Raw genomic sequence first — 114357 nt, forward strand, 5'->3', positions numbered from 1 at the left:
CCCGCGGAGCGGGTCCCTCCGCGCTGCGCGCGGAGCAGCGATTCCCCGCGCTGCGCGCGGGGAATTACGCTCCCGCTCCGCGGGAGCGCCGGCGGTCCGCTGCGCTCCCCGCCTAACCTGCGGGCGCAGCCCGCAGGTTGACGCTCCCTCCGCTGCGCTCCGGCCGCAACTGCCTCGCACTGCGTGCGCGGCAACGGGCCACGCTCCGCGCGGCCCGTATCGGCAGCAGTAGAGGCGGGGGTTAGCGTGTCACTCAATGTGTCCTGTGCCAGGGTCCACTTGCTTGAGGAAGTCCCGTGCTGTCTGGCGCAGCTGGGCTTGTGGCAGGGAATCCTTTCCGTGGACATGGGTGGTGAAGCCGTATCCGGGATTTGGTCCGGTCAGCCACGTGAAGTCGTATGTTCCTGGTTCGTCGGGACGCTCACTGACCTCAAAGCTTTCCCCGTCGGCTGTCAGGGACCACCTACGCGTTCGTTCGTCCATGCCTGCCAGTCTGCCGAAGGGGCGGCCTCCGCTACGCTCCAGCCGTCACATCGCACAACGGGTGAGGTGACGGGCATGCTCCGCGCCGCCCTGGCGGGCAGCAGGAGGGGGAGGTGGCTGACGGGCGGGCGAGTGGCGGGCTGGGTTGTGTCGGCTGGCCGGGTGGCGGTCACAAGACAGGGGGTCGCTCGTTCGTATCGGGTTCTAGTGTAATCGCTGCTCAAGTTGATGCAGCATGTACCATTGGCGGAAACACGAGACGTCCCCTAACTCATTGTGGGCCATAACGTGACGCCGGAAGAGGGCGGTTTTATGTGGAGCACTGAGGACGTGACTCGGACTTCAGTCCGGAATCAGGCAGAAGGGCTGGACTTAGGTGCCGGTTGCCGAGGCTGCTGCCCGGGCAGGGGAGGCCCGGGCGAGGCGGCCTGCGCAGTACGAGCTGGGTGCACCTGATCCGGAGCGGCTGGCGGCGGTATGGGCGGCCAAGCACTTGAGTGGCGGCGCGTCAGGAACCTGATGCGGGGGTCTGGTTGGGAGGGTCTACAGGGCTGATCGGGATGCCCAGGGCTCGCGAGGAGCTGCGTGATACGGCGGTGAAGTCCCGCGCGGAGTTCGAGGAGCGGCGGCGGGAGGCGCCGGCCGAGTGCGTGCGGAGCTGTGACTGGCCGCCGGGCCGGACCGACTGGTGCGCGCGGCCGCGGCCGGGCGGGGCTTGGGCTGGCCGAGGTTCTGGCGCAGCTTGCCGAGCGGGTCGTGGTGGGTGAGGACGGTACGGTATCGGTCCCGCCTTTTATACCGTCTCGGTGATTCCCGAAACGGTGCTTGAATTAGTTAGGGGAGGTTGGGAGAAATGCGCCATATTCAGCTTCGGGAACACCAGGTCGACCAGAAGTCGGCTTTCCGTAAGTGGGTGGGATTTCCTGCAAGGTCATCTGTGCCTCCGGAGGGGGCACGGGGCACGATCGTGTCCGCGACCGGGTCGGGTAAGACGATCACGGCCGCCGCGTGCGCGCTGGAGTGCTTCCCGGGCGGCCGGGTCCTCGTGACCGTGCCAGCCCTGGACCTGCTCGTGCAGACCGCCCAGGCGTGGCGCCTGGTGGGCCACCGCTCCCCCATGGTCGCGGTGTGCTCGCTGGAGAACCGATGGACCAGCGGAAGGTTCGCGGGCCGCTGGAGGCCGCTCTGGCGGGCGGGGAGCGGCTGTACGGACAGCAGATGGACGGCTTCGACCTCGCCATCGTGGACGAGGCCCACGGAACCGCCGGTGATCTCGGCCGGCCATGGGCGGCGATCCACGACAACCAGCGGATCCCCGCCGACTTCCGCCTGTACCTGACCGCGACCCCGCGCATCCTCGCCGCCCCCGGCCGCAGAAAGGCGCGGGCGGCCAGGAGCTGGAGCTCGCGTCGATGGGCCAGGACTCCGAAACCTACGGTCCCTGGCTCGCCGAGCTCGGGCTCTCGGAAGCAATCGAGCGGGGCATCCTCGCCGGGTTCGAGATCGACGTCCTTGAGATCCGCGATCCCTCAGCGGTCCTCGGGGAGTCGGAGGAGGCGCAGCGGGGCCGGCGGCGCCTGGCGCTGCTGCAGACCGCACTTTTGGAGCACGCGGCGGCGTACAACCTGCGTACGGTCATGACCTCCCACCAGAAGGTCGAAGAGGCCGCCGCGTTCGCGGAGAACATGCCGCAGACGGCAGCGGCGCTGTACGTTAATGACGCCTCGGACGGGGACCTGGCGGCCGCGGAGGAGCTGCCGAAGTCGTCGATCGACGCGACCTTCTACGAGCTCGAGGCAGGCCGCCAGGTCCCGCCAGACCGGGTTTGGTCGGCGTGGCTGTGCGGCGACCACCTCGTCACCGAACGCCGCGAGGTGATCCGGCAATTCGCCAACGGGATCGATGCCGCGGGCCGGCGCGTTCACCGGGCATTCCTGGCAAGCTGTCGCGTCCTCGGGGAAGGCGTGGACATCACCGGCGAGCGGGGCGTGGAGGCCGTGTGCTTCGCCGACACCCGCGGCTCCCAGGTCGAGATCGTGCAGAACATCGGCCGGGCTCTCCGGATCAACCGCGACGGCACCACGAAGGTCGCACGCATCATCGTGCCGGTGTTCCTCCAGCCCGGCGGGGACCCGACCGACATGGTCGCCTCCGCCTCGTATGCTGGGTTGGTCGCTGTGCTCCAGGGCCTCCGCAGTCATGATGAACGACTCGTCGAGCAGCTCGCCTCTCGCGCCCTAAGGGCTTGCAGATCATTAACACGTTGTCTTGATCATGGTGCTGGGGTCGCCGCTCAGGGCTTGGACCCGAGCCTGGAGGGGCGTGAGGGCGGAGGGCGGGGTGGCTGCCGGCGGGATGGCGATGCTGTGCGCCTTCAGCAGTGTCCTGATCTTCAGCAGGGTGCGGTGCATGGCGGTCCGGCTGCTGTCGAACAGGACGGCGAGGGGTTCCGCGGCCAGGGCGACCCGCAGGTGAAGGACGGCCGCCAGGACCTGGTCGGGGAAGGCGAGCCGGGGCGGGCGTCCGCGCTTGACGTCGCCATTGACGGCCAAAGTGTGGGTGAGATCGCTCAGTTGCTGCCGGGGCATGCTGGTCAGGGCAGGATCGGACAGCAGAGCACGGTCCCACTCCGGGCCGGCTTTTGCGGAGTCCGGGGTGCTGGGATGGCAGGGGACGGATGGGGATGCACGGCATAGTTCCAGTCGCCGTGGAAGGCGTGTCGGGTCAGTGGCAGAGCCGCCATCTCCGCGTCGCCGATCTGGACCCCGGTGGGGTAGATATTGGTGTCCAGCTCGGCCATGACCCGCAGTCCAGTGCGGGTGGTGGTCGCGGCGATGGACTGGACGATGACTTCGTGGCTGGTCAGCGGGCGGCCGCGCCAGTTCATGGTGATGTGCGAGAAGAGCCGGTGCTCGATCTTGTTCCACTTCGATGTGCCTGGCGGTAGGTGGCAGACGGTGATCGTCAGTCCTGTTTCGGCCGCGAGCCGGGCGAGTTCGAGCTTCCAGGCCCGGGTGCGGTAGCCGTTGGAGCCGCCGGCGTCGGCGGTGATGAGCAGTCGTGTCGCTTGCGGGTAGGCGGCCCGGCCCTGGCCGCACCACCAGCGGCGGATGGATTCCACTGCGAACGCGGCGGTGTCGTGATCGGTGCCCACGTTGACCCAGCCGGTGTTCGCCGCGAGATCGTAGATCCCGTACGGGACGGCCTTGCCCAGCTATGGGTCGGCGAAGTCATGGACGTTCACCGGCACCGGACCAGCCGCAGGCCGCCACTGGCGGCCGTTGTTCTTGAACTCGCCGACGAGCTCCTTCTTCTTGGTGTCCACGCTGATCACCGGCTGGCCGGCGTCCCGGTGATCGCGGGCCTGCTCGTTGAGATAGCGGAACTGGGCATCCCGGTCCGGATGCTGGCTTCCCTCGATGGTCTTGGCGTTGGCCTGCAGGCTGAAGCCTTCCTCCCGCAGCAGGTCGGCGACGGTGTCCGCACTGACCTTGTGCCCGGCCCGGGCCAGCTCCCGCGCGAGGTTGCGGGTCGACTTGACCGTCCACCGAAGTGGCGACATCGGATCACCGCGCTCGTCCGGCTCGACCAGCGCCAGCAGCGCCGGCCGCAGCCCCGGATCGAGATCTGCGACCCTCTTGCGGCCTCCGCCCGGCCGCCGCACCCGCCCCAGAGGCTCCTCGCCGGTCTCCAGCTCGAACACGCCCTTGCGGATTGTGCTCTCGCTCACCGAGGCCGCCCGCGCGACGGCCCGAACACCACCGTGTCCCAGGACACGGGCTTCCGCGGCCATCAGCAGCCGTCGCTGCCGCTCGTCCAGATGCGGAGACAACACCGTGAACTTCACAGCGAGTTGGATACAGATCTCGTCCGGAATGCGCATACCACACCAACGAGCCACAGGACGGGAAGCAACACTTTGATGATCTGCAAGCCCTTAGGTAAAGGCCCTTGCGCGCTCACGACGAGGAAGCTGTGGAATTGCCGGCCATTCCGCAGGAGCCGCAGAAAGAGGCGGTGCAGCCCTCCGAGTGGATCGGTACGCCGCCCGGGGAGGGCGAGGAGGAATCGCGGCTGCTGCTGCGGTTCGCCGCCCCGAGGGACTCTGTGATGGTCGCGGACTGGGTGTCGTTCAACGTGATCGACACCGAGAAGCGGGACTGGGCGCGCGGATGGTCCGCGCTCAAGCGGTACGTCGAGCGGGTCGGGAACGCGAGAGTGCCCTACGGCCACCGGGAGGGTGCGACACCTCTTGGACAGTGGGTGGCGGAGCAGCGGCGGGCCTACGCGGCCGGGGAGATGAGCGGACAGCGCGCGCAGCGCCTGGAACGGCTCGGCATGGTCTGGTCAGTAGCGGATGAAAGGTTCCAGGAAAACCTTCAGGCCGCGAAGGCGTACTATGCCGAGCACTGGACACTGTGCGTGCCGAGGCCCGCCACGGCACTGGACCGGCCGGTCGGGCAATGGCTGTCCAACCTGCGGCGGCCCGGCGCGCTGGACGGACACCCGAGTGGAAGACCGCCCTGGAGGCCGTCGACCCGTATTGGAGCCCCGACTGGCCGGCCGCCTGGCAACGCCACTACGCCGCACTACGCGAGCTGGTGCGCGAAGAGGGCCAGACCCACGTGCTGCCCGGCGTCACCGTCCACGGCATGGACGTCGCAAGTGGCTGGCCCGGCAACGCAAGGCGGAGGTCTGGGCCACTCTGGCGGGAGGTCAGCGCGGGCTCCTGGGGGCCATCGGCGTCGTGCCAGAGTCACCGGAGCCGGAAGCATCCGCCAAGCCCTCCAGCACGGCTGTGAGCACCTTCGAGCGAGGCATTGCCGCCCTCGCGCAGTACGAGGCGCGCACCGGCACTGTCGCGCCCACGTAGAGGTTCTTCCTGATGGGACCGGCGTCCGACTGGGGGTATTTCTGAGCAACAGCAAGAGCAGGCGCGCCAGGCTCACGGCGACGAGCTGGCAGCGTTCGCCGCACTCGGACTCCAATGGGCGGCGTAGGCCTTGACTGGTTGTCGTGTCTGACACGGTGCAGCGTACGCTGCCTGCGCCCGGGGCGTTTCTGAACGCACCCAGCGGCCAGAACATGACAAAGTCACTGGTATTGCAGCTAACTCCACCGCCAGGCGACATTGCCCTGTCCACCAGCCCGGTCGGCAGCTCGTCTTGGGCTGGTGGACGGCTCCGCGGCCCTGTGCCGTGCGGATATCGCTCCGATGGGTCACAGGCCGGCGACGTCCCCGGCCCTATTGAGCGTGTCCAGCGCGTCCACCATGGCGTTGTGCCGTCTGCCGCGCGCCGCCCGGTCCGCCGGCACCAGCCGCGCGGCGACCTGCACCGCGCAGGCGTCCGGGTCGCCGAAGGCAGTCCGCGGGAGCTCTCCCGTATCCGCGCAGTGCGTCGTGACTTCCTTGACCGCCTGGAGCACGACTGCCCGGTCCACGCCCGGCTGCATGGCCAGCCGTACCTGGAAACGCGCCATCCATTTTTCGCGGTCCTTCGCCCTCACCGCGTCCGTCGTCTGGTCCTTCTTCGCCACGTGCTCTCCTGGGTGATCGGCAACCGTACGTCGCGGAAAACCGTACGTCGCGGAATGGGACGCCAGGGCAGCGACGTAGGTTCCGCCGAAGCGCGAACGCCGTCTGGTCTGGGCGGTGATGAACCCTGGATGTCGCAGTGGCAGGTCGTCCCCGACGCCCTGCTGTTCTGCCGACGCGGCCACGAAGATGGTCAGGGCGCGATGCTCCGGGCTTTCGTGGAAGTCGGCCGGGCCGGCATGGGCCCCGAACGCCTCGCCGTCAAGCTCACCGCCTACGCCTGCCTTCACCAGTACGTGTCCGCACCCTCCAGGGACGCGTCGGCAGCCGGCCGTGCGGGAGGGGAGTGGGCGGCGTCGCTGTCCGCTGTTTCCGCGGGTGCTGTTCGTGCTGGACGGCACCGGGCCCGTCGGCGCCGACACCTGGGTCAACGCGCTGCGCGCGGCCGCTGCGGGCCCTGTGGTGGCCGCCTTGCTGCACGAAGTGCCCGCGGTGCCGCTGGCCGACCTGCTCCGTGGCGGTCCCGCCCAGCCTGTTTTGGCGTCCCGTCCAGGACTCCGGCAGGCGCGTGGGCTGGAACCGGTACCCGGCACCGTAGAAGTGGGCCCTCCAGTAGGGCGTCGGCGTCGCCGCGCACCCCGACCACGGAGCCGGCTGTGTCATCGCCGGGACCCGGCCATGAGCCCGACCACGGCCGCCTGCCCTCCAACCATGAGCCCAACCATGGGTCCGAAACCAGCACAGGCGCCCCTCCGAGGGGCCATCCCCGCGGGCGCGGGGAGCACGCTCCGTTCCACGGAGTTCCGGTGTCACCGCGGGGATGATCCCACGCGCTGCCGGTTCCGCTCCGGTATTCGGTCGTGTTTCCCGCGCCCGCGGGTCGACTCACGCTTCCCACTCGCTGGTCGGGGGGCAGTTACTTCCTGTTCCAGCCGTCAGTCACGTCCGCCGGCCGAGCAAGCTCTCCTACGGTCGTGTCGAAGGCATCGGTGCTCGGTGCGTGCCTCAGCTACTCAGCGAAGTATCGATCAAGTAGAGCAGCACTCCGATCAGGCCTAGGGCGATGCCTATCCTTACGAGCCATGTGAGCAGTCTCTGCTTCCCGGGTGCCGTCATGATGTGCGCGAATCGTGCATCGCCAGTCCTGATCCAATGAAGCCGAGGCCGGCGCGGATGGCAGCCAGTGACGGGGGTGTGCTGAGTCCGCCGCTACCGATCGGGCCGGCTGTTCCTGCCCCGAGTGAGAGAGCCTCGCCTGCGACCGAGAGGTCTCCTGCGATACAGCCGAGCACGCTTGTTCCGGCTGGGCGGGTGTAGTTGACGGGATGGGCTGTGCCGTACAAGTAGGTGTTCGGTTCCGTGCCGCTGGGGTCGGGTTGGGTGAAGCGGCCGAGGCCCGGGTCGTTGTAGCGGGCGCCCGTCTTGTACGGCTTGGAGGGGGTGGGGTAGGCGCTTGTGTAGCGGAAGGGCTGTTGGGTGCTGGTGTTGGTGCGCTGTTCGCCGTAGGGGCCGTAGGTGTAGGCGGCGGTGCGCTTGCCGGTGGTGTCGAGGAGGCCGATGACGGTGTTGTGGGCGTCGGTCAGGTGGTACTGGCTGTTCCCGCCGGTCCTCATGGCCACCAGCGTGCCCGAGGGTTCGTGGACGAAACTGGTGGCCGTGCCTGTCATGCTCTGGCCGGTGATGCCGACCGCGGCGTTGGTGAAGGTGGTCGCGTCGCGGGTCAGGCGCTGGGTGTTGTCGGTGCCGGCGTAGGTCTGGTGGGTGGTGGCGCCGGACTGGGTGTAGGCGGCGAGCTGGGTGGAGGGTGTCCAGGACTCGGCCGTGCGGGTGCCGGTGGGGCTCGCGGCGCCGGTCTCGTTGTCGGTGCCGTCGTGGGTGAAGCCGGAGTCGGTGTCGTAGCTGGTCAACTCGTCGGTGTCGTTGTGGGTGTGAGTGTGCTGGGCGCTTCTCGGCACGGGCGGGGTCGGCCGTGCCCTCGCTGACCGTCTGAGCGCACTCGGCCACGACGTCGTGATCGGGGCCCGGGGCGTCGAGGAGACCTGCTCGCGCGCCGAGCCTGAGGGCCGGGGGAACATGCCGTTCGGGGACTGGCATGCGAGGCGTCCGGTGGTGCGGGTCGCCCCCCTTTACCAGCCGAGGTCGGGGAGCGCCGGGAACCGGCTGCCGTAACCCGGCGTGATCCGTCATGCTGGCGCCGGTAGCGATTGCGGGAGGTGGCGGGTGGAGCGGGGCGCTCTCATCGCGGGCAGGTACGAGCTGACGCGGCTGCTCGGCCGGGGCGGTATGGGTGAGGTGTGGTCCGCCTGTGACCGGCATCTGCACCGCGATGTCGCCGTCAGGCTCCTGCGCCACGATGAAGGTGTCGGGGTTCATGGGGTCGCCGACGGTCAGCGATTCGACGAGGTCCTTCAGCTTGGCCACGGCCTGGTCTTAAGCGGCCGCGGTGCACCAGGATCCGGGTGTGGGCGCCGCAGGCCTCGCCGTTGTTGGCGAAGGAGAGGAACTTCAGGCCCTCCACCATGGCGTCGAGGTCGGCGTCCTCCAGGACGATGGCGGCGGACTTTCCTCCGAGCTTCAGGCTCACCCGCTTCAGCTGCCGGCCGGCGATGGCCGCGATGGTGCGTCCCGCGCCCGTCGAGCCAGTGAAGGCGATCTTGTCGATGCCGGGGTGTGAGACGAGGTACTCGCTGGTCTCGCGGTCGGCGGGCAGGATGCTGACCACGTCTTCCGGCACGCCCGCCGCCGTGAGGATTTCTCCGAGCATCAGGGTGACCAGGGCGTTCTCGGGTGAGGTTTTCAGCACGACGGTGCAGCCTGCCAGGAGCGCCGGGACGATCTTGACCAGCGTGGACTGGTGCGGGGCGTTCCAGGGGATGACGGCCGCGAGGACGCCCACCGGCTCCCGGCGCGCCAGGGTGCGGCCCGTCGCGCCCTCCGGCTGAGGCAGCGCCCGCGCCTTCACCGCGCCACCGGATGACAGACGGGCACGGCAGTACCGGGACTTCTCATTCGTGCGGGGAGCCGAGCGGTGACGGTGTGCGACCGACATACCGGGCGGCGACAGTCAGGAGCACTGCCAGGAAGACCCGTGCCGCCACGGTGCCGGGTCCTGCGCAGCCGCTGCCCGACCAGATCGCGCATCGCACGGTGTTCCCGCGGCCGCAAGGGCACCTCGCCGGCGCGCAGCTTCCGCTCCAACGACACCAGGGCGCCCGTGGTCCGCGGCCCCCTCCTCCCCGCGGCCCACCGCCCGCGCGACACCGCCGCAGGCCCGCCGGCCGCCACTGCCTGCTCATCGACGGCAGGCCGATTCCCCTGGGGAACGTCGCGCCAGTCAGCGAGCGCTCGATCCACTACAGCAAAGCCCAGAGCGAGGCCGACATCAGGCTTTCCCCGGGGCGGCACACCCTCACCCTGCGGTTCACCGACGGCGCGCACCGCTCCTACGGATCGGAAGTCAGCCAGACGATCACCGTGAACGCCGTGTGACCTGCGCGCAGGCCGGGCGGGGCGGCACTCGGTGTGCTGACCGGCCCGGCCTGCGCCGTCCGCCCAGTGGGGCGCGAAGTGCGCGGGGCGGTTACAGGTGCGTGTTCAGGGGGATGGTGACCTGCTTGGTCCACGTGCCCGTGGCGAAGTCGCGGGCGGAGATCTTCACCCGGTCCCGGTACACGGAGACCTGGAGGCCCTGGTTGAAGGTGCCGGAGACGGCCGTCTCGCCGCCGCTGCCGTCATCCGTGTAACCGGTCTGGATGGCACCGGTGTTGAGGACGTTGAAGCCGTCCAGGTTGCCGGTGCCCGGGACGACTCGGCGGACGTACCAGTCGGAGAGCGCCAGGTCCCAGTGCGTGTGCCCGCAGAAGAGGAACGCGTCGCGGTGCCGGCCGAGGATGCCGAGCAGGCGTCCGGCCTGGAGGTAGTCCCGCGCATACAGCTTGTTGTGGCTGCCGGAGACCGTGTTCGGCAGTGGGTGGTGGGTGATCACCATGACGGGCCGGCGGCGGCGCGCCCAGTGGGCGAGGCGGTCCTCCAGCCAGGCGAACTGGGTGTCGCTCAGCCAGACCTCGTCCCGCAGTTCGGGGTCGTGGTAGTGCATGTACTTCTCGGTGCCGATGCTCAGCACGGGTATGCCGCCGAAGGAGTGCTCGGTGTAGACCTTGTCGCGGCCCGCGAAGCGGTAGAAGCTGCGGAAGAGGGAGTCCTCTGTGGTGCCGTTCGGCCACGTGGCCTGGGCGAGGGTATCGGGGTCGTGGTACTTCGGCACGTAGAACTCGTGGTTGCCGATTGCCCAGGCGACGGCCGACGGCCGCGTGTGCTTTCGGAACTCGGCGGTCAGCGCCGCGTACTCGAAGTCGTGACCGCGCGGTGTGAGGTCGCCGGCGACGGCAAGGCCTGCACTGCCGGGGTTGGTGGTGCTCATGTCCTCCATGGCCACGCCCAGGTCGTGCAGGTCGCCCTGGATGTCGCTGATGACGTTGAACGTGGCGGCCGGGCGTTCCTGCCGCTCGTGTCCGTGCGCGGGGGGACCGGCTGGCGAGGGACCGGCGGCCGCGGCGGCCGCGGGCCTCCCGACGGCCAGCATCCCCGCCGCTCCGGTGGCGGTGGTGAGGAGGGATCGGCGATCCACAGGGGCTTTCCCTTCACGAGCGGGGCCCTCCTGCGACGGCGGGGGTGACGGAGCGGGCCTCCTTGGTCCAGACCCGTTATGGGTATGAGTCCGAGCCGAACCCCTGCCGGGCGGAACGTGACCGTCCGGTGAACACCGCCCGAGGAACACCGTCCCCGTCGTGGCCCGGGTGGGGCGGGCGGCCGGTGGTCAGGGGGTGGAGGCGACGGTGACCGGGGCCTCCTCGGGGGGGCGCGGAGCCATGAGCGGGAAGGCGAGGAGGACGAGGAAGACCAGGGCGGCCAGGCCGGCGCCGATGAGGAAGCCGGTGCCGATGGTGGTCGCGCCGATGACCGGGCCCAGGATGAGGGGGGCGACGAACTGGCCCGTGAAGTTGGCCGTTCCGGACAGGGACATCGCCTGGCCGCGCTGGGCCGCCGGCGCGGTCTCGCCGATCATCATCGCAAGCGCGGGCACCACGACGCCGCTGCCGAGGCCGAAGACGAAGGCGGCCAGGGTGAGGAAGATCCACTGGCTGCTCAGGCCGATCAGCAGGAAGGACAGCGCCCAGGCCACCGTGGCGGTCCGCAGCAGGCTCACGTAGCCGAGGCGGGCCTTGAGCTTGGCGTAGAACAGGCCGATGAGGCTGCCGCCGACGGAGGTGCTGACGGTGATGAGCGCGATCAGGAAGGGTTCTTCGACGGCGACCTCGGTGAGGCGCTGTGGCAGGAAGACGGCCAGCACGTAGAGGAGGAAGGAGGCGAAGAAGGAGAAGGCGTAGAAGGCCAGGAGGCCCGGGTGGTGGCGCAGCAGGTTCACGACGCCGCCGCCCTTGGCCCGGCCCTCGGCGGGCAGGGCGGGCATCACGAAGAGCGTCAGGAGGCCGACCGGGACGCCTAGCAGGTAGACGGCGAAGGGGGCGTGCCAGGACAGGCCGCCGAGCGCGCCGCCGATCAGCGGCCAGATGATGCCGCCGACGCTGAGGGCGGCCGAGCGCCAGCCGGCGACCCGGTCGCGCTGCTCGCCCTGGTAGAGCGCGAGGAGGGCCACGGTGGTCCCGACGAACACCGCCGCCGCGCCGATCCCGAACACGAACCGGCTGATGATCAGGGCCGCGTACGACTGCGTGACCAGGCCGGCGCCGCCGGCGACGCCGTACAGCAGGAGTCCGCCGACGAGCGGGGTGCGCAGGCCGAAGCGGTCGATGGCCCAGCCCACGAGCGGGCTGACGAGGGCGAGCGAGAGGCCGTGCGCGGTGAGGATCAGGCCGGCGCCGGTGCCGCTCACTCCGAGGTCGTCGCGGATGACGCCGACGACGGGGGCGATGACGGCGCCGGCCATCAGTGTGAGGGTGGAGGCGAGCAGCAGGACGAGCAGCATGGACCGGTGGGGCGTGGGCGGCGCGGGGCGGGGGGTGGAGTCGGGTAAGGCCATGGTGGTCTCCTTGAAGCGAGGATGCCGGAGGGGGCGACTCGGTGTCGTCGTGATCACCATCGTGCAACCTCAAGCGTGGTTCAGGTCAATCGCGTGGGTGGCGGTCACGACGGGGGGTCGAGCCGCTCTCCAGCAGTCCTCGTCCGGTCCGTTCAGGCGTCCAGCAGGGGTTTCCACCACCCCGGGTTGTCGCGGTACCAGGCGACGACGTCCCGCAGCCCGTCGTCCAGCGTCCGGCGCGGGGCGTACCCCAGCTCGGCGCGGATCTTGCCGTCGTCGATGGCGTAGCGCAGGTCGTGTCCCTTGCGGTCCTCGACGTGGCGGACCATCGACCGGTCGGCGCCGCACAGTTCGAGGAGCCGCCCGGTCATCTCGCGGTTGGTGAGGCTGGTGGCGCCGCCGATGTTGTAGGTCTCGCCGGCCCGGCCCGCGTCCAGGACGAGCTGGATGGCCCGGCAGTGGTCGTCGACGTGCAGCCACTCCCGCACGTTGGTTCCTTCGCCGTACAGCGGCACGGGGATGCCGCGCAGCAGGTTGGTGACGAACAGCGGGATCAGCTTCTCCACGTGCTGGTGGGTGCCGTAGTTGTTGGAGCAGCGGGTGACGCGCACGTCGAGGCCGTGGGTGCGGTGGTAGGCGCGGGCCAGCAGGTCGCTGCCCGCCTTGGACGCCGAGTACGGCGAGTTGGGCAGCAGGGGGGATTCCTCGGTCCAGGCGCCCTCAGCGATCGATCCGTACACCTCGTCGGTGGAGACGTGTACGACGGTGGGCACGCCGGTGTGCAGGCAGGCGTCGAGGACGCTCTGGGTACCGAGCACGTTGCTGTGGACGAAGGCGATGGAGCCGTCCACGGACCGGTCGACGTGGGACTCGGCGGCGAAGTGCACGACGGCGTCGTGGCCGGGCAGCACGCGCCGCATCAGCTCCTGGTCGCAGACGTCGCCGTGGGTGAAGGCCAGCCGGTGGTGGCCCATCGGCAGGTTCTCCGTGTTGCCCGCGTAGGTGAGTTTGTCGACGACGGTGACCTGTGCGTCCTCGTAGCCCTCGTACCCGCCCGCGAGCAGGGTGCGCACGTAGTGGGAGCCGATGAACCCGGCCCCGCCTGTGACGAGGATTCTCATACCGGCACCTCCGCCTGTGTGTGGTCTCCGATGATCAACCGGTTGTGCGTGCCGCCGTCGCGGGCGCGGACCTGGGCCCAGCGGCCGATCACGCAGCCGCGCAGTTCGGGGACGTCCATGATGGTGGCGCCCTCCAGGATGATGGAGTTCCCGATGCCGGCCGAGTCCAGGACGCAGTCCCGTCCGACGGCCACGTCCGGGCCGATCCGGCAGTCCCGGACGACGCTGCCTGCCCCGATCACCACGGGGCCGGTGATGTGCGAACCGATGACGCGGGCGCCGGGCTCGACGATCACCCGGCCCTGCACGACCGTCGCGGCGTCGATCGCGCCGGCGGCCGCGGGGGCGGCGTCGGCGCCCAGGCGCTCCAGCAGCGCCCTGTTGCATTCCAGCAGGTCGTCGATCTTCCCGGTGTCCTTCCAGTACCCGTCGTACTGGCGGGCGGTGACCGTCCGGCCGTCCTCGATGAGGTACTGGAGGGCGTCGGTGATCTCCAGCTCGCCGCGGGCGCTGGGTGTGATGGCCCGGGTGGCCGCGTGGACCGCCGAGGTGAAGAAGTACACGCCGATGACCGCCAGGTCGCCCCGCGGTTCGGCGGGCTTCTCCGCCAGGGTGAGCACTACGCCGTCGGTGCCGACCTCCGCCACGCCGTACTGCCGGGGGTCGGGGACCTTGGTGACCAGGAGCTGCGCGGCGGGGCGGCGGTGGCGGAATTCCTCCGCCGCGTCCGCGATGCCCTCGGCGAGGACGTTGTCACCGAGATACATCACGAAGTCCTCCTCGCCGAGGAATTCCTCGGCGAGCGTCACGCAGTGCGCGAGTCCCAGCGGCGCCTCCTGCCTGAGGTACGTGATCCGCATGCCGAAGCGGGAACCGTCGCCGATCGTCTCCTCGATCTGCGCGCCGTGGCCCCCGACGACGATTCCTGTCTCCTTCACTCCGATATCGCGCAGGTTCTCCAGGCAGTGCACCAGGACGGGCTTGTTGGCCACGGGAACCAGTTGTTTCGCCATCGAGTACGTGAAGGGACGTAAGCGCGTCCCCTCGCCTCCGGACAGTACGAGCGCTTTCATGGGCTTCCCAGCGGTTCTCGATCGGAGATGCGGTCAGGGACAACCTCCGGTCCCCCACTCGACTCCGGTTCGAGCCACCGTCGAATTCCGCCTGACAGCGTCCGTGGCATCAGGCACCGGACGACAAGGAGCAGAGTCGATGGCGGAGAAGGCCCTGACCCCCGACGAGGTCGGCGAGTTCTACGACGACCGGGGATGGCTCTGGGAAATCTTCATGGGGCAGAACCTGCACATCGGTTACTGGGACGACGTCGATCCGGAGGTCGATCCCAAGGACCGGCTGACCGACGTGCTCGTGGAGCAGGTGGCGCTCGGCCCGGGGCAGAGACTGCTCGACGTCGGCTGCGGCCAGGGGCGGCCGGCGATCCGGCTCGCGCAGGCCACCGGCTGCGACGCGCTGGGCATCACGGTGAGCGCCGACCAGGTCGAGGCGGGCACCCGGTTCGCGCGGGAGGCGGGCGTCGCCGACCGGGTCCGTTTTGAGCGGGTCGACGCCATGGAACTGCCTTATGAGGACGGGTCGTTCGACGCCGTCTGGGCGGTCGAGACGCTGATGTACCTCTCCGACCGGCAGGCCGCGCTGCGGGAGATCGCCCGGGTGCTCGCCCCGGGCGGGGTGTTCGTCCTGGCCGACTACACCGAGACCGGGGTCCTGACCGAGGAGTGGCGGGCGGTCCTCACCGAGGGCTTCACCGTCGGCTCGCTGCCGACGGCCGACGCGTACACCGGCATGATCGGCGAGGCGGGCCTGGAGATCGTGCGCCACGAGGACGCCACGGCGCACCTGCGCCGGTCGGCCGCCCGGATCGACCGGCTCGTCGCCGACAACTACCCGAAGGTCGTGGAGAAGGGCGGCCTGGAGTTCGCCGAGGAGTTCAAGGCCATGATCGGCAAGATCTCGGAGCTCGAACGCGATCTCCTCGGGTACGTCATCACGACCGCGCGCAGGCCGGTCTCCTGAACCGGGTCCGGCGCCGGACGGGCGGGTCCAGCGGGTGTCGAGCGGTGTTCGAGGCCCGTTCCGGACGATCCGACGCATGAGGATTCTCTTTGTGGCGGGCGGCACCTCCGGAGTGATCTTCGGGATCGTCCCGCTGGCTCAGGCCGCCCGCAATGCCGGACACGAGGTCTTCATGGCCGCTCCGGAGAACGTGATGCCCGCGATCACCCAGGCGGGCGTCCCCGGCGTCGCCGTCTCGTCGAAGGTGATGCACGACGCGCTCGTCGACCGCCGGGGCGTCCGGGTGCCCATCCCGGAGGACCTGCACGAACGGTACATCTTCAACGGCCGCACCTTCGGCCGGTACGCGGCCTCCTGCCTGGACGGGCTGCTGGAGCTGGTCGACCGGTGGCGGCCCGACGTGGTGGTCGGGGGGGCGCTGGCCTTCGCCGCGCCGTTGGTCGCCGCGTACGCGGGCGTGCCCTACGTCAAGCAGGCCATCGACATGGGCGAGCCTCGCACCATCGATCTGGGCGCCGCCGCCGAACTCGGACCCGAACTGGAACGGCTGGGCCTGTACGACATGCCGCGCGCCGATCTGTTCATCGACATCTGCCCGCCCAGCCTCCGCCCGGGGGACGCGCCGCCCGCGCAGATGATGCGCTACGTGCCGTACGCGACGCAGAAGAGGGTCGAGCCCTGGATGCTGGCCAAGGGCGGCCGGCCGAGGGTCCTGGTGTCGGCCGGCAGCCGCGTCACCCCCGAGTCGGACTTCGACATCCTGAGCGGGCTGGTGGACAAGGTCGGGAAGCTGGACGTGGAGCTGCTCATCGCCGCCCCGGAGGCCGTGGCGCAGAAGCTGCGGCCGCTTGCGGCGCACGTGCGGGCCGGCTGGATCCCGCTGCACCTGGCGGCTCTCACCTGCGACCTCGTGGTCCACCACGCGGGCGGCAACACCACCATGGGGTACGTGTCCTACGGCGTGCCCCAGGTCCTCGTCCCGTACCTGCCCTACTGCGTCGACTACAGCAGGCGGCTGAGCGGCCACGGTGCGGCGCGGATGGTCGATCCCGCGGACGACTCCGCCGAGACGATCGCGCGGGTCTGCGCGGAGATGCTCGCCACGCCGTCCTACCGGGAGCGGGCGCGGGCGCTGGCCGACGAGGTGGCTGGGCTGCCCGGGGCGGCCGAGGTCGTGACGGCGATCGAACGGCTGGCGGTCCCCGGACGGTGATGTTCCGGCGGTCCGGGGCCACGACTTCAAGGCTCAAGAGGGCGAGAAAGGCACTCACGTGATCAATCTGTTCCAGCCCGCCGTCGGCGACGAGGAGCTCGCCGCCGTCGCCGGCGTGTTCCGCGACAAGTGGCTCGGCCACGGTCCTCGGACCAAGGCGTTCGAGGCAGCGTTCGCCGAGCACCTCGGCGTCGAACCGGACCGAGTCGTCTTCCTGGCCTCCGGCACTGCCGGCCTCTTCCTCATCGCCGAGTCCCTCGGCCTGGCCGCGGGTGAGGAGGTGGTCATGCCGTCGATGAGTTTCCTCGCCGCGGCCAACGCCGTGCTGGCGGCCGGCGGCCGGCCCGTCTTCTGCGACGTCGACCCGCGGACCATGAACCCGAGCCGGGAGGACGTCGAGGCGGCCCTCACGACCCGTACCCGGGCGGTGCTGCTGCTGCACTACGGCGGCCAGCCCGGACACGTGGCGGAGATCGCCGAACTCTGCCGCGAGCGGGGCCTGGCCCTGATCGAGGACTCGGCCTGCTCGATCGCCTCGACGGTGGGGGGCCGGGCCGTGGGCACCTTCGGGGACCTGGCCATGTGGTCCCTGGACGCGGCGAAGATCCTGACCACGGGGGACGGCGGCCTGCTGTACGTCCGGGACGCCGGGCAGGCCGCACGGATGCGGCGGCTGGCCTACCACGGCCTGATGCAGGCCACCGGCTTCGGCTACGCCAAGGTGTCCCACCGGTGGTGGGAGCTGGAGGTGCCGGAGATCGGGCGGCGCGTCATCGGCAACGACCTGACTGCCGCGATCGGGGCGGTGCAGCTGCGCCGGCTGCCGGAGTTCATGGCCCGCCGGCGGGAGGTCGTCGAGCGGTACGACCACGAGCTCGCCGACGTGCCGGGGCTGCGGCTGCCGCCGCCGTTGCCGGACCACCACACGTCCTCGCACTACTTCTACTGGGTGCAGATGGACGCCGCGATCCGCGACGGCGTCGCCGCCGACCTGCTCGCCGCCGGCGTCTACACCACCTTCCGGTACGCGCCGCTGCACAAGGTGCCGACCTACGGCTCCGACCGGGTGCTGCCCGCCACCGACCGGGCGGCCGGCGAGACCCTGTGCCTGCCCCTGCACCACGGGCTGGACGACGACGACGTCCGCACGGTCGCCCGGCGGCTGCGCGCGGCCGTGGCGGAGCGCGGCCACGCCGCAGGCATCGCCTGAGCGGCCGGTGGAAGGGACACGGGAGAAGGACATGCACCTGCTCTTCATGGCGACGCTCGGACAGACCTTGCACGAGGTGACCCTCGGGCTCGACCTGGCCGCGCAGCTGAAGGACGCCGGGATCGGGGCCCACTTCGTCGTCGACCGGTACAACGAGGGGCAGCTGGCCGCCGCCGGGCACCCGTACACCCTCGTGGACACCTCCATGGGGCCCGGGGTGCGTGAGGTCGTCGCCCGCGCAGTTCGGGAGTCGCGGCCGGACGCGATCGTCCTGAGCGACTACATGGCCCACTGGCTGACCCACGTCGTCAACTACGAGATCGACCCGTGGTTCGTCGACGACTTCGATCTGCCCGTCATCTCCATCGACTCGGTGCACCTGGAGGGCACCGATCTCGAAGTGGAGGTGCTCGGCCGGACCACCCGGGTCAGCGACCGCATCCTGACCGCGCCCGCCCACCTGCTGCCGGTGCCCGCCAACCGGCCGGACGCCACCGGCGGTCGGGGCCTGCCCTACCGGGCCGACCGGGCCCTGACGCCGCCCTCCGACGCCCTCCGCCGGGAGCTGCGCCGGTCGCTGGGGGTCCGGGACGGGGAGCGGCTGTTGATGCTCCCCACCCTGCCGTGGCAGCGGATCATGCAGACCCAGGCGGGACCGCGCACCCGCGAACTGGCCGTCCGGGTGCCGGAGCTGGTCGGCCACTACCTGCGCCGGCTGCCGTCGGACACCCGGTTCCTGTCGGTCGGGCCGTACCTCGACGGCTTCGGGCTGCCGGTGGACCGGCTGCACGTCGAGGAGACGTACACCGCCGGGCGGTACACGTCGCTGCTCGGGGCGGCCGACGCGGTGCTCGGCCTGTTCCTCCCCTCCTTCGCGCTGGAGAGGGCGGTCCTGGCCGACGTGCCGGGCCTGTTCACCGTCAACACCTTCGATGTCGACGGCGAGCCGGGGACGCGCCGGCTGGCCGACGCCTTCGGCGGCGTCACCCCGGCCGTCCGTTCCTGGCTGGCCGCCTTCCCCGGGCCGGTGCCGCCGTTCCACATGTGGCCGCTGCAGTGGAACGCGGTCGTGAGCCGCCTGCTGGAGGACAACCCGCTGACCACGACCGCGCTGCGCGCCGAACTCCTCGACGAGGAGTCGGTGGTCGCCGGGCTGTCGGCCGTGCTGTACGACGACGAGGGCGTGCGGGACCGGCTCGCCGCAGCCCGGACCGGCTACCGCGACACGCTTGCGAGGCTGCCGGAGACCGCCGAGGTGTTCCTGACGGCGGCCCGGCGGTGCGGGGTGGACGTGTGATGGGCCAAAGACGCGGGAGGCGCGGAACGGCACGGGCCTCCCGCGTCTTTGTCAGACCCCGGCGAGCAGGGAGCGCAGCGAGTCGTCCAGACCGCGGCGGGGCCGCCATTGGAGGAGCTGCTCGGCGAGGGTGACGTCCAGGGCCTGCCAGGCGGCGGCGGAGTTGGCGGAGCCGCCGCGCCCGGCGCTGGGCACCGGTGCCGCGGCGGCCGTCCGGCGGACCTGGACGCCGCTCAGCTCCACCAGGCGGTTCACCACGTCCTCCACGAGGACGGCCCGTCCGCTGCCCACGTTGACGACCCGGCCGGCCACGCGCGCGCGGGGGGCCCGGGCGCAGGCGACGACCGCGTCGGCGACGTCCCGGGCGTCGACGAAGTCCCGCCAGGCGGTCGCCGGGGGCAAATCCAGCTCCATCGGGCCCGGCCGTCCCCGGTGCGCGGTGAGCCGGGCGGCGAGGAAGCCGAGCAGGCTGCCGGCGGGCGCGCCGGCACCGCAGACGTTGGAGATCCGCAGGACCACCCCGTCGGTGCCGGAGGCCTCGACGGCGTCCAGCACGGTCCGGGCGGCGCGCAGCTTGGTCCGCCCGTAGGTGGTGTCGGGCTGCGGTGGGTGGTCCTCGGCGAACGGTCGGCGGTCGGTTCCCGGGCCGTACTCGTGGACCGTGCCGAGCTGGACGAGGCGGGGGCGCCGGGGTGCGGCGGCGACCGCGTCCAGGAGCAGTCCGACGAGGTCCGCGTTGGCGGCCTCCTGCTGTTCCGGGGTGGCGCCCCAGAGCTGTCCCGCGGCGTTCACCACCGTGTCGGCCGCGACGTCGTCGAGGAGCCGGGTGAGCCGGTCCGGCGGTTCGCGCAGCGGGTCCAGGTGCTCCCGGCGCTGCGCGGACGGCGGGGCGGAGCCGCCGCAGAGCCCCCGGGAGACCGCTGTCACCCGTGCCCCCGCGGTTTCGAACGCGTCGCAGAGGTGCCGTCCGAGGAAGCCGGTGGCGCCGAGGACGACGACCGAGGTGCCCGTCACCGGCTCACCCCCGCCACTCGGTCAGGACGCCCGCGGCGAGCGTCTCCCGCAGCGACGCCGCTCCGGCGTCCCGGTCGGAGATCAGCGGCGGCTCGGTGAAGCCCCACGGCAGGTCCATGTCCGGGTCGAGGGGGTCGATGTTGATCTGTGTTCCCGGGACGTACGTGGTGGAGACGACGTAGCAGATGCAGGTGTCGTCCGCGAGGCTGAGGAAGCCGTGGGCCACCCCCTCGGGGATGAAGAGGCAGCGGCCGGAGTCGGCGTCCAGTTCCGTCACCGCGTGGGTGCCGAAGGCGGGCGAGCCGGTCCGCAGGTCGACGATGACGTCCCGCAGCGCGCCGCGCACGCACGAGACGTACTTGGCCTGGCCGGGCGGGACGGCGACGCCGTGCAGTCCGCGCAGGACGTTCCGGTGGGAGACCGAGTAGTTGATCTGCCGGGGCAGGAAGGGACGGCCGATCGCCTTCGCGAGCAGGTCGGTCCGCAGCGACTCGTAGAACGTCCCCCGCTCGTCGGCCAGTTGTTCGGGGGTGATGACGTAGGCACCGGGAACGGCCGTCTCCGCGACACGCACGATGGGGCCACCTCACTTCGCGGCCGTGGATTCCCGGTGGGCGGCGGCCAGTCGCTCCAGGTCGCCCACCACCTGGGCGGGGACGGGCATCTGGGCCGTCTCGTCACGCAGCCGCAGGGCCTCGGTCCGGTACGACGGGTCCTCCAGGAGGGCGCGAACGGCGCCGGCGATGTCGGCCGCGCTGTGGTCGGCGGGGTCGACCAGCCGCGCGGCGCCCCGGTCCGCGATGCGGGCGCTGTGCTCCTCCAGGCCCGGCAGGTACGGGACGAACACCTGCGGCACCCCGTTGGCCAGGCAGGTGAGGGTGATGTTGCCGCCGGCGTGGTGGACCATCACGTCGCAGGTCGGGGCGAGGACGTCGACCGGCAGCCAGCCGGCGCGCGCGCCCGCGGGGAGGTCGAGCCGGGCGGCGACGTCGTCGGGGGTGGCGATCAGCAGCTCGATGTCGAGCGGCGCCACCTTCTCGACGAGGCCGCTGAGCAGTTCGAGGTCGTCGTCGGGGGTGACTCGGCTGCCCGCGCTCACCAGGACGCGGGGCCGGTCGCCCTTGGTGTACATCCAGGGTTCGAGGGCGCTTTGCGTGCTGCACGGGATGTGGCGCAGCGGCAGGGCCACGGGGGCGGTGGGCGGGCGCACGCTCTCCGGCATGACGGTGACGGAGAAGGCCGGCGGCGGTGTGGCGGTCAGGCCGAGGCGCTCCATCTCGGGGGCCAGTTCGGCGGCGGCGGCGAGGTCGATGGAGAGGGGTTCGCCGATGTCGGTGGCGAAGCGTACCCAGGGGACGTCCATGTGGTGGGCGACGAGGGGGCCGGCGTATGCGAGGACGTTGCTGACCACGAGGTCGGGGCGCCAGCGGCCCGCCAGTTCGAGCAGAGCGTCGAGCGAGTGCGCCGCGAGCCTTCCGAACATGCGTCCGATGGCGATGTTGCGTTCCGGGCCGCCGGCCGGCGTCGGGACGAGGACGCCCTCCCGGTTCACCCGGCAGTCCTGGATCGTGCGCTCGGTGACGGAGACCGCGGGGATGCCCGAGTGGAGGATGGCGGTCATGGTGATCTCGGGGCCCGTCATGATCACTTCGTGGCCCGCGTTCCGGGCCGCCTGGGCCAGCGGCACGTCCGGGAAGATCGTCCCGGCTCCGTTGCCTCCCACGAAAAGAATCTTCATGGGCGCATCGTCGGCTCCGTCCTTCGAGGCTCGCTCGAAGCCGCCCCTCCGCGAGGGGCGCGCGATCGGGGGGCGCACGGGTCTTCGAGCGGTTCTCGAAGGCCGTGGCGAACCCTGGGCCGGACCGAGGGAGCCGTGGGCCGCCGCCCGGCCGCCCCTTCACGAGAACGCATCCCACCTTCGAGGAGGCTGCCGTGTTCCGGCACTTGTCCGAAGTCCACGGCTGGTTCGCCGATCGCCGGCGGGCCCAGCGGCACGTGGTCGCCCTCACGCGGCTGGACCGCCTCGAGGGCTGGTCCTTCGACCCGGTCACGAACGACCTGCGGCACGCCAGCGGACGGTTCTTCACCGTCGAGGGGCTCCAGGTGGAGACCGACCACCGGGAGGTCGGATCGTGGCAGCAGCCGATCATCGTGCAGCCGGAGTCCGGCATTCTGGGCATCCTGGTCAAGGAGTTCGGGGGCGTCCCGCACTTCCTGCTCCAGGCCAAGATGGAGCCGGGGAACGTCAACCTGCTCCAGCTGTCGCCGACGGTGCAGGCGACCCGGAGCAACTTCACCCGGGTCCACCGCGGCGGCTTGGTCCCGTATCTGGACCACTTCCTGTCGCCGCGCCGCGGCCGGATCGTCTTCGACTCCCTCCAGTCCGAGCAGGGCTCGTGGTTCCTGGGCAAGCGGAACCGCAACATGATCGTGGAGACGACGGAGGACGTCCCTGCGCGGGACGACTTCTGCTGGCTGACGCTGGAGCAGATCGGCGGGCTGCTGCGGGTGGACAACCTGGTCAACATGGACACCCGGACCGTCCTGTCCGGCCTGCCCGGAGCGTACGGGGGACGGTTCGGTCCCGAGGGGGCCGAGGAGCGCGGGCTGCACCGAATGGCGGAACTGCTCAGCTGGTTCACCGAGGAGAAGGTGACGCGCCGGCTGGAGCGCCGCCGCCTGCCGCTCCGCGCGGTGGAGGGCTGGTCCGTCAGCGGCGGGCGCGTGGTGCACGAGGAGGGCCTCTACTTCTCGGTGGTCGGCGTGGACGTGGAGGCGGAGGGGCGCGAGGTGAGCCGCTGGTCGCAGCCGATGCTCGCGCCCGCCTCCCGGGGCGTCGTCGCCTTCCTCACACGCGCCGTCGACGGCGTGCCGCACGTCCTGGTGCAGGCCAGGACCGAGGCGGGTTCCCGCGACGTGCTGGAGCTGGGCCCGACCGTGCAGTGCGCCCCGGAGAACTACCGACGGCTGGCCGCCGGACTGCGGCCTCGCTTCCTCGACGACGTGCTGTCCGCCCCGCCGTCCCGCGTCACGCTGGACGTCGTCCACTCCGAGGAGGGCGGCCGCTTCCACCACGCCGAGAACCGCTACATGGCGGTGGAGGCGGACGGCGTCCCGCTGGACCCGGGGGGCGGCTTCGTCTGGATGACGCCCGAACAGCTTGGCGCCCTGGTGCGGCACGGCGGCCAGGTGAACGTCGAGGCCCGGAACCTGCTGACGTGCCTGAGGTACCTGCGGTGAGGGGGGCGGCCGTGACCGGCCGACCGGTGCGTCTGGGCGTGCTGGGGTGCGCCGACATCGCGGTCCGCCGGGTGCTGCCGGCCCTGGCCGGCGTGCCGGGGGTGCGCCTGGCGGCGGTGGCCAGCCGGATCGGCGCCCGGGCCGCCCGCGTCACCGGGGTGTTCGGCGGCGATGCGCTGGAGGGGTACGAGGCGCTCCTCGCCCGCCCCGACGTGGACGCGGTGTACGTCCCGCTGCCGGCCGCGCTGCACGCGCCGTGGGTGGAGCGGGCACTGGCGGCCGGCAAGCACGTGCTGGCGGAGAAACCGCTGACGACGCGGGTGGCGGACACCGTGCGGCTGGTCGCCGCGGCCCGTGCGGCGGGCCTGGTGCTGCGCGAGAACGTCATGTTCGTCCACCACCCCCAGCACCATCACGCGCGGCGGCTCCTGCGGGAGGGCGCGATCGGCGAACCGCGCGCGGTGATCGCGGCGTTCGCGATCCCGCCCCGGCCCGCGGACGACATCCGCTACCGGCCGGAGCTCGGCGGCGGCGCGCTCCTCGACGTCGGGTCGTATCCGCTGCACGCCGCCCGCTTCCTGCTCGGGGACGGGCTGGAGGTGGTCGGCGCGACTTTGCGGACCGACGGCGCGCGGGGGGTCGACGTGTCCGGCACGGCGCTGCTGTCCGGGGCCGGCGGGGTGACCGCGCAGGTGTACTTCGGCATGGAGCACCACTACACGTCCCGGTACGAGGTGGTGGGCAGCGCCGGACGGCTTGTCGTCGACCGGGCCTTCACCCCGCCGGCGGACCACCGGCCGACCCTGGTCGTGGAGCGCCGCGACGGCACGGAGCGGCTGGAGCTGAAGCCCTTCGACCAGTGCGCCGGCACCGTCGACGCCTTCGTACGGGCCGTCGCGGCGGGGGCCGGCACGACCGGCGACGCGATCGTCCGGCAGGCGGAGCTGATCGCAGATGTCCATCGGAGCGGGAGCCGCGGCGCGCGGCCCGCTCCACGACCGGCGCGAGACGCCGTGGAAGGCGAGGACCGATGAAGGACGCCAAGGCCCGCATCCTGGAGCAGGTGCGCGATTACCACGGTTCGCAGAAGAAGGAGTTCGAGCCGGGCGTGACCGCGGTGTGGCCCTCGGGAGCGGTGTTCGACGCGGAGGACCGCGTCGCCCTGGTGGAGGCCGCGCTGGACATGCGGATCGCGGCCGGTGTCAGCTCGCGACGGTTCGAGCGGGAGTTCGCCCGCTACTTCCGGCTGCGCAAGGCCCATCTGGCCAACTCCGGTTCGTCGGCGAACCTGCTGGCGCTGTCGGCGTTCACCTCGCCGCAGCTGGAGGACCGCAGGATGCGGCCCGGCGACGAGGTGATCACGGTCGCGGCCGGGTTCCCGACCACCGTGAACCCGATCATCCAGAACGGGATGGTGCCGGTCTTCGTCGACGTGGAGCTGGGCACCTACAACACCACGGTCGAGCGGATCGCGGAGGCCATCGGCCCCCGTACCAGGGCAATCATGGTCGCGCACGCGCTCGGCAACCCCTTCGCCGCCGAGGAGGTCGCCCGGCTCGCCGAGGAGCACGGCCTGTTCCTGATCGAGGACAACTGCGACGCGGTGGGCTCGACCTACCGCGGCCGGCTCACCGGCACCTTCGGCGACATCTCGACCACGAGTTTCTACCCGGCCCACCACATCGCGATGGGCGAGGGCGGCTGCGTCCTGACCGACAACCTGGCGCTGGCCCGCATCGTGGAGTCGATGCGCGACTGGGGCCGCGACTGCTGGTGCGAACCGGGCGAGGACAACCGCTGCTTCAAGCGGTTCGACTACCAGATGGGCACGCTGCCGCACGGCTACGACCACAAGTACATCTTCTCGCACGTCGGTTACAACCTGAAGTCCACCGACCTCCAGGCCGCGCTCGGGCTGAGCCAGCTGTCGCGGCTGGACGCGTTCGGCGCCGCCCGCCGTGCCAACTGGCGGTTCCTTCGGGAGGCGCTGGACGGCGTGCCGGGACTGCTCCTCCCGCGCGCCACCGAGGACAGCGATCCGAGCTGGTTCGGCTTCGCGCTGACCGTCGAGCCCGACGCCGGCTACACCCGGGAGGGCCTCGTGGCCTTCCTGGAGAGCCGCAGGATCGGCACCCGGCGCTTCTTCGCCGGGAATCTCACCCGCCACCCGGCGTACCTCGACCGGCCGCACCGCATCAGCGGCGCGCTCACCAACAGCGACATCGTCGCCGGGCACACCTTCTGGGTCGGGGTCTACCCGGGCCTGACCGAGGAGATGGTCCGCTACATCGCCGAGTCCGTCCGCGACTACGCGATGAAGAACTCCTGACGACCGCGCCGGGCCGCGACGTCGCGGCAGAAAGGTCCACCATGCTCCAGGCACACCAGTCGGCCCTGACCACGGCGGCCCGCGGCATGGCGCCGCTCGCCGCCGCCCACGCACCGGCCGCGGAGGAACGGCGCCGGCTGCACCCCGCGGTGGCAAAGGCGCTGGCCGACGCGGGATTCCCGCACCACTTCGCCCCCGGCCTGCCCGGCCGCTCCCCCGGCACGTTCACCGAGCTCCTGGAGGCCGTGGCCGTCCTCGGCGAGGAATGCGCGTCGGCGGCGTGGGTCGCCTCGGTCACCGCGAGCGCGGGCCGGATGACGGCGTACCTGCCGCCGGAGGGCCGGGCCGCCGTGTGGGAGAAGGGCGCCGGCACGGTGGTGGCGGCCGGGCTGATGCCGGCCGGGACGGCGGAGCGGGTCCCGGGGGGCTGGCGGGTCAGGGGCGAGTGGGCCTACGTCAGCGGGGTCGACTTCGCCGACTGGACCCTGGTCGCGGCGCGGACGCGGGAGGCGGGGCATCCGACCGTGCGGGTGCTCGCGGTGCCCCGGGCCGATCACGCCGTCGTCGACGCGTGGTCCGTGGTCGGCATGCGCGGTACCGGCAGCCACACGGTGGTGCTGGACGACGTCGTCGTGCCGGACGAGCGGTCGGTGCCGTTGGCCTCGGTGCTCCGGGGCGAGGCGGAGGGGACGTCCGCGCCCTGCCACCGGGTGCCGCTCAAGGCCGGCAACGGGCTGACGCTCGCGGCTCCCCTCCTGGGCGCGGCCCGCGGCGCGTTGCGGCGCTGGCAGGAGCTGACCGCGGCGAAGCTCGCGGCGCCGGGCGGGGCGATCTCCGGCGGGCCCGATCCCGGCCCCTACGAGCAGGCGCTCGCGCGGGCGGAGGGCGAGCTCGACGCGGTGGAGCTGCTGCTCGGCCGGGCGGCGGGCGTCGTCGACCGGGGCGGGGTGTCCGGCCTGGAGACGGCGAGGAACGCGCGGGACTGCGCGCTGGCGGCCGAGCGGCTGGCCACGGTGGTGGACGGGCTGCTGCGCACCGCCGGCACCCGGGGCCAGGCCGAGGCGGAGGCCTTGCAGCGGCACTGGCGCGACGTGAACTGCGGTGCGGGGCACAGCGGGCTCCAGTGGGCCCCCGCGGCGAGCGCGTACGCGCGGCTGGCCGCGGGGCCGCGTCGCTGAGAGTCCCGGTCCCGGGTGTGGCGCCGGGCGCCGGGGGGCCCCCCCCGGGGGGGGGGCCGCGGCCGGGGGCCCCCCCCCCCCCGCGCCGGGGGGGCGGGCCCCCCGGGGGGGGGGGGGGGGGGGGGCGGGGGGGGGGGGGGGGGGGGGGGGGCGGGGGGGCCCCCCCCCCCGGGGGGGGGCCCCCCCCCCCCCCCCCCCCCCACACCCGGCGCCAGGCCGGTGGTGCGTCTCATACGGCGGAGGCCGTGCGGTGGTCCCGCGGGGAGGGGACCCGGCGCACCGGGGAGGGGTGGGGGGACGACGAGGGGTTCAGCACCGCGAGCTGGAGCCGCTGGAGTTCCGGCGAGGGTTCCAGGCCCAGCTCCCGGTCGAGGATGCGGTGCAGGGTGCGGTAGGCCTGGAGCGCCTCGGCGCGGCGGCCGGACTGGTTGAGGGCGGAGATGAGCTGGCCGTGGAACCACTCGTTGAGCGGGTACTCGTTGACGAGCACGGACAGTTCCGGGATCGCGTCGCGCTGCCGGCCGAGCTGGGTCTCGGCCTCGATGCGGAGCTGGAGGGCCCGGATGCGCAGCTCCTCCAGGTGGACGATGCGGCCGGTGAGCACGTCCCCCGCGGGGATGTTGGAGAGGGCGGGACCCCGCCACAGGGCCAGTGCCTGGCGCAGGAGTCCGACGGCGTGTTCCGGTTCGCCCGAATGAAGCGCGTCCTGTCCGCGAGTGATGAGATTCTCGAATATCTTGACGTCCACCTCGGCATCTTCCACCTGAATGACGTATCCGGGCGCGCGCGTTACGAGAAGAGTGCGCTCAGGCGCCAGCACCCCTTCGCTGACAAACAATTTACGCGCGTGGTAGATATAGGTCTGAAGGGTTGTCAGCGCGCTTTTCGGAGGTGCTTCGCCCCAGATTTCCCGGATGAGCAAGTCCGAGCTCACCGTCTCATTCGGCCTGGTGAGGAGCAGGGCCAGGGACTGACACACTTTCGGCGTGCTCGGTAGATAGGAGCGGCCTTCATCGGTGATTATCTCGAATGGACCGATTAGGTTGAACCGCATTGGATTACCCCCCTGGTGTCGTTCAGCCGACCATGCCATTCAGTCTTCTGCCAACAACTCCACAGTAGATCAGCCGGCGCGACACCGAAGTCCCGCGGGAGCAAAATGTCATGTCTCTCCGACCGGGGGTATGAAATGCGCCAGGGATTGCGGGATCCGGCCGTTCTTCCATCTGTCGGGATTTCCAGCCCGGGCCGGAAGCGGTCGCCCGGCCGCGGGCGCAGGTCCCGCGGTTCCTCCGAGCGCGAGCGCGGCCCCCGCCGCCGGGCCGGGTTGCGGCGGCGGGGGCCGGCGCGATGCCGGTTCCGTCCGGCCGGTCTGCGGGGTGTCCTCGACGATGCTCACGCGTGCCCGTTCTGAAGGGGGTTCGGCCGCCGGACCGCACCGGGGCGGTGCCGGTCCGCGTCTCCTGGGACTGGGGGTTCCGCTCGAAGCGGGCTCCGAGCGCGGTTCAGGCGGTCACGCGTGACAGGCGGGGAGCCCGCCGTGGTGGGTGACCATCTCGGAGAACAGCAGGCCGACGTCCATCGGTTCGCCGGGGCTCGCGCCCCGCGCCTCGGCGTACGCCCGGTGCAGGTTGGGGACGATCCGCTCGGAGTCGAGCAGTCCGGCGTACGGGCCGAGGTCCGCCTCGCGCGCCGCCTCCAGCGGGCTGATCTTGGCCCTGATACCCTCCGCCGCCAGCTTCTGGACCCGCCGCAGGTATCCCTCGGTGACGTCGAGCAGTTCGGGGCCGCCCACGGGACCGTGTCCCGGCACGACGGTCTCGGCCCCGAACGCCCTCAGCCGCTCCATGACATCTATGGTGCCCGCGACGGATCCCATCAGGCAGAACGGGGTCGTCCCGGACATGACGAGGTCCCCGGCGTACAGCACCCTCCGTTCGGGGAGCCAGACGACGGTGTCGCTCGCGGTGTGCGCGGGTCCCAGGTGGACGAGTTCGGCGCGGGTCCGGCCGACGTGCAGGGTGAGCCGGTCCCGGAAGGTGAGGTCCGGCAGGGTCACGGTCAGCTCGCCCCACTCGACGCCGGGCCACAGCCCGGTCAGGTGGAGGCCTGTCGCCTCCATCTCCACCCGGGCGCCCTCGTGGGCGACGATCACGGCGTCGTCGGCGAACAGCTGGTTGCCGAAGGTGTGGTCGCCGTGCGAGTGGGTGTTGACCACGTAGCGCGGCGGCCGCGGCGACACCCGGGCGGCGGCTTCCTTGAGGGCCTGCGCCCGGGCCCGGGTGGCGGCGGTGTCGACCAGCGCCGCCTGGCCGTCCGAGACGACGAGCCCGGCGTTGTTGAGGCACCATCCGCCGTCGGGCTGCACGTAGGCGAAGACGCCCTCCGCGATCTCCTGGAGCCGGGCAGCCGAAGGGCCGGTGGAACGGGTGGTCACTGCTGACTCCCTGGGGTGTGGATGGTCCCCGCGCGGACGGCGGTGCCGCGCGGAGCGACGGAACGGGGTTCGAGGGCGCGGGGTTCGGGGGGGGCCGGCGCCGAGGACACGGGCCGCGGCTCGTGTCGTACGGCCGGGCGGTCCGGGCCGACGCCCGCGAACCCCGCGCCGACGGTCCAGCAGCAAGGGCGTCCGGTGGGTGACGAACCGCCGGCCCCGGTCGGTGAGCGGTGTGCCGTCCGGCCGGTGCAGCAGGACGGCGGCGGCGGTGGCGGGGATGGAGAAGCCGGAGGGCCGGGCGGGCAGTGCCGGCCCCCGCCCCCACGCCTTGCCGTACGCCTCCTTGAGGGTCCGCAGGCGTACCTCCGCCGCGTTCCGCTCGCCCTCGGGCAGGCGGCGCAGCGCGGCGCGCTCCGGCGTGGTGAACACCTACCGGGCCGCGGGTCGTCCGTACACCGGGCGGTCCGTCGCCTCGGTGTCGACGCCGATCCGGCCGAGGCGGCTGAGGGCCGGCAGCGAGAACGGCGCCAGAGTGGCTGAGGCCCAGTTCCAGGCCGGGACAGCCCCGCGGGCAGGGCTTCCCGCCCGGCTCGCGGGCGCGTTCCGGCACGTCGGGATCGACCCGCAGCACGGCCGCGGCGGCGTGGGCGAGGAAGGCCCCTGAGGCGGTGCGGCCGTCGGCCGTCCGCCAGTCGTCAGCGTGGCCGTACAGCAAGGCGTACCCGTCGGTGGTCATGCGCCGCAGCAGGACACCGGCCCAGGTGCCGCCGCGCTGTCGGCGAAGCCCGCGGCCGTCGTCGCGCGGGCGGCAAGGCGCGGGTCCGCAGCGGCACCGTCGAGGAGGGCCGGCGGGAGGTCCCGGCGGGCGGCCGCGCGCGCGACGGCGGCCGTGTCCAGGCGGGTCGGCCGGCCGCCGGGGGCGGCCGGCGCGAACGCGCGGTGATACCCCCGGGCGGCGAGCGTGGCCGCGCGGGCGGGCGCAGTCCCGTGCCGGCCGTCGTCGCCCGGCGCGCCGAGCGCGCGCTCCAGAGCGGCCGGCCGGGCCCCGGGGCCCGCCGGGGCCGTCCCGCCGGCGTCAGAACACCTGGTCATGGCTGATGGTCCGGGACTTGAGCGCCGGCTTCCCCTCGTCGATGACCAGCACGTCGTGGACCGTGCAGCTGGGGCTGATCTCCGGCTTGCCGCCCGGGCGGACGGTGACGACCAGGGCGTAGACGGTGCAGTGGACGGTGCCGTCGGGGCGCGGGTCCAGGGCGATCTGGTTGAACCAGTGCCGGCGGCGCACCGGGTCGCCGTCGAACTTCTTGTGGAACTCGGTGAGTTCGCGGACGATCCCGGCCCGGCCCCGAGCGGGCTCGACGCCCGGGGAGTGCTGGAACTCGCCGTCCTCGGTGAAGGTGGCGGCGTACTCCTCGAACCTGCGCTCGTCCAGGTGGTGCATCTGGTGGGCGTAGAAGTGCTGCACCAGACAGTGGAGTTCGGCGAGGGAGGCGGCATCTGCGGTGGTGCTCAAGGGATCTCCTCGGGTAGGGATCGTCAGGCCGGGGCGCCGGTCCCGGCCTCGGCGAACGCGGCGGCGTGCCGCATGGTGGCGAGGCTGTTGCGGCCGAGCGCGTCGCGGACGTGGGCGCGGGCGTCGGCGAGGGTGCGGCCCGCGCCGAGGACTTCGGGCACCGCGGCCGGGTCGAGGAGCACGGTGTGCCGGGCGGTGGCGACGGTGGTCCCGCCCTCGCCGGGGGCGAACTCCCACAGGCCGCTGTGCCCGAGCAGCAGGCGCGGGGTGACCCGCTGCTTGTACGCGATCCACGACGGCGCCTCGCAGACGCGCACCGAGCGGGTGGTGTGTGTGGAGCCGTCCGCTGTGACGGTGTCCATCTGCAGGTCCTGGACGCCGGGCGGCTCCTCGGTCAGCTGGACCCGGCTGACGTGCGGCAGCCGCTGCGCCCACAGGTCAGCGCGGTGCACGAAGGCGTACGCGTCGAAGGCCGCCCCGCAGAACTCCAGGGTGTCGGTGAAGGTGAGGACCACGTCCCGGGCGGGGTGGCCTAGTTCGGCCACCCGGGCCAGGGCGCGCAGTTCCTCGGCGCTGTTGCGGTCGAGCGCCTCGTGGATCCACTTCACCGTCTTGGGGTCGTCGTCCTCGGCGGCGAAGTCGTGCAGCAGCACCAGGCGGGTACCGCCGCCCGGGCGTGCCTCGAAGCGCCACTCCCCGCCCATGGCGGCGATCGGGGAGCGGCTGCGTTCCTGCCGGAAGGTGATGCGCCCTTCCTCCGGGTCCAGGGTGCGCCGCGAGGTCCAGTCGGAGACCGTGCCGTTCACGGTCGCCCAGATCCGGAACCGTTCGGCGCGGTCGCCGCGTTCCAGGTGCCGCACGTGCACGGTCGGGCCGAAGACGGCCGGCCAGGCGGCCGCGTCGGCCACCAGGTCGTACAGTTCCTCGGGGCGGGCGGACACGTCCAGGGTGTGCTCGGCGGTGTGCCGTCGCGGTGTCATGCGGTCGCGCTCCTCGGGCGAGGTCGTGGAGTGGGGGGTCAGGCGGCACGGGCCACGAGGCCATTGACCAGGTCGGCGAGTTCCTTGGGGGTCGTGGCCTCGTTGATCTCGTCGTCCGACACGTCCACGCCGAAGTCCTGTTTGATCTGCGCGGCGCTCTCCATCAGGGCCAGGGAGTCGTAGCCCAGCTCCTCGAAGGTGAGGTCGGTGATGTCGGTGTCGGGGCCGATGCCCTCCATGCCGCCCGCGCAGGCGAGGAGGATGCGGCGGATGTCGTCGATGGTGATCTGTGCCATGGGTGTTCTCTCTCCTTGGTTCGTGCGGGGGTCCCGCGGGGGGCGGGGCGGGGGCTACCGCTCGTCGGCGTCGCTGACCACCACGGCCGAGTTGAAGCCCCAGCGGCCCCGGGCGAGGACGAGGGCGTTGCGGACGCGCCGCTCGCGGGGCTCGCCGCGGACGACGTCGATGCCGTAGGCGTCGGGGACGATGCCCGCCGCGGGGGTGGGCGGTACGACCCCGTCGCGGATGGCCAGGGTCGCAGTGACGACGTCGAGCGGGCCGCCGCCCGCGTACAGGCGTCCGGTGAGGGCCTTGGGCGCGGTGACGGGCACGCCGCCTGTGCCGAACAGCCCGCTGAGGGCCTCGGCTTCGGCGGCGTCGAGCTCGGGGACGCCGGCTCCGTCGGCGAAGACCGCGTCGATGTCGGCGGGGACCAGCCCCGCGTCGACGATCGCGTTCTCGGCGGCGCGGCGCAGTCCCGGCGGGCGGCCGGAACCGGGCGCGGGATCGAAGGTGGCGCTGTAGCCGGTCAGCGCGGCGTGCACCCGCTCGGCGCCGCGGGCGCGGGCGCGGTCCTCGTCCTCCAGGACGAACATCGCGCCTCCTTCGCCGGGCACGTGTCCGGAGGCCAGGCTGTCGAAGGGAAGGTAGGCGCGGGCGGGGTCGGACTCGCCGGTGACGCGGCCGTCGGACAGCTGGGAGACGTACCCCCACGGGTCGAGGGCGGAGTCGACGCCTCCGGCGAGCATGAGGGGGGTGCCGCGGCGGATGCCGCGGCGGGCGTAGCCGAGGGCGTCGAGTCCGCCGGCCTGCTCGCCGACGAGCGCGACGCCGGGGCCGCGCATGCCGTGCCGGATGGATATCTGGCCGGTGTTGACGGCGTAGAACCAGGCGAAGGACTCGTACACGCTGACGAACTCGGGTCCCTTGCCCCAGAGTTTGGCGAACTCGCGGTGGGTGAAGTCGAAGCCGCCCAGCGCGTTGGAGGTGACGACGCCCATGTCGTAGTCGGCCAGGTCGCCCGGGCAGACAGCGGCGTCGGTGAGGGCCCAGGCGGCGGCGGTGAGCCCGAGCCGGGTGGAGTGGTCGGTCTGCGGGAGCAGTCGGCTCGGCAGGTGCTCGGCGGCGTCGAAGTCGTCGATCTGCCCGGCGAGGGTGGCGGGGTAGCCGGAGACGTCGAAGCGGGTGACCCGGCCGATGCCGCTGTGGCCCGCGAGGACCGACTTCCAGTAGGTCTCGGTGCCCAGGCCGTTGGGGGCTGTGACGCCGATTCCGGTGATCACCGTCCTGGCGGTCATGCGGCGGCTCCTTCCGGGGCGCGCAGCACCATCGCGCTCTGGAAGCCGCCGAAGCCGCTCCCGACGGTCAGCACGGTGTCCACCCGCTGCTCGCGCGCGGTCAGCGGCACGTAGTCGAGGTCGCACTCGGCGTCCGGGGCGTGCAGGTTGGCCGTGGGGGGCACGACGTTGTCGCGGATGGCGAGGGCGCAGGCGGCGATCTCCAGGGAGCCGATCGCGCCGAGGGAGTGCCCGACCATCGACTTGATGGAGCTGATCGGCACGCGGTACGCGTGGTCGCCGAGGCTGCGCTTGAACGCGGCGGTCTCGTGGCGGTCGTTCTGCTTGGTGCCGGAGCCGTGCGCGTTGACGTAGTCGATGCGCGTCGGGTCGATGTGGGCCTCGTCGAGCGCGACCCGGATCGCTTCGGCCATCTCGCGGCCGTCCCGCTTCAGACCGGTCATGTGGTAGGCGTTGCAGCGTGTGGCGTAGCCGGTGACCTCGGCGTAGATCCGCGCGCCGCGGGCCAGCGCGGTGCCGTACTCCTCCACGACGAAGACGGCGGCGCCCTCGGCGAGGACGAAGCCGTCGCGGGAGGCGTCGAACGGGCGGGAGGCGTGCTCGGGGTCGTCGTTGCGGGTCGTGGTGGCTTTGATGGCGTCGAAGCAGGCCAGCACGATCGGGGAGATGGGGGTGTCGGCGGCACCGGCGACCATGACGTCGGCGTCGCCCTCGCGGATGAGCTGCACCGCGTGGCCGACGGCGTCGAGGCCGGAGGTGCAGCCGTCGGAGACCATGGTCACCGGGCCCTCGGCACCGGCCACCCACGCGATCTCTGCCGGCATCACCCCGGGGCTGAGGTAGTCGAACATGTGGGGGGACAGGTAGCCGGGGTCGACCCGCCACTGGCGTCCCCGGTCGGACATGACCAGGTACTCGTTCTCCAGGCTGGTCGCGGAGGCGACCGCGCTGCCGAGGCTGACGCCGACCCGGTGCGGGTCCACGCCGCCGAACTCCAGCCCGCTGTCGGCCACCGCCTCCCGGGCGCAGGCGACCGCGAACTGGGTGGCCCGGTCCATCCGGCGGATCTCGCGCGGGGTCAGGCCCTCGTCCTCGGGGCGGAAGTCGACCTCGCCGGCCACCTGGGACCGGAACGGGGTCGCGTCGAAGAAGGAGATGCGCCGGGTGGCGGTGCGCCCGGCGGTGAGCAGGTCCCAGAACGCCTTCGTGCCGGACCCGCCGGGTGCGCGGACCCCGATGCCGGTGATCACCACGCGGCGGCTCATCGGAGGCTCCCCGAACGGCCGGTCGCCCGGGATTCGCCGTGCCTGCAGCAGAACATCGCGTCTCTTCCTCTCGTCTTGCACGGCGGGTTCGGCCAGCCGCTCCCGTGGGGAGGGGGAACCGCCGTCGGCTTCTCACACCCTGCGGACAGGGCCTAGAACACGACTCGAAACCGGATCACCGGGCCCGGTGCGGGCGGTGCGCGATCAGGCGACGTACGGCCGCCGGGCGCGGGCCTCGCGGAGTGCCTGCGCCCACCACAGGAGCTGGTCGAGGAGTTTCTTGGCGGCCGCGTTGACCTCCTGCGCGTCCAGCGGTTCGCCGTCCTCGTCGAACCGGGTGTACACGTGCGGGAAGTTGACGCTGTCGCGCAGCGGCACGGCGTGCAGTTCGGCGAAGACGGACCGCAGCTGCTCGATGGCGCGCATGCCGCCGGACATGCCGCCGGCGTAGCCGACGAAGGCCGCGGGCTTGGCCTGCCACTGCGTGAAGAGGCAGTCGACGGCGTGTTTGAGGGCGGCGGGGTAGCCGCGGTTGTACTCGGGGGTGACGACGACGAAGACGTCGGCCGCGGCGATGCGCTCGGCGTAGGCGCGCACCTCGGGCGAGGCGTGGCGGCCGTGCTCGTCGGGCGGCGTCAGGACGGTGGGCAGCCGGGCCTCGGCGATGTCGACGACGTCGACGGCGAAGTCGTCGCGGGCCCGGGCCTGGCGGGCGAACCAGTCGGCGACCACGGGGCCGATGCGGCCCTGGCGGGTGCTGCCGACGATGACGGCCAGGCGGACGGGTGCTGCGGTCGGCATGGGTGTGCTCCTAGCGTGGGGTGGGCGGCCGGGCCCGAAGGCGCGAGCGGAGTGCGGGGCGGGGGCGGGGGCGGCGGACGGCGCCGCTCAGCCGGCCCGGCCCGTCAGCAGGACCACCCGGCCGGTGTGGGCGCGGGACTCGACGATCTCGTGGGCCTTGGCGGCCTCTTCGAGGGGGAGCGTGCTGTGGATCACGTGCCGGACCGTTCCCTCGGTGAGGTGGCGGACCAGCGTGTCGTGGTGGTCCAGGTACGCCTGGCGGCGGCTGGTCCGCCACTGTCCCAGGGCGAAGCAGGTGAGGGACCGCATGCCGATGAGTTCCACGGGCGAGACGGCGGGGACGGCGCGGCCGCCGGCGGAGGAGCCGTAGAAGACGAGCCGGCCGAAGGGGGCGAGGAGGCCGATCCCGGTCCGCAGCACGTCGCCGCCGACGCTGTCGAGGACGATGTCGACGCCCTGGTGGCCGGTGGCCTGCCGGACCCGGTCCGGCCAGTCGTCGCGGGAGTAGTCGACGAGGACGTCGGCGCCGAGCTCCCGCACGAAGTCGAGCTTGCGGGTGGAGCCGGAGGTGGCGATGATCCGGCCCGCGCCGGCCGCCCTGGCCGCCTGGACGGCGAGGTGGCCGATGCCTCCGGAGGCGGCATGCACCAGGACGGTCTCGGCCGGCCGCAGGGAGGCGGTGGCCAGGACGCCCATGGCGATGGGGCCGGAGCCGGGCAAGGCGGTGGCCTGTGCCGCGTCCATCCCGGCCGGGACCGGCAGGACGGTGTCCGCGTCCACTGCGACGTACTCGGCGTACGCGCCGTGCAGGGTGAAGGCACCCACGCGGTCGCCCGCGCGGATTGCGGTCACTCCCTCGCCGAGGGCGGCGACCGTCCCGACGACGTCGCCGCCCAGCACGATCGGGAAGACCGGCTGCCACACGGGGGCGGGGAAGACGTCCCGCCGCATCTGGGTCTGGGCGAATCCCACGCTCACCGCCTCGACGGCGATGAGCACCTGTCCCGGGCCGGGGCTCGGCACGGGGGTCTCCTCGACCCGCAGGACCTCCGGGCCTCCGAACGTGTGGATACGGACGGTGCGCATCTTTTCCTCCGGTCGTCGTCGCCGGGATCAGCCTCCCGAGCCGGGCTTGAGCACGGCTCGGGGACAGCTCGGGAACGAATCGAGAGGCGCGCGGAGGTCCGGTCAGCGCACGGTGCGGGGCTCGGGGCGGTCCGCGCAGCGCTTGAGCTCGAAGAAGCCCGGATCGGTGGCGAGGGTGCGCAGCGCGTCCCACAGCCGCAGGGCGCGCTCGCCGGTGGGGATCTCGCTGAGGACCGGTCCGAACTGCGCGGTGCGGCCGTTGACGGAGAGGGCGGGGACGCCGATGAGGCTCTGGCCGAGGCCGTCGGAGGGCACCCGGGCGTGGGAGGCCCGCAGCGCCTCGTCCCAGCGCTCGGAGTCCGCCTCCTTCGCCAGGTCGAGGGGGAGGCCGATGTCCTGGAGCGCGGCCTCGACGACGGCGCCGGTCCCGCTCATCGCCTCGGTCATCACCTGCTGCCAGGTGTCCGCGGTGGCATCGCGCACGGGGGCGAAGATGCCGTCGGGGGCGTGCAGGCGGCCGCCCAGGGCGGTGTAGAGGGGGCCGACGACGTCGTCGCCGTGGGCGTGCCGTGCGGCGGCCACCACGCGTATGGGCCCCCAGTAGGCGTCCAGCATCCTGCGTCGCTGTTCGGACATCTGCGTGCCGCTGTTGAGCAGGGCGAGGCTCATCTCGTGCCAGCGCACGGTGAGCGGGCGGAGCGCAGCGACCTCGGTGATCCAGCGGGAGGTGATCCACGCCCAGGGGCAGAGCGGGTCGAACCAGAAGTCGACGGTGTCCGCGCCGGTCTCGGTGGTGTCCATGGGGTGCCTTTCTTCTGTCTCTGCTGTGTCGGGGCCGTCGTCGGGGGCGCCGGCGCGGGCCAGTGCCTCCAGGACGGCGTTCTGCCGGGCGTCGCGGACGGCGGCACGGTGCGCGTGGCCGTCCCGCCCGTAGGTCTGTTCGGCCATGTCGGCGAGGCGGTCGATGGTCCGCGCCGTCATGCGGGGGCGGCCGAGGTCCCGCCATGCGTCGTCCATCCCGGGTCCGGCGGCCGCCAGCCAGCGGCGCAGGCCGCCCTCGCCGCCGCCGAGGTGGAAGGCCTGGAAGGGGCCCACGGCGGCCCAGCGCACCCCGAGGGCCCGGGAGACCACGGTGTCGAGCTCGGCCATGGTGACGACGCCCTCCTCAAGGAGGTGGACGCTCTCTTGGAGGATGGCGGCCTGGAGCCGGTTGGCGACGAACCGCGGCACCGGTTTGCGCAGCACGACCGGGGTGCGGCCCACCGACCGGTAGAAGGCGGCGCACGCCTGGACCGTCGCCGGGTCGGTCCGGTTGCCGCCGAGGACCTCCACGAGCGGGATGACGTGGGGCGGGTTGAGGGGGTGGCCGACGACCAGCCGTCCGGGGTCGGCCATCGTGGCGCCCATGGCGTCGGGCAGCAGCCGGGAGGTGGAGGAGAGCAGCAGCGCCGCCGGGGGCGCGGCGGCGCCGACGCGGCAAAAGAGGTCCCGCTTGAGTTCCAGGTCGTCGGGGAGGTTCTCCTGGACGACGTCGGCGTCGCGGACGGCCCGGTCGAGGTCGGGCTCGATCTCCAGCCGGCGGGCGAGTTCGCGCGGGTCGCGGCCGCCGCCCGGCAGCCCGGGGGCCATGTCCCGCAGGGCGGCGGTGACGGTCCCGTGTGCCCCGGCGCGCCGGCTGTGGAGCCGGACGCGCAGTCCGTGGGCCAAAAAGAGGGCGGTCCAGGAGAGTCCGATGGTGCCGGCCCCGAGGACGGCGACCGTGCGCGGGGCGGGGCGGTCCGGTGCGGTGCTCATGTCTCACCCGTCGTGGTCGGTGGGTGGGCCGTCGCCGGGCGTCCGGCGGCGGCTGCCGGAGCGGTGCTCCGGCAGCCGTGCGCGATCAGCTGTTCCAGCCCGTCAGGGCTGGACCTTGGTGGTGGAGAAGGTCACCGGCTGGGCCGGGTCGGCGTAGCACTGGAAGGGGTCCCACTCGTTGGTGGTGGGCTGGAGGCGGTACCAGTAGAACGACGGGTCGTCGAAGCCGGTGCCGCCGGCGGTGGTGGTCAGCGTGCCGGAGCCGGGGGCGCGCATGACGACCTCCAGGTTCGGCAGGTCGTACTCCACACCGCCCTGGAAGGCGTCGTCGGACCGGACGACCAGGGTGTCGCCGTGCCGCTCGATCCACTGGCCGCCGCCGAGGTTGGAGCTGCCGCCGGTCAGCCGGTAGTCCAGCACGGTGGTGCCGGCCGGCACCCGGTACGCGATCCTCACGTCGGTCAGCGTCTTGTTGTAGGCGGCGACCGCGTTGATGGGCGCCGAGTCGAACGTGACCTTGAAGGTCTTGTACGGGGCGACGGTGGCCGGCGCCGTCACGGTGAACGTACGGGAGTAGTCCACCGGGATCCACGAGCCCGACACGCGGGTCTGGCACACGTAGGGCAGCGTGGTCGTGGTCGTGGTGGCGGTGCCGCTGGGCGCCGCCGAGGCGGAGCCGCCCGATGCCACGACACCCGTGACGGCCATGCCCGCCGAGGCGAGGAGGCCGGCTGCCTTCTTCCAGTTCGTCTGCACTGTGTTCCCCTGTTCTTCGCGCCTGGACGCTCCGGGCGTGCTTGGCCCAATCTGATCGCTCTGGCTGGAGCCGCGATCGAGACCGCGTCCAGGCGCCGCGTCACGCCCCTGCGGCCGTCCCGGCGTGCGCGGCGTGGGATCTGGCGCTCTCCAGGAGTTCTGCCAGCGCGGCGGGGTCCATCACCCCGGAGACCGGGGGCCGGCCGTCGATCACGACGGACGGGACACCGCAGACGCCGAGTTCACGCGCCCGCCTCTGGTCGGCGCGGACGTCGTCGGCGTAGGCGTCCCCGGCGAGGACCTCGCGCGTTTCGGCGGCGTCGAGACCGGCCTCCTCGGCGAGGCGGACCAGCACGTCGTGGTCGGTGATGATCAACGCCTCGGTGTGGTAGGCGCGGAGCAGCCTCTCCACCATCTCCCCGGCGACGCCGCGCGCGGCCGCGAGGTGGGTGAGCCGGTGGGCGTCGAAGGAGTTGACCGGCCGGGAGAGGTGCATGTTGAGCTCCAGCCCCTCCTGGCGGCCGTGCCCCTTGATCTGGGCTACACGGGCCGGGACGGCGGCGGGGTCCATCCAGGTCTCCATGATCTTCGCGGCCGTCGGACCGGGCTCGCGCTCGGCCTCGGGGCCGAGTTCGTAGCTGCGCCAGAGGACCTCGGCCTCGTCCTGGTGGCCGAAGAGGTCGAGGGCGGTCTGGATACGGCGCTTGCCGACGTAGCACCAGGGGCAGAGGATGTCGGAGAAAATCTCGATCTTCACGGGGGTCTCCTCGGTGGCGTGCGGGCGGTTTCCCTCGGTGGTCAGTCGATCGACAGGACGATCTTGCCGCGCACGTGTCCGGTCTCGACCTCGTGATGCGCCTGGGGGGCGGCGGCCAGGGGGAAGACCCGGGAGACCTCGATGTGGAGCCGGTTCTGGGCGTAGATCTCGGTGAGTTCGCGCAGGCGCTCGGCGGACCGCTGGCTGAAGATGGCCCGGACGCCGAGTTCCTCGACGCGGGCGAAGTCGACGAGGGTGCCGATGCGGTCGCGGTCCTTGACCAGTTCGACGCAGACGTCGAGAGCCTGGCCGCCGATGCCGTCGAGGGCGGCGCTCACCCCGTCGGGGGCGAGTTCGCGGACCCGGCCGGCGAGTCCGTCGCCGTAGGTGACGGGGATCGCGCCGAGGGAGCGGAGGTAGTCGTGGTTCCGCTCGCTGGCGGTGCCGATGACCGTGGCGCCCCACTCCTTGGCGAGCTGGACGGCGACCGTGCCGACGCCGCCGGCGGCGGCGTGCACGAGCAGGGTGTCTCCGGGGCCGACCTGAAGCGCCCTGAGGGCGGTGTGGGCGGTCTGCGCGGAGGCGGAGAAGGCTCCGGCCTGCTCCCACGGCATGTTCGCGGGCTTGGGCACGATCTGGTCGGCCGGGACGACCAGGTACTCGGCGTAGCAGGACAGCACGGCCCAGCCCAGGACCTCCTCGCCCGCGGAGAAGCCGGTGACGCCCTCGCCGAGTTCGTCGACGACACCGGCGAAGTCGTTGCCGAGGACCTGGGGGAAGGTCACGGTCATGCCGGGCGGGGTCCAGCCGGCCCGGACGGCGCAGTCGTACGCCTGGACTCCGGCCGCCTTCACCCGCACCCGCACCTCGCCGGGGGACGGACGGGGGGTGTCGAGCTCCGTCACCTCGATCGCCTCGGGGGCGCCGAAGGCGCGGATGGCTGCTGCCAGCATGGGGGTTCCTTCCTCCTGCGAACGGGGTCACGGGTGCGCCGGAGATCTCCGGCGCACCCGTGACCCCATCGTGCAACCTCGACTGCGGTTGAGGTCAATTGGGCTGGTCAGGAGGGGAGTTGTTCACGAGCGGGACTCGAGCGGGCTTCGAGCGGGCTTCGAGCGGGCTTCGAGCGGGCTTCGAGCGGGCCTCCCGCCGCCGCGTCGTCCGCCCGGCCCCCGGCGGTGTCCGGGGCGCCGGCCCGGGTTCGGGCGACCGCCTCGATGACGGCGTTCTGGACCGTGTCGCGATCCGCCGCGAGCTCCTCGTAGGAGCGGGCGCCGAACGCCTCGTCGGCCTGGGCGATCACCGTGCCGACGGTTACCTCGTCGACGGGCGGCGTGCCCAGCTCCGCCCAGCCGCGCTCCAGGCCGACGCCGAGGTGCCGGAACCAGTGGCGCAGCCCGCCCGGCCCGCCGCCGAGGTGGAAGGCCCGGAAGGGGCCGACGGCCGCCCAGCGCGGTCCGATGGACGCGGTCACGATCCCGTCCAGCTCGGCCACCGACACCACCCCTTCGCGGACCAGGTGGATGCTCTCGCGCAGCAGGGCCGACTGGAGCCGGTTGGCGACGAACCCGGGGACGGTCCTGCGCAGCACCACGGGCGTCTTGCCCAGGCCTCGGTAGAAGGAGACCGTGTCGTCCACGGCCGCCGGGTCGGTCCGCTCCCCGGCGACGACCTCGACCAGCGGCACGATGTGCGGCGGGTTGAAGGGGTGGGCCACGAGCAGCCGGGACGGATCGTCCATCGCCGAGCCGAGGTCGTCGGGTGACAGCGTGGACGTCGATGACAGCAGCAGCGCGCGGGGGCCGGCTGCGGCACCGGCACGCGCGAAGAGGTCCCGCTTGAGCGCGAGGTCCTCGGGGGTGTTCTCCTGCACGACGTGCGCGCCCTCGACCGCCCGGGCGAGGTCCGGCTCGAACCGCAGCCGGGCGGCCAGCTCCTGCGGGTCCCGCGGCCCGCCGGGCAGGGTGGCCGCGTACCGGCCGAGGGCCGCGCGCACGTGGTGTTCCGCGTCGGGGCGGCGGCTGTTGACGCGGACCGCCATGCCCGCCGCGGCGAAGAGGGCGATCCAGCCGAGGCCGATGGTGCCGGCGCCGATCACCGCGACCGTCCGCGCGGTTGCGGTGCCGTCCGCCGCCGGCGTGCCTGTCGTCTCACTCACGGGTGCTCCTGGGTACGCAGAGGCAGGGGCGCGGATCAGTAGGTGCCGAGGGCTCCGCAGACGTTCATGGCCTGCGCGGTGACGGCCCCGGCCGTGTCGGCGACGAGGTAGTCCACCATCGCGGCGACCTCCGTGACGTCCACGTAGCGGCCGATCGGCACGCGGGTGGTGACCTTCTCGGCGGCCTCGTCCTCGGTGATGTCCCACATGTCCGCGTAGTGGCGGCGGACCCGCTCGGCCATCGGGGTCTCGACGAAGCCGGGGCAGACCGCGTTGACGGTGATGCCGGTCCTGGCGAGGTCCAGGCCCAGCGCCTTGGTGAAACCGACCACCCCGTGCTTCGAGGCGGAGTAGGGGGCCGCGGTGACCGCGCCCTGCTTGCCGGCCGTGGAGGCGATGTTGACGATCCGGCCCCACTCCTTGCCGAGCATGCCGCCACCGGACAGGACCTCGCGGGTCACCAGGAAGACACTGTTCAGATTGGTGTCGATGACGTCGTACCAGAGCTCGTCGGTCATCTCGGCGACCGCGCCGCCGCCGTTGCGCCCGGCATTGTTCACGAGGATGTCGATGGTGCCGTACCGCTCCACCGCCGCGCGGACGAAGCCGCGGACCTCCTCCTTGTCGGTGACGTCGCAGCGGGCCCCGTCGACCTCCAGGCCCTCCTCGCGCAGATACTTGACGGTCCCGGCCAGCCGGTCCCCGTCCCGCCCGCACACGAAGACGCGGGCACCGCCGCGGGCCAACTGCGTGGCCACGGCGAGGCCGATCCCGCTGGTCGCCCCGGTCACCACTGCCACCCGCCGCTGCCGCTCGGCCATTGTTCCTCCATAGAACCGTCTGCTCGAAGCACGTTTGACGGTGCCCAGAGTCGGCTCCGGGGCTCGACGGGCGGTCGAAGGAGGATCCAGCCCGGGGCCGGGCCGGTCCGGCCGGGCCCCGGGACGCGCCGCCGGCGGGCGGCGTGCCGGTACGGTCCCGGCACCGGCCGGCACGACCCGACGTCAGCCGGTAGGTGCCGCGACCCGCGCGGCCGCGCGGGTCGCCGGGAAGGCCCGGGGGCCGGCGAGCACGGCCGCGAGGTGGGCCACCGAGGCCATCGTGATGTGCCGGTGCCAGCCCTGGAAGGAGCGGCCGCCGAAATCCCGCAGGCCAACGCCCTCGGCGATCGGCAGGAACTCGCGGGTGACCGTGGCCGCGAGCTCGGCCAGCTCGATCACGTCGGCCGGCGGAAGGTCCACGGCGTTGGTGAGCCATATCTTGGCCGGCCGGCGCTCCCGGCCCTGCCAGTGGGCCATCAGCAACAGCTGCCGGTCCCCCTCGCGCCGGGCGTCGGGCAGCTGCGCCGGCACGACCGGGATGACCGACACCACGGCGTCCTGCAGCGGCCGGCCCCACGCGTCCTGGCACTCCAGGGGCCGACGCATCCGCTTCATCGACTCGACGAGCTGCTCGGCCTGGATCTCCCGGTCGCTGTAGCCCTGCAGGGCCGTGCAGTCGATCCGCAGCGGCGTCGACGGACAGACCCGCATGACGAGGGTCGCCCCGGCCCGGTCGAAGTGCCCGAAACACTCCGCGACGTCCAGCCCCTCACTGTCGAGGACCACCGGCCAGGGGGACATGCCCCAGTCGCGCACCGGTTCGAGGGCGACCTCGCTCGCACACGCCTCCAGGGTCTCCTGCCGGATCTCCTCCGGAATGCTCGCCATGCGCCGCCGCAAGGTGTCCTCCGCCCAGCCCGGGGGCAGCGCCAGCCGCCAGTTCACCGGCACCGCGGCCTCGGCCGACGCCAGCCACGCTCCGTACGACTGCTGGCCGACGACGGTCTGCCGCAGATGAGGGACGAACTGCTCCTCCACCCCCACCGAGCGGGTACCGACCCGCTCGACCACGGTCGGCAGCACCACCAGGGCACGCGGTTCGGTCATTCGCTCGATCGCGGCGGCGAGGGCACGCCGGATCCGGGTCCACTCCCACGACGAGCCACTGATGAAGTGATGGGTGCTCTGGTGCGCGGCCTCTCCGCCGACCTGGTCCGCGATGTTACGGAAGGTCTTGCGCCCGGTGGCGCTCAGCAGCCCGCGCGTGTAGCGCTCGGCCTGGATCCGCTGGTCCCGCCTGCCCAGAGGCGCGAAGACGAAGTCGCCCAGCCCGGCCACCCACGCATCGATGTCACAGGGCCCGGTGGACGGATTCTCGCCACCCGGGGCACCCCTGTCTGGCCGGCCGCCGTTCATGGTTACCCCCCTGCTCACGGCAAGCACACACTGCCGAACATTTTGACCATAAAATTAAGTTAATTGCATTCAACAAACGAAACAAGGAATAAATTCTGGCCAGAAATTGACACCACTTGGGCCCGGCCCTCCCGTTCATCAGCAGCCTCCGCGACGACGACCGCGCCCCCGGGCCCCCGGATCTGTCCGGATCCGTGCGGAAACCCCGGACAGACCCACACCGGGCGCTTCGCTGCCCAAGCCCCCGCCGGCCCCCACCGGGCCGGCATCACCAGCCCCCTCTCCCGCACGCGCGGGATGTACATCGCCACCACGATCGAGCCGGACCTGCCCGAGTCCGTCAAGAGCTCAGCCGACGCGGACCCCAAGACTGCCCTGACCAGGCCGACCTGCATCCGGGAGCACGGCCTCGAACTCTGCACCCAGTCGCTGAACGGCGTGGACGCCTGCCGCGCCGTGGGCGGCTTCACGACGTGGCTGAAGCGGTTCACCCTGCTCGGGACCGACCAGCATGACTGGACGGCCCATGTACTGGGCTGACCCGCAGCGGGCAGCGGGAGCACATCTCGCCTGAGCACCGCAGTTTCACAGCCCGGCCTCGGTGCAGCGCTGCCGCCGGCGAAACAGAGCCCGTCCACCGCGGGCAGCTCGTATCTTCGCCAAAGCCACTCGATCACCGTCATGGCTTCCCGCAGATTCCCTCAAGCGCGGGGTCTGGCCTGCTGTCCCTGCGGGCCGAACAGGTGGAGGACTTCGACACTCGTCGTGTCGGCGGGCCCGAACCAATGCGGCTCGGTGGTGTCGAACTCGGCGACTTCACCAGGACCGAGTCGCAGATCCCGTTCGCCGATGATCAGGCGGAGCCGACCGGACAGGACGTACAGCCACTCGTAGCCGTTGTGTGTGACGAGCTTCGGTTCGCGCGGGGCCAGGATCTGCTTGAACACCTGGAGCCGGCCGGGATACTCCGTCAGCGGCACGATCACACCGCCGCCCTTGCGGCGGCGCGGGGTCAGGTGCACGCGGGGGTCGCCTGTGGCGGGAGCCGCGATGAGCTGGTCCAAGGCGACCCGGTGGGCTCGCGCAAGGGGGATCAGGAGGTCGAGGGTGGGGCGGCGGATGCCGGACTCGAGCCGCGACAGAGTGCTCACCGAGATCCCGGTCGTCTCGGCCAGGGACTCCAGGGTGAGGCCGCGGTCGCGGCGCAGGGCACGCAGTCGCGGCCCGATCCTGTCGAGGAGGGCGGGTATGTCGTCCACACCCACCATTTTGCGGCCTTCGCAAAAGTGGTGGGGCACCAGGGGGCGTCCGGCGGACTCTGTCGTCACCGACAGCCATCGACCGAGAGGTGCTGCCCGTGACCACGACCACTCCGCCCGTCACCGCCCGAGCCGTGCCCGCCCTCAGTGCCCGCCGGCGCTGGGCGGTACTGGCGATCTGCGCACTGAGCATGTTCCTGGTCGGCCTGGACACGACCATCGTCAACGTGGGTCTGCCCGCGATCGGCAGCGGCCTGGGAGCGAGCACCCGTCACCTGGAGTGGGTCGTCGACGCCTACACCGTCGTCCTGGCGAGCCTGCTGACCACCTCCGGTGCCCTGGCCGACCGCTTCGGACGGCGCCGTGTGTTCCAGCTCGGCCTGACCCTCTTCGGCGCAGCCACGCTGGCAGGGGCGTTCGCCCCGTCCGCCGGTGTCCTGATCGCGGCACGGTCCGTGCAGGGCGTCGGCGCCTCGATGCTGAGCCCGGTGGCCCTGGCGATCGTGGTCAACGCCATGCCGGACGCCCGAGAGCGCGCCCGCGCCATCGGGGTGTGGGCATCGGTCTTCGGGCTGAGCATGGCCGCCGGCCCCGTCACCGGCGGGGCCCTCCTCGCCGCCTTCGGCTGGCGGTCGCTGTTCTGGGTCAACGCCCCGGTAATCGTCGCCGCGCTCGTCCTCAGCGGACTGTTCGTCCCGGAGTCCCGCGCCCCGCGGCACCGCGCGCTCGACCTGCCCGGCCAGGCCCTGCTCACACTCGTCGTCGGCCTCACCGTCGCGATCCTCATCGAGGGCCCGCGCCTGGGCTGGGCCTCACCCCTGGCAGTGACCGGCTACCTGACGGCCGCCGCGTCGGCCGTCGCCTTCGTCACCGTCGAACGCCGCCGCCCTGAACCGCTGATGGACCTCACACTCTTCCGCACACCAGCCTTCAGCGCCGCCGTCCTCGGCGCCGTGGCCGTCTTCACCGCACTGAACCTGACCCTGCTGCTGAACACCTACTACCTGCAGCACACCCGCGGACTCTCCGCACTCCTCGCCGGCTGCGCCACCCTTCCCATGGCACTGGCTGCCACCGTGTGCGCACCCATGGCCGGGACCATGGTCGGCCGCCACGGAGCCCGCCGGCCGCTGCTCATCGCCGCCACGGCCTTGACCACCGGCACCCTGGCCCTCGCCGGCCTCAGCGACCACACGCCGCTTGCCCTGCTGCTCGGCGCCTACCTGCTCATCGGCACCGGGGTGGGGTTCGCCAACGCACCGATCACCAACACCGCGGTCAGCGGCCTGCCACGCGAGCGCGCCGGTGTCGCCGGCGCCATCACCTCGACCGCCCGGCAGATCGGAGCAGGGATCGGCGTCGCGGTGGCCGGCGGCCTCGTCGCCGGCCAGGGGCCCGCGCAGCTCGCCCGCGCCTCCCACCCCGGCTGGATCACCGCCGCAGCGTGCGGAGCGGCACTGTTCGTCGTGGCGCACACCGCCCGCCCGGCCAACTGAAACGGCGCCTTGACTTGACGTTCGACCTCGCCTGTCACCCGACCTGCTGATCTGCGGGCGGCTGGTACGACGTGACCGTCACGGCGGACGCGACCGCCTCTGGTCGCAGCGGTTCACCGGCCACCTCGAGACCGGCCGGGCCAGCGTCACCGGCTGACCCCGGCCCACCCGCGGGCCCGGCCCGCCGTGACGGATGGTGTCGCGGTCCGTCGCGGCGGGGAGGGTCGTGCCGGGTGACCCGCGACCGTCCGCCCTTGCGGCGCGGGTCCGTTCAGGGGCGTGTCAGCAGGGCGCGCAGGGCGGCCTTGTCGGGCTTGCCGCTCGCCGCGAGGGGGACGTCGGTGAGGGTGCTGACGCCCGCCGGGACGCTGGCGTCGCCCAGGGCCCGTGCCACCAGTTCGAGCAGCGCCGCCTCCTGCGGTGCGCGGCCCGGTTGCGGGACCACGAAGGCGTGGATGGCCTCGCCCGTCCGCTCGTCCGGGATCCCGACGACGTAGGCCTGGTCCACTTCGGGGTGGGAGGCGAGGACGCGCTCGATGGGGCCCGCGTAGTGCACGATGGCGTTGACGATGACGACGTCGCGCGCGCGTCCGGTCAGCCGGAGGTATCCGCCCGCGTCGAGCCGGCCGAGGTCCCGGGTGCGGACCCAGCCGTCGCGCAGGACGTCCGCGGTCTCCCGCGGGTCCTCCCAGTAGCCGCAGAACGCGTCCGCCGCCCGTACCCACACCTCGCCCGTGCCGCCCAACGGCAGGTCGCGGCCGGCCTCGTCGCGCACGGTCATCTCGACCGTGTCGAGCGGGCGTCCCACCGTGTCGGCGAGGCGGGGGTCCGCGGCGAGTTCCTCGGGTTCGAGGAGGGTGAGCATGCCCGTCTCGGTCTGCCCGTAGGCGTGGTGGGCCACGGGTCCGAGCAGTTCGGCCGCCTCGGTCAGCCGGTGCGGGGCAAGAGGGGACCCGGCCACGACGAGGGCGCGCAGACCGCTGGTGTCCGCGCCCGCGTCGCGCACTGCGTCGAGAATGCCGTACAGGCGCGGCACCGTGGTCATGCAGGCGGTGACGCGCAGGTCGGCGAAGACGTCGGGGAAGACCAGGGGCCGGTGCGGTATGACCGCGGTGCCCCCGGCCAGCAGGGCGAGGCCCAGGTGCTCGAACATGACGGCGCTGGTGAGGGTGCCGAAGAGCAGGAACCGTTCATAACGCGCCGCGAGGCGCCGGACGCGGTCGGTCCAGCGGGCGGGCTGAAGGGCCCAGTGCTCCGAGAGGGCCCGGTAGGTCACCATCGTGCCCTTGGGCCGGCCGGTGCTGCCGCTGGTGAGGTGGATGACGCCGACGCCGTCGCGGTCGCCGCGGGGGGTGAGGTCGCCGGGTGCGGCGGTGAAGCCCTTCGGGGGCCGCAGCGCGCCGCCGGTCTCCAGGAGTCCGGACCGGCTCGCCGCGGCGGTCAGTTCGGGGCGGCTCGCGGCGTCGTCCGTCACCACCGCGTCGATGTCACGGACGAGGATGTCGCGCAGGTGCTCACGGGTCAGTCCGGGACGCAGCCCGACCACCTGGCAGCCGACGAGGTGGGCCGCGACGCGCACCGCGAACGCCTCCGGTGTGACGCCGGTGTCGAGGGCCACGCGGGCTCCCGGAGCCAGGCCGGCGGTGCGCAGTCCCCGGACGAAGCCGGCGGTCAGGTCGAGCACCTCTCCCCGGGTGACCGTGCGTGCCCCGTGTTCGAAGGCGGGCAGGTCGGGGGCGTCGCGGAAGGCGTCGACGAACGCCTGCGGAAAGAGACCCCCGGGCTTTTCGTCCACTTCGTCTCCATTCTGGACCGGAAGCAGCCGGCACAAAGACGGCGTGATTGTCTGGAAAGCGACCATGCCGAACGGCGAATGGGCTCACTTGGACCGCCAAACACGCCTCACGTTAACCGACGGAAAGAATTCACCGACCAGAGCAGCGAGTGACCTACGTCACACAGAGGCGGTCTGGATCAGTGCTTTAACCATCAAGTAAGATCCTTCCCGCCCCCACGGAAGGCAGGACGAATCCATGTCTGCTTTATCGCAGGTTGACTATCTCGTCATCGGCGGCGGCCCCGCGGGCCTCCAGGCCGGGTACTTCCTAGAAAAGAACGGCCGGGATTACCTCATCGTGGAGGAGAGCGACACCCCCGGCGCCTTCTTCACGCGTTTTCCCCGGCATAGAACGCTTATCTCGTCCAACAAGGTGCACACCGGCTGGAGCGATCCGGAAATGCGCCTGCGCGTCGACTGGAATTCCCTCCTCTCGGACGACGGACCGCTCTTCACCGCCTACTCCCCGCGCTACTTCCCGCCGGCCGACGACATGGTCCGCTACCTGGCGGACTTCGCGCGGACCCAGGGGCTGCGCATCCGCCTCGACACCCGGGTCACCCGCGTCACCCGGCCCGCGGACGGCCTCTTCACGGCGACGGACCAGAATGGCAACGTTATCCGAGCGCGCCGGATCATCGTCGCCACGGGCGTCTCCCGGCCGTACGTGCCGGCCATCGAGGGCGTCGAGGAGGCCGAACGCTACGACACGGTGACCGTCGACCCCGCGGCCTTCACCGACCAGCGCGTCCTCGTCATCGGGCGCGGCAATTCCGCCTTCGAGACCGCCGACAATCTCATCGAGACCGCCGCCGTCATCCACGTCGCCGGACCCGGCTCCCTCAAACTCGCCTGGCGGACGCACTTCGTCGGACATCTCCGCGCGGTCAACAACAACTTCCTCGACACCTATCAGCTCAAGTCCCAGAACGCTGTACTGGACGGCGACATCCTGCGCATAGCACGGCAGCCGGACGGCACTTATCTGGTGAGCGTCAGATTCGCACGCGTCGAGGAAGTGGTGAAAGACATCCCGTACGACCGGGTGATCCTGGCCACCGGATTCCGCTTCGACGCCTCGATATTCGACGACGACTGCCGTCCCGACCTCGTCGTCAAGGACCGATTCCCGCAGCTCACCAGCGCGTGGGAATCCGTGAACGTACCCGATCTGTATTTCGCCGGGACGATCACCCAGTCCCTCGACTTCAAGAAGTCCACCAGTGGTTTCATCCATGGTTTCCGGTACGGGGTGAAGGCGCTCAGCCGCATACTCGAACGCCGTTACCACGACCGGGACTGGCCGCACACCGACCTGCCCGTCACCGCGGATGCGGTGAGCGACGCGATCACCGCGCGGGTCAATCGCACCTCCGCCCTGTGGCAGATGTTCGGGTTCCTCGGCGACGCGGTGCTGCTCGGCACCGACGGCGGGGCCCGGTACTGCGAGGAGGTCCCGGTGGCGCATCTGCACGAGGCCGCCGCCCGGGGCGAGTTCGGGGACCTGGCCGGCTACTTCGCCGTCACCCTGGAGTACGGCGCCGACCACGACCAGGTCGACCCCTTCGACGTCACCGTCGCAAGGACGCCCCAGCGGGACACCGGTGGCCTCGACGCCCGCTATCTCCACCCGGTGGTACGGCAGTTCCTGCCGGACGGCACCGGCAAGCCGGTCGCGGAACACCACCTCACGGAGAACCTGGAGAACGAGTGGGACGACCCCGGCGTCCACGTCGGCCCGCTCGGCTCCTTCCTCGCCTCCCGGCTGTCCGCCGGGGACGGCCTCCCGGCCGGCAAAGCAGCCGCCGCGCCCAGGCCGTGACCGGCCTCCGGACGGGCCCGGCGTACGATCCGGCCGCACTGGCACGCCGGGCCCGCGCGGAACTGCGGCCGGAGCGCTACGACTTCATCGCCGGCGGGGCGGGCGAGGAGACGGCACTGCGGGAGAACGAAGACGCCTTCGCCCGGCTGGCTCTGCTCCCGCGGGTGCTGCGCGGCGGCCCCGGCCCCGGCACCCGCGTGCGGGTGCTGGACCGGGAGTGGCCGGCACCGCTCTTCGTCTCGCCGACCGCCTTCCACCGTCTCGCGCATCCCGACGGCGAACTGGCCACCGCGCGTGCCGCCGCCGCGACCGGGACCCCGCTGGTCACCGGCATGGCCGCCACCACCTCCGTCGCGGACGTCGTCGCGGCGGCCCGCGCGAGGGACCCGGAGGCCGTCGTCTGGTTCCAGCTGTACCTCCAGCCGGAACACGAGGTCACCGCCGAACTCGTGCGCCGGGCCGAGCGGGCGGGCTGCTCCGCCCTCGTGGTCACCGTCGACTCCCCCGTGTTCGGGAGCCGCACCCGGGACCTGCGCAACGGCTTCCACGACCTGCCGCCCGGACTCGCGGCCGAGAACATGCGGGACCTGCCCGGTGCCGCGCCCGGCGGCACCCGCGACATCGCCATGTGGCCGGCGGGCTGGGACGATCTGCGGCGGCTGCGCGACCTGACCGACCTGCCCCTCGTCCTCAAGGGCGTGCTGCATCCGGCGGACGCGCGGGTCGCGGTCGAGCAGGGCATGGACGCGCTGCTCGTGTCCAACCACGGGGGACGGCAGCTCGACGCCGCCCCGGCGGCGCTCGAGGCGCTCCCGGCCGTCGCCGAGGCCGTCGCGGGACGGATACCGGTCCTCATGGACGGCGGGGTGCGCCGCGGCACCGACATCGCGCTCGCCCTGGCCCTGGGAGCGGTCGCCGCCGGCGTGGGGCGGCCGGTGCTGTGGGCGCTGGCGACGGCCGGCGAGGACGGGGTGAGGGAGCTGCTGAGCGCGCTGCGCGCGGACTTCGCCCAGGCGCTCGCCCTCTGCGGCGGGCACCGGCCAGGGGACCTCACGGCCGACCAAGTCGTCGCACGCGGACTCCCGCGCCACCGGCCGAACGGGGAACGAGCATGGTGAGCCGGAGGACGACAGCGGCGACGGCACTGGGCGGCGCACTGCTGCTGTCCCTGCCCGCCTGGCTGCCCGGCCGGGTCGTCGCCCTGCGGATGAAGGTCTTCGCCCGCGTCAACGGCGACGAGGGCATACCGCTGCCCAGCGCCGTCTTCGGCGCCGACCGCTTCCAGGAGGTCTACGGCCACCCCGCCGCCGGGGGCCGCAGCAAGGGCGCGGCACTGTCCGACCTGTTCTGGTACTGGCTCGCACCCGGCGCCGACGTCCACCAGGAGCATCTGGAGGCCGGTCCCCGCTACGAGGAGGTGGCCCGGCGGACGCTCGCCATCCTCTCCGGCCCGTCGGCCGAGCTGTACGCCGCCGCGGCGAGGGCCACCCGGCGCGTCCTGGAGACGGCGGACACCGGTCGGATCCGGTCCGTGCGGCTGCGCGACCTGATGATGCCGGTGTGGGCCGAGTTCTTCTACGAACTGGTCTTCCGGGAACCCTGCCCGGCCGAGGCCCGGCAGCTGATCGTCGGCAACGCCACCGACGTGGTCGACGCCCTCAAGTGCACCCGGCCGCGCCACATGCGCCGCAGGAACCGGCTGACCCGCTATCTGCTGCGCCGGCTGGCCGCCGGTGACGTGCCGCACGAACTGCCCGGCTGTCTGACCCGCCGCCAGCAGGCGTTCTACCTGCAAGGCACCTTCTTCAACACCGCCGTGGTCCAGATGTCCGAGGCGATGGCCCATCTCCTGCTGGCCCTGGCCCAGCACCCGGACGTACAGCGGAGGGCGGCGGACACCTGCGACGACGACCGCTACTTGTCGTACGTCATGAACGAGACGCTCCGGGTGTTCCCGCTGTTCGGAGTGGCGCATCGCATCACCACCGCCGACATCGCGCTCGACGGCCTGCCCACGATCCCGGCGGGCTCCGTCCTCACCTTCAGCTACCCCGACTACCACGCCACCGGTCACACCGATCCCGAGCGCTTCGATCCGGAGCGCTGGGCGACGCTGTCCGCGAAGAACGCCCACCACATCCCCTTCGGCGTCGCCGCCAACCGGCCCTGTCCCGCCTGGCGCCTCGCACCGGTCGTGATGCGCGCCGCGACCCGGGAGGTGCTGGCCCTCTACGTGCTCGACTCACCGGTCGGGCACACCCGTTCCATCCCCCACCGTGCTCCCTGTCTGCTGCTGCCCCGCGAGCGGCCCGCCTCCCGGGCCACCAGGCTCGCGCTGCGCACGGCGCTGGCCGTTCGCGACCGGGCCGAGGACGTCGGACGCAGCCTGCTGCAACTGGTCCTGGGCACCTGGATGGTGCTGGACGCCCGCCGCACCAGGCCCGCCACGACGTACTTCGCCCGGTACGACACCGAGGGCCGCCCACTGGGCGCCGGCCACGGTACGCCGGGCACCGGGGCGGGACGGGAGCACGGCGCGACGGCCTGCCCGTACCCGGGCCGGAGGGCGTGAAGGCATCATCCCCGCAGACCCTCGTGGACGTCCCCAGGTCCGCACCGGCCTCCATGGGTCTCCCAAGGCCCCCTCCCCCAGGAGTCATCGTTGTCCACCACCGAGATGGGCCCGGCGTTCTTCCTGGCCGTGGCCGTCATCCTCACCGTCTGCCGTCTCGTCAGTCTGCTCCTGCGCCGCCTCGGCCAGCCGCCCGTGGTCGGGGAGATGGTCGCCGGGGTGGCCCTCGGCCCGTCCGTTCTCGGCCTCCTCTCCCCCGGCCTGGAGAAATCCCTGTTCCCGGACGAGATACGACCCATGCTGTACGTGGCCGGGCAGGTCGGTCTCGTCGTCTTCATGTTCCTGTCCGGCTACGAGTTCCGGACCGACCGGCTCCGGTCGGTGGGCCGCACGGCGGTGCCCGTCTCGGCGGCCGGCATCGTGGTGCCCTTCCTGCTCGGCTCCGGGCTGGCCTGGGCGGCGCACGGTGCGGTGGACCTCTACCCGGACGGTGTCTCGCCCACGGTGGGCGCGCTGTTCGTCGGGGTCACCGTGGCCATCACCGCGTTCCCGATGCTGGCCCGGATCATCACCGAACGCGGCCTGACCGACACCCGTTTCGGCTCGGTCGCGCTGGCCTCCGGCGCGATGGACGACGCCGTGGCATGGGTGCTGCTGGCGATGGTGCTGAGCATGGCGGGCGGCAACGCGGACACCTTCCTGCTGGCCGTGGGCGGCGCGATCGGGCTCGCCGTGTTCCTCGGCGCCTTCCTCCGCGTCCGGGCCAGGGTTCTGGAGCGGGCGCGACGGCTCACCGAGGAGCACATGCTGCTGGTCACCGTGCTCCTGCTGTTCCTCGCCGCCTGGTACACCGACCGCATCGGCCTGTACGCCGTGTTCGGCGCCTTCAGCCTCGGCGTGGTCTTCCCCCGCGACCCGGTGGTGACCCGCGCCGTGGCGGCCATCGCACCGATCAGCCGCATCGTGTTCCTGCCCCTGTTCTTCACCTACTCGGGACTCAACACGGACTTCACGCTGCTGTCCGGCAACAATCTGATCCTGTTCACCGTCGCCTGCGTGGCGGTGGCGATCACCGGCAAGTTCGGCGCCTGCTGGGCGGTGGCGCGAATGCTGGGCGAGCCGCCGGAGATCGCCCAGCGGGTGGGCGCGCTGATGAACGCGCGCGGGCTGATGCAGCTCATCGCCATCAACGTCGGCCTCAGCGCGGGCATCGCCTCGCCGGCCCTCTTCGGCGTCCTGGTCATCGTCGCCCTGGTCACCACGGTGATGACGGCTCCCGTACTGACGTTGCTGGACCGGCGGCAGGCGGCCCGGCAGCCGGACGAGAACCCGGCGGCCGAGACGCGCCCCGCGCGGTAGCGGGCACCCCGGGCGGGATGCCACCTGACGATCCAGAACTCCGTCGTCACGTCAGAGATGTCCGTAGTCACCCCTGGGGACGCGCCACCCTCGTGCGCGGCCACGCGGCCATGACGAGGCCGCGCGGATGGCGGGTGGAGGTCATGACTCCCCGGCCCTGCCTCGCCAGGACGGGTAGAAGGCGCCACTGGTTCACCACGGCCACGACCGTCGCCATCATCTCCGCCCGGGCGAACAACTCGCCGATGCACTGGTGGCCTCCCGCCCCGAAGGGGATGCAGGCCCCCCGCAGGACGGCCGACCGGCCGCCCCGGTCGCCGGCGAGGCGGCGTGACCGCGCGGTGGCGGTCTCGGCACGACCGCGGTCGTGGGAACGCAAGGCAAGGCGCACCATACGCGAGGACGCGTGGCTGGAGACATCCGGTAGCACAGCCGCGTGGTCCATGCCGCCCTCCACTGCGAGGGTGGCTGGGGTGGCCAGGATCCGAAAGGCAGCGGTGGCGGGGCCGCAGGGGGGCGTCCGGTGCTCCTCGCGGCCCGCCGGCGGCGGCCGCCCGATATCCCCTCGTGCCGGGGCGCGCCTGCTGGAATGATCCCGTCGCGAGGTCACTACCATGTGGCCCCAAGACAACCATTCGGCCGGTGCGTTGGACGCGCGTCGGCCGGGGTCGCCGATGCCAGGGACCGCTCCCCGGGCTGCGGTGATCTTCCTGGCCAGGAGGACCCCCCGCATGTTCCGACGAATAGGCAATGCTGTCGTCCGACATCCCGTCTGGACGATCGTGGCCTGGCTGATCGCCGCGGTGGCGATCGTCGCCACCGCTCCCGGCCTGCCTTCGAACAGTGACGAGAGCAGCTTCCTGCCGAAGAGTTACGAATCCATCAGAGCGGCAAATCTGCAGCAGAAGGCGTTCCCCAGCGCCTTCACGCCGTCCGCGATCGCGCTGTACCAGCGCACCGACGGCGGCCGGCTGACCGACGCCGACAAGAAGGACGTCGCCCGGATCACCACCGAGCTGGGCAAGAAGCACATCGACCAGGTGCAGAAGGTCGTCCCCGGCCAGCCGTCCAAGGACGGCAGGTACACCATGACCCTGGTCCAGATGGACAGCAAGAAGGCCGGCCAGCCCGAACAGGCCGACGCGGCCAAGACCTTGCGCGACGACGTCAGGCAACTCGCCAAAGGCACGCACCTGGAGGTCAAACTGGGCGGCTCCGCGGCCCAGGCACTCGACCAACAGGACTCCTCCAAACGCGGACAGGCACTGATCGGCATCGGCACCTTCGTCATCATCCTGGTGACGCTACTGATCATCTTCCGGGCGCCGATCCTCGCCATCCTGCCGCTGGTCCTGATCGGCCTGGTGTCCGCCATCGCCAACGGGCTGATCGCCTACGCCACCAAGCTGTTCGACCTCCAGGCCAACAGCTCGATCTCGTCGATCCTGATCGTCGTGCTCTTCGGCGTGGGCACGGACTACTTCCTGTTCCTGATGTTCCGCTACCGCGAACGCCTGCGCGCCGGCGACGAACCGAAGCAGGCCATGGTCAACGCGGTCGACCGGGTCGGTGAGGCCATCGCCTCGGCCGCCGGGGCAGTCATCATCGCCTTCCTCGCGCTGGTGCTGTCCACGCTCGGCTTCCTCAAGCAGATGGGACCGGCACTCGCCATCGCGGTCGCCGCCACGCTGGTCGCGGGCCTGACCCTGATCCCGGCCGTGGTCTCGCTCATCGGGCCGAAAGTCTTCTGGCCCTCCAAGTCCTGGCAGCGGGAACCGGAGAACGCCCGCTTCGCCGCCCTCGGCCGCGGGGTGCGGCGCCGCCCGGCGCTGACCGCCGGGCTGTCCGGACTCGTCCTGGTCGTGCTGTCGCTGGGCATCCTCAACTTCAACGCCACCTTCGACCTGGCATCCGGGTCCATGCCCAAGACCAAGGAGTCCATGGTCGCCCAGGACGAGATGCAGAAGGCGTACTCGGCGGGCGCGGCCGCTCCCACCGACGTCTACCTGTCCAGCACCGACGGCAAGCCGCTGGACCGGGGCGCGCTCGACTCCTACGCGCGCAAGCTCGGCGCCGTGGACGGGGTCGCGGACGCCCGGATGACCCAGCTCAACAAGGCCGGCACCACCGCGGACTTCACAGTCACGCTGAAGTACGAGGCATCGACGGACAAAGCCATCGACGCCGTGGGCCGGGTGCGCGTCGTCGCCCACACCGACGCCCCCGACGGCACCGAGGCCCTGGTCGGCGGCATGTCCTCGATCTTCAAGGACATCGACGCCGCGGTCAACCACGACTACCGCACGGTCTTCCCCGTCGCCGCGATCCTCATCATGATCATTCTCGGGCTGCTGCTGCGCAGTGTGGTCGCGCCCTGGTACCTGATGGCCTCCGTGGGCCTGGGCTTCGGCGCCACCCTCGGTGCCACCGTGTGGATCTTCCAGAACGGCCAGGGCCATTCGGGCCTGATGTTCATGCTGCCGGTGATCATGTATCTCTTCGTGGTCGCCATCGGCACGGACTACAACATCCTCATGATCGCCCGGCTGCGCGAGGAAGCCCGCGAGGGCCGCGAGCCGCGCGAGGCCGCCGGCATGGCACTGCGGCACGCCGGGCCGACCGTCGCCGCGGCCGGCTTCATCCTGGCCGCCACCTTCGCCACGATGATGCTGGCGGGCAACTCACTGCTCACGGAAATGGGTTTCGCCGTCTCCTTCGGCATCGTGGTCGCCGCCTTCGTGATGTCGATGTTCTTCACACCCAGCCTCACCGCGCTCATCGGGCACGCGGCCTGGTGGCCCGGGCACGGAGACCGGGCCGCCCGGACCGGTTCCGCCGGCGCGGTCCCGGCCCACGGAGGCGAGGGCCGCGACAGCATCACCCACAACCCCGCCGGCCGCAGCAACTAGGGTCCGTCTTCAAAGATCATCTAAGCGTTGTCCCGCAACTCTGGAGCGCGCTTGCCGGTGTCCGGTTCGACCTGCTTGGCCGGGATCCCGTTGAGGCCACGAGTCGGGGCGGAACCGGGCAAGTCGGTCCGGCTTTGATGACTATCAGCCTTCGCCTCGAGTTACGGGACAACGCTTAGGGTGTCTTCAAACGGATCTTGCCCAGAGCAGGAACGACGCCAGGCTGACCGCTGCTTCGTAGGAGGTGGCGGTCTTGTCGTACCGGGTGGCGATGCCGCGGAAGCCCTTGAGTCGGTTGAAGCAGCGCTCGACGGTGTTACGGCGACGGTAGAGCTGCCGGTCGAAGGCGGGAGGCCGGCCGCCGCGACGGCCCCTGTCGCGGCGGTGGCGCTGCTGATCGCTCTTCTCGGGGATGGTGTGCGCGATGCCCCGTCGGCGGAGGTAGGCGCGGAAGCCGCGGGAGCTGTCGGCCCTGTCGGCCACGATTTGGTCCGGCCGGCAGCGGGGACGGCCGGGGCCGGAGCGGGGGACGCGGATGCGCTCCAGGAGGGGCCGTGCGCAGATGCCGTCGTGGCGCTGGCCTGGAGTCAGCAGGATGGCAAGGGCGCGTCCGCGGCCGTCGCAGGCCCGGTGGATCTTTGTGGTCAGTCCTCCTCGGGATCGGCCAAGAGCGTGATCGCCCGGTTCGTCCGGCTGATGGGCCCCCCTTTTCGGCCGGTGGCGGCGGCGTGCTGGTGAGCGCGGACGATGGTGGAGTCGATCTGGACGAGCCAGTCGATGTCACCGGCCGCGTCCGCACGGGACTGGATCTTCTGCAGAGCCCGGGTGAACACGCCCGTCAGGGCGTAGCGACGGAAGCGGGTGTAAACGGTCTTCCACGGCCCGTAGCGTTCCGGCAGGTCACGCCAGGAGATCCCGGTCCGGATCTTGTAGACCATCCCATTGACGACCTACCGGTCCGACACACGCGGCCGCCCAGTAGCGGCCCGCGGTATCAGCGGAGCGAGTAACTTCCACTCCTGATCGGTGAGTTCATGACGGCGCAACACCCCACCATGACCCACCACTAGATGATCTCTGAAGACGGACCCCAGCTGGGCGCCATGGCGCTTTTGCTGCACTGGCGCACCGCAACATCGAGGTGCCGGGCGCGCCAGGTGCTCAGCAGCCAAGCAGCCGGCAGCTGAAGGGTGAGCAGAGCGAAACCCGCTGTTGCGAAAGCGTCGTCGGCCGGCACTGCGGCTCCGTCCTGCCAGGCGGTGAGGCCTGCCCACAGCAGGAGGATCAGCAGGTAGGCGCCTCCGTCGACCAGCGGGATGCGCCACTGCGGTGCGGCAGGGGTGAAACGGCGCGTCAGGGTCAGGGTGAGCGTGGCGGCGGCCAGGAACACGTAGGACAGGGAGTTCGTCGGCCACTGCGATACCCAAGACCCGAGACTGCCTGCCGCCGCTGACCAGGCGAGGTCGACCACAGCTCCGATCATCCAGGAGCCGATGACAACGGTCAGCGCATAGGTGACGGCGTTGCGCCAGGTGACGGTCATGTCACGCTCTTCCGTTCGTAGGCCAATGGAGCACCCTGTGCGGTGATCCGCTTCCATGGTCAGTGTCCTCCTTTCCCGACGGTACGCGGACTTCGGGGTTCTTCCCGCACGGGCGGCCCTCGCGAGCTTGCGCGAGGGCCGCCGGGGAGGGCGGGCTGAAGCCGGTTCCTACTTGTAGTGGCCGTAGTAGCCGGTCAGGTTCGCCAGCTGGCATCCGGCCGGTCCCGACCCGGACAGGCACCAGGGGCTGGCGGCCTTGGCCTTGTACACGTCGGTCACCCGGCCGCCGTTGTAGACGTAGATGTAGTGGCTGGGCATCTGCCGATGGTTACCAGAACGGATGTCCCAGTTGCCGTTCGAGCGGATCTTGAACTGCAGGGCTCCGTCGATCGCGTTGGGCAGCTTCTTGCTGCAGAACGGGTTGGTGGCGTGCGTCACCATTCGGATGTCGACGTAGCCCGATCCGCTGCCGAGCTTGCGGACCTGCATTTTGCTGCCGGACGCGGTCCGCTTGGCTACGAGCTTGCCGGTCTTCTTGTTGTACACGTGCGTGGCCCCGATGCTCGTGTATCCGTCGACCTTCTTGCTCTTCCAGGTGATCACGGCGTTGGCGGTTGTGCGGTAGCTGGAGCTGCGCCAGTCGAAGCCGTGGTTGTCGCCACCGAAGGTATAGCCCTTGCCGTAGGTGCAGACTGCCTTTCCGGCGGCCAGCGGGGCGTCCAGGCGCTTCTGTGCGATGAACGTCATCCACGTCAGGGTCGTGGTGGTCGCCGCTGCGGCGGCTTTGGCGCGGGCCGTGGCGGATGTGCGCATCGCCACGAGATCCGACTGCCCCTTTTCGGGAGCGGGGACGCTCACGTTCAGTCCGAAGGTGCGTGCCTGCGAGGCGTCGCCGACCAGCTGCGGCACGATCCGGTACTGATATGCAGCTCCCGGCCTCGCCGTGGTGTCACGGAAGCTGGTTGATCCCGCCGGGAGCTCCGCGAGCACGGTGTCGCCGCGGAGCACCGTGTAGCGGGCCTTGGGCGAGTACGCCTTCCAGGCCAGGTCCACGAAGCGGGGATTCGCGGCGCTGATGGCCCCTTCAGGGGTCATGGAGCTGTCCACAACAGCGGTCTGCCCGGACGGTGCGGTCCGTACGCTGAAGTCCTGCCGGTTCACGACAAGAGAGGCCGTGCCGGTCACGTCACGGTAGGTGGCCGAGTCCAGACCGAAGACAGCCTTCGTGGCCGTGTGAGGTTCCCCCGCTGTGCGGGGGTGGCTGACTAGCTGGTCAGGGCGGTTTGACGTGGCTTCAGGTTCACTTGTTCGGTCGTTGCCTGGTTGGCGTAGTGCTTCTCCTCGTACTCGATCGGGCTGAGGTAGCCGAGTCGTTTCTGGATGCGGCGGGGGTTATAGAAGCCGTCGATGTACTCGAAGAGCGTGAGGTTCGCTTCGGATCTGGTGGCGAAGACGCGGCCGCGGATGCACTCGGTCTTGATGACCATCCACAGGTTCTCCGCCAGGGCGTTGTCGAACGAGTCGCCGACCGAGCCCATGGACGCCTGGATACCTGCCCTGAGCAGGCGTGTCGTGAGCTTCACGGACGTGTATTGACAGCCGTGGTCGGCGTGGTGAACGAGCTCACCGGGGGCGACTTCGCGGCTGGCCAGGGCATACTCCAGCGTGGTCAGGACCAGGTCGGCGTCCGCGCGGTCGGAGGTCTCCCAGGCCACCACCCGGCGGGAGAACGCGTCGCGGATCGCAGACAGCCACAGCGGGCCCTCGTCGGTCGCGATCATGGTGAGGTCGGTGACCCACAGACGGTTCGGCATGTTCGCGGTGAAGTCACGTTGCACCAGGTCAGGGGCCAGATCTGCGTCCGGGTCACGCCGGGTGAAGCCCTTGCCCTGCCGGGGACTGATCCCGGCCAGGCCGGCCTGGCGCATGAGCCGTTCAACGCGTTTGCGGCCCACATGCACGCCTTCACGCTGGAGGACGGCGTGCACGCGGGGTGAGCCGTAGATCCCGCCGGAGTCAGCGTGGACCTGCCGGATCTTCCCTGTGAGCTCGGCAACCTGGCGGCGTCGCTCGCACGGTTCCTTCTCGGCCTGGCGCCAGCGGTAGTAGGTGGAGGAGGGGATGGAAAGTTCCCGGAGTACGGGCTCGACCCCCAGGTGTGGATGCGCATCGAGGAGCGCGGTCACCTGGGCCGGGTCGGGTCGAGCTGGGCTGCGAAAAAAGCCGAGGCCGTCCGCAGGACCTCGTTCGCCCGCTTGAGCTGGGCATTCTCCTTCCGCAGAGCGGCCAGCTCCTCACGCTCGGCAGTGGTGAGGATGTCGCCTCGCTCGCCGGCATCGGCCTCGGCCTGACGGATCCAGTTGCGCAGAGCCTCATGGTGCACGCCGAGTTCCTCGGCCATGCGGCGGATCACGGGCCTCGGCTCAGCAGTTCGGTACATCCGAACTGCACGCTCACGCAACCCCAGCGGGTACTTCCTCGGGGCAGGCATCGTTTGGGCTCCTCTCGTGAGACCCATCTGACCCCCTGTCCTCATGCCCGCATCTCGGGGGAACCTCAACTCGGCTGCTGCCGTACTGGCAGGGCTGGAGGGGGTCCACGAGGCCCGCAGCAGGCTCGTCGCCGTGACGCCGATGCCGGCTGACGCCCGCTGACCATGCTGGCGGACGAGAGCGGGCTGCCCGACGAGGGACTGTCACTGTGGCTGACCGACTACCGGATGGACGTCGGTGAGCCCTGGGAGGGGCGCAGCCTGGTCGTGCTGGTGGGCCGGTTGGCCGCCGGGAGCCTGCGATCAACAGCTTTCGTAGTTCCTCCTCCACTCGTCCGATCTCATGACGGCCGGGCTGCGATCTGCCGACGGGCGGAGTTCCAGACTTCCTCGAACTCGTCGGAGGTCAACTGCTCCGGATCGTGGCCTTCCCACTCGGAGACGGGCTGTTCGGCTGTGATCCCGAACCTGCTGTCGTACTCGTCGAGGCGGCCTGCGTCGTAGGACCGCTGCCACTCGGCGAGGGAGGCAGCTGCAATCGGGGTCAGCTCAGGGCCTTCGAGTTCGACCTGCCGGATCACCCAGTCTTCGGCGTCGACCTCGAAGTAGAACCAGGTGTCTTCCTCGTCCCAGTAGCAGCGCATCCATGTGGTCACCGGTCAATGATGACGGTGCTTGCCGCTGCCGTGACTGTCTCGCCGAAGGGGGTCAGTTTCATAACCGACCGCGCTCGGCGCGTTCGAACAGTGCTTGCCCGAGGTCCCGCTCCAGGCGGTTGATCTCGGTCACCAGAGCGGACTGGTGGATGCCGAGGTGTCGGGCTGCGTCGGCGAGGGTGGGGTAGGACCGGGCCGCCACGAACCGCGAGAGCCGCTGCCATGCGAATAAACCGGTAAGGGCCTTGCGGAGTATCACGGGGAGGGTGTCGGCTTCGTCGGCGGTGCGGAGGGCGGTGTCGTGGCGGGCTCCGCCGCGGGGGCGGAGGGGGATGTTGTGTGTGTGAGCCCAGCGGGCCATGTTCGCGGTGCTCACGCCGGTTTCGCGGGCGAGGCCCGGCAGGGGTCGACGGCGGTGGATGTACTGCTCGATGAGCCAGTCCCGTTCGATGGTGCCGCGACGCTTGTAGTCCTGCGGGCCCTCGCGGAGCGGGCGCCGTCTGCCTCGTCGAAGCTGTCCAGGACCCGCCGCCGTGTCTGCGGGCGGCAGTCGATCTCAGCAGCGTGGGCCCCGGCACAGACGTCCGCTGAACCTGCGTCGGCTGTCTCCCCTCATACCCCGTGCCGCCTTGCGACCCTGGCCGCAGCGGAGTTTGGCACCGGCCGCCGGGATCCGCATCCTCGTGGGCAAGAGCCATGGGGCGGCCCCCGCTCCAGGCCGCATAGGAGTGCGGGGCCGCCCGAAGTGCCTTGACGTCCTGTCAGCGCCAGGCTCTTGGAGGTTAAATCCCTGCCGGTGGCCGCGCGCGCCGGATACGCCGGTCGGACCACAGGTCGCCTGGCGTCACCGGCCCGCGGGCGTGTCAGGAGGCGCGGCGGAGAACAGCGGCGGGGCCGATGATGCCGGGGCCGAACTTGTCGCGGATGCGGTCCATGGCCTCCTCGGCGACCAGGCGGGCTTCGCGGGCGTGGTCGAGGCTGATCTGCTCAGCCGTCTGGCCTGCGTCGACGAGGTCCTCCGCTTTCAGGGCGAGGCCGGTCAGGCGGCCGCGCTGCAGTCCGGCCGCGTCCATCAGCTGGTACGCCACCGTGCGCAGGTCCTCGTCGTGCCCGGATGCCTCGGGCAGGCGGCGGGTCTTCTCCCACGCTGCGCCGCTGGCGAACCTCAGGGTCAGGGTGAGGGCGCGGGCGGCCTGGCCGCGCCCGCGCATCAGGCGGCCGAGCTGGACGAGCAGGTCGAGGAGCGTGGAGCGGACGGCGGCGCCGTCGAGGGCGTGCCGGGCGAACCTGCGTCGGACGCTCGCGGCCCGGGGCAGAGCGCGGGGGACGACCGGGCGGGGGTCGGTGCCGCGGGCGCGGTCGGCGGCCAGGCGTCCGGCCCTGCCGCCGAGAAGGCGCTGCACGGTCGCGGCGGGGACGGCGGCGAGCAGGCCGACGGTGTGGATGCCGTAGTCGTGCAGGATGTCGGCCTGCCGCGGGCCGATGCCGTGCAGGGCTTCCACCGGCAGGGGTGCGAGCCAGGCGTCGGCCTGGTCGGGGGCGACGGCGAGAACGCCGCCGGGCAGCGGGATCCGGGCGGAGGCGGTGGCCGCCACCGTGATGGTGGGGCCGATGCCGACTCGGACGTCGACGCCGAGGCGGGACAGGGTGCGGATCCGCAGCACATCTCCCAGCCGGCGGGTGTCCGTGCCGTGGTAGCGCAGCGCGCCCTTCAGCTCCACCAGCGCCGCCGACGGCGGCACTGCCTGCCCGACCGGGGACAGCTCGGCCAGCTGCTCGAGACTCTGCGGGTAGGCATCCTCGGACAGGTGGTCCGGGCAGCGCACATGCATCACCGGCACCCCGCGCGCCCGTTCCCACTGTGCTGTCAACACGGTCACCACCTCCCCCGCCACATTATCGAACAGAAAATCGAACACGCGAGGCGAGAAGGTGGATCATGAGTTCAGAAGACACGTCGATGACTCGCCGCCCGCCCTGGAGACCCTGCGGGTCTGGCACACCATCGATCGCAAGGACTGGTCCGTCCCGCCCCCGGGGTTCAGCCTCCGCCGGGAGGCTGCTGCGGCGTACCCGTCGGGCAGCACCGGCCACGGATGCCGGCGCCATCGCGGCGCTTCCCCGGTGTCCCCCCGGGAACCTCGCCCCCGACACGATCGCGGCCCCGGGGGACCGAACGCGGGGTCCGGCCAAGGTGCCTGCAAAACCCACATTAAGATGATCTTGAAGCCTTGATCCGCAGGCCGGGATCGCTGTGAGCGGATCAATATCATCTGATGGCCTGTCATGTGCTGGCTTGGGGTGTTCTGGCCCCTGGCTGTCGATCTTCGATGACGATGCCCACCGCGCGGGTGTTCGCCCGTGGTCGTGTTGGCATCGGAGTTGGGCGGTCAGTGGGACATGACGTCGATCGAGCGGACGAGGAGATCCGCAGCCAGCAGCAGGCGATCGTGGAGGGATTGATCGGCAACTACCGCACCCTGCTGCGGCAGGTGGACGCGGACGGGCCGGCGCAGACCGCCCGGGCCAATGCTGGCGCGCTGACCAAGGAGACCCTGGACGCGCTGGAGGGCCTGGACGAGGCGGCCGGGGCCTTGGAGGTGAACCGGCGTTTGAAGCGGCAGGTCGCGGCGGCGTTCCTGAAGCTGGCCGAAGGGCTGATGGTGCAGTCCAACGGCCTGTTCAGCGTGACCTCGGCGGTGGACGGCTTCGGCGGGTTCGACGCCCAGTACTCCCAGATCGAGAAGGTCTCCGCCCACCACGGGGACAACTGGGAGGTGCTGATGCACGGGCACCTGAAGGCCGACCGCCCGGTGATGCTGAACCTGCTGGAGAGCCTGGGCCTGGTGGCCACCAGCGAGGACAGCCGGGTGCTGGATGCGTTCAAGCACCTGCTGCGGTTTCGCAACTCCCGCGACTACATCCCGGTGCGCGGCCAGGACGACGAGGGCCGGGACACCGGGGTGGTGGACATCCGCTTCGCCACCCAGAACTGGCAGAAGATCGTGCGAGACCGCACCCGGCCGGGCTCGTACGTGCGTCGGCACTTCGAGGCGATGGTGTTCTTCAACCTCGCCGAGGAGCTGCGGTGCGGCGACATCGCGGTCACCGGCTCGGAGGAGTACGCCGACTGGAGCCAGCAGCTGCTGGGATGGCGGGAAGTGGAGGAGAGGCTACCGGCCTACCTGGTCGAGGTCGGTTTCCGGGAGCCCGGCGACGAGACGCCGTTCGACGCGAGCGCCTTCCGCACCCAGCTGCAGGACCGGCTCACCGAAGCCGCGGCCGCAGCGGACTCCGGCTATCCGGAGAACGAGGGCCTGTTTATCGACCCGAAGAGCGGGGTGCCCACGCTGGAGAAGTACAAGGCGGACGAGCGGCGCCCGAGCGCGGTGAAGCTTGAGCAGGCCATCAAGTCCCGCCTGCCCGAGCGGTCCCTGCTCGGGGTGCTGGCGCGCACCGGGTACTGGATCGAGTGGTGGCGGCGCTTCGGCCCGGCCTCCGGCCACGACCCGAAGCTCAAGGACGCCTTCGGCCGGTACGTCATTACGACATTCGTCAACGGCACCAACATGGGCCCCTACGAGGCGGCCCGGCACATCAACGGCGTGAGCGGGCACGAGCTGTCCGCCACCGCGAACCGGCACTTCTCTGTTCCCAAGCTGAACCAGGCGATCACCGACGTGGTCAACGCCCACGGCCGGCTGGACATGTCCCGGGCCTGGGGCGACGGCACAGCAGTGGCAGCCGACGGCCCCCACATGGACACCTACCTGAACAACCTGGTCGCCGAGACCTCGATCCGCTACGGCCGGCCCGGCGGCATCGCCTACCACCACGTCGCCGACACCTACATCGCGCTGTTCACCCACTTCATCCCCTGCGGGGGGTGGGAGGCGGTCTACATCATCGAGGGGCTGCTGAAGAACGAGTCAGAGATCCAGCCGACCACGATCCACGCGGACACCCAGGGCCATTTAGTTACCTGGACACCTCAGCCTCCGTTGGGAGTTGGGGGCGGCCGTCGGGGCCGTCGGGTGCGATGGCTACGGGGGTGTCCGTGCGAGTTCAGCAGCGGTGTCTGGAAGACGGCTCGACCGTTGTCGAGCTGCTCGACGAGGACGGGGTACCGGTCGAGGTCGTTGGGGGATTCTTGCGCTTCCTCAAGGCCCGGGACTGTTCGCCGAACACGCTCGTCTCCTATGCCTACGACCTCCGGCACCTGTGGCGGTTCTTCGAGAACCGGCACCTGAGTTGGGAGCGGTTCGGTCCGCCGGACGCGATCGCGCTGCTGGAGTACTTGCGGTCGGTGCCGTCCCGTCGTCCGCGCCGCCGGATGACGCTGTCGGTGGTGACCTTGGACGCCGACGGCCCGGCGACCAAGCTCGCGGCGAGCACGGTCAACCGGATCCTGGCGGCGGTTTCCTCGTTCTACGAGTACGCGATTCTGGCCGGGTTGCTGGAGCGGGCTAACCCGATCGAGAAGCGCCCGGACCCCGCTCTGCAGCGCGTCTCCGACCGTCACCGCCCGTTCATGGGCCGGGCCAGCCGACAGCGTCCCGTCCGCCGGGCCGTACGTGTCAAGACGGTCCAGCGGGTGCCCCGTCCGCTGGACGATGAACAGATCCAGTTGCTGCTCACGCAGCTTCGAGGGCTGCGCGACCGGGCGATCGTGCTGCTGATGCTCCACGGTGGACTGCGGCCCGGCGAAGTTCTCGGCCTGCACCTCGACGATCTGGCCTACGGACGGCGGCGCGTGGTGGTCCGGCATCGTGACGACCATCCCAAGGGCGCCCGGTCGAAGTCCCGCCAGGAGCGAGTCGTGGACCTGCACGAGGTGGAGACCCTGGCCACCGTCAGCGCCTACGTGATGAACGAGCGGCCGCAGGACGCCGACAGCCGGCTGGTGTTCCTGATCGGCGGCCGCGGCACCCGTCGGCTGGAGCCGCTCGGCTACGACGGGCTGGTGAGGATGTTCTCCCGGGCCGGTATCCGTGAGCCCTGGGTGACCCCGCACGCCTTGCGCCATACTCACGCGACCCGCATGTGGGAGGGCGGGATGCGGGAGCTGACGCTGCAGAAGCGACTTGGTCACGCTTCGCCGGAGTCGACTCGTCTTTACACCCGGGTCTCCGACCCTGCCGTCGTCGCCGACTACTGCCAGGCCCTGGACGCCCTGGGCAAGCCGCGTAAGGCCACCTCATGAGGGGCGGCCCGACCTCCACTGCAGCCATGACCGCCAGCCCGGGCCCGATCCGCCGGCAGCGTCCCCGGCATTGCCCCGAGCAGGAGTACGTGAGGTTCGTCCGCAGCCAGGACGGCTTCAACCACCACTACCTCAACGCCAAACTGCGCTACTACCGGGCCTTTCGCGAAAGGTGGCCGGACCTGGCCGCGTGGTTCGCCGAGCCGCTGGCCGCGCGGGTGGGCCGGCTGCCCGGCGAGTCCTTCCACAACCCGTCGTTCCCCGCCTCGCACAAGGCCCGGCCCTACCTGACCTACTTCGGCCTGCGCGGATACGCGACGTTCGACTACCGGTGGATGTTCGCCGTCGGCCAGCTGCGCGTCCACGACCAGGCCGAGCTCGCCGGGATCGACCTGGGCACCACGAAGCTGGTCCAGGAGGCGATCGCGCTCGGCTACAGCAGCCCGGCGGCGAAGCAGGCGATGCACTGGTCGGTGGCCCGGATCGTGCTCCGCAACGGCCTCACCGACGTCGCCGGCATCACCGGCGAGCACATCGGCGAAGTCCTGGAAGCGATCCGGCTCTTTCCCCAGGACCCGGAGTTCGCGGCCTTCTACCCCTCGACTGAGCAGTTCTACAAGGGCCCGGCCAAGTGCTGGATCACGCACCTGCACCAGCTGGAGGTGGTGCTCTTCCACCGAGGCCAGGTCACCGTCCAGCCACGCAAGCTGATGCCGTCGTGGAAACCGCCCCTGGCCCTGCCTCCCCGGATGCAGGCCGCCGCGGAGAAGTGGCTCGCGGCCCGCAGACTGACCGACGCGCCCTCGACGGTGGAGAAGCTGGAGCTCGCGGTGCGGGTCTTCGGGCAGTGGCTCGGCGAACACCATCCCGACATCACGACCTTCGCCGACGTCACACGTCAGCACTGCCTGGACTGGATCGGCCACATCGCCGAGGCACCGGCCCCGACCACGGGCAAACCGCTGGGCGTCATGTCGCGGATCCAGCGGATCTCCGGGCTGTCGCAGTTCTTCCGGGACACCGCGCTCTGGCAGTACGACGACGTGCCCGGCCACACCCTCATCGGCGCCGGCGATGCACCGAAGTACCCGCAGAAGATGCCGCGGTTCATCCCCGACCAGGACCTCGACCGGCTGATGCCCGCCATCGACGCGATCGCCTGCCCGTTCCAGCGGGCCGCCCTGCTGGTGGCCCGCTGGTCCGGAGCCCGACGCACCGAGATCCAGCGCCTGCCGCTGGACTGCCTGGACCGCTATCCCGACGGCACCGCGCGGCTCCGCCTGTCCGGCCGCAAGACCTACAAGGAGCGTGTCGTCCCCTTGCACGAGGACGCCGCCGAGGCCCTGCAGAAGGTCATCGACCTGCGCAGAAACGCACCGGAGAGGCCGTTCACCGATGAGCGGACCGGTGAGGAGATCCGCTACCTGTTCATGAGCCACGGCAAGCTGATGTCGACGTACTACCTGTTCGAGACCCCGATCCAGGCCGCCTGCAAGGCCGTCGGCCTCGTCCGCCCCGGCGGACGCGGCGGCACCGGCCGGGGCACCGTCTCGGCACACCGTTTCCGCCACACCGTCGGCACCCAGCTCGCCGAACGCGGCGCGAAGCTCCACACCATCATGAAGGTCCTCGGGCATACCTCCGTGAACATGGCGCTCGTCTATGCGCAGATCAGCGACCAGGAAGTCCTGCGCGACTACCAGGCCGTGCTCGGCCCCGGCGCCACCATCGCCGGCCCTGCCGCCGACGAACTGCGCAGCGGCACGCTGCCGGATGCGTCGGTCGACTGGCTCAAGACGAACTTCTTCAAGACCGAACTCGAACTCGGCCGCTGCCTCCGGCTTCCCACCGAAGGCCCGTGCGAATGCGACCTCTACCTGACCTGAGCGAAGTTCGTCACCACGCCCGAGTACGCACCACGACTGCGGGCACGGCGCGAGGTCGAGCTGGCCCTCGCCCGCGACGCGGCCGAACGCGGCTGGGATCGCGAGGTCGAACGCCACCGCTGCACCAGCGAACGTATCGAAAGACTCCTGGCCGACCTCAGTCAGCCGGTCAACGCGGAAGAGGAGGAGGACGGCTCCAGTGCGTGATCAGCCCATGGCGGAGCTACCGGAGCGGCCCTTGCTCGTCAACGTGGACAGTGGGATCCGACAAGAACACGTCGGCATCCACCGGGCCATAGGCGATGTTGAACGTGTCCAGCCAGTACGACCAGTCCCGCACACCCGCCGCGCTGCTGAAACGGTAGTTGAGCTGCCAGCGGACCCACTGGCCGGAGGCAAGGCGCACGGCTGGGGGCCGTCGCGGCCGAGGTGGGATGGCGAACAGGGGCTGCACTCGGGGAAGGACGCGCAGTCGGCCGTCGGCCTCGCGAAGCTGGACGTCGACCTTGCGCAGGTCTTCCTCGACGCCATGGGGCTCGAAGCCGTCTCGCTCATGCATGCGGACCACGTGGGCAAACGAGGGCGGCATTGACGGGACAGTGAAGCCGACCGGGACCGCGTTCCTACGGGCGGCGGCCTCTCCTCCGCGGGACTGCTTCGTCCATGACGTCCGTATCCACTGGACGGTGATTACCACGGCCTCCACCCCTGCCACTCCATCGAAGCTCTCACTCTATGCGCGCGGCTTCTCCGGCCCGCACCAACACCGCCAACGACCCGAGCGACAAGCCAAAGGAAGATCAACTTGAACTGTCCACATAAAGAGCTACCCGGTGTTCAGCCTCGCCCACCTGCTCGGATTCGAGCTGATGCCCAGGATCCGCAACTGGAAGGACCTGGTGTTCTTCCGGCCCACCCGGCAGACCTCCTACGTGCACATCGACGCGCTGTTCGGCGAGGCGGGGCGCAACGTCATCGACTGGGACCTGATCGAGCAACACTTCAAGGACCTGATGCGGGTCGCCCTGTCGGTGCGCGAGGGCAAGGTGTCCTCCGTGCTGCTGCTGCGGCGTCTGCGCTCCGGGTCGCGCAAGAACGCCCACTACGCGGCGTTCCGCGAGGTGGGCCGGGTGATCCGCACCATCCAGCTGCTGCGCTACCTGACGGACCCGCAGATGCGCCGGCGGGTGACGGCCGCGACCAACAAGGTCGAGGCGTATAACGGGTTCTCCGAGTGGGTGCGCTTCGGCAACCGGGGCGTCATCACCGACAACGACCCGGCCGAGCAGGAGAAGGCGGTCAAGTTCAACGCCCTGCTCAGCAACTGCCTGATCTTCCACAACACCCTGGACATCGCCCAGGCGGTGCGCGAGCTGCAGGCCGAGGGCTGGAAGGTGGAGCCCGAGGACCTGGCGGAGGTCTCGCCCTACCTCACCGAGAAGATCATGCGGTTCGGCGAGTACTCCACCCACGAACTCGACCCGGCCCCGGAGGCGTACGAGCAACACCTCGATGTCGACTTCGCCAAGCTCGGCCCACAGGACGAAGGAGCATGACCAGGCATTCCCTCAGGCTCCCGCAGCACGGTTGAGTTCGGCGACTGGAAACGGCGTCCGCTTGTTCTCCGACAGCAGCCGATGGTGGAACCCGTCCAGGACAGCGGCGACCCGGCATGACGTTCGATGACTGCCGCGATCTCAGGCGCAACGCCATCGGGCCTTCGCCCTTCGATCCACCCCCACAGGAAGGCGTCCGTACGGCCCTCGGGACTGGTGAGCTCGCATGTTCAGGCGCACCTCCCACAAACAGAACCAGAGTTCTGGTAGCGTCTCCCATAAGCAGAACAAAGATTCTTTTTATGGGAGGTGTGGTGCCCCGGCTCACCGACGCGCGCAAGGAACTCCGGCGTACTCAGATCGCCGAGGCCGCCGTGCGCTGCTTCAGCCGCAACGGCCTGGAGCGGACCTCGATCGCCGACATCACCGCCGAGTCCGGCCTCTCGGTCGGCTCGATCTATGCGCACTACCGCAACAAGGCCGACCTGGTCCGCGCCGCCGCCCGCCAGATGCTCCATCAACGTGCGGACACCATCGGGGAGTTCGCTGCGGCCGACGTCCCGCCCGACCCCGACGAACTGCTCTCCCGGCTGACCGCCGCAATCGACCCCGCTCAGGCCCGGGTCGCTGTACAGACCTGGAGCGAGGCGACCACCGACCCGGCCGTCCACGACATCGTCGTCGACGCGACCGACCGGATGCGCGCGATGCTGCACGACTGCGTCACGGCCTGGCTCGTCAAGGTCGAGCACCACGAGCCGCCCCAAGCCCGGGAGCACGCCGCCCCAATCGCCCACCGGGTCATGGGGCTCTACCAGGCCGAACTGCTGTACACCGCCTTGCGCACACCCACCGAGGAGACAGCGTCATGACCACCGCGACTGCTTCGTTCGCCGACCGCACCGTCTTCCGGATCGGCTACGGCGCCTTGCAGCTCGAGCGCCTGCATGACCGCCGCGGCGAGGCCGTCGCCCTGCTGCGCCGCGCGGTCGAGCTGGGGGTCGACCACGTGGACACCGCCGAGTTCTACGGCTTCGGATTCGCCAACGACGTGATCCGCGAGGCACTGCGCCCCGAGGATGACGTCCTGGTCGTAACCAAGGTGGGGGCCGACCCCAACCCCGGCGGGCACCTGCCGCTGCGTCTGGCCCAGCGGCCCGAACAACTGCGCGCCAGCGTCGAGGACAACCTGCGCAGCCTCGGCGTCGACCGGCTCGAGGTGGTCAACCTGCGCCGCCTGGACACCGGCCCCGGGCTGCGTCCCGAGGGGGACCAGGTCGTCGACCTCGACGACCAGCTCGCGGTGATGACCGCCCTGCGCGACGAGGGCAAGATCGGCGCGATCGGCCTGAGCAGTGTCACCCTCGACGGCCTGCGCCGCGCCCTGCCCGCCGGCGTCGTCTGCGTGCAAAACGCCTACAGTCTCGTCTCCCGCGACGACGAGGACATGCTGCAACTTTGCGCGGCCGAGGGCATCGCCTGGGTGCCGTTCTTCCCGCTCGGCGGGGCCTTCCCGGGCCTGCCCAAAGCGACCGACGAGCCGGCGGTGCACGCCGTGGCCCAGTCCCTGGGCGCCGCACCCGCCCAGGTCGGCCTCGCCTGGCTGCTGCACCACGCCCCGAACGTGCTGCTCATCCCCGGCACCGCCAACACCGCCCACCTGGAGGCCAACATCGCGGTCAGCGAGATCACCCTCGACGCCGAGACCCTCGCCACCCTCGACGGCATCCAGTCCCGCTCCAACGAAGTCCCCATCGGCTGACCGGAACCAACGTTCGGGTCGCGACCACACCCACGCCGGCCACCTGACGAACCGCCAGGCCACGCCGGGAAACCCCGCTCTACCAGGCTCCAAGGACGGATCATGAAGGCCATCATCTACCGCGACAACGGCGCCCCCGACGTTCTCCAGTTCGTCGACCGTGACCTGCCCGAGCCCGGCCCCGGCGAGGTTCGCGTCCGGGTCGCCGTGTCCGGGGTCAACCCGACCGACTGGCAGGCGCGCTCCGGCGCCGGCCACCCCAAGCACTTCCTTGAGGTCACCCCGCACCTCGACGGCGCCGGCACGATCGACGCCGTCGGTGAGGGCGTCGACCGGAGCCGGGTCGGTCAGCGCGTCTGGCTGTTCATGGCCGCCGCCGGACGGCCCACCGGCACCGCCGCCGAGTTCACCGTCGTGCCCGCCGAACAGGCCGTGCCGCTGCCCGACGAGGCCGGCTTCGACGTCGGCGCCGCACTCGGCGTCCCCGCGCTGACCGCGCACCGCGCGCTCACCGTCGCCGAGGACGGGCCGCGCCGGCTGCATCCCGGGGCACTTGACGGGAAGGTGGTGCTCGCCGCGGGTGGGGCCGGAGCGGTCGGGCACGCGGTGATCCAGCTCGCCCGATGGGCCGGCGCCACCGTGCTCAGCACAGTCAGCAGCCCGGAGAAAGCCCGGCTGGCCACTGCCGCCGGAGCCCACCACGTGATCAACTACCGCGAGGGCGACCCGGCCGCCGAGATCCGCAAAATCGCCCCGGACGGCGTCGACATCGTCGCCGAGGTGGCCCTGGGCGCAAACCTCGCCCTGGACCTGGCCGTGCTGCGAACCCGCGGCACGATCTCGACCTACGCCAACGACGGCGGCAAGCCGGTCGAACTGAACGTGCCGCAGAACATGGTGCTGAACACACGCTTCCAGTTCCTGGTGCTCTACACGGCCGGTCCGAAGGCTCGCACCGCGGCCGTCCAGGACGTCGCCGCCGCGGTGCGCGACGGCGCGCTGCCAGTCGGCGAGAAGCACGGCCTGCCGCTGCTCCGCTTCCCGCTCGATCGCACCGCCGACGCGCACCGAGCGGTCGAGAGCCGCGCGGTCGGCAAGGTCCTGGTGGATGTCGCCTCCTGACGTCCGGTCGGCCACTGCGCACCCACCCGCCGCCCCGGGGAACCCGGCTTGGGGCGGCCTGTGGGTGGCGTCCCCCCGACCTCTGCCCGGGCCGCAGCCACCCCATACCGATGACGCCACTCAGGTCACCGCCCGCCAACTCCGCGACACAGTCGTCCGGTTGATCGCGGCCGGGCACTGGCGGCCGGGCGATGCCGAGATCCTGATCGTCATGGACTCCGGCTACGACACCGCCTACCTCACCCACGCCCTGGCGGACCTCCCGGTGGTGCTGGTCGGACGTCTGCGCTCGGACCGCGTCATGCTCCGCGATGCCGGCCCCGCCCGCTCCGGACCGCGCGGCGGACGCCCCCGTCGGCACGGCGGTGTCCTCACCCTCGCCAAGCCCGACACCTGGCACACCCCCGACGTCACCACCTCCACCAGCACCACCCGATACGGCACCGCCGAGGCGACGGCCTGGGACCGGATGCACCCCAGACTCACCCACCGCGGCCCCTGGCTCGACCATGCCCACGAGGAACTTCCCCTCCTCCACGGCACGTTGATCCGGCTGAAGGCCGAGCACCTGCCGGGCGACCGCGACCCGAAACCCCTCTGGCTGTGGTGCTCATGACCGTGCGGCGGATCCACGACTGGATCGCGAAGGGGCTGCTGGACCAGCCGCGTCTGCGTACCCGGCGGCGTGGCTCGGACAAGGCCGAGCACAGCGCCAACCAGCGCCGGCTTCTGCTCCTCCTGCTGGACAAGCGCCAGCAGGTCGCGCACCTGAACGCGCTTGCGCAGGTGCCGCTGGCCACGTGGCTGTGGTGGGACGGCTACGTATCCACCCGGCAGGCGCAGCGGGCGTGGGTGACGTGGGTGGGGCGCGGCCGGCGTAGTCAGGAGGTGGCGCGTGAGGGCGCGGTCGGTCTGCTGGAGCAGGTCGGGCATCAGCTGGCCACGCCGACGGCGCGGGCCCGGTTCGTGCGGAACATCACCGAGCTGGGCAACGGCAAGGCGCTGACGGTGCGCGGGCGGGCCGAACTGCTGGACGCCGTACGGGACGTGATGGAGCCGGAGACGGTGTTCGCCGCCAGCGGCCTTGTCCGCGCGCTGGGCCCCGCGGGGGCGTCGATGACCGTCGACACTGTCGTGACCCACGTCGAGGCCCTGCGCACGGCGCTGTGCCGCACCCTGGACGGGAAGGTGGACGGTGCGCTGCTGGAACGGGGCCGGGCCGTCTACCGTGCTTCCACCGCCGACTACCTCGCCGTGCGCGCTGACCTCGCCGCCGAAGCCGGACAGCTCGCCGGTCTCTTTCGCGAACCCACCCTCCAGCAGCGGTTCAACCAGGCCGGACACCAGCTCCTGCTCGTCCTCGGCATGCACCTGGTCAACCGGCGCACAGGCGTGGGTGGGCCTGAGGCCGGGCGTAGGTTCTGACCGATCCGGTGAGGTAGCGGCGGTTCCTTCCGGGCGGGGTCGGCGGCGCGTGATCACGCAGTCTTCCCCGGCCTACGACATTCCGGGCGGCCGTGGTGTTAGGAACTTCGTCCGCTCCCATTTAACGGTCAATGATCTGTTTTCGGCTCCGCCTGAGGTTCCCCCGAGATGCGGGCATGGGTGACAGGGGGTCAGAGAAGCCCAAACGATGCCTGCCCCGAGGAAGTACCCGCTGGAGTTGCGTGAGCGTGCAGTTCGGATGTACCGAACTGCTGAGCCGAGGCCCGTGATCCGCCGCATGGCCGAGGAACTCGGCGTGCACCATGAGGCTCTGCGCAACTGGATCCGTCAGGCCGAGGCCGATGCCGGCGAGCGAGGCGACATCCTCACCACCGCCAAGCGTGAGGAGCTGGCCGCTCTGCGGAAGGAGAATGCCCAGCTCAAGCGGGCGAACGAGGCCCTGCGGACGGCCTCGGCTTTTTTCGCAGCCCAGCTCGACCCGACCCGGCCCAGGTGACCGCGCTCATCGAAGCGCATCCACACCTGGGGGTCGAGCCCGGGCGTTGTGATCCTGCTTCCAGGCCGGCAGTTCCTCGTCCTTGTGCCGGCGGTAGGGCGGGATGGTCAGACCGGTGCCCCGGTAGCCGCCGTCGGCGATCACCGTGGGGGTCGCGCCGACGGCAGCCTTGGCGCCGGACTCCTGCCAGGCCCGGCAGTCGTTCCGGTTGCCGGGCAGCGGCTTGCCGACGGCGACGACCAGGCGGGTGTCGGCGTCGATGACGACCTGGTGGTTAGTGGAGTAGCGATAGTTCCTGCTGGAGGCGGCCACGGCCCGGTCGCGGGTGGGGACCAGCGTGCCGTCCACGATGAGCACGGTGTCCTTGCGGAACCGCCGCCGCGGCTGGAGCGCGAGAGCCGGTCCGAGGTGGTCGACGATCCGGTCGGCCGCCGACTTTGAGACGCCGAACAGCGGGGCGAGCTGGCGCAGGGTGAGGTTGGTGCGCCAGTACGCGGCCACCAACAGCGCCCGGTCCTCCAACGGAAGTGACCACGGCCGGCCCTTGCGGACCGGGTCGGCTCCCTCACGGCGCAGCGCGGTGATCAGCTTGGCGAACTGCCGCGGGCTCAGCCCGGTGAACGGACCTATCCACGAGGGCTCCGACGCCGTGATCACACCAGCCACGGCAAGATCATCTCACCTCTGACCAGCAGTTACGGGACAGCCTCTAGGAAAACGAACTCATCCGCCAAGCATCCGACGTGCTGCTGCGCCTGCACCGCGGCGTCGGCGCTCCGGCACCTGCCCGGCCATAGCGCAAGAAGCCGAACCACTCCCTCCCCGCACCCGCCACTGCCGCAGCGCCGAGCGATAAGCGCACGATCTGACACGGATGTTCCTCAGACTCCGGATCGTGCACCGCGCGGGCCTTCCGCCACGGCCCAGGATCGCAACACGCCGATGGTGGGTGTCAGCCGGCTGGGAGGGGCTGCCCGGCTTCGTCGTATACCTGCCCAGTCACGGCGCTCACGCGGTAGATCGTAACTGCTTCCTGCTCCTGCGAATCATCGCTCTTTCCGTTGCCGGGCACTGTCACGTTCACGAGCCAGTTCGGCTGCCAATTACCGTCTTGTTCGACCGCTTTTACAGTGACTGCTTTGGTGTGGAATTCTACGCCAGCGTTTCCATTGGCCTGTAGTTGTGCCGTTACCGTCTTGTTCACTGCCTTTTCGGCCTGCCCGGCGTCAAGCTTGGATTCGGGAAGCTTCACCTGGGTCGGACCAAGGGTGACGTCAATCTGAGATACACGACCAGCCCTGTCCACCTGGACGTCCAGCATCCTGGGCATCAGAACGTCGTTGTAAGTCCACCTCCAGTTCGTAGCCCAGCCGAGTTCGGCCTTTGCGCCCACGGGAAACGTTTCGTACATGGTCGCGCTCATCGCCCACGGATACTGTCGCTGGGCGTACGACTTCGCGATTCGAGAGGCTGCTGCATCGGTAGACGGGGCTTTCGCGCCTCCCACCGGGTATCCCATGACAGTAGGGTGGTCGCTGTTCTCCAGCTGTACGCTGAGGTGCTTCTTGTCCGGCCAGGAAAGGCTGCCGGTACCAAAGTCTTGCGCGTGCCCCTTTTCACGGCTGAGCAGGATGAAGATGATGTTGGTGCATGGGGAGTCACCACACGGCTGCTCGTACTGCTTGCCAATCTTGTATCGGTCGCCGAACGCCTCCTTGACGGCGGCCTCAACGGCCCGCTTCTGGCCGGAACTTGCGTCGGCAAGGCTGCTGCCATCCACGTTCGTGAAGTCGAGCATCGGACGCGCCACTCCCAAGCCCAGGAGGAGCAGCGCCGCGCAAGTGATCAGGGCGCCCTTGGTTCCCGCCTGCCAGGCGAGCGAGTGGCGGATCGTGAGCGCAACCGCGACAACGGTGAGCCCGATCATCCCGCCGATGATGTTCATCTCGGCGTCCGAGCTGTCACACACGCGCCCCAGGCCGTTGACGGTGGCCTGGGTGAATTCGATGGCCAGGGGCAGCGCGATGACGCCGACGAGGACAGGCAGCGGGCGGCGGATGGCCAGGAGCGCACAGGCACCAACGGGCACCATCATGGCGAGGTTCCACACCCCTTGCGTGGTGTGGAAGGGCTCGGCAAACCGATGGTTGAGCACGCACACGCGGCCGGCCGAGCCACCGCCCATGAAAGTGACGCCGAGGACGCCGGTGAGAGTGAAGGCGAGCCCGGACCACCATGCCCCGTAAGAGTTCCCCCGCTTGCGGGCGAGCGTCCATGCTGTGCCGCCGAGAACGAGGCCGATCAATGTGCACACGGCCAGATAGCCGACATGGTGTTGGAAGATGGCGGTAAACACGGCGCGGTTCCTTGCGTGGTCATATCGAGGAGTGCGGGGCCGGGAGGGGGAAGGCCCCGCCTTGGTAGACGGGGCCTGCGGGGCTCTGGTTCAGCAGTGCGCAGCCGGCGTCTGGTAGTTGCCGCCGCTGTAGCTGAGCAGGCCTATCGTGCCGCGCGGCCTTCTTGTGCTGAAGAACCACCGAAGGGGACCGCCCCGCTTCCGCCCAGCCACCCACGCGCTGGGCGGAAGCGGACCGAACACCAACGACGCCCCAAAGACCGGCTTACACAGCCGCATCCGTGGTGCCGGCAGTCGACGAAGCTACTCACCGCGGGACCATCCCCCGGCGCGGGGAACAGGTCATGAGCGGGGTTCCTTCCCGTCGTGTGCGGGGACCATCCCCGCGGGCGCGGGGAGCAGGGCGGCCGGGACTACGCGCACTTCGTCCTCCGGGGACCATCCCCGCGGGCGCTGGGAGCAGCGAGCGATGAGCGACCGTCGTACCGCCCCGTGGGGACCATCCCCGCAGGCGCGGGGAGCAGGTCGGCATCAGTGTGGACGAGGTGACCGGCGAGGGACCATCCCCGCGGGCGCGGGGAGCAGATGTGACGGCGGCGGCCCTCCGCGATGGAGTGGGGGCCATCCCCGCGGGCGCGGGGAGCAGGAACGGATCACTGTTTCCGCAGGTGGGAGCGCGGGGCCATCCCCGCGGGCGCGGGGAGCAGTCCTGGTCGGACGACTACATGGTCACCCACCAGGGGCCATCCCCGCGGGCGCGGGGAGCAGAGGGCATGGCGGCTCGCTCAGTTCGTGGTGTTGGGGCCATCCCCGCGGGCGCGGGGAGCAGGTGTTCCTCGAGGAACCGCTCCGCCATGCGCAGGGGCCATCCCCGCGGGCGCGGGGAGCAGAACGGCACCGTGCCGCCCACATTCGGCTACCAGGGGCCATCCCCGCGGGCGCGGGGAGCAGGTGACCGGGCGGGAGGTGAGGGCGGCCGGGTCGGGGCCATCCCCGCGGGCGCGGGGAGCAGTTGCGGGCCCCGCAGCACGCGTCGCGCCTGCCCGTGGCGCGGCTGGTCGGTTCCGATCGCGCATCCGAAGGCTGATCAGCGCGGTGACGGCGAAGACGGCGGCCTCGTAGATCATGGCGTGCCGAAACGCGGCGCCCGGGCCGGCGGCGGGTGCGAAGTAGACGAGCCCCGCCGCAGCCACCCCGATCGACCCGCCCAGCTGCTGAGCCGTGGGCAACAGCCCGGACACAGAACCGGCCGCGGAGCCGTCCACCCTCGCCAGCACCGACGCGAACACCGAGGCGGTGAACGAGCCGAACGCGGCGCCGCCGAGAGCCAGGACCGGCAAGGCCGCCCAGCGTCCGGCCGCCGTGCCGATGAGCGACGCGAGAGCCAGGGCCGTCCCCGCCAATACCAGCGCCGAAACCGTGAGCACGGCCGCCCCGTGTCGGCGGGCCAGCGCGGGTGCGCCACGGCTGCCCAGCACGGCCGCGGCCGCGAAGGGAGCCGACGTCAGCGCGGCCGTGAGGGCGGGATACCCGATGGCCGACTGCAGATGCAGGAACAGCAGATACGTGAAGGATGGCACCCCGGAGTTGAACACAAACACCAGCAGCACCCCCGCACGCGCCCTCCGGTCGCGGAACAGCGACGGATGCACCAGGGGATCCGGCCGGTGCGGGAGAGTCAGGGCGAAGCAGCCGAGAACTGCCACGGACACGGCCAGCGTGGCCCATGTCCACCAGGGCCAGCCGGCTTCCCCTCCCAGCGCGAGCGGCAGCACCAGCGCACCGAAGCCCACGGTAGTCAGCAACATGCCCACCCCGTCCACGCGCTGTCCGGCCGCGCCTCGCGTGTGAGGCAGTACGGTCGCGCCCGCGAGCGAGACGAGTGCCACCGGCACCGTGACCAGGAACACCGAGCGCCAGCCGAGACCGAAGAGGTCGGCGCCGACGAGAAGTCCGCCAATCAGCGGCCCGGCCAGCGACGCCACTCCCATCGTGGCACCGAACAGGCCGAGAGCCCGTGGGCGTCGGGCAGCGGGGACGGCGACCTGGATGATCGACAGAACCTGCGGGGCGACCAAGCCGCTGCCCGCGCCCTGGACCAACCGGGCCGCGATGAGGAACGTGGCATCGGGAGCACACGCGGCCGCTACTGAACCGGCCATGAAGACGACGGTGCCCAGCACGAACAGCCGGTGGTAGCCGTACCGGTCGCCGAGGCGCGCGGCCGTGATAAGCAAGCAGGCGTAGGTCAGGGTGTACCCGGCCAGGATCAGCTGCACGGCACCTGAGCCGGCACCCAGGTCGGCCCGGATCGCCGGGGCGGCGATCTGCGCGACGGTGACGTTGAGCAACTGCACGAATGTCGCGCTCAGCACGACCGGCAGTACGAGCCGCCCGCCGCCACCGGCCGCGAGCCGTCCCCCGCTCAGGGACGGGGAACCCTTCATGGGCCGATGCCGGTTCACGAGGCGAGGACCGCGGCGAGCTCGCCCGGCCGGGCGGCGAACGGGCTGTGGCTGCCGGGCAGGGTATGCACAGTGAACGGGTTACCGGGGAAGGCCCGGTCGGCTTCCGCGATCATCAGGTCCTGCGCGGCCGGTGCCAGCGCCCGGTCCTCGGCGCAGCGCAGGAAGGTTCGTGGAATTCGTCCCCACCGTGCTGCGGTCAGGGTGACCGGAGCCGTCGGGATCGCCAGGGGCAGATCAGGGCTCAGCGCGGACCGCCACCGGTCAAAGCGGTCCAGGGGGGTGTCGTGGTAGTGGGTTTCCCGCAGTTCGTCAAGGTAGGCGGGATCCGGTGAGAGCGGATTGATCCGTACGGCGCCCAGGGTCTCGGGGTCGCCGAGGTTCAGGTTATGGCCCAGCGCAGAGGCGTTCTCGGGTGAGCCCAGATAGTCGAAGAACCGCGGCCGCCCGCCCGGGACGAAAGCGGACAGGTAGACGATCCGGTCCACCAGCTCGGGCGCCCGCTCCGCGGCCAGGGACGCGGGACCGCCGCCCGCGCTGTGCGCGACGAGCACGACCGTGCGATGGTGACGCACCTGGCGCAGGACGCTCAGTACTGCCTCGGCGCAGTCGTCCATCGTCAGGGTGGCGAGCTGTGACTTCTCGGTCAGCAGGCCCGGCTGGCCGGGCAGCAGGTATCCGGTGGGCAGGGGTGCGTCGAAGCCGTGCCCCGGCATGTCGATGGCCACGCTTGCAGCGCCCAGTCCGGCTAGCGCGCGCTGCGTCGCCGCCCACTGTCCGGAGCTGTGCCAGGCGCCGTGCACGAAAACGAAGACGGTGTCGGTCAGAGATACGTTCCTCATGGCTCCATTGCAGACAGGAATTACAGTGCTATCCATTCATAGATCTGGTAAGTGGCATGGCAATATCTTTGAGGTATTGCCACCAGCCGATGGGATGGAGGGCGGGTCATGGAAGCGCGGCACCTGCGGTACGCGGTTGCTCTCGCCGAGCACGAACACTTCGGCCGGGCGGCCGGCGAGCTGGGCATCGCGCAGCCGCCGCTGTCCAAGCAGATCGCCGACCTGGAGCGCGAGGTCGGGGCCCGGCTGTTCGACCGCACACGTCAGGGGGTGTTCCCGACCGCCGCTGGCGAGGCGTTCCTCGCGCGGGCCCGCCGGGCGCTCGACGAGATCGCGGCGGCCACGGTCGACGCGGGCCGGGCCGCGCGCGGCGAGACGGGACGTCTGCGCCTCGGCTTCATCGCCTCGGCACTGCTCGATCCGCTGCCGGGCGTCCTGAGCCGGTTCGGCCGCGAACGGCCCGATGTGAGACTGGAACTGCACGAGATGGCGACCAGCCGCAGCAGCCCGGCTCTCGTCGCCGGGGAGCTGGACGTGGCCATCACCCTGGGCCCGCCACGGGGTGCCGGAGCCGAGCATCTCGTGTCCGTCCCGATCGGACGCGACCACGTGATCGCTGTGGTAAGTACGGTGCACCCGTACGCGGGCCATCAGTCGGTAAGTGCCGATCAGTTGCGGCGACAGCCGCTGATCGTGTCGGCCGGCGAGGACGAGCCCGCTGTGGTCGCCGGACTGCGCACCCTGCTGGGCGCGGACTCATCGGCTCTCGGCGGCGCGACCGTCGCGAGGGATGTGCACACGATCATCGGCCTCGCCGCCTCGGGCGTGGGCGTCGGCCTGGGGCCGTCCCGCATGAGGGTGGTCCCGCGTCCGGGAGTGCGGTTCTGTGAAGTGACCCCGCGCACGCCCCTGCCCGATCTCGTCCTGTCCTTCGCGGCCCGCGATCACTCCCCGGTGCTGCGCGCCTTCCTCGACACCATCCGGAAGAACTGCCCCGACGTCGGTGCCGCGCTCAACGACCGGCTCCGGCCCCACACTTGATTCGGGCCGGTCTTCCCTTCGCATGCGCGTGTCCGGCCTTCCGGCACGGGTCGGCCTCGGCGTGAGGCGCACGGCGTACACGAGCGAGTCTCAGTGGGCGTTAAGTCCGATCTTCCTCAGTTCGTGATCGCTCGATCGTGGTAACGATCGCCGTGCGGGCGGCCTGGTGAGCATGTCCATACTGGGATACGGGGCGTGAAGAGAGAGCCGTACCTCAGCGATTTATCGGATGAGCAGTGGGCGTTGATCGAGCCGATGATCACTGCCTGGAAGCAGGACAGGGTGGCGCGGTCGGCGACCGGAGAGGCCGGGTCCTGCGACCTGAGGGAGGTCGTGAACGCGATTTTCTATCAGAACCGGACGGGCTGCCAGTGGCGTCTCCTGCCGCATGACTTCCCGGCGTGGTCGGCGGTGTTCTACTACTTCAGCCTGTGGCGTGAGGACGGGCTCGACCAGCGGATCCAGGAACTCCTGCGCTGCCAGGTGCGGGAGAAGGCCCGCCGATTAGAGGACCCGTCCCTCGTGATCATCGACACCCAGTCGGTCCGCGCCGCGGCGGGTGTCCCGAAGACCACGACGGGGCTGGACTCGAACAAGAAGGTGTCGGGGCGCAAGCGGGGACTGGCCGTCGACATTCTCGGGCTGATCATCGGCGTCGCTGTCCTGGCCGCTTCCGCGCATGACAACGCCGCCGGCACCGTCCTGCTCGACCAGGCCGCCGAGCGGTGCGGGATGCGTCTGGAGAAGGCCCTGGTGGACCAGGGCTTCAAGGACGAAGTCGTCATTCACGGCGCCCTGCTGGACATCGACGTCGAGGTCGTCCGCCGCAACCCTGCTGACCAGGGCAAAGGTTTTGTCCCGCAGCCGAAGCGATGGGTGGTGGAGCAGACGAACGGCACGTTGATGCTGCACCGGCGTCTCACCCGTGAGTACGACCACCGGCCCGACACCTCCGCCTCACGCGTCTACTGGGCCTCCACCGCGAACATGGCCCGCCGCCTCACCACCCCGACCCCGGCCTGGCGTGACACCCTCAAGTTGGCCGCGTGAACGTCTCCGAACTCTTGGCCGGCCTTCAGGCCCAGCAGGACGAGGCCACCGCCCGGGCCGCAGAGCTACGGAGCCAGATCGAGCACCTCACCGCTGCCCTGGCCGAGACCGAAGCGCGACTCACGCAACTGGCCACCACCCGCAAGGTCATCACGGAGCTTGCTCCTGTAGGAGCCGAACCCGACCCACCCGAGGTCGGCACCGCCTACCAGGCCATCGTGAACGCCTTCAGCCAGCACCCCGACCAGGAGTTTCGAGCCCGTGAGCTGCACGAACTCCTCGGCATGCCCACCGGTGAGGCATCCGTCAACATCACCCGCAGTCGGCTGGGCCGCCTCACCCGACAAGGCTTCCTCACCCAACCCGGACGAGGCCGCTACCAGAAACGGACTTAGTACTGCAGTTGCGGTTCTTCATTTGTCCTGGTCAGCGGCCTGTTTTTGAGTCTACTAAGCTGACGGTCTGTCATGTTGGTTGCGGTTCGTGACTCACTCGATCGGGACGCGTTCGGCGTTGGTAGTGGCAGTGGCGGGCGATGGCCTGGTGCCGGCGGCGCCAGTTCGACCAGTCGAGAGGACGGGCCGTTCGCGCTGTGGGCCGGGGTGGGGGACGAAGAGCGTCCATGAGCCGTCGGATCTCTGCCACTGTGAGGGGAACGATGCTGGTGGGAGCGTTTCTTCGTCCCCCCTTTCGAGCGCACGGGCTGCCATCGCGGCAAGGAAGGCGTGGGCGAGCATGGCGAGCGTGATGTGCCGGTACCAGCCGACGTAACGGCGGACCTCGTACTCGTCCAGGCCGCACTCGTTCTTCGCGGCCTGGAAGCACTCCTCGATCGCCCAGCGGGCGCCGGCGACGCGGACGAGCTCAGTGACGGTCGTGCCGGCCGGGGCATAGGCCAGGTAGTAGGCGACCTCGTCGGGCCGGGCCAGGCTGCGGCGGGCCAGGACCCAGCGGTGGTGTGCCGGATCCTCACCGTCGAACTCAACGACGGCGGGAAGCCGGGCCGCGGCCCAGTCGTAGACCCGCGGGCCCTTGGAACCCGCACCGCACGAGATCCGCTCCCAGGCCTCGTCCGGGGCGCCGGCCAGGACGTGGTCGATCCGCCCGAACGAGGGCACCTGCTGGGACTTCGGGACCGCCAGCACGTATCCGACCTGGGCCTCCTCGAGCATCCGCCGGAAACGCAACTCCTGACCGTAGGCGGCGTCCGCGGTTACCCATGCGATCGGCAGCGCCGAGGACAACGCCCGCAACACCAGGCCGCGAGCCAGTTCCGGCTTGGTCGCGAAGCTGCGCTGATCGGGGATCCTCGCGGCCCGGCACCGCTCCGGGTCATCGGTCCAGGACTTGGGCAGATACAGCTCGCGATCCACCAGGGCCCGACCCTTGTCGGAGGCACAGGCCGCGAAGACGCCGATCTGGCAGTTCTCCGTGCGCCCCGCAGTTCCCGAGTATTGGCGCTGCACTCCTGCGGAGACGACGCCCTTCTTGATGAAGCCGGTGTCATCGACGATGAGGACACCGTCGGGCGCGCCGAGCCGCTCGGCGACATAACAGCTCACGCACCCGCCTGCGCAGGGCGACGAGCTCAGCCTCCATCCCCCCGGCCGCCACCGCCGCGGCCGGGCGCGGCACGGTGTGGCCGCCCGTGCGCCGGCCGTCGGCCGCGCGTATCCAGTTCCGCAGTGTCTCGGTGTTCACGCCCAGGTCCGCGGCGACCGACTTGATCGTCGCCCCGGGCCGGGACCGGTACAACGCGACCGCGTCCGCCTTGAACTCGGCTGGGTAGTGCTTCATCGCCATCAGTACAAAACTCCAGTCCTCAGATCCTCAAGATCCAAGTGTCTCTGGTGTCCAAGATCCGGGATCAAGGCCCGTGACCCTGCACGGGGGTGGCACGGACATCGCCCAGGCCCGCCATCGGGCGGCCGGTTTTCTCGCCCGGGTGCAGGCCGAGCACGGGCTGCCGGTCTCGCAGCGCGCGATGGATGTGACGCAGTTGGTGGTCAGCGAGCTGGTCACCAACGCCCGCAAGTACGCTCCCGGCCCGGCGCTGTTGGACCTGCGGATCACCGGCGACACGGTCGAGGTCGTGGTGTGGGACTCCGATCCGGTGCTGCCGATCGCGCGGGCCGCGGACGCCGGCCGGGTCGGGCAGCACGGTCTGGAGATCGTGATGGCCGTCTGCCAGGGCTTCGAAGCGCAGCGCGAGCCGGTCGGCAAACGCATCACCGCCCGCATCGCCCTGCTGGACGATCCGGGCGGTGCGGTCGCCGGACGCCGGCCCCTGTAACAGCCGGGCAGGGCAAGGCGGGGAAGGGGCACGGGCGGAGCGCCTGTCCGGCCCCTCGAGTGCCGGCCGGCCGGCGAGGGGGCGACGCCCGCGCAACGGGTCGAGCGAGCGGAACCACGGCCCGGCCGTGGGTGGGCTGGACGACAGCCCCGGCTACGGGCTCGGCTCCGGTCTCGCCGTCGCCCATTGGCTGCCGGGCGGCAAGAGACGCGTGTGGCCGGTGGGGGGTGGTTCCTGCGAGACTGGATTCATGCCGAAGAAGCGAACGCCCGACAAGACTTTCGCCGAGGTGATGGCCTCCCTGGAGCATGTGGAAGGGTCCGATCCGGCCACCGGTGACCTCTCCCCCGCGAGCGCGGGTGAACTCGTCGACGGTCAGGGCTGTCTCTGGGTGAAGAGCCAGGGGCCGCTGGACGCCCGAGTGGCCAGGCGACTCGTGCGCGGCGCGGACGAGATGATCATCGGGGAGGGCGCCGGGGAGGTGCTGAGGCCGGTGCCGGTCGAGGAGCGTGAGACTGCATGGTTGCTGATCAAGGACCGGCTGGACGCTCCCGAGTCCGGCACCTACCAGGCGTACGACTTTCGCTCGAAGGACGGCCGGGTGCTGCTGTACGTCGAGGAGTTCTGCTGACCCTGTACAGATGGCGTGCGTCGGGGCGGTCAGGAATTCCTGACCGCCCCGACGTTCATGTCACCTTCCTCGATCCCCTGCCGGGGTTCACCACCTGTAGTGGTTCGTGCGGAAGATCCGTCCGAACCGGTTGATGAAGTCGACGTGGACGTGGTTGCCGGAGCCGCACGGACCGCGGTAGCGGCAGCGGCCTCCGGTCCGCGCGACCTGCTTGGCCTGGCGGATTGCGGCGCTCTTGCTGCTGAACCGGGTGGGGTGCCACCAGTTCAGTACGTTGCGCTTCTTCGGGATGTACCTGGCGCAGTTGTGGACCAGCGCCGACCGGCCGTCGGTGACCACGAAGTAGGTGTGGCTGCCGGCGACGGTCAGGTTGAAGACGGTGCGGACCGCCTGCGTGCGACTGGTGGCCGTAACCTCCGGCGCCAGCCCGCTCGGGTTCGACAGACGCGAGCCCGGCGTCAGTCGGAACGCCTCGGTCCAGCCTCGGCCCTGGACGAAGAAGGGGTGGTTGGCGGTCGCAGTGATCTTCTTCGACCGGCCGTCTCCGTCCGCGTCCACGGACAGGGTGACGAGATCCTTGGTGCCGTGTCCGATGATCACGTCGCTGACCGGGGAGAGGGTGATCTCACCGGTGATCTCGTCCACCGCCTGGACCAGGTCTCCGACCTCCACCTGGCTGATCGGCAGGGTGCTGCCGTCGGCCATGACGACCGGCGTCTCGGGCAGGAAGGAGTTCCACCGGCAGCTGCGGCCGATGGTCCGTGCGGCCCGCAGGGCGCGGTAACCGCGGTAGGCCCGGTAACCCCAGGCGGCGGCGCCGAGGCCGGGGACGAAGCCGGCCGCGGTGAGCGCGATGTCCCACTTGTTGCGCCAGGCCCACCGCTTGGCCTTCTTGACGAACTTCTTCCAGCCCCACTTGCCGTCGAGGTCGAAGCAGTTGACCGGATCGGCCGAACAGTACTCGTAGGCGTTGGCGTTGCCCCCGCGCTGCGGGTCGAGGGACAGGAACCGGCCGGTGGCGGGGTTGTACTGGCGTACGCCCATGAGGGTGTAGCCGGCCACCGTCTCGCTGGAGCGCTGCTTGCCGCCCAGCCAGCCATAGCGCACGGCCTGCTGCTTGTCGCGCGGGTTGCCGTACTCGTCGGTGTCGAGGACGATCGGCGCCTCGCCCGCGTTGAGCGGGAGCTGGAGTGCCACGTCACCGTGGATGTCGGTGAACTGCAGCACTGTGTCCCCGGTTGCGCTGGTGACCGCGCCGAGGTTCCCGGACAGGGAGTCCACGTTGCGGGTGAGGGCGCCCGTGGCGGTGTTCTCGACGATCCAGCGCGGGTTGTCGTTGTCGCCGTCGTAGTGGTTGAGTTTGTTCTCGGTCGGCGACCAGCTGCCGCCGCTGTTGCTCTCCACCGTCCAGCCGCGGAAGCGCTGAGCGGCGTCGAGGCTCCAGGTCTGCCGCTTGGTGCCGCTGGTCTGCTGGTAGGCGAGGTCGTTGGCGTAGTAGCCGACGCTCACGCCCCCCGGCAGGGTGGTGGTGCGGCCGAACGCGTCGTAGGCGTAGCCCGCGTCGGTGATGCGGTCGGCGCTGTCGAACGTCGAGGTCTTGCTGGTTCCTCCGGTGGTGGGGCAGTCCACGCCTGGCGCGGAGGCGGCCGTGGTCAGGGACGTACGGTTGGCGTGCTTGTCGAACCCGTAGATCCGCCGCGTGCAGACCGTCTCCACGGTGTCGTCGACCTGGTTCAGGCGGCCGGCGGCGTCGTAGCGGTAGGTCTGGTCCGACCAGCCGGCGTGGCCGGTCGTCTGGCCCTGCACGGACTCGGTGACGGCGTCGGACATCACGACGGTGCCGTCGCTGTCACGCGTATAGGTCCGGCCGACCGCGGCGCCGGTGGTGTCCTCGGTCTGGGTGAGGGTGTAGCCGCCGGGCAGCTTCTCCGTGGCGACCGAGCCATCCGCGTCGTACGTCGCCTGGAAGACTCCGGCGACGCTGTCCGTCGCCTTCGTCGCCAGGCCTCGCGGCTCGACGCCGTGGTCGTAGGTGAAGGTGACGCTGGACGGGACGGTGTCGCCGACCTTGACCGGGCGGTCCAGCAGGTCGTACTCGGTCGTGGTCTTCCCGCCGTCGGCGTCCGTGTACGAGACGAGCCGGCCGAGCCTGTCGTGGACCCGCGTGATGGTGCCGCCGGTCGGCGACGTCGTGCGGCTCTCCCTGCCGGTGGCCGGGTCGTACTCGGTCGTGGCGTCCGGGACGGCCTGACCGCTGCCGCCGGTGACCTTCACGGTGACGGGGCGGCCCGCCGCGTCGTACGTGGTGGTCGTGGTCCGTGTGACGCCGTTGGCCGTATCGGTGCCGACCGTGGCGTTGCCCCACCAGTCGTACTCGGTGGTGGTGGCCGGCAACTGGGTCGGATTGCTGCCGCCGCCGGTGATCGCTCCACCGGGTCCGGTGGAGCACACCAGGTCGGCCCACTCCGGGCGACCGGCGCACGTGCCGGTGCCCGTCGCGGACCAGTACGTGGTCACGACGGTTCCCGCGTCCGCCCCGGTGCTGCCGGTGTTGTACGTCTTGACCACGCGGCCCAGCGAGTCGTACTCGGTGGTGGTTGTGATCGCCAGGCCGGCCGGGTCCTGGACGGACTTCACCGGCAGGCCCTTGGCCCAGTCGTACACGGTCTGCACGACCCGGGTCTCACCGTGCACGCCGGGATGCTCACGGACCTGGGCACCGGTGGTGACCTGGGTGACCTGGTCCTTCACCTTGGCCGTGCCGTCGGTCGGCCGGCCCTGGTCGTAGGCGTTGACGGTCCAACTGCGGGCGGTGACGGGCGAGCCGGCCGCCACCAGGGTGGTGGTGCCGGACTTCAGGTCCGCGGTGAGGTCGACGCGCCGCAGCGGGCCGAACTCCTCCAGCTCCCGGGTGCCGTTGTCGTTGTAGAGGGACCTCGTGGTGAGCAGGTCGGCGCGCTCGGACGAGGACAGCGAGGCGATGCCCAGTTCGGCCTGCGTGGCCCGGTCCGCGGTGGTCGCACCGAGTGCTACGGCCCGGTTGGCCGCCGTCAGCTCACGGACGCTGTTGCCGAAGCGGTCGTACTCGGTCGTCGTGATGTGCCCGCCGGGTGTCGCGGCGTTCACCGCGCGGCCCGAGGCGCCCATGTATGTGACGTCCGCGCGCTGGTAGGACGTGGCGGACAGGGCGCTGCCCGCGTTCGACGCCGGAACGGCGTCGGCGGGGAACACGGCGGTCGCGTCGGTCGGCGTGTCCGTCTGGCCCCAGGCTTTCACGTCGGCGGCGCCCATCTTGTACGGGGCCGTGGTGCCGGTCAGCGGCACGTCGTAGACGACGCTGGTGGCGGCCGTCCCCTCGACCACGTCGAGGGTGCCCTGCCGCAGCGCGGGCCGCGACGCCTTCAGCAGCATGCCGTCACCGGCCGCGCTGCTCGAACCGGCCTTGCCGTAGGTGAACGTCCACGGGAGCTGACCGGGCGGCGTGACCTGAGTGACGCGGCCTGCGGTGTCGTAGGCGTACTGCGTCTTCAGCACCGGGCTGGTCAGCGGGTTCCACGTCTCGGTGAGGCGGCCCGCGTCATCGTACTGGTAGGTCTGCACCGCCTTGGAGGTCGCCGCGGCGGCTGCGGGCTCGGTCGACCAGAGACGGATCTCCTTGACCTGGCCGGCGAAGTCACCGAGCGCGGACGGGGTCGCCGTGGTGGTCGTGGCGTAGACGAACTCCAGCGCACGGCAGCCCTTGGTGGCCGGCGTGGCCGTGCATGTCGCGGCGGACGCGGCCGACGTCGGCGCGATGACGCGCTTGGGACGGGCCAGTGTTTTGCCGCCGATGTTGACCGTCTCGGAGACCACGGTCGTCGACGTCTGGGCGAGGCCGTCCATCAATGCGCTGGAAACCTGCCAGGTCGCCGCGGCCGGATCCGGCTTGGTGAACTCGGTGACCGTGCCCTCAGTGTCAGAGAGAGTGAAACTGCCGGTCACGCTGCCGGTGAGCGTCAGCTCCTCGGAGCCGGGCTCCGGTATCCAGCCGGTCCTCGCCGCATTCGCGGTGAAGGAGATCTCCTCACCCTCCAGGTCCACCACGGCCACGGCCGTGTCGGAGATCCTCTGCAGGTGCGAGTAGTCGGAGTCGGTGGCCTCGGCGACGGTGCCCGACACCCACTCCTTACCGAAGATGGCCACCTGGCCCGCCTGCTGCGCCCCGGCGTCCGGCTTGCGGGAGGACGCGGTGCGGGTCACCGACAGGTCGAAGTGCGTGGTATCGGTGGCGGACAGGGCGTAGTCACCGGTGAGCAGGTTCAGCGAACCGGGACCGACCTCGTCGGTCGCGGCGCCGGAAGCGGTGCGGTCGACGACCACGGTCAGCGGCTGCGTGCCGCCCGACGCGTTGTTCGGCCCGGTGAAATCGGCCTTGATCTGGGCGGTGCCGTCCGGGTCCACCGTCCTGGTCGCGTCCCATACCAGCCGGTCGTTCCTGCCTGCGGTGAGGGCCACGGGCCAGGCGGTCAGCGGCGTGCCGGCGGAAGTGACGTGACCCGCGGGAATCTGCACCCACGGATCGGCCTCCGAGCGGCGCCAGGAGAAGGAGACCTTGTCGTACTTCGATCCGTCGGCCTCGGCGACGAGCGGCAGGCGTCGGGCGGTGCGCTCGCCCTCGTCGGGCTGAACGAAGCCGCCCGGCCCGGCGTGGAAGGTGTAGTCGACGGCCTCGGACTTGTTGTCGCCCTTGTCGACCTGCCGGACCTGCAAGGTGTGGGTGCCGTCCTTGGGCGGGGCGATGCCGAGGGCCTTGGCGGCGGTGGAACCACCGGTGGAGACCTTCGTCCACGTCACGCCGTCCAGCGACCACTCGAGCCAGTTGTGATCGGTGCCGTTGGGGGTGACGGTGAAGGTGCCGGTCTGGCCCGCGCCCTTGACCCAGGCGGCGGACGGGTAGTCCGTGGACGTGACCGAGGTGGGGGCGGAGGGAGCGGTGGTGTCGACCGTGAAGGTCTTCCACTCGGACCAGCCGAGATTGTAGTGGGCGCCGTCGTACGGCGAGGTGCGGAACTTGTACGTCTTGCCGCCGGCCAGCACACCGGCCGGAACGGTCACGGAGGCGACCTGTCCCGAGTTCACCCACGGCGAGACGATGACGTTCCCGACCTGGGTGTTGGTGGCGGTGTCGAAGATCTGGAAGGTGCCGTTGACCTTGTCACCGTTGGGGTCGACGAACGTGTCCCGCAGGGTCGGGGTCGTGGTGTTGACCACGTAGGCGCCGCCGTAGGAGAAGAACGGCGGACCCGCTTCCTGCTTCGTCCCCGTGCGCGGCCGGTAGTTGTAGGTGACGACCAGCTTCGGCGGATTGGACGCCGCGTTCGCGGAGTTGACGCGCTTCCACTGCCCCGTAACGCTCTCGTCGGAGGCGCGCAGACCCATGTGAGACCGGGCTGCCTTCGCCGAGGCCCATTCCTGGACCAGAGTGGTGACGTTGGCGTTGATCCACCCATCCGGTTGCGCACTGCAGGAGGCATTGCCCCTGGTCTCAGAGGAGGTGGCCCTTTCGGCGGTCCACGCCGGCTGCGCCGACCACCGTGAGGAGGTCGACGCGGCTCCGGTGGCCCACACCTCCCACGGCTGTGTGGGGCACGAGGTTCCCGTGTAGTTGCCGGAGTGGAAATTCCACAGCGACAGCTTGGCGTCCGTCACCAACGCGTCGGCGATCGGCGCGGTGTTCCAGGTGATGAACGAACGGGCCGTGCGGAAGGTGCCGTCAGCGTTCTTCGTGCCCGGATTGCCCAGGTCCAGCTCGGTGTCAGCGGACCAGTCGACCGTCTCGCCCTGCTGAACGTAGGTGTCGAAGACGTTACTCAGTGAGGAGGTGGACGGGTCAACCGTCACCGGGTACTTGGTCTTCGGGTCGGCGAGGAACTGTGCGTCCGGGGTGACGACCAGGTCGACCGAGCCCTTGTGCTGGATGACCTTCAGGCCGACCTTGGCGCGGTGACTGTGCTCGCCGGACACCCTGTCGGTCGTCGCGTCCCACATCACCGGGGCGGGCATGACGGCCCGCTTCTTGTTCTTCTTGTCGGTGAAGAGGAGGCTGCCGTCCTCCTGCTGCCTGACCGTCAGGCCCTTGGCCTTCAGCGGTAGCGTGTAGGAGTAGCCGTCCACGGCCGGACGCTGACGGATGTCGACGTATTGCTCGTAGCCGGTGCGGGTCGCCTCGACGACGACGTCGGCGCCGGGTACCGCGTTCACGTAGGCGGCACGGGTGCCGTTCAGTTGCGGTTCGGGCAGGCCGCCCTTCCACTGCAGCGTGATCTGCTCATCGCCCTCCCCCAGGGTCACCAGGTCCTGCGCCGCGGCGGTGGCCGTTTCCTTCAGCGAGCGGACCTTGGAGCCGCCGCCGGGGTTCAGCCGCAGCCCGTTGGGGTGACCGACGGGCTCCACCGGACCGCCGGTCTGTCTGGTCAGGGTCAGGTCCACCGGACGCCACTTGCCGTCCTCCTGGAAGCGGACCGGACCGGCAGTGAGCTCCGTGGTGAGCGAGCCGTCCTCGTTCGCCCACGTCGTCGAGGTCTCGGTGCGCTCGGAGAGTGCCTCGACCCGCCTGCCCCCAAACGCGCGGCCACTCTGGCGGACGGGATGTCGGCAGCCTGCGTCACCGCGGGCTCCGGCCTCTCCTGTGACCGGTCGGCATCAGCAGCGACCGCCGTACTCGTGACGCTGAGCAGCGAAACGGATAAGGCCAGGGCAAGGCCGCCCGCCATGCAGCGGAGGCTCCTTCCCGACCAAGGCCGACTCCGGTCCTCCGGAGTGGGCAGATGGGTCGTCATGAATCCTCGTTCTCTTCAGATTGTCATGCACCACCCATGTGGTGCTCATGCGAAGGTAACGAGACATAAAAGAGTAGGTAATGTAACAACGCGGCACAAGCGAGGTTCAAAGGACTCCAGAAATCGAAGCGATCTAGGCCACTTGTGCGACTGGGGCCGAGTCGAGTCCTGTGCCGTGTACACCTGTCCATGCAGGTGGATGCGGAGTGTCGTCGCCCGCCTCGGACCGTTTCCTGCTCCGATGCCCCCTCCGGCCTCGAAGCACTGCCGTCTGTGCGGCTCAGACGGTCCGGCCGGTGGCGGCGGATCTCGCGGACGGCTGCGCGGTAGGCGCTGACCAGGATGAGGCCACAGCCGGCCGGTTGCGACGTGGTGGGCCATTCACCGAGCACGACCGCGCCCAGCGCGACCGCACCCACGCCGGAGTCGCACGTTCCGGGATCACGGCGCGGACACCGCGTCTGCGCAGGTGGTCACGGATCTCGCACTACGCGTCGACCTTGACCGCCCAGTCGGCTGCCCCGGGGGGCAGTCCGGGCATCAGGGCTGTCGCGGTGCCGGGGGAAGGGGAGGTGGGTGCGCACCCGCCGGCCCGGCAGAACACTCCGCACGAAGGCGACGAACTCTTCTCGCAGTACGCCGATGCAGTTCTGAGGGGACAGCAGTTCCAACCAGTCGGTGCGGATCAGGATCCGGAAGAGCCGGTGCGCGCCGTTGGGCGAACGCTCCCTCCACTCCCCCGGCATCGCTCGGCGGCCCGGGCGGACTGCTTCACGCCTGTGGGGCCACCCCGATCAGCGGTGGCCCCGCAGCTGACGCCGGCGCTGGCTGAGCGTCAGTTCGTCCCATGGTGTGCGGGTCAGTGGTGGCCCCTGCGGCGGTGGCCCCAGGACTGGTCGTCGACGAAGCGGCCGCGGTCGTTGCGCAGGGTCGCAGTGTCATGGTCATCGTTCCGGACGGCCGTCACCGCCGCGTGCCGGGCCCGGTAGTTCGAAGGGCCCGGCGGCCGTGGGTGCCCGACGGACGGTCCGTGCACGTGGTGTGACACAGGCCGTTGGTCAGGTCGCGGTTGGGGCTGACCCGACATCAGGGTTCGGGAGGGGGAGGCGCTCACCGTGACCGTCCCCCGGTAGAAGGCGTGATCCGACACCTTCAGGTACTTGCCGTCGGCGTCCCGGGCGGCCTCCGTTTCGCGGTCCGTGAACACCGTGCCCGCGGCGTCCTTGAGGTACATGGGGATGGCGTCACCGCTGAGCGTGGCGTGGGCGGTGGTCTCCGAGAAGAAGATGTAGTCGATCTTGCTGTTGCGCTTGTCGGCGGGCAGCGGCGACAGGTTGACAAGGGTCGCCTCACCGGTCCGGCAGCTCGTGTCGGTGCCCACGACACAGTCCGGCTCCGGCTGGGTCCAGTACGCGGGGTTGTCGTGGTCGGCTTCGTAGAACCTGCCGATGCCTCCGCCCGGCGGGGCACTGGCACGGTAGAAGCTGTCCAGGGCCGGGGTGCGGTTCTGGTACGGGAGCGTGTTGAAGTCCACGGCCGCTGCAATACGACACCGGATGGACGGCCTGTCCCGCCCGCGCATGCCGACGAGCGCGCCATGCTGGAGGCATGGCTGGACTTTCACCGTGCGACTCTGGCCCTGAAGTGTTCGGGCCTGGAAGATGATCAATTACGGCTGGCCGCGGTAGACGCCATGCCTATGAGGCTGTGAGCCTGAGAGGTGAAGCTGGCATCAGTGCTTCCGCGCCCGCCCTGGTACCGCCCGCCGGCCAGGAGGACAGAGGACGATGAAGTCGTGGGCGAGCACGACCAGAACCAGGAGCACGTCGCCGAACCGGCGCGGCCGCCGTTGTCGACCGCCCAGGCCCGGGAGATGACGGCCGGGCTGCGCGCGGCGATGGACGACGTCCGGCGCTCCGTGGCGTTGCTCGCCGCCCGGGCCCGCGACGCGCACGCCGCCCGCGCCCGGTACGCGGGCAAGCGCACCGCCGTGATCGGCTCCGGCGCCTCCGCCTTCACCGCCCTCGCCTACCTCGCCAAGTCCGGCGACGGCGCGGGGACGAAGGAGGTGTGGATCCTGCGCCGGGGCATCTCGGGCTCCACCTTCGGCGGTGGCACCGCAGATCAGCCACCCGCCCGCGGCGCCCTGGGCCTGGCGGCGAAGGCCGCCGTCGACGAGGGCCACGCGGACGCGGTCACCGGCTTCCGCACCGAGGCGATCGAGCGGGCGGACGACGGCCGTCTGATCCTGGTCGGCGAGGACGGCCGCCGCCTGGACCCGGTCGACGAAGTGATCGTGCTGACCGGCTTCCGCCCCGACCTGACCTTCCTGAACGAGCTGCGCCTGGGCCTCGACGAGCGCCTCCAGGCACCCCTCGCCCTGGCTCCGCTGATCGACCCCAACCAGCACTCCTGCGGCACCGTCTGCCCCCACGACCACCGCGAACTCTCCCACCCCGAGCAGGGCGTCTACCTGGTCGGGATGAAGTCCTACGGCCGCGCCCCGACCTTCCTCGCCATGACCGGCTACGAGCAGGTCCGCTCCGTCGCCGCCGCGATCGCCGGCGACCTCCACGCGGCCGACCGCGTGGAACTGACCCTGCCCGAGACGGGAGTCTGGGCGCCGGCCTGTTCGACGCTCCCGACGCCCAGGAGGGTGATAGCGACGGCGGCGGTTGCTGCGCTCCCGCGCCGCAGCTCCTCCAGCTCGGCGCCCCCGCCGCAGCCGGGACGGCTGCCGATCAGCCCCCGGCAGGCGGCTGCTGCGGCTCATGACCAGCCTGGGCGCATTAACTCGCGGGGCCGCGACCGTCGGAGGACCGGCCGCAGCCCCGCGCCGCCCTGCCCGCCCTCTGCGCCACGCAGATCGTGAGCTGGGGCATCGCCCACTACTCCTTCCCCGCCCTCACCCCCAGATCACCGCCGCGACCGGCCGGCCGGGGCCATCACCGCGGCGCCCCCTTCGGCCTCGCCGGCGCCAACGCCGTCGCGGCACTCGGCACGTTCACGGAGGTGGCGTCAGGCCATCGACTGTAGGCCCGATATGTCGGGTTCGTCTCGCCGGAATGGGCCACCACCCTCGCCGTGGGCGTGTCGGCCATCGCGCCGTACTGCACGCGCGAGATCACGACGCGCCGGGCGAGTTCGACATCGGTGCCTGCCCGGACCGTGACTCACACACCGGGCAACGACCGCCCACACCACCCCTGACAAACCCCCAGAACACCAACTACCCAGATCAAGGCATGTCCCGCAGCGCAGCGCCCCAGGGACAAGCGACAGCCCCGTGGCAACCGGAGGCTTGCCCTTCGTTGCGGTCAAGTGATTCAGCGTCATCACGCTGCTGTGCTATCGGATGCCTCCAGCCACGCGTCCTCGCGCATGGTGCGCCCTTCCCTTCCGTTCCACGGCTGCGGCCGTGCCGGGACCGCCACCGTACGGTCACGCCGTCTCGCCGGCGACCGGGGGGAGTCCGGCCACGCACCCGGGGCACCAGCCGCCGCTCTCGCACCACGGGCGTTCCTCGTTCTGCGTGGACAGGGCCTTGGCATGCCGGTGCAGCGTGCACGCCAGCGCGTAGGTGCTCTCTTCCCCGCGGATCACCTGGGCGTTGTCCTCGGGATGGTCGTAAACCAGATCCCATCCCGGGACCACGGACGGGCCGAGAGCATCGACGCGTCGGCGGCCGTCACTGCTGACGTGGGTGGTGCGCTCCATGCGGTTGGTCTCCTCCGTGATGTCCCGCCCGGCCCGTGCGGGCGGGTGCTCAGGCGGCGTCGGAGTGCCGCCGGCCGGTCCGCGGACGCGCGACGGGCCCCCGCCCGCCGCCCTGGATCAGGCGCAGGTGCCGGGGGTGGGCGTGGCGGGGTCGTTGGGGGGTGCGGGTCAGCCGGTTCTCGATGCGGTCCATGCCGTACAGCAGCAGGGCCACGGAGGGCAGCAGCAGGCAGGCGACGATGACCACGGTGGCGGGCTCCCTTTCGGCAGGCAACCACTTACGGATGCCCGCGCCGTAGCCGGACAGCGGTCCGCTCGCGTGAAAGACCCGAGCACCTTCTCTGCGCCGCCCGGCTGTTACAGGGGCCGGCGTCCGGCGACCGCACCGCCCGGATCGTCCAGCAGGGCGATGCGGGCGGTGATGCGTTTGCCGACCGGCTCGCGCTGCGCTTCGAAGCCCTGGCAGACGGCCATCACGATCTCCAGACCGTGCTGCCCGACCCGGCCGGCGTCCGCGGCCCGCGCGATCGGCAGCACCGGATCGGAGTCCCACACCACGACCTCGACCGTGTCGCCGGTGATCCGCAGGTCCAACAGCGCCGGACCGGGAGCGTACTTGCGGGCGTTGGTGACCAGCTCACTGACCACCAACTGCGTCACATCCACCGCACGCTGCGAGACCGGCAGCCCGTGCTCGGCCTGCACCCGGGCGAGAAAACCGGCCGCCCGATGGCGGGCCTGGGCGATGTCCGCGCCGCCCCCGTCCAGGGCCACCGTGGCCTTTAGAGCCTTCTCGCCCGGTGTGACGCCGTCCTCGCCCACGGGAACCGATTCCATTCCAACCGCCTTCTGCCCCGTACCCCCGTACGTCCCCCGCGCGCGCATACCCACGCATGGATGGATGACGCCTGACGACCCTCTGTCGGCTCCATCACATCTGGGCATCATCTACCACCTGCGGGGCAGCAGTTTTGGAGGACGTCTGGCTGTGCCAGGATCACCGACATGGCTGAGGAAAAAATGACGGGCACCGAACAGGTAGTGCAGCCAGGCCAGCTGTCCGTAGAGGCCTCCACCACCAGCGGCGTCCACGTGATCACCGTGGCCGGGGAGATCGACCACCACACCGGCGAGGCACTCCGCCAGGCCCTGGACCTCTCCGGCACACCCCGCCCCCGCGTCGTAGTGGACATGCAACGGGTGGCCTTCATCGACTCCAGCGGCATCAACGTCCTCATCGCCGCCCACCGTGCCCTCACCGAGGCCGGCGGCTCGCTCCGCCTGGCCGCACCCGGCAAGGTCGTGCTGCGGACCCTGTCCCTCGTCGGCGTCGACACCGTCATCGACTGCCACGAAACCCTCGACCAAGCCCTCACCGACTGACCACTCCCCCAGGCCGACCACGCGCCGACCAGGCGTCGTTGAGGGGACTTCGTGGCCGCGGTCACTCGGTGGTGTGGTACAGGACAAGACCGCGTGTCAGTACCGGCATCCGGCGGCGACGCAACAGCGCTCACCCAGCCCTGTCTGCCATGATGGGGGGAGCAACAGTCAAATATTGTGGATAGTTCGCCCAGCCGATCCCGGAACAACACCCGGCTCGGCGATCGCTGTCAGGAGTGCAGCGGGCCATAGCTCACGAAGAAGTGCCCGGAGGCGTGACTCATGGGGTATCCCAACTGCACATCTGTGAGCATGCGCAGGATGAACTCACCAACTTCGCAATCGAATTGCTGCTCGTCGTCGCCTTCCGACTGCGTGACCACGGTCCACTCGTCAGGATCGGTCGCGCCCATCGACCACATGAGTCCGAGCTCGTATTCTGACCAGCCCCAAGGCACGAGTCCACCGGATGCCAGGTCGGGGCCGTAGCCGTACCTTTTCCACGGGTTGCGGCCGGCGCCGGGGCCGCCGGGCACGGCGAGCTCGAAGTACTCGTCGAAGCTGCCGGCGCCGAACAGGTCGACGACCTCCTTGTAGTCGCTGGGTAGCCGTGTGCCGAGGTCGGCCTCTATGGCGGGCCAGTCCACGCGCGGCCCGGGTATCGGTTCCCAGCCGGTGAGGATGCGCAGCTTCTCGGCCCAGGAGGCGCCTTGCGGGAAACCGGCAGCCGCCGGGTCCTGGCGGTGGGTGATCACGGCGACAGACCGTGGGCCGTCCGGGGACGCGACCAGGCCGCACCCGACCCAGCGGTTCCGGTAGCCCCAGCCCCGCATTTCCAGCAATTCCCCAGCCCCGAAGGGCTCGGCCAGCGGCAGGCCGGTGCGTTCGCTGAGCGACGGATCGACGAACCCGCCCGCTGCCAGGTTCCGGTGCTGCCCCGCCCACCGGCCGATTTCCGCGACGAGTTCATGCAGGTTCGTGCCCGGCGGGGCCTCCAGGATGATGGGTTCATCCAGATTGGGGGGATTCCCGTTGATGAGGCGCCAGACGCTGTCGACGAATGCATTGGTTCCCACGGCCGACAGTCAACCCCATGCCACTGACATCCCTGCGGCGACCAGGCCCGCCGCAGGCCGCCCGTCCGGCGCCATCGCGGTCGTCCTCCTCAGGCGGCCAGGGTTTCGGTGCCCTCGACCAGGACTCCGCGTTCGAATCGGGCCCCGGCGCGCACGAGGGCGACGAGGTGGGGTGCGTTCACGGCCCGCCACCGCTGTTGGGCGGACTCGACGAGCTTGAAGACCATGGCGAGTGCGGCGGCCGCACTGCCGGCGCCCCGGGTGACCTTCGTTTCTTGTTCCTGGGCGCGGGTACCGGCAGACCCCAGGCGGACGCGCAGGCGTTCCTTGCCCTTGCGGCCGTGGTAGTCGACGGTGCGGGTGTCCAGGCCCATGTAGCGGGCGATCCGCTTGGTGGGGTAGCCGAGCAGGTGGCGCAGGGCGATTACGGTGAAGTGGCGGGTGGGTAGTTCCAGGATCGCCTCGGACAGGCCGCCGGCGCTGGCGCTGATGGCCAGCTGGCTGCGGACGGCGTTGAGGTTGTGGGTTACGGGCCCGTTGATGAGGAACGCCGGCGGGCGTCCGTCCTGGCGCAGGCGGCGGGTGACGCCGCGGTGGAGCACGGCGAGGGTCTGCTGTTCGAGGTCGCCCTGCTGCAGCAGTGCGACCCAGCCGCCCAGGGTCTCGGAGTCGCCCCACCGGTCGCTGGGGCGGTGCAGACTCTCCTCAAGGCGGCTCGTGACCTCACGCCCGCCGCCCGCCAGAAAGAGAGTGCCGGACGGCGTCAGTCGATGAGAACGCACAACCACCCCCCTCCCCGACGCCCTCGACCACCGACTGCCCGACCACCGCAGCACCGCCCGACCAGGTCACGACCCCCGGGCGCTCTCCCCCAACTCCGTCCGTCCGTCGCGGTCAGCCGCGAACGTGCAGCCCGAAACCCGTGCGGCCCGCGGGCTCCAATCCCTCCTTCAGATGCAGCGAGGGGATCTCGTAGTCGCCGAAGTTCTGCCGCCGGAACGCGATCGGCTCGGTCGACTCCAGGGTGAGCAGGCGCTGCTCCCAGGCCTTGGCGACGTCCGGGTACCGTTCAGCGGTCATCCGGTCGGTGCCATACAGCAGGAACGGCGGCAGCACCTCGATGCCCGGATAGTAGAGGATGCCGTGGTGGATCGGGAACAGCAGGTCGTCGATGGGACCGTTGATCCCACGAGCGGCGTAATGCGACTGGGGGCCGCCGGCGGTCACCGACAGCAGAGCCCTCCTGCCCGCGAGGGTGCCTTCGCCGAACCGCTCGCCGTACTTGGTGTCGCTGTGCTCACCGACGCCGTACGCGAAGTGGAAGGTGAACACCCGGTCCACCCAGCCTTTGAGGATCGCGGGCATCGAGTACCACCAGAGCGGGAACTGAAAGATGATCATGTCGGTCCACAGCAGCTTCTCCTGTTCGGCGAGCACGTCCCGGGTGAGCGTTCCGGCGTCGAAGGCCCGGCCAGAGTCACGGGCGACCGTCAGCGGACGTGAGGCGTTCGGGCCGTAGTCCGCGGCGTCCACGATCGCCTTCCAGTTCATCGCGTACAGATCGCTCACCCGCACCTCGTGCCCGGCGTTCTCCAACGTGGACACCGCGAGGTCCTTGAGCGAGCCGTTGAGCGACTTCGGTTCCGGGTGGGCATAGACGATCAGCGTCTTCATGGAAACTCCTTCGGATCGGATGCCTTCGATCCTGGACGCCACGGCGTCCGGCGTTCAGGGGCTCCCGTGGCGCCGGGCGGCAATCTGGGCGAGGATGTCATCCAGGCGGTCGCCGTCCTCGAGTCCGACGTAGAGGCGGTTGGTGCGCGCGCCCCGGGTCATCTGAACGTAGACGCCTTCGCGGTGGGAGCGTGCGGAGGCGATCGCGTGGGAGGTGTCCACGGTCATGCCCTGGGAGCGGTGGATGGTGGAGGCGTAGCCGAGCTCGCACTGGGCGGCCAGGTAGTCGGCGGGCAGGCGGATGCGGCCGCGGTGCTGGGTGTGGCGGACCACCACGTCCCCGTCCGGGAGGATCTTGGTGACGGTCCAGGTGTCGCCGTTCTTCACGAAGTCCCGCCCGCCGCGCACGGTCATGCGGCGGCGGTTGAGGCGGGTGACGATCATGTCGCCGACGTGCGCGCGCTGCCCGGCGCGCAAGGGGGCGGCCCATCGGGTGTCGACGGTGCCGGCGGCGATGTGATGCGCCTGGGCGCGCACGTTGAGCGCGGTCACCGTCGCGGTGTCGGCGGCCGTCATCAGCGAGGTGAGCCCCTTGTCCAGGTCCTTGGCCCAGGCGTTGAAGACCATGTCGCACATCGCCTCATACGTTCCGGCGACGATCCGGCCCTTGTCGCGGTACCAGTCGAAGACCGCTCGGTTGTCCTCGCCGTCGCGCAGGATCAGGGAGGCGTCGGCCTCTCCGGGCACACGGAAGCGGTGCAGCTGGTCGAGTTCGACCGCGCCGCCGGCCCGGGAGATGAGCCGCAGGGCTCCCCCGGCCTCGACGGCGGCGAGCTGGTGCGGGTCGCCGAGCAGGCGCACCACCGCCCCGGCAGCTGCGGCATCCGCGAGGATCTCGTCGAGCAGGAGGGTGCCGGCCATGCCCGCCTCGTCGATGAGGACGACGTCGCCGGGGCGTAGCTGGAAGTCCACGGCGACGGTCTTGCCTTCGGCGGCGCGCCTGCGCTGGTGCAGCCAGGAGTGCAGGGTGTGGGCGCGCCGGTCGAGGTCGCTGCCGAGTACTTTCGCCGCTCGGGAGGACGGTGCGAGCGGGATCAGGCGTCCGCCGGCCGCGTCCACGGCATGGGCCACCAGCTTCATCGCCGTCGTCTTTCCGGCGCCCGCAGGTCCAAGGCCGGCCAGCAGAAGTTGCTCGGACAGGACGAAGGAGGCGGCGAGCGCGCGCTGTCCGGCGTCCATCGGGCCGCACTCCAGAGCAGCGACGCGGTGGAACGTGCCCCGTCCGACCGGCGGGATCACGCTGGTGCGGGCGGCGGCCAGCAGCCGGTTCTCGGCGGCGAGCAGGGAGTGGGTGGTGTAGGTGGCTGAGCCGATGGGCCGGTAGATGCTGGTGCCGTCGGGGCGTTGCAGATCGGGGTGTGGCGGGTTGATCTCGGGCGGGGTGATGTCCAGGCAGTCGCCGTGGGCAAGAACCCTCTCGGTGATCTCCTCGGCCGCCTGCGGCGCGGCGGTGGCTCCGGCCAGGGTCCGCATCAGGTAGCGGCGCGCCTCGGCCAGCACGTGGCGGCGGCGGAACGTCGTACGCCGCCCGGTCACCGCGGCCAGGACTTCGTCGGCCGCCGCGGCAAGGTCGAACGCGGCCGGGGCGGGCCGCTCCTTTGCGGCGGCGCGGGCGGTGGCGAGCAGGTTGTCGACGGTCGTGCGGTCGGTGACGGCGATCGCCCGGGCCCGCCAGTCGGCGAGGAGTTCGTCCAGGGAACGGGCCTGACGCTTGGGCGGGCGTGTCTTCACGGTGGCCTGCCATTGCAGCCGGGTCCTGGCCGGCCGTGCGGGCTGGCGGCCGTGACGGCGCCGGTAGGCGTCGAAGAGGGAGTCGGCCATGGTGCGCACGGCGTGCGAGCGCTGCGCGAACGCGGCGCGCAGCCGCCGGTCGATGCCCATGATGTGCATCACCGGTCGCTGGCCGGGGGTGACCTCGACTTCTTCGGTGGCAACGCCCAGCCGGGCGCAGGCGAGTTCGAGGGCGCGCTGGTTGAACAGTTCGCTGGCGACGACGATGTCGCGCAGCAGGAGGCGGGAGTCCAGGTTGCGCCAGCGCCCGTCGGGGCCCTTCACGCGCGGAGATATGACCGCGTGCTCGTGCAGCATCGGATCGCCCGCGCGGGACTCGTAGTGCAGGTGGACCGCGGCCAGGAGCCCGGGTTCGGCCCGCTGCTGGGCCACGCCGCCCGGCCCGGTGCGCACCGCGAGGGCGTTGTGCTCGATCCAGGCCAGGGCCTCGGTGCGGGCCTGGGCCAGGACCTGAAGGACGATGCGGCGCACCTCGGGGCCGTCGAGCGCGAACAGCAGCGAGAGTTCCTCGTTGGAGAAGCACAGGTCGTATCCGGTCACGGCGCGGCGCTGCGGGCCGCTGCGGGCAGCCAGGTACCGGCCGAGCTCGGCGCCGTCCGCAGGGGCGCGGTGGTACTCGGCCTCGAAAGCGCGCGCCGCACACCGCATCCGCACGTCGCGCGTCTCTGCCTTCGTCAGCGGGCGGCACAGCCGCTGGCTGACGTGCTCCAGGACTTGCTCGATCTCCTGGTCGAGTGGGGAGAGATCGGCCAGGCTCGGCACGGCCGGCCCGAGTTTGGCGGCCTTCATGGCCCGCTTGCGCGAGGCCCCGGCGGCCAGTTCGCGGGCGGTGATCTCCTCGGCGTCGGGGTGCATGCCGAGCCCGAACAGGGCCCGCATCTGCGCGTCGGTCACGATCCCGGACAGCCCCAGAGCGCGCGCTCCCTGCCCGTGCCACACCCCGGGCGGCACCCCGGGCACGCTGGAGGACACCGTCAGCTCGGCACCCGGGGCGCCGTCGCCGCAGGCGATGCCCAGCCGGTAGTAGCGCTCCCGCCCCGCGGTGAACGCGTTCGCTGTCATCCCCACGACGCCAGAAGATCACCCCGTACAGGGCCGGTGCGGGCGAAGACCGGCCCGAGGCCCCGAACCTCCCAGGGCTCGAAAAACGACCTTCGAACGCGTCCCGCCGGACGGGAAAACGCCCCGCGAGCACGGGCAGGCGTCAAAAGTGCCAGAGGTGTACAGGGACCGACCCGCCACCGGCCGGCGACCACACACCCCCGCCCTCAGCGACTCCGACTACCGACCCAGCACCCCGGCCTTCCGCATACCACCGGCACCCACCGACATTCCCGGTTCCGCCGCCACCCCTCCCCCCGGTCCCCCCCTGTCCGGGGTCCTCTCCCCTGCCGTTGCGGGGGCGTCCCGCGAGCGGGACCGGGCGCAGCGACGGGCGTGCTACGGCCTGGGACGCGAGCGCCTTGGCCGCCCTGGCGGGGGTGCGGGCGGCTGAGACTGACCGGGCGCGGCCTGCCACAGGGGTGGGCGCGGGATGGCTGGGAGGTGGCTGTGGTGGCGTCGAGCCGGACCAAGGGCACGGGGAAGAACAGCGTGACGCTGGCGCGCCGGAAGGCGGCGCTGGCGCGGGCCGCGGAGCGGATGGCCGAGCAGCGGCGGGAGGCGGAGGAGGTGGAGGCGCAGCGGCTGCGCAAGGAGGCGCGGTTCGACGAGTTGGTGGCCGACTTCGAGCTGGCGGTGGAGGACGAAGCTGCGGCTGCCGCCAGGGTGGAGGAGGAGGTGCGGCGGGTGCGTGAGCGCGGCCAGGTGCAGATCGACGAGGCGAAGGCGGCGGCGGCGCGGGTCGTGCTGGCGATGGGTGAGGCCGGGGAGACGGTGGCCGGGTGCGGGCAGCGGTTGGGTGTGGGGGTGGAGCGGGTCAAGGAGCTGCGGCGGCTGGGGCGCGAGGTTCTGGTCGGCGAGGGCGCGGCGCCGGAGAGGGGGAAGGCGGGCGGTCCGGAGAAGTCGGTGGCCGTGCGGAGGACGGCGGCGTCGCAGCGGGAGTCGGAGGGCGGGCCGGGCGGGGAGCAGCAGCTGGGTGGTGGTCCTGGTCCGGGGCAGGTGGGCGACCGGCCGCGCGGGGTGGGTGCGGCTCCGGTCGCCGCTCCCCCGGTGACGGCTCCGACTGCTCCCCCGGCGTCGGAGGCCGCTCCGGTCCGGTCCGCTGCTCCGGGTGTTTTCTCGACCGCTGCGCCGGCGGGGCCTTCGGGGGCGCCGGGCGGTGGGGGCGGGGCCCGGCCGGGGTGGCCGGAGTCGTCACGGTGACGGTAGGTGCGGGCATGGAGCGGCCCCGGCTGCCGCGCGGGGCGGTGGCCGGGGCCGGGGTTGGGGTCAGCTCTGTTGGTTCGACCAGGGTGCGGCGGGGCGCTGCGGGGCGGCGGCCTGGGGGGCGGGCCCCTGCTGCTGAGGCCAGGCGGCCGGTGTGGTGGTCTGCTGGGGCGCGGCGGCCTGCTGGGGGATGTGGCCGGTGAAGCGGTGGGGGTCGACGTCCTTGAGGTAGACGGTGACGGGGGCCTGGTCGGAGACGAAGATCCGTTCGTGGATGCCGGGTGGGGTGGGGATCCACCAGGTGGTGTCGTCGCGGCGCTGGGTGCGGCGGATGAGCGGCGGGGGGAGGGTGACCTCCTCGGTGATGTTGGTGTCCGGGTTGGTCTCGGGGACCGTGATGTGATCGACGGTGCTGAAGAGACCTGCGTAGGCGGCGAGTTCGTTGATGGTGGTCTCGTGTTTCACGGCGCTCCCCCCTTCTGGTGGTGGCCTGGGCTGGCGGGTTCGTTTGGGACGGTAGGCGGGCCGGGGAGCGGGTGGGGGGTGCGGGTGCCGGGGGGCGGGATACGGGTTGGGGTGGCGGGAGCGCGGGACGGGAAACACGAGGGCGGCCCCGCGTCCGGACGGGTGTCCGGGCGCGGGGCCGTGGGAGGGGGCGGGTTACTCGGCGCGGTAGTTGAGGGTCATGTAGTGGTCGTCGAAGGTGACCTCGAACAGGAAGCGGGTGGCGCCTTCGGCGGTGGCGGCGCGGAGCACGTCGAGCAGGGTGGTGCGGCCGTCGTCGAGGGGGGTGGTGAGGTCGACGGACTCGCGGAAGTCGTCGCCGCCGAGGATGGAGCGGGCGTCGGTGCCCGGTCCCCAGCCGTCGGCGTAGACGACGGTGGGCGGGCGGTTGCTGTCGGGGATGGGGTACCGGCCGTTGCTCATCAGGTAGGTGCCGTCGTCCTTGACCCACCACAGGCGGGGCGTGGCTTCGGTCTCCCCGTAGCCGAGCTTGTGCTCGGGCGCGGCGGCGGCGTGTTCGGCGGCGGCGAGGACACGGGCGAGGGGGAAGCGGAGGGTGGCGTTCTTCTGCCCGTGGGTGGTGTTGGCCATGGCGACGTCCAGGAGGGGGTTGGTGCTGGTGTCGGGGATCGGCGGGATGGTCATGGTGCCGAGGAACTCGTTGAGCCAGTCGGGGCGCTGGTCGGCGGGCAGGGTGAGCAGGTGCCGGACCTGCTCGGGGTGGGTCATGGCGGTCTGAGGGCTGTCAGGGACGGCCGGGGCGTGGTCGGCGGCCTGGGGGCTGTCGGGTACGGCGGGGGTGTGGTCGGCGGCGGGGTCGTGCTTGGGCATGTCGGTTCCTGGCGTGTGTGGGGTTGGGTGGGGTGCGCGGGCCGCCGTGCGGTGGATGCCGCCGCCTCCCTCGTCGGGAGAGCGGCCCACGCTGTTGCGGGTCTGGCGGTGGCTCAGGTCTTCTGGCGGAGCCAGCAGAAGATGAAGACCGGCTGTCGCGCCGACGGAACCTGGCGCCGGGCATGGGCGTGAGCCGGCGTGCCATTCTTCGCTCCGACGGCGCTGAGCCGAGTGGGTGATGCGGCGCAGGGTCCGCTTTCCTCAAGGCGTAAGAGCAGTTACAAGTACGTGGAGATCGATACCTCTTCCTGCTGCCAGGCGTGCTCGTGTGCCCACCCCCGGCCGACCGTGACCGTGGGCGGGTTTCCTTTCACGGTCGTTCCCGTGGCTCCCGACGCCGCACCGCAGTGTGACGGGTGCGGCGAACCGTACATGGGCAGCTGGCGTCTCGGGCAGGCCGTGGGGCTGAACAACCCCCACGTTTGCGGACTGCCCAAAAGGAACGGCTTTCCGTGCGGCTGGAACACGGCCAGTGAGCCCTGTCCCTACCACCCGACGCCGGAGGCCCTGCAACGCGAGCAGGAACACCAGGAAGCGGAACAGGAGCGCAGGCGGCAGGCCGAAGAGCAACGCCGAGACGCCACCGAGCGGCTTCGCATGAACCTGATCAAGATCCTCTCCGTCAGATGCCCTCATTGCTCGGCCCCTGCCGCGTCCCTGTGCAACACGCCAAGGGGCCTTGCCACACGCACGCTTCACAAGGCGCGAAGAAGCCTCGCCGCCGTCAGTGAACCCAGATCTTTCGTGCTCGAGGCCACGAACTTCTACACCCCCACAGTCCCCGAGCCCCCTCTCGACGCCGACTTGCGCTCGCTCTTGAACGACCCGTTGGAAGACTGCACCGAGGAGGCGACGCAACGCTACGACCGTGAGCAGCAGGAAGCCGCAGCCCAGAAAATGGCCGCAGCCCAGCGGACAGTGTGGCTGGCTTGCGAGGACCGCACCGCCCTCATCACCGCGCAGCCCTGTTCAGTCTGTGGAGCTGAACCGTCCGATGAGTGTGATCAGCACGGCTGGCCGCGTGGACAGTTCCATACCGTGCGGATCGATGCGGCGATGACCGCCGCTCAAGAGCGCGCCGGAGGAGTCTCTCCGTGAGCTTGGCGGATGCAATGCATGTCGGAGCCGAATCTGCGCATGTTCCGGTGCGTTCAGGAACCGGCGGGTCCCCGGTGCAGCGGGCCGAGTTGTTCGTGGCGGTGGCCGGGCGGGCCCGGCGGGAGGAGGATCTGCTGGTCATGCGGACGGGAGCGTGTCGGCGCGCCCCGTCCGCTCAGGGGGTGTGACCCAGATACGCGTCAAAGGGGCGATGAGTTGAATCTCGAAGCCCTGAGCACCCGAACTACGCGGTGCCTTCGTCCTCTTCGGCGAGGATGCGGTAGACGGCGGCGACCGAGGGGCGCTTGCCCTGGTTCTTGCCCGAGGTGATGACGAGCTTGCGGGCGATCTCGGGGACGGGGACCCCGTTGGCCCGCAAGGACTTGAGTGCCGTCCGCCGCACCATCGTCGAAACACTGCCTGAACTGCGCGAACGCGAGGGGACATATCCGTGCGGCTACTCCACGGCGACGCTCGGGTCGCTACACCGTTTCGCCGTGGCTGTCGGCGGCCGTGATGAGCTGGTCGAGCCGGACGAGGGTGGCCGTCATCTCCTCGACTCGGGCCGCGAGGCGGTCACGCTCGGTGCGAAGCATGCGCCGCTGCGGGACCGTGGCGCGGCCGTTGTTCACGCAGGGCAGCAGCGCCGCGATGGCCCGGCTGCTGAGGCCGGCCGCGTAGAACTGCTGGAACAGGCGTACCACCTCGACGGTGTCCTCGGTGTAGCGGCGCTGTCCCGACGGTGTGCGCTCCGGGCTTAGCAGACCTTGTTCCTCGTAGTAGCGCAACGCGCGCACGCTCACACCGGCCCGCTGCGCGACCTCGCCGATCTTCATCGCCCCATTTCCCCTTCCCGCGCTTGACTCTCACGTCGGCGTGAGGTTTTAGCGTAGCGGGCATGGACATTCGAAACGAGATTGCGCTGGTCACAGGCGCCAACCGCGGTATCGGACACAGCTTCGTCGCCGAGCTGCGGCGCCGGGGCGTCAAGAAGATCTACGCGGCCGCCCGCAGGCCGGAAACCCTCCCCGACCTCCCGGGCATCGTCCCACTGGCGCTGGACGTCACCGACGACACGTCCGTGACCCGAGCCGCGGCCGTCGCCGCCGACACGACACTGCTCATCAACAACGCCGGGGTGTCGACCTTCGCCAGGCTCACCGACGGCGCGGAGGACGACATCCGGCGGGAAATGGAGACGAACTACTTCGGCCCCCTGCGGATGGTGCGGGCCTTCGCGCCGGTCCTGGCCGCCAACGGCGGCGGTGCCGTGCTGAACGTGCTGTCGGTCATGGCCTGGATGGCCTACAAGCACTCCAACAGCTACGGGGCGTCCAAGGCCGCGGCCTGGGCGCTCACCAACGGCATCCGCTACGAACTCGTCGGCCAGGGCACCCAGGTCACCGCGCTGGTCATGGCCAGCGTCGACACCGACATGATGGCCGGCATCGAGGACGAGAAGTCGCACCCCGACGTGATCGCCCAGCGAGCCCTGGACGGCGTTCAGGCCGGCTCCCTGGAGGTCCTCGCCGACGATAGGACCACACAGTGGAAGGCCAGGCTCAACGAGGACCCGGCCCTGCTGTACCCGCACCTGACCGCACCCGCTGCCCGGGCGTGAGCCGCACAAGCGCATGGCACAAACACTGACGAACTTGGCCGCTCTGGCTATTCAGTGAAATTGGATGGGGTGGCCCCGCTGAGCGGGGCCACCCAGCTGTCAGCTACACCTCCGAGGTCTACCCCGGCACCATCCACGGCTTCACCATGTCCGACACCGACGCTTTCAGCGCCCCCGGGCTGAAGCCCCACTGGGACCACCTGCTCCCTCTCTTTGGACCGCACCCTGGGCAACAGCTGAGGCTCCGGCTCGTATGGCAGCGGTCATTGGCCGTGGAGAACATCGCCTGCCAGCCGGAGACCGACATCGGCAGCCCGTTCTCGTTCAGCCAGAGCATCGCAGGTTCCAGGCCGTCCTCGGTCTCCCGCAGAAGCCGTCGCCGCTCAGTCGGCGAGAGGTCTTGCAGCCGCATCCGATGGACACCACCGGCGCTGAGCCGGTGCACCACATGCGGGCGGGACGGGTCTGCGATGACCAGGGGCCGGCGGATGCGCTGGTAGCGGCCCGCTGCCCGGGCCTGCTCGACCACCTCGGCCCGGTCCCACCCCACGTAGGCGATCACCTCCTGGACGGTGCTATGCGGGACGTAAACCCACCGGGCGGAGACGTTCTTCGCGATCACCCCGGGCAGCCAGAACCGCTGGTATCCGCCGAGGGCAGTGCTCGTGGGGACTTCGGAGACGGTGATGCTGGCCTGCTCAGTCAGCCGCAGCCCCGTGCGGACCATGAGGTCGCTGAACGTCGCGTTGCGGGCCGCCCACCGGCCGCGGAACCGGTCCGAAGACAATCCGTCCGGGCCGTAGCCGCGAAGCCCCACATCCCGCCAGAGTCGGTAGGTCGCCGACGGCATCCACTGGATGCGCTCCCCGTTCTCGTCATGCGCGTAGGTTGCCGGAACCGTGGAGGGGCCGGTAGGCCGGATGACCGACCCCGTCGGCGCGGGGCGGGCGGCGCGATGTGGGATCGGGACCGCCGCGACGTGTCCCTGCCGCACTGCCCACGCGTAGAACTGGTTGACCAGCGCCACTTCGTGATTCCAGGTACTGCCCCCGACACAAGGTCCCGTCTCATCCCGGCGGCGCCACTGATGGAACGCCAAGTGATCTGCCTCAATTGCAGCCCTCCACGATTTCCCACCGCGCGCGGTATGCAGGAACGTGAAGAACCGGGCCAGGGCTCTGGCCCGATTGGCGTTGCTGTTCCACGGTGCCGTCAGATTCGCCTGAAGGAAGTACGCGTTGAGCGCGACGTCGTACTCGAACCGCGGCGAGAGCAGGAACGGCAGGCCGTCCGGCAGTCCTTCCTCATCCAGCCACGCCACCAGGTCACCGGGCGCCACGTCCCGGAAGGAAGACGTCGTCGTGGGCACGGGCAAGTCGCGGCTCACGAAGTGCACCGTCCACCTGGGTCTACTCAACACCCGCGGACCCTAACCGGTCAGCGGCCGACTGCTCGCCCCTGCCGCAGTACGGGCGGCGCGCTCAGCTCTGCCGAGGCGCTGCGTCCCGCTGCGTGGGGCTGGCGGCAGGCGGCGCTGTCATGTCGAGCAGAAGCAGCGCATCCTGGTCGGGGCTACCAGGCTCGGCGGTATAGACGCCGATGCGCTGGCCGGGGGTGCCTTCCACGTGCAGGGACTGCGAGGTGAGCGTGAGCGTTCCGACTTGGGGGTGCCGGAACGTCTTGTGAGCAGGTTTGCGTCCGGTCACTTCATAGCGTTCCCACAGCCGGGCGAAGTCGGGGCTTTTGAGGAGGAGCTCGCCGACGAGGTTGGTCAGGTCGGGGGCGTCGGGGGCGGTGCCGGCGACAGCGCGCAGCCGGGCGACGCAGCCAGTGATCTGACGGTCCCAGTCGGTGAAAAGGTCGCGGGCCGCGGGGTGGAGGAAGAGGTAGCGGGCGAGATTGCGGTGCTTGGCCGGCCAGTCGTCCAAGCCCGTGTACAGGGCAAGGCCGCCCGGGTTCCAGGCCAGCATGTCCATGCTGCGGCTGATCACGTAGGCGGGGTTCGGCCGCAGCGACTCCAGCAGCAGCTTCAGGTGAGGGCGCACGGTGCGGCTCGGGGCCGGCGGCGGCTCGGGCGCGTAGCGGGCAGCACGGGCGGCGAGCTCGCGCAGGTGCTGGTGCTCCTGGTCGTCCATGTGCAGGGCGCGGGCGAGCGAGTCGAGGACGGCGGGACTGGGGCGGGTCTCCTTGCCGCGTTCCAGGCGCACGTAGTAGTCGATGCTGATCCCGGCGAGGGTGGCCAGCTCCTCGCGGCGCAGGCCGGGGGTGCGGCGGATGCCGGCGCCGATGGTGAGGCCGACGTGTTCGGGACTGGTCTGGGTGCGGCGGGCGCGCAGGAAGCGGCCCAGCTCGGCGCCTTCGCTGTGCGCGCTCGTCGATGCCATGACTCCAGTCTCGCCCGCTGCGCGGGCGGGAGGGGGGCTCTGTCATTACCCCCGAAGAGACCGCCCTGCCACACCGGAGCAATCCGGGTGAAGGTGAGTGAGGAAGACGTCGACCTCTTCGCTCCCGGACTTCGACGGGCACGACCCGCCGGCGGGGGCAAGGGTGAGAGGCCAGGCGAGACCCATGATCGGAAGAGGGCGAGATGCGGTACATCAAGCTGCGTGACCTGGAGGTTTCCCGGATCGGTCTGGGTGCGATGGGCATGTCCCACGGCTACACCGGTTCCGGCACCGATGACGCGGAGTCGATCCGGACCGTGCACCGGGCCCTGGAGCTGGGCGTCACGCTCATCGACACCGCCGAGATCTACGGCCCCTGCACCAATGAGGAACTGCTCGGGCGGGCGCTGAAGGGCCGCCGGGACCAGGTGGTGCTGGCCACCAAGTTCGGCCTGGTCTCGCACGCCGGCGGCGGCGCGGGGAACCTGGACTCCAGCCCGGCCAACATCCGCACCGCGGTCGAGGGCTCCCTGAAGCGGCTGGGCACGGACCATATCGACCTGTACTACCAGCACCGCGTCGATCCGAACACGCCGATCGAGGAGACCGCCGGCGCCGTGGGCGAGCTGATCGCCGAGGGCAAGGTGCGTGCCTTCGGGCTCTCCGAGGCCGGTCCGGACACCATCCGCCGGGCCCACGCCGTCCAGCCGGTCACCGCGGTGCAGTCCGAGTACTCCCTGTTCACCCGGGGTATCGAGGAGCGTGTCCTGCCCGTGCTGCGGGAGCTGAACATCGGCCTGGTGCCGTTCTCCCCGCTGGGCCGCGGCGTCCTGACCGGCACCGTGCGCTCCACCGACCAGTTCGACGAGAACGACTTCCGCCGCGACAACCCCCGCTTCACGGGCGAGAACTTCCAGCACAACCTGATGCTGGCCGACAAGGTCAAGGCCCTGGCCGACGAGGCCGGCGCCACGCCCGGTCAGGTGGCGCTGGCCTGGCTGCTCGCCCAGGGCGACGACATCGCCCCGATCCCCGGCACCAAGCGCGTGACCCGGGTTGAGGAGAACACCGCCGCCGACACCGTCACGCTGACCACCGAGCAACTCGAGAGGCTCTCCAGCCTGCCGCCCGCCGCCGGCGCCACCCACAACGAGGCCCAGGCGCGGATGCTCGAACGCTGATTCATCCGCACCGCCCAGCACGACCCCCCGTTTGGAGCAGTAATCCCTGATGCGTGCAGCAGTGATGTACGGAGCCGGCGACGTCCGCGTCGAGGACCGGCCCGACCCGAAGATCGTCCAGCCCACCGATGCGGTGGTACGCACGGTGGCCGCGTGCGTGTGCGGCAGCGACCTGTGGCCGTACGCGTCCATGCCCGCCACCGACATCGGCCGCCCCATGGGCCACGAGTTCCTCGGCGTCGTGGAGGAGACCGGCTCAGAGGTGACCGGTCTGAAGACCGGTGATCTGGTCGTCGCCCCGTTCACCTACAGCGACAACACCTGCGACTACTGCGCCAAGGGCCTGCACATCTCGTGCCGCAACGGCGGCCGGTACGGCTTCGACGGCGTGGACGGCGGTCAGGGTGAAGCCGTCCGCGTCCCCTACGCCGAGGGCACCCTGGTGAAGCTGCCGGTGGCCGCCGACTCCGAACTGCTGCCCTCTCTGCTGGCGCTGTCGGACGTGATGACCACCGGCCACCACGGCGCCGTCACCGCCGGCGTCGGCCGCGGCGATACGGTGCTGGTCGTCGGGGACGGTGCGGTCGGCCTGTGCGCGGTGATCGCCGCCAAGCGGCTGGGGGCTGAGCGGATCGTGCTCGCCGGCCGCCACGAGGCCCGTACCAGTCTGGGTCGCGAGTTCGGCGCCACCGACGTGGTCGCCGAGCGGGACGAGGAAGGCATCGCCCGCATCCGCGAGCTGACGGGAGGCGTGGACAAGGTCATCGAGGCCGTCGGCACCCGTCCGGCCCTCGACACCGCGCTGGGCGCGGTTCTGGACGGCGGCACCATCAGCCGCCTGGGCGTCCCTCAGTACGAGCAGGGACCGATCGGCCCGGCCGAGTTCATGCGCAACATCACCCTGACCGGCGGCGCCAGCCCCGCCCGCGCCTACATCGCGGAACTCCTGCCCGACGTCCTGGACGGCACCATCACCCCCGGCCGCGTCTTCGACCAGACCTTCCTCCTCGACCGGGCACCGGACGCCTACCGGGCCATGGCCGACCGCCAGGTCCTCAAGGCCCTCCTCCGCCCCTGAAAACCGCACCTGCCGCGCTGCTCCCGGTCACCACAACCGGGCGGGGCTCATTCGGCGCGCCGGAGGCCGGTCCGCTGCGTGTCCGGTGCGGGCGCCGGTGCTTCGGTCGGGGTGGAAGCCAGGCTGCCGAGGAGCCGGATGCGTTCTTCGGTGGGCGATCCGGCGGCACTGGTGTAGGCGAACAGTGTCCATCCGGGGTGGTCGGGCAGTTGCATGGCCTCGTAGACGAATTCGAGGTCGCCGACGTCACGGTGGCGGATGTGTTTGGTGCCGCTGTTGTGCAGGCGGACGTCGTGGGCCGACCAGCGGTTGCTGAAGGCGTCGCTGCGGGTGACGAGCTCGCCGATGAGGTCGGTCAGGTGCGTGTCGCGCGGGTTGCGGCCGGCCGCGGTGCGCAGGGAGGCCGCGGCAGCGTCCGCTGCGGCGTCCCACTGCGGGTAGAAGGTGCGCGCGGCGGGGCTGAGGAAGATGAACCGGGCCTGGTTGTTGCGGGCGTCCGGATCCTCGAGCAGCGGGGCGAGCAGCGCCCGGCCGAGGGAGTTCAGGGCGATGATGTCGGCCCGCTGGTTGACCACCCATGCCGGTGCCCCGGTGATCGCGTCGAGGAACCGCTGCAGTGACGGGC

General features: G+C 71.0%; 94 protein-coding genes, 14 pseudogenes and 1 CRISPR repeat array (1 of these 109 only partly in view). Of the genes and pseudogenes, 44 read left to right on the top strand and 64 right to left on the bottom strand.

The genetic code is table 11. The features are described 5' to 3' along the window. Positions 1–1336 precede the first annotated feature (1336 nt). A pseudogene (locus tag ACF061_RS27555) lies at positions 1337–2723 on the top strand (DEAD/DEAH box helicase family protein); the annotation flags it as partial. Positions 2724–2738: 15 nt separating this feature from the next. Here ACF061_RS27555 and ACF061_RS27560 read toward each other — a convergent pair. Beyond that, a pseudogene (locus tag ACF061_RS27560) lies at positions 2739–4366 on the bottom strand (ISAzo13 family transposase). A 227-nt stretch (positions 4367–4593) separates the two neighbouring features. On the opposite strand from ACF061_RS27560, the gene ACF061_RS27565 reads away from it, so the two are divergent. Continuing rightward, the gene (locus ACF061_RS27565; RefSeq protein ID WP_392269799.1) at positions 4594–5490 is read left to right on the top strand and encodes a helicase associated domain-containing protein; all 897 of its coding nucleotides are present in this window, start codon (positions 4594–4596) and stop codon (positions 5488–5490) included. Positions 5491–5703: 213 nt separating this feature from the next. Here the strand turns inward: ACF061_RS27565 and ACF061_RS27570 are convergent, their stop codons facing one another. Together ACF061_RS27570 and ACF061_RS27575 are read right to left on the bottom strand one after the other, a co-directional pair. Continuing rightward, positions 5704–6021, bottom strand: coding sequence for a hypothetical protein (locus tag ACF061_RS27570; protein WP_392269679.1), 318 nt, complete (start codon positions 6019–6021; stop codon positions 5704–5706). Between the two features lie 1110 nt (positions 6022–7131). Continuing rightward, entirely contained in the window at positions 7132–7974 is an 843-nt protein-coding gene (locus ACF061_RS27575) for an RHS repeat-associated core domain-containing protein (RefSeq protein ID WP_392269680.1), read from the bottom strand. Between ACF061_RS27575 and ACF061_RS27580 the strand changes: the two genes are divergently transcribed. Next, positions 7952–8188 (top strand): NAD(P)-binding domain-containing protein, encoded by a 237-nt coding sequence (locus tag ACF061_RS27580; protein WP_392269681.1) that lies wholly within the window; start codon positions 7952–7954, stop codon positions 8186–8188. The genes ACF061_RS27575 and ACF061_RS27580 overlap by 23 nt on opposite strands. A 183-nt stretch (positions 8189–8371) precedes the next feature. Here the strand turns inward: ACF061_RS27580 and ACF061_RS27585 are convergent. Continuing rightward, positions 8372–8963 (bottom strand): annotated as a pseudogene (locus ACF061_RS27585) (aldehyde dehydrogenase family protein); the annotation flags it as partial. A gap of 29 nt (positions 8964–8992) precedes the next feature. Between ACF061_RS27585 and ACF061_RS27590 the strand changes: the two are divergent. Then, positions 8993–9508 (top strand): DUF4399 domain-containing protein, encoded by a 516-nt coding sequence (locus ACF061_RS27590; protein ID WP_392269682.1) that lies wholly within the window; start codon positions 8993–8995, stop codon positions 9506–9508. Between the two features lie 91 nt (positions 9509–9599). Here the strand turns inward: ACF061_RS27590 and ACF061_RS27595 are convergent, their stop codons facing one another. The 4 genes from ACF061_RS27595 to ACF061_RS27610 all read right to left on the bottom strand — a co-directional run bounded on the left by ACF061_RS27595 (position 9600) and on the right by ACF061_RS27610 (position 14253). Beyond that, positions 9600–10646: a metallophosphoesterase family protein gene (locus ACF061_RS27595; protein WP_392269683.1), complete on the bottom strand. Its 1047-nt coding sequence runs from the start codon at positions 10644–10646 to the stop codon at positions 9600–9602. A 189-nt stretch (positions 10647–10835) separates the two neighbouring features. Then, complete coding sequence (locus tag ACF061_RS27600) at positions 10836–12059, bottom strand: MFS transporter (protein WP_392269684.1); 1224 nt, start codon at positions 12057–12059, stop codon at positions 10836–10838. A gap of 152 nt (positions 12060–12211) precedes the next feature. Then, on the bottom strand, positions 12212–13180 hold the full coding sequence (rfbB, locus tag ACF061_RS27605; protein ID WP_392269685.1) for a dTDP-glucose 4,6-dehydratase: 969 nt from the start codon (positions 13178–13180) through the stop codon (positions 12212–12214). After that, on the bottom strand, positions 13177–14253 hold the full coding sequence (locus tag ACF061_RS27610) for a glucose-1-phosphate thymidylyltransferase (RefSeq protein ID WP_392269686.1): 1077 nt from the start codon (positions 14251–14253) through the stop codon (positions 13177–13179). The genes rfbB and ACF061_RS27610 overlap by 4 nt, the downstream gene beginning before the upstream one ends. A 139-nt stretch (positions 14254–14392) precedes the next feature. Between ACF061_RS27610 and ACF061_RS27615 the strand changes: the two genes are divergently transcribed. From ACF061_RS27615 to ACF061_RS27630, 4 genes are all read left to right on the top strand, one after another. Further along, on the top strand, positions 14393–15214 hold the full coding sequence (locus ACF061_RS27615; RefSeq protein WP_392269687.1) for an SAM-dependent methyltransferase: 822 nt from the start codon (positions 14393–14395) through the stop codon (positions 15212–15214). 76 nt (positions 15215–15290) lie between these two features. Beyond that, the gene (locus tag ACF061_RS27620; protein ID WP_392269688.1) at positions 15291–16427 is read left to right on the top strand and encodes a glycosyltransferase; all 1137 of its coding nucleotides are present in this window, start codon (positions 15291–15293) and stop codon (positions 16425–16427) included. Between the two features lie 58 nt (positions 16428–16485). After that, positions 16486–17637, top strand: coding sequence for a DegT/DnrJ/EryC1/StrS family aminotransferase (locus tag ACF061_RS27625; protein WP_392269689.1), 1152 nt, complete (start codon positions 16486–16488; stop codon positions 17635–17637). Between the two features lie 31 nt (positions 17638–17668). Then, positions 17669–18934, top strand: coding sequence for a DUF6365 family protein (locus tag ACF061_RS27630; RefSeq protein WP_392269690.1), 1266 nt, complete (start codon positions 17669–17671; stop codon positions 18932–18934). A gap of 51 nt (positions 18935–18985) precedes the next feature. Here ACF061_RS27630 and ACF061_RS27635 read toward each other — a convergent pair whose 3' ends face one another. The 3 genes from ACF061_RS27635 to ACF061_RS27645 are packed head-to-tail and all read right to left on the bottom strand — an operon-like array spanning position 18986 to position 21686. Further along, a complete protein-coding gene (locus ACF061_RS27635) occupies positions 18986–19948 on the bottom strand; it encodes an NAD-dependent epimerase/dehydratase family protein (RefSeq protein ID WP_392269691.1) in 963 nt (320 codons plus the stop codon). Positions 19949–19952: 4 nt separating this feature from the next. After that, on the bottom strand, positions 19953–20522 hold the full coding sequence (locus ACF061_RS27640) for a dTDP-4-dehydrorhamnose 3,5-epimerase family protein (protein ID WP_392269692.1): 570 nt from the start codon (positions 20520–20522) through the stop codon (positions 19953–19955). Between the two features lie 12 nt (positions 20523–20534). After that, complete coding sequence (locus ACF061_RS27645) at positions 20535–21686, bottom strand: nucleotide disphospho-sugar-binding domain-containing protein (RefSeq protein ID WP_392269693.1); 1152 nt, start codon at positions 21684–21686, stop codon at positions 20535–20537. Between the two features lie 194 nt (positions 21687–21880). Here ACF061_RS27645 and ACF061_RS27650 point away from each other — a divergent pair, with 194 nt between their 5' ends. From ACF061_RS27650 to ACF061_RS27665, 4 genes are read left to right on the top strand one after another with little or no spacing between them, the layout of a single operon-like run. Next, on the top strand, positions 21881–23188 hold the full coding sequence (locus ACF061_RS27650) for an NDP-hexose 2,3-dehydratase family protein (protein WP_392269694.1): 1308 nt from the start codon (positions 21881–21883) through the stop codon (positions 23186–23188). 11 nt (positions 23189–23199) lie between these two features. Continuing rightward, complete coding sequence (locus ACF061_RS27655) at positions 23200–24222, top strand: Gfo/Idh/MocA family protein (protein WP_392269695.1); 1023 nt, start codon at positions 23200–23202, stop codon at positions 24220–24222. Beyond that, positions 24219–25517 (top strand): lipopolysaccharide biosynthesis protein RfbH, encoded by a 1299-nt coding sequence (gene rfbH, locus ACF061_RS27660; protein ID WP_392269696.1) that lies wholly within the window; start codon positions 24219–24221, stop codon positions 25515–25517. Before ACF061_RS27655 ends, rfbH begins: the two co-directional genes overlap by 4 nt. Before the next feature lie 41 nt (positions 25518–25558). Next, a complete protein-coding gene (locus ACF061_RS27665) occupies positions 25559–26695 on the top strand; it encodes an acyl-CoA dehydrogenase family protein (RefSeq protein WP_392269697.1) in 1137 nt (378 codons plus the stop codon). Positions 26696–26924: 229 nt separating this feature from the next. On the opposite strand, the gene ACF061_RS27670 is transcribed toward ACF061_RS27665, so the two are convergent. From ACF061_RS27670 to ACF061_RS27680, 3 genes and pseudogenes are all read right to left on the bottom strand, one after another. Beyond that, a complete protein-coding gene (locus ACF061_RS27670; protein WP_392269800.1) occupies positions 26925–27443 on the bottom strand; it encodes an AfsR/SARP family transcriptional regulator in 519 nt (172 codons plus the stop codon). A 33-nt stretch (positions 27444–27476) separates the two neighbouring features. Beyond that, a pseudogene (locus ACF061_RS27675) lies at positions 27477–27788 on the bottom strand (winged helix-turn-helix domain-containing protein); the annotation flags it as partial. A gap of 420 nt (positions 27789–28208) precedes the next feature. Then, on the bottom strand, positions 28209–29132 hold the full coding sequence (locus tag ACF061_RS27680) for an MBL fold metallo-hydrolase (protein WP_392269698.1): 924 nt from the start codon (positions 29130–29132) through the stop codon (positions 28209–28211). A gap of 277 nt (positions 29133–29409) precedes the next feature. Between ACF061_RS27680 and ACF061_RS27685 the strand changes: the two genes are divergently transcribed. Beyond that, positions 29410–29796, top strand: a complete 387-nt coding sequence (locus tag ACF061_RS27685; protein ID WP_392269699.1) for a hypothetical protein — start codon at positions 29410–29412, stop codon at positions 29794–29796. Positions 29797–30207: 411 nt separating this feature from the next. Here ACF061_RS27685 and ACF061_RS27690 read toward each other — a convergent pair whose 3' ends face one another. From ACF061_RS27690 to ACF061_RS27760, 15 genes and pseudogenes are all read right to left on the bottom strand, one after another. Next, positions 30208–30645, bottom strand: coding sequence for a nuclear transport factor 2 family protein (locus ACF061_RS27690; protein ID WP_392269700.1), 438 nt, complete (start codon positions 30643–30645; stop codon positions 30208–30210). A 23-nt stretch (positions 30646–30668) separates the two neighbouring features. After that, a complete protein-coding gene (locus tag ACF061_RS27695; protein ID WP_392269701.1) occupies positions 30669–31625 on the bottom strand; it encodes an aromatase/cyclase in 957 nt (318 codons plus the stop codon). A gap of 38 nt (positions 31626–31663) precedes the next feature. Continuing rightward, entirely contained in the window at positions 31664–31921 is a 258-nt protein-coding gene (locus ACF061_RS27700; RefSeq protein WP_392269702.1) for an acyl carrier protein, read from the bottom strand. Between the two features lie 54 nt (positions 31922–31975). Beyond that, on the bottom strand, positions 31976–33202 hold the full coding sequence (locus ACF061_RS27705; RefSeq protein WP_392269703.1) for a ketosynthase chain-length factor: 1227 nt from the start codon (positions 33200–33202) through the stop codon (positions 31976–31978). Further along, positions 33199–34467 carry a beta-ketoacyl-[acyl-carrier-protein] synthase family protein gene (locus tag ACF061_RS27710; protein ID WP_392269704.1) on the bottom strand — a complete coding sequence of 423 codons (1269 nt, stop codon included), beginning with the start codon at positions 34465–34467 and terminating at the stop codon, positions 33199–33201. Before ACF061_RS27710 ends, ACF061_RS27705 begins: the two co-directional genes overlap by 4 nt. A 204-nt stretch (positions 34468–34671) precedes the next feature. After that, positions 34672–35268, bottom strand: a complete 597-nt coding sequence (locus ACF061_RS27715; RefSeq protein ID WP_392269705.1) for an NADPH-dependent FMN reductase — start codon at positions 35266–35268, stop codon at positions 34672–34674. Between the two features lie 87 nt (positions 35269–35355). After that, positions 35356–36354: a zinc-binding alcohol dehydrogenase family protein gene (locus ACF061_RS27720; RefSeq protein WP_392269706.1), complete on the bottom strand. Its 999-nt coding sequence runs from the start codon at positions 36352–36354 to the stop codon at positions 35356–35358. 102 nt (positions 36355–36456) lie between these two features. Further along, on the bottom strand, positions 36457–37155 hold the full coding sequence (locus ACF061_RS27725) for a DsbA family protein (RefSeq protein ID WP_392269801.1): 699 nt from the start codon (positions 37153–37155) through the stop codon (positions 36457–36459). A gap of 240 nt (positions 37156–37395) precedes the next feature. Continuing rightward, positions 37396–38148: pseudogene (locus ACF061_RS27730) on the bottom strand (3-hydroxyacyl-CoA dehydrogenase NAD-binding domain-containing protein); the annotation flags it as partial. Between the two features lie 102 nt (positions 38149–38250). Further along, the gene (locus ACF061_RS27735; protein ID WP_392269707.1) at positions 38251–38904 is read right to left on the bottom strand and encodes a hypothetical protein; all 654 of its coding nucleotides are present in this window, start codon (positions 38902–38904) and stop codon (positions 38251–38253) included. A 100-nt stretch (positions 38905–39004) separates the two neighbouring features. Continuing rightward, entirely contained in the window at positions 39005–39661 is a 657-nt protein-coding gene (locus ACF061_RS27740) for a DsbA family oxidoreductase (protein ID WP_392269708.1), read from the bottom strand. Between the two features lie 41 nt (positions 39662–39702). Beyond that, positions 39703–40614, bottom strand: a complete 912-nt coding sequence (locus tag ACF061_RS27745; RefSeq protein ID WP_392269709.1) for an NADP-dependent oxidoreductase — start codon at positions 40612–40614, stop codon at positions 39703–39705. A 107-nt stretch (positions 40615–40721) separates the two neighbouring features. Further along, positions 40722–41819, bottom strand: coding sequence for a 3-hydroxyacyl-CoA dehydrogenase NAD-binding domain-containing protein (locus ACF061_RS27750; protein WP_392269710.1), 1098 nt, complete (start codon positions 41817–41819; stop codon positions 40722–40724). Between the two features lie 35 nt (positions 41820–41854). Beyond that, on the bottom strand, positions 41855–42640 hold the full coding sequence (fabG, locus tag ACF061_RS27755; protein WP_392269711.1) for a 3-oxoacyl-ACP reductase FabG: 786 nt from the start codon (positions 42638–42640) through the stop codon (positions 41855–41857). Between the two features lie 183 nt (positions 42641–42823). Beyond that, the gene (locus ACF061_RS27760) at positions 42824–43978 is read right to left on the bottom strand and encodes an IS701 family transposase (protein ID WP_392269712.1); all 1155 of its coding nucleotides are present in this window, start codon (positions 43976–43978) and stop codon (positions 42824–42826) included. A gap of 375 nt (positions 43979–44353) precedes the next feature. On the opposite strand from ACF061_RS27760, the gene ACF061_RS27765 reads away from it, so the two are divergent. Next, the gene (locus ACF061_RS27765; RefSeq protein WP_392269713.1) at positions 44354–44596 is read left to right on the top strand and encodes a hypothetical protein; all 243 of its coding nucleotides are present in this window, start codon (positions 44354–44356) and stop codon (positions 44594–44596) included. Between the two features lie 161 nt (positions 44597–44757). Here ACF061_RS27765 and ACF061_RS27770 read toward each other — a convergent pair whose 3' ends face one another. Further along, the gene (locus ACF061_RS27770) at positions 44758–45324 is read right to left on the bottom strand and encodes a helix-turn-helix domain-containing protein (protein ID WP_392269714.1); all 567 of its coding nucleotides are present in this window, start codon (positions 45322–45324) and stop codon (positions 44758–44760) included. Between the two features lie 89 nt (positions 45325–45413). On the opposite strand from ACF061_RS27770, the gene ACF061_RS27775 reads away from it, so the two are divergent. Continuing rightward, on the top strand, positions 45414–46811 hold the full coding sequence (locus ACF061_RS27775) for an MFS transporter (protein WP_392269715.1): 1398 nt from the start codon (positions 45414–45416) through the stop codon (positions 46809–46811). Positions 46812–47082: 271 nt separating this feature from the next. Here the strand turns inward: ACF061_RS27775 and ACF061_RS27780 are convergent, their stop codons facing one another. Beyond that, positions 47083–48606: a class I adenylate-forming enzyme family protein gene (locus ACF061_RS27780; protein WP_392269716.1), complete on the bottom strand. Its 1524-nt coding sequence runs from the start codon at positions 48604–48606 to the stop codon at positions 47083–47085. A gap of 238 nt (positions 48607–48844) precedes the next feature. On the opposite strand from ACF061_RS27780, the gene ACF061_RS27785 reads away from it, so the two are divergent. The 4 genes from ACF061_RS27785 (at position 48845) to ACF061_RS27800 (ending at position 54401) form a co-directional block, all read left to right on the top strand. Then, complete coding sequence (locus tag ACF061_RS27785; RefSeq protein WP_392269717.1) at positions 48845–50470, top strand: NAD(P)-binding domain-containing protein; 1626 nt, start codon at positions 48845–48847, stop codon at positions 50468–50470. Then, the gene (locus ACF061_RS27790; protein ID WP_392269718.1) at positions 50467–51588 is read left to right on the top strand and encodes an alpha-hydroxy acid oxidase; all 1122 of its coding nucleotides are present in this window, start codon (positions 50467–50469) and stop codon (positions 51586–51588) included. Before ACF061_RS27785 ends, ACF061_RS27790 begins: the two co-directional genes overlap by 4 nt. Beyond that, entirely contained in the window at positions 51582–53042 is a 1461-nt protein-coding gene (locus ACF061_RS27795; protein ID WP_392269719.1) for a cytochrome P450, read from the top strand. The genes ACF061_RS27790 and ACF061_RS27795 overlap by 7 nt, the downstream gene beginning before the upstream one ends. Positions 53043–53132: 90 nt before the next feature. Further along, positions 53133–54401, top strand: coding sequence for a cation:proton antiporter (locus ACF061_RS27800; protein WP_392269720.1), 1269 nt, complete (start codon positions 53133–53135; stop codon positions 54399–54401). Positions 54402–54468: 67 nt separating this feature from the next. Here ACF061_RS27800 and ACF061_RS27805 read toward each other — a convergent pair whose 3' ends face one another. Then, positions 54469–54780 (bottom strand): cytochrome P450, encoded by a 312-nt coding sequence (locus tag ACF061_RS27805; RefSeq protein ID WP_392269721.1) that lies wholly within the window; start codon positions 54778–54780, stop codon positions 54469–54471. Positions 54781–55132: 352 nt separating this feature from the next. On the opposite strand from ACF061_RS27805, the gene ACF061_RS27810 reads away from it, so the two are divergent. Further along, on the top strand, positions 55133–57310 hold the full coding sequence (locus ACF061_RS27810; RefSeq protein ID WP_392269722.1) for an MMPL family transporter: 2178 nt from the start codon (positions 55133–55135) through the stop codon (positions 57308–57310). Between the two features lie 186 nt (positions 57311–57496). Here the strand turns inward: ACF061_RS27810 and ACF061_RS27815 are convergent. The 8 genes and pseudogenes from ACF061_RS27815 to ACF061_RS27850 all read right to left on the bottom strand — a co-directional run bounded on the left by ACF061_RS27815 (position 57497) and on the right by ACF061_RS27850 (position 63832). Continuing rightward, positions 57497–58356 (bottom strand): annotated as a pseudogene (locus ACF061_RS27815) (IS5 family transposase). Between the two features lie 20 nt (positions 58357–58376). Beyond that, on the bottom strand, positions 58377–58910 hold the full coding sequence (locus tag ACF061_RS27820; RefSeq protein WP_392269723.1) for a hypothetical protein: 534 nt from the start codon (positions 58908–58910) through the stop codon (positions 58377–58379). Positions 58911–59021: 111 nt separating this feature from the next. Continuing rightward, positions 59022–59948: a hypothetical protein gene (locus tag ACF061_RS27825; protein ID WP_392269724.1), complete on the bottom strand. Its 927-nt coding sequence runs from the start codon at positions 59946–59948 to the stop codon at positions 59022–59024. A gap of 170 nt (positions 59949–60118) precedes the next feature. Next, the gene (locus ACF061_RS27830; protein WP_392269725.1) at positions 60119–61039 is read right to left on the bottom strand and encodes an IS3 family transposase; all 921 of its coding nucleotides are present in this window, start codon (positions 61037–61039) and stop codon (positions 60119–60121) included. After that, a complete protein-coding gene (locus ACF061_RS27835) occupies positions 61036–61389 on the bottom strand; it encodes a transposase (RefSeq protein ID WP_392269726.1) in 354 nt (117 codons plus the stop codon). Before ACF061_RS27835 ends, ACF061_RS27830 begins: the two co-directional genes overlap by 4 nt. Positions 61390–61685: 296 nt before the next feature. Continuing rightward, entirely contained in the window at positions 61686–61988 is a 303-nt protein-coding gene (locus ACF061_RS27840) for a hypothetical protein (RefSeq protein WP_392269802.1), read from the bottom strand. A 70-nt stretch (positions 61989–62058) separates the two neighbouring features. Continuing rightward, complete coding sequence (locus tag ACF061_RS27845; protein ID WP_392269727.1) at positions 62059–62376, bottom strand: LysR family transcriptional regulator; 318 nt, start codon at positions 62374–62376, stop codon at positions 62059–62061. 487 nt (positions 62377–62863) lie between these two features. Then, on the bottom strand, positions 62864–63832 hold the full coding sequence (locus tag ACF061_RS27850; RefSeq protein WP_392269803.1) for a hypothetical protein: 969 nt from the start codon (positions 63830–63832) through the stop codon (positions 62864–62866). A 561-nt stretch (positions 63833–64393) separates the two neighbouring features. Here ACF061_RS27850 and ACF061_RS27855 point away from each other — a divergent pair. Genes ACF061_RS27855 through ACF061_RS27865 form a run of 3 tightly spaced genes read left to right on the top strand, consistent with a single transcriptional unit; the run spans position 64394 to position 69089 of the window. After that, positions 64394–66250 carry a Tn3 family transposase gene (locus ACF061_RS27855; protein ID WP_392269728.1) on the top strand — a complete coding sequence of 619 codons (1857 nt, stop codon included), beginning with the start codon at positions 64394–64396 and terminating at the stop codon, positions 66248–66250. After that, complete coding sequence (locus ACF061_RS27860; protein ID WP_392269729.1) at positions 66151–67203, top strand: tyrosine-type recombinase/integrase; 1053 nt, start codon at positions 66151–66153, stop codon at positions 67201–67203. Before ACF061_RS27855 ends, ACF061_RS27860 begins: the two co-directional genes overlap by 100 nt. 26 nt (positions 67204–67229) lie before the next feature. Beyond that, on the top strand, positions 67230–69089 hold the full coding sequence (locus ACF061_RS27865; RefSeq protein WP_392269730.1) for a tyrosine-type recombinase/integrase: 1860 nt from the start codon (positions 67230–67232) through the stop codon (positions 69087–69089). Positions 69090–69312: 223 nt separating this feature from the next. Here the strand turns inward: ACF061_RS27865 and ACF061_RS27870 are convergent, their stop codons facing one another. Then, complete coding sequence (locus ACF061_RS27870) at positions 69313–69786, bottom strand: hypothetical protein (RefSeq protein ID WP_392269804.1); 474 nt, start codon at positions 69784–69786, stop codon at positions 69313–69315. A gap of 136 nt (positions 69787–69922) precedes the next feature. On the opposite strand from ACF061_RS27870, the gene ACF061_RS27875 reads away from it, so the two are divergent. From ACF061_RS27875 to ACF061_RS27905, 7 genes are all read left to right on the top strand, one after another. Beyond that, positions 69923–70645 carry a Tn3 family transposase gene (locus tag ACF061_RS27875; RefSeq protein WP_392269731.1) on the top strand — a complete coding sequence of 241 codons (723 nt, stop codon included), beginning with the start codon at positions 69923–69925 and terminating at the stop codon, positions 70643–70645. A gap of 302 nt (positions 70646–70947) precedes the next feature. Continuing rightward, positions 70948–71517, top strand: a complete 570-nt coding sequence (locus ACF061_RS27880) for a TetR/AcrR family transcriptional regulator (RefSeq protein WP_392269732.1) — start codon at positions 70948–70950, stop codon at positions 71515–71517. Further along, the gene (locus tag ACF061_RS27885) at positions 71514–72407 is read left to right on the top strand and encodes an aldo/keto reductase (protein ID WP_392269733.1); all 894 of its coding nucleotides are present in this window, start codon (positions 71514–71516) and stop codon (positions 72405–72407) included. The genes ACF061_RS27880 and ACF061_RS27885 overlap by 4 nt, the downstream gene beginning before the upstream one ends. A 102-nt stretch (positions 72408–72509) precedes the next feature. Further along, the gene (locus ACF061_RS27890; RefSeq protein ID WP_392269734.1) at positions 72510–73529 is read left to right on the top strand and encodes an NADPH:quinone reductase; all 1020 of its coding nucleotides are present in this window, start codon (positions 72510–72512) and stop codon (positions 73527–73529) included. After that, a complete protein-coding gene (locus tag ACF061_RS27895) occupies positions 73516–74145 on the top strand; it encodes a transposase (protein WP_392269735.1) in 630 nt (209 codons plus the stop codon). The genes ACF061_RS27890 and ACF061_RS27895 overlap by 14 nt, the downstream gene beginning before the upstream one ends. Then, complete coding sequence (locus ACF061_RS27900; protein WP_392269736.1) at positions 74142–74954, top strand: hypothetical protein; 813 nt, start codon at positions 74142–74144, stop codon at positions 74952–74954. Before ACF061_RS27895 ends, ACF061_RS27900 begins: the two co-directional genes overlap by 4 nt. A 208-nt stretch (positions 74955–75162) precedes the next feature. After that, a complete protein-coding gene (locus ACF061_RS27905; RefSeq protein WP_392269737.1) occupies positions 75163–75471 on the top strand; it encodes a transposase in 309 nt (102 codons plus the stop codon). 45 nt (positions 75472–75516) lie between these two features. Here ACF061_RS27905 and ACF061_RS27910 read toward each other — a convergent pair. From ACF061_RS27910 to ACF061_RS27925, 4 genes and pseudogenes are all read right to left on the bottom strand, one after another. Further along, a pseudogene (locus ACF061_RS27910) lies at positions 75517–76137 on the bottom strand (transposase family protein); the annotation flags it as partial. A gap of 286 nt (positions 76138–76423) precedes the next feature. Beyond that, positions 76424–77827: a VanZ family protein gene (locus tag ACF061_RS27915; protein ID WP_392269738.1), complete on the bottom strand. Its 1404-nt coding sequence runs from the start codon at positions 77825–77827 to the stop codon at positions 76424–76426. Between the two features lie 314 nt (positions 77828–78141). Continuing rightward, a CRISPR array of direct repeats spans positions 78142–78839; the repeat unit is 29 nt; unit sequence GGGGCCATCCCCGCGGGCGCGGGGAGCAG. 193 nt (positions 78840–79032) lie between these two features. Continuing rightward, positions 79033–80274 (bottom strand): annotated as a pseudogene (locus ACF061_RS27920) (MFS transporter); the annotation flags it as partial. 14 nt (positions 80275–80288) lie between these two features. Beyond that, positions 80289–81134, bottom strand: a complete 846-nt coding sequence (locus ACF061_RS27925) for an alpha/beta fold hydrolase (protein ID WP_392269739.1) — start codon at positions 81132–81134, stop codon at positions 80289–80291. A gap of 108 nt (positions 81135–81242) precedes the next feature. Between ACF061_RS27925 and ACF061_RS27930 the strand changes: the two genes are divergently transcribed. From ACF061_RS27930 to ACF061_RS27940, 3 genes are all read left to right on the top strand, one after another. After that, positions 81243–82175 carry a LysR family transcriptional regulator gene (locus tag ACF061_RS27930; protein WP_392269740.1) on the top strand — a complete coding sequence of 311 codons (933 nt, stop codon included), beginning with the start codon at positions 81243–81245 and terminating at the stop codon, positions 82173–82175. 195 nt (positions 82176–82370) lie between these two features. After that, entirely contained in the window at positions 82371–83225 is an 855-nt protein-coding gene (locus ACF061_RS27935) for an IS5 family transposase (RefSeq protein ID WP_392269741.1), read from the top strand. After that, positions 83222–83620, top strand: a complete 399-nt coding sequence (locus ACF061_RS27940; RefSeq protein ID WP_392269742.1) for a hypothetical protein — start codon at positions 83222–83224, stop codon at positions 83618–83620. The genes ACF061_RS27935 and ACF061_RS27940 overlap by 4 nt, the downstream gene beginning before the upstream one ends. 93 nt (positions 83621–83713) lie before the next feature. Here the strand turns inward: ACF061_RS27940 and ACF061_RS27945 are convergent, their stop codons facing one another. Both ACF061_RS27945 and ACF061_RS27950 read right to left on the bottom strand, forming a co-directional pair. Beyond that, entirely contained in the window at positions 83714–84787 is a 1074-nt protein-coding gene (locus ACF061_RS27945; RefSeq protein ID WP_392269743.1) for an IS701 family transposase, read from the bottom strand. Then, positions 84729–85028 carry a transposase gene (locus ACF061_RS27950; RefSeq protein WP_392269744.1) on the bottom strand — a complete coding sequence of 100 codons (300 nt, stop codon included), beginning with the start codon at positions 85026–85028 and terminating at the stop codon, positions 84729–84731. Before ACF061_RS27950 ends, ACF061_RS27945 begins: the two co-directional genes overlap by 59 nt. A gap of 73 nt (positions 85029–85101) precedes the next feature. Here ACF061_RS27950 and ACF061_RS27955 point away from each other — a divergent pair, with 73 nt between their 5' ends. Then, positions 85102–85518, top strand: coding sequence for an ATP-binding protein (locus tag ACF061_RS27955; protein ID WP_392269745.1), 417 nt, complete (start codon positions 85102–85104; stop codon positions 85516–85518). Between the two features lie 250 nt (positions 85519–85768). Then, a complete protein-coding gene (locus ACF061_RS27960; RefSeq protein WP_392269746.1) occupies positions 85769–86149 on the top strand; it encodes a hypothetical protein in 381 nt (126 codons plus the stop codon). Between the two features lie 87 nt (positions 86150–86236). Here ACF061_RS27960 and ACF061_RS27965 read toward each other — a convergent pair whose 3' ends face one another. The 3 genes and pseudogenes from ACF061_RS27965 to ACF061_RS27975 all read right to left on the bottom strand — a co-directional run bounded on the left by ACF061_RS27965 (position 86237) and on the right by ACF061_RS27975 (position 94501). Continuing rightward, positions 86237–86854 carry a polymorphic toxin-type HINT domain-containing protein gene (locus tag ACF061_RS27965; RefSeq protein WP_392269805.1) on the bottom strand — a complete coding sequence of 206 codons (618 nt, stop codon included), beginning with the start codon at positions 86852–86854 and terminating at the stop codon, positions 86237–86239. 48 nt (positions 86855–86902) lie between these two features. Beyond that, positions 86903–92901, bottom strand: a pseudogene (locus tag ACF061_RS27970) (DNRLRE domain-containing protein); the annotation flags it as partial. Positions 92902–93826: 925 nt separating this feature from the next. Beyond that, on the bottom strand, positions 93827–94501 hold the full coding sequence (locus ACF061_RS27975) for a hypothetical protein (protein ID WP_392269747.1): 675 nt from the start codon (positions 94499–94501) through the stop codon (positions 93827–93829). Here ACF061_RS27975 and ACF061_RS27980 point away from each other — a divergent pair. After that, positions 94475–94675 (top strand): annotated as a pseudogene (locus ACF061_RS27980) (hypothetical protein); the annotation flags it as partial. The gene ACF061_RS27975 and the pseudogene ACF061_RS27980 sit on opposite strands and share 27 nt — an antisense overlap. Positions 94676–94921: 246 nt before the next feature. Further along, positions 94922–95742 (top strand): annotated as a pseudogene (locus tag ACF061_RS27985) (flavoprotein); the annotation flags it as partial. Positions 95743–96408: 666 nt separating this feature from the next. Here ACF061_RS27985 and ACF061_RS27990 read toward each other — a convergent pair. From ACF061_RS27990 to ACF061_RS28000, 3 genes are all read right to left on the bottom strand, one after another. Continuing rightward, positions 96409–96684: a hypothetical protein gene (locus tag ACF061_RS27990; protein ID WP_392269748.1), complete on the bottom strand. Its 276-nt coding sequence runs from the start codon at positions 96682–96684 to the stop codon at positions 96409–96411. 49 nt (positions 96685–96733) lie between these two features. Further along, positions 96734–96958 (bottom strand): hypothetical protein, encoded by a 225-nt coding sequence (locus ACF061_RS27995; protein WP_392269749.1) that lies wholly within the window; start codon positions 96956–96958, stop codon positions 96734–96736. Positions 96959–97041: 83 nt separating this feature from the next. Then, the gene (locus ACF061_RS28000; RefSeq protein ID WP_392269750.1) at positions 97042–97521 is read right to left on the bottom strand and encodes an ATP-binding protein; all 480 of its coding nucleotides are present in this window, start codon (positions 97519–97521) and stop codon (positions 97042–97044) included. A 168-nt stretch (positions 97522–97689) separates the two neighbouring features. Here ACF061_RS28000 and ACF061_RS28005 point away from each other — a divergent pair, with 168 nt between their 5' ends. Continuing rightward, positions 97690–98067: an STAS domain-containing protein gene (locus tag ACF061_RS28005; protein ID WP_392269751.1), complete on the top strand. Its 378-nt coding sequence runs from the start codon at positions 97690–97692 to the stop codon at positions 98065–98067. A gap of 230 nt (positions 98068–98297) precedes the next feature. On the opposite strand, the gene ACF061_RS28010 is transcribed toward ACF061_RS28005, so the two are convergent. From ACF061_RS28010 to mobF, 5 genes and pseudogenes are all read right to left on the bottom strand, one after another. Further along, entirely contained in the window at positions 98298–99143 is an 846-nt protein-coding gene (locus tag ACF061_RS28010; RefSeq protein WP_392269752.1) for a hypothetical protein, read from the bottom strand. 89 nt (positions 99144–99232) lie between these two features. Next, positions 99233–99415, bottom strand: a pseudogene (locus ACF061_RS28015) (IS256 family transposase); the annotation flags it as partial. Positions 99416–99520: 105 nt separating this feature from the next. Beyond that, a pseudogene (locus ACF061_RS28020) lies at positions 99521–99979 on the bottom strand (hypothetical protein); the annotation flags it as partial. Between the two features lie 58 nt (positions 99980–100037). Next, positions 100038–100817 carry an NAD(P)H-dependent oxidoreductase gene (locus tag ACF061_RS28025; RefSeq protein ID WP_392269753.1) on the bottom strand — a complete coding sequence of 260 codons (780 nt, stop codon included), beginning with the start codon at positions 100815–100817 and terminating at the stop codon, positions 100038–100040. 54 nt (positions 100818–100871) lie between these two features. Continuing rightward, the gene (gene mobF / locus ACF061_RS28030) at positions 100872–103730 is read right to left on the bottom strand and encodes a MobF family relaxase (protein WP_392269754.1); all 2859 of its coding nucleotides are present in this window, start codon (positions 103728–103730) and stop codon (positions 100872–100874) included. A gap of 492 nt (positions 103731–104222) precedes the next feature. On the opposite strand from mobF, the gene ACF061_RS28035 reads away from it, so the two are divergent. Continuing rightward, positions 104223–104972 (top strand): hypothetical protein, encoded by a 750-nt coding sequence (locus ACF061_RS28035; protein ID WP_392269755.1) that lies wholly within the window; start codon positions 104223–104225, stop codon positions 104970–104972. 66 nt (positions 104973–105038) lie between these two features. Here ACF061_RS28035 and ACF061_RS28040 read toward each other — a convergent pair whose 3' ends face one another. Together ACF061_RS28040 and ACF061_RS28045 are read right to left on the bottom strand one after the other, a co-directional pair. After that, positions 105039–105440 (bottom strand): hypothetical protein, encoded by a 402-nt coding sequence (locus ACF061_RS28040; protein ID WP_392269756.1) that lies wholly within the window; start codon positions 105438–105440, stop codon positions 105039–105041. A 195-nt stretch (positions 105441–105635) separates the two neighbouring features. Then, on the bottom strand, positions 105636–106310 hold the full coding sequence (locus ACF061_RS28045) for a DUF3085 domain-containing protein (RefSeq protein WP_392269757.1): 675 nt from the start codon (positions 106308–106310) through the stop codon (positions 105636–105638). A 384-nt stretch (positions 106311–106694) separates the two neighbouring features. Here ACF061_RS28045 and ACF061_RS28050 point away from each other — a divergent pair, with 384 nt between their 5' ends. Beyond that, positions 106695–107468: a hypothetical protein gene (locus ACF061_RS28050; protein ID WP_392269758.1), complete on the top strand. Its 774-nt coding sequence runs from the start codon at positions 106695–106697 to the stop codon at positions 107466–107468. A 244-nt stretch (positions 107469–107712) separates the two neighbouring features. Here the strand turns inward: ACF061_RS28050 and ACF061_RS28055 are convergent, their stop codons facing one another. Continuing rightward, the gene (locus ACF061_RS28055) at positions 107713–107874 is read right to left on the bottom strand and encodes a hypothetical protein (protein ID WP_392269759.1); all 162 of its coding nucleotides are present in this window, start codon (positions 107872–107874) and stop codon (positions 107713–107715) included. Between the two features lie 76 nt (positions 107875–107950). Continuing rightward, on the bottom strand, positions 107951–108304 hold the full coding sequence (locus tag ACF061_RS28060) for a MerR family transcriptional regulator (protein ID WP_392269760.1): 354 nt from the start codon (positions 108302–108304) through the stop codon (positions 107951–107953). A gap of 62 nt (positions 108305–108366) precedes the next feature. On the opposite strand from ACF061_RS28060, the gene ACF061_RS28065 reads away from it, so the two are divergent. Both ACF061_RS28065 and ACF061_RS28070 read left to right on the top strand, forming a co-directional pair. Further along, positions 108367–109089 carry an SDR family oxidoreductase gene (locus ACF061_RS28065; RefSeq protein WP_392269761.1) on the top strand — a complete coding sequence of 241 codons (723 nt, stop codon included), beginning with the start codon at positions 108367–108369 and terminating at the stop codon, positions 109087–109089. Positions 109090–109187: 98 nt separating this feature from the next. Beyond that, positions 109188–109329, top strand: a pseudogene (locus tag ACF061_RS28070) (dienelactone hydrolase family protein); the annotation flags it as partial. A gap of 1241 nt (positions 109330–110570) precedes the next feature. Here the strand turns inward: ACF061_RS28070 and ACF061_RS28075 are convergent. Next, the gene (locus ACF061_RS28075; protein ID WP_392269762.1) at positions 110571–111473 is read right to left on the bottom strand and encodes a helix-turn-helix transcriptional regulator; all 903 of its coding nucleotides are present in this window, start codon (positions 111471–111473) and stop codon (positions 110571–110573) included. Between the two features lie 203 nt (positions 111474–111676). Here ACF061_RS28075 and ACF061_RS28080 point away from each other — a divergent pair, with 203 nt between their 5' ends. Both ACF061_RS28080 and ACF061_RS28085 read left to right on the top strand, forming a co-directional pair. Further along, positions 111677–112654 carry an aldo/keto reductase gene (locus tag ACF061_RS28080; RefSeq protein WP_392269763.1) on the top strand — a complete coding sequence of 326 codons (978 nt, stop codon included), beginning with the start codon at positions 111677–111679 and terminating at the stop codon, positions 112652–112654. Positions 112655–112703: 49 nt separating this feature from the next. After that, complete coding sequence (locus ACF061_RS28085) at positions 112704–113732, top strand: zinc-binding dehydrogenase (protein ID WP_392269764.1); 1029 nt, start codon at positions 112704–112706, stop codon at positions 113730–113732. Between the two features lie 47 nt (positions 113733–113779). On the opposite strand, the gene ACF061_RS28090 is transcribed toward ACF061_RS28085, so the two are convergent. Beyond that, a protein-coding gene (locus ACF061_RS28090; RefSeq protein WP_392269765.1) for a helix-turn-helix transcriptional regulator crosses the window boundary here: on the bottom strand, positions 113780–114357 show its 3' portion. 328 nt of this gene lie beyond the right edge of the window; the window shows 578 of its 906 coding nt (coding positions 329–906); the start codon falls outside the window, past its right edge; the stop codon is at positions 113780–113782.

This window comes from Streptomyces sp. NPDC015220 (assembly GCF_043079345.1).
GTDB lineage: Bacteria > Actinomycetota > Actinomycetes > Streptomycetales > Streptomycetaceae > Streptomyces.

Excerpts from the sequence above, each read along its gene's own strand:
- ACF061_RS28005 (WP_392269751.1), top strand. The coding sequence starts at position 97,690 with ATGGCTGAGGAAAAAATGACGGGCACCGAACAGGTAGTGCAGCCAGGC.
- ACF061_RS27850 (WP_392269803.1), bottom strand. The coding sequence starts at position 63,832 with ATGCATGTGCGCTGCCCGGACCACCTGTCCGAGGATGCCTACCCGCAG.
- ACF061_RS27720 (WP_392269706.1), bottom strand. The coding sequence starts at position 36,354 with ATGCGCACCGTCCGTATCCACACGTTCGGAGGCCCGGAGGTCCTGCGG.
- ACF061_RS28075 (WP_392269762.1), bottom strand. The coding sequence starts at position 111,473 with ATGGCATCGACGAGCGCGCACAGCGAAGGCGCCGAGCTGGGCCGCTTC.
- ACF061_RS28025 (WP_392269753.1), bottom strand. The coding sequence starts at position 100,817 with ATGAAGACGCTGATCGTCTATGCCCACCCGGAACCGAAGTCGCTCAAC.
- ACF061_RS27710 (WP_392269704.1), bottom strand. The coding sequence starts at position 34,467 with ATGAGCCGCCGCGTGGTGATCACCGGCATCGGGGTCCGCGCACCCGGC.
- ACF061_RS27795 (WP_392269719.1), top strand. The coding sequence starts at position 51,582 with ATGGTGAGCCGGAGGACGACAGCGGCGACGGCACTGGGCGGCGCACTG.
- ACF061_RS27620 (WP_392269688.1), top strand. The coding sequence starts at position 15,291 with ATGAGGATTCTCTTTGTGGCGGGCGGCACCTCCGGAGTGATCTTCGGG.
- ACF061_RS27930 (WP_392269740.1), top strand. The coding sequence starts at position 81,243 with ATGGAAGCGCGGCACCTGCGGTACGCGGTTGCTCTCGCCGAGCACGAA.
- ACF061_RS27700 (WP_392269702.1), bottom strand. The coding sequence starts at position 31,921 with ATGGCACAGATCACCATCGACGACATCCGCCGCATCCTCCTCGCCTGC.
- ACF061_RS27890 (WP_392269734.1), top strand. The coding sequence starts at position 72,510 with ATGAAGGCCATCATCTACCGCGACAACGGCGCCCCCGACGTTCTCCAG.
- ACF061_RS27725 (WP_392269801.1), bottom strand. The coding sequence starts at position 37,155 with ATGGACACCACCGAGACCGGCGCGGACACCGTCGACTTCTGGTTCGAC.
- ACF061_RS27895 (WP_392269735.1), top strand. The coding sequence starts at position 73,516 with ATGTCGCCTCCTGACGTCCGGTCGGCCACTGCGCACCCACCCGCCGCC.
- ACF061_RS28080 (WP_392269763.1), top strand. The coding sequence starts at position 111,677 with ATGCGGTACATCAAGCTGCGTGACCTGGAGGTTTCCCGGATCGGTCTG.
- ACF061_RS27665 (WP_392269697.1), top strand. The coding sequence starts at position 25,559 with ATGCTCCAGGCACACCAGTCGGCCCTGACCACGGCGGCCCGCGGCATG.
- ACF061_RS27990 (WP_392269748.1), bottom strand. The coding sequence starts at position 96,684 with ATGGAGCGCACCACCCACGTCAGCAGTGACGGCCGCCGACGCGTCGAT.
- mobF (WP_392269754.1), bottom strand. The coding sequence starts at position 103,730 with ATGACAGCGAACGCGTTCACCGCGGGGCGGGAGCGCTACTACCGGCTG.
- ACF061_RS28000 (WP_392269750.1), bottom strand. The coding sequence starts at position 97,521 with ATGGAATCGGTTCCCGTGGGCGAGGACGGCGTCACACCGGGCGAGAAG.
- rfbB (WP_392269685.1), bottom strand. The coding sequence starts at position 13,180 with ATGAGAATCCTCGTCACAGGCGGGGCCGGGTTCATCGGCTCCCACTAC.
- ACF061_RS28055 (WP_392269759.1), bottom strand. The coding sequence starts at position 107,874 with ATGGTGCGGCGGACGGCACTCAAGTCCTTGCGGGCCAACGGGGTCCCC.
- ACF061_RS28060 (WP_392269760.1), bottom strand. The coding sequence starts at position 108,304 with ATGAAGATCGGCGAGGTCGCGCAGCGGGCCGGTGTGAGCGTGCGCGCG.
- ACF061_RS27900 (WP_392269736.1), top strand. The coding sequence starts at position 74,142 with ATGACCGTGCGGCGGATCCACGACTGGATCGCGAAGGGGCTGCTGGAC.
- ACF061_RS27950 (WP_392269744.1), bottom strand. The coding sequence starts at position 85,028 with ATGGCGATGAAGCACTACCCAGCCGAGTTCAAGGCGGACGCGGTCGCG.
- ACF061_RS27785 (WP_392269717.1), top strand. The coding sequence starts at position 48,845 with ATGTCTGCTTTATCGCAGGTTGACTATCTCGTCATCGGCGGCGGCCCC.
- ACF061_RS27960 (WP_392269746.1), top strand. The coding sequence starts at position 85,769 with ATGCCGAAGAAGCGAACGCCCGACAAGACTTTCGCCGAGGTGATGGCC.
- ACF061_RS27705 (WP_392269703.1), bottom strand. The coding sequence starts at position 33,202 with ATGACCGCCAGGACGGTGATCACCGGAATCGGCGTCACAGCCCCCAAC.
- ACF061_RS27770 (WP_392269714.1), bottom strand. The coding sequence starts at position 45,324 with ATGGTGGGTGTGGACGACATACCCGCCCTCCTCGACAGGATCGGGCCG.
- ACF061_RS27835 (WP_392269726.1), bottom strand. The coding sequence starts at position 61,389 with ATGAGGACAGGGGGTCAGATGGGTCTCACGAGAGGAGCCCAAACGATG.
- ACF061_RS27880 (WP_392269732.1), top strand. The coding sequence starts at position 70,948 with ATGGGAGGTGTGGTGCCCCGGCTCACCGACGCGCGCAAGGAACTCCGG.
- rfbH (WP_392269696.1), top strand. The coding sequence starts at position 24,219 with ATGAAGGACGCCAAGGCCCGCATCCTGGAGCAGGTGCGCGATTACCAC.
- ACF061_RS27965 (WP_392269805.1), bottom strand. The coding sequence starts at position 86,854 with ATGGCCGACGGCAGCACCCTGCCGATCAGCCAGGTGGAGGTCGGAGAC.
- ACF061_RS28065 (WP_392269761.1), top strand. The coding sequence starts at position 108,367 with ATGGACATTCGAAACGAGATTGCGCTGGTCACAGGCGCCAACCGCGGT.
- ACF061_RS27810 (WP_392269722.1), top strand. The coding sequence starts at position 55,133 with ATGTTCCGACGAATAGGCAATGCTGTCGTCCGACATCCCGTCTGGACG.
- ACF061_RS27825 (WP_392269724.1), bottom strand. The coding sequence starts at position 59,948 with ATGACCCCTGAAGGGGCCATCAGCGCCGCGAATCCCCGCTTCGTGGAC.
- fabG (WP_392269711.1), bottom strand. The coding sequence starts at position 42,640 with ATGGCCGAGCGGCAGCGGCGGGTGGCAGTGGTGACCGGGGCGACCAGC.
- ACF061_RS27630 (WP_392269690.1), top strand. The coding sequence starts at position 17,669 with ATGCACCTGCTCTTCATGGCGACGCTCGGACAGACCTTGCACGAGGTG.
- ACF061_RS28085 (WP_392269764.1), top strand. The coding sequence starts at position 112,704 with ATGCGTGCAGCAGTGATGTACGGAGCCGGCGACGTCCGCGTCGAGGAC.
- ACF061_RS27840 (WP_392269802.1), bottom strand. The coding sequence starts at position 61,988 with ATGCGCTGCTACTGGGACGAGGAAGACACCTGGTTCTACTTCGAGGTC.
- ACF061_RS27590 (WP_392269682.1), top strand. The coding sequence starts at position 8,993 with ATGACAGACGGGCACGGCAGTACCGGGACTTCTCATTCGTGCGGGGAG.
- ACF061_RS28045 (WP_392269757.1), bottom strand. The coding sequence starts at position 106,310 with ATGCCCAAGCACGACCCCGCCGCCGACCACACCCCCGCCGTACCCGAC.
- ACF061_RS27865 (WP_392269730.1), top strand. The coding sequence starts at position 67,230 with ATGACCGCCAGCCCGGGCCCGATCCGCCGGCAGCGTCCCCGGCATTGC.
- ACF061_RS27600 (WP_392269684.1), bottom strand. The coding sequence starts at position 12,059 with ATGGCCTTACCCGACTCCACCCCCCGCCCCGCGCCGCCCACGCCCCAC.
- ACF061_RS27685 (WP_392269699.1), top strand. The coding sequence starts at position 29,410 with ATGGAGAAGCCGGAGGGCCGGGCGGGCAGTGCCGGCCCCCGCCCCCAC.
- ACF061_RS27565 (WP_392269799.1), top strand. The coding sequence starts at position 4,594 with ATGGTCGCGGACTGGGTGTCGTTCAACGTGATCGACACCGAGAAGCGG.
- ACF061_RS27745 (WP_392269709.1), bottom strand. The coding sequence starts at position 40,614 with ATGCTGGCAGCAGCCATCCGCGCCTTCGGCGCCCCCGAGGCGATCGAG.
- ACF061_RS27615 (WP_392269687.1), top strand. The coding sequence starts at position 14,393 with ATGGCGGAGAAGGCCCTGACCCCCGACGAGGTCGGCGAGTTCTACGAC.
- ACF061_RS27765 (WP_392269713.1), top strand. The coding sequence starts at position 44,354 with ATGTACATCGCCACCACGATCGAGCCGGACCTGCCCGAGTCCGTCAAG.
- ACF061_RS27645 (WP_392269693.1), bottom strand. The coding sequence starts at position 21,686 with ATGAAGATTCTTTTCGTGGGAGGCAACGGAGCCGGGACGATCTTCCCG.
- ACF061_RS27925 (WP_392269739.1), bottom strand. The coding sequence starts at position 81,134 with ATGAGGAACGTATCTCTGACCGACACCGTCTTCGTTTTCGTGCACGGC.
- ACF061_RS27610 (WP_392269686.1), bottom strand. The coding sequence starts at position 14,253 with ATGAAAGCGCTCGTACTGTCCGGAGGCGAGGGGACGCGCTTACGTCCC.
- ACF061_RS27695 (WP_392269701.1), bottom strand. The coding sequence starts at position 31,625 with ATGACACCGCGACGGCACACCGCCGAGCACACCCTGGACGTGTCCGCC.
- ACF061_RS27820 (WP_392269723.1), bottom strand. The coding sequence starts at position 58,910 with ATGGAAGCGGATCACCGCACAGGGTGCTCCATTGGCCTACGAACGGAA.
- ACF061_RS27715 (WP_392269705.1), bottom strand. The coding sequence starts at position 35,268 with ATGCCGACCGCAGCACCCGTCCGCCTGGCCGTCATCGTCGGCAGCACC.
- ACF061_RS27885 (WP_392269733.1), top strand. The coding sequence starts at position 71,514 with ATGACCACCGCGACTGCTTCGTTCGCCGACCGCACCGTCTTCCGGATC.
- ACF061_RS27905 (WP_392269737.1), top strand. The coding sequence starts at position 75,163 with ATGCCTGCCCCGAGGAAGTACCCGCTGGAGTTGCGTGAGCGTGCAGTT.